Raw genomic sequence first — 90341 nt, 5'->3', positions numbered from 1 at the left:
TGGCCCGTTGGTCAAGTGGTTAAGACACCGCCCTTTCACGGCGGTAACACGGGTTCGAATCCCGTACGGGTCATACTAAAAGAGATAGCATAATCTGCTATCTCTTTTTTGTTGTGTAAAAGTGGACTTTGGATAGTCTGCTTTTTTTTATGGATTTCTTGTATACTTTTTTCTATTTGAATCGTCTAACTAATAGAAAGGAGAGAGCGATGGAGTGTGAAAAGGTCATCGAATCGTTGATATATTTTGAGTTACGGTAGATATATTCCAAAAATCGTCTATATAATTTCATTTACCGATAAAAACGGAACTATCCACGTTCACAATCTAAACAAAACCCCTAAATTGGTATGGATTCCACACCTAATCCAATAACTTTACACTCTATGTGAAAAAGTTCACAAATAGGTCATAATTTGTGAAGTAATTCACAATAATCCGTGCTACAATATGAATGTAAAGAAGTTAAACAACATTAAATTAGTATTTTAATTAATTACTTAAACAATAATAAAAAAATAGATGTAAACAATTGAAAGGGGAAATTAACATGAAAAAAGGTATCAATCGCGTAGTATTAGTAGGAACAGGAGCTGTAGGTTGTAGTTATGCTTACTCAATGATTAACCAAGGTGTAGCTGAAGAATTCGTATTAGTAGATGTTAATGAAGCAAAAGCAGAAGGAGAAGCAATGGACTTAAGCCATGCGGTACCATTCTCTCCAGCAGCAACAAAAGTTTGGAGCGGTAGCTATGCAGATTGTAAAGATGCAGATCTAGTTGTTATCACTGCTGGATTACCACAAAAGCCGGGCGAAACTCGTTTAGACTTAGTTGAGAAAAATACAAAGATCTTTAAACAAATCGTTCGCGGTATTATGGATAGCGGATTCGATGGAATCTTCTTAATCGCAACTAACCCAGTTGATATTTTAACTTACGTAACTTGGAAAGAGTCTGGTTTACCGAAAGAGCGCGTAATTGGTTCTGGTACTACTTTAGACTCTGCTCGTTTCCGTTACATGTTAGGTGACTACTTAGATGTAGATCCACGTAACGTTCATGCTTACATCGTTGGTGAGCACGGTGACACTGAACTTCCAGTATGGAGCCACGCTACTGTAGGTGTACAAAAACTAGAAACAATCTTAGCGAACAACGAACAATACAACCAAGAAGATTTAGATAAAATCTTTGAAAATGTACGTGATGCAGCTTACCATATCATTGAGCGTAAAGGTGCAACTTACTACGGAATCGGTATGTCACTACTTCGTGTAACTAAAGCAATCTTAAGCAACGAGAACAGCGTGTTAACTGTATCTGCATACCTTGAAGGCCAATATGGTGAGAAAGATGCTTACGTAGGTGTTCCAGCTGTTATTAACCGCGAAGGTGTACGTGAAATCGTAGAACTTGAGTTAAATGAAGAAGAAAAAGTGAAGTTCGCTCATTCTGTAAAAGTATTAAAAGAAACAATGGCACCAGTACTATAATAATTGCTAAATAATTCAGAGGCGGGAAACTGCTTCCTACCTCTGAGTTTTTATATAATTTAATATAAATTCCTTTTCCGGTTTCCCTTGTATATCCCCAATATACCCCTTTTGCTGGATAAGGGTCGTTTATAGAAAAGAGCACTCTATTTTATATAGAGTGCTCTTTATTATCCCGCTATTTGCCGGGCAGTAAGACCCCCACCTCAAAATGCAGCGAAAGCAAAGAAGTTAGGTGGGGGATCAATTGCCCGTAAAAGCCCGATTGGTGAAGGCTAATAATCAGTGGGGGATGAACAAAACCCCCACTGATTAAAGTTTCACTTTATCATTTTTTAGGCGCTAATCCTAATTTCTTTAAAATGTCTGCAAGTGTACCGCTTTTTGATTTTTCAACAGGTGTTTGTGATTTAGATGCATCTGGACCTTTTTTCAAGAAGTTCTTTTCAACGAAACGAATATCTTTTTCGTCGACAATACCATCTTTGTTAAGGTCACCGTCTTTTACAGATACTCCCTTTTTACCATAGTTGCTAGCGATAATTTCAGCATCTTTAATATCAATGACTTTATCTCCATTTACATCACCTGCAAGGTTTTCATCAGGTCGTGCATAATAATATTGGCCAAGCAGCTTACCATCTTTTTCAGTGCCTAATTTCGTTGTTAGGCGGCTTGTTAAATGCCCTGGGACTTCTACGAATAAGTTATAGTCACGTTTATTAACAGGAAGTCCATTTAATTTGAAGTATCCGTATTTATCTAGTGAGCCTTCAAATTTATGACGGTAAGAATCAGTTGCATATACTTTTACGCCAAGTTTCGTATAATCGAACTTTTCATCTAAATATCCACGTTCATTTACGAATGCACCAGGTTTAATATTTCCTTCTACTAGTGAGTTTAAAGACATAACTGAGAATGTTGGATCTTGCAGTACACGCATTCTGTTTGGCTCTGATTCACCTTGTTTCCAGTAAACGAATACTGGTAAATCTAATTGAGCATTTGCTTCATAAAATTCATCATTTTCTACTTTGAAAGTTACATCAATGAATGGGAAATCACCGTCTAATCCAGCGAAGTTTTTATCATCAATAGCTCCGCCTACTGTAACAGAACCTTCTTCTAGTTTTGGTTCATTTACTTTTGCCGTTCCCCCTTTTTCAGAAAGGAGTTTTTCAAAAGCAGGATTCAATTTCGCATTTGCAAATTTGAAGTTCTTCTCTAGGAATTTTACGTTAAATTCTCCAGCAACAAATTGTTTTACGTGTTTAGCATCTAGTGTCACAGTGAATTCATCATTTTTATATAATTCTTTTTTATTATAATTAGCTTTTGCATATTGAGTACCTTGCGGGATAAACCAATAGTTATTTACACCGCTTGGATAGTCAGGGCCTGCAGTTGCATAATCGAAAATATACACGCCTGTGTTCATTGGGCCTTCCGTTCTGAAGGAGTCAGGTGTAATACCAACTTTAAAGTCACCATTTTCAGTAATCGGTAAAAACTTATGCAAGTATGGAGAATAGTCATAGTACATAACTCCGTTAGCCTCTTGCGTAATGTTTAATCCTTTTCCTTTTAAGTAGTCAACGTTTGAATCATATACATTTCCTTTAATCCATAGTGCTTTTTTACCGTCTTCTACTGTGTAGTTTTCTTCATTTAGTTCATAAATACCAGGCTGTAATCCAGTTAATTTCACTTCTGGCGGTGTATTATCAATTACGACATAATCACCTTTCACACGTGCTTTCCCGGCTTTATCATAGCCAACAAATTCAATTGTGTAATCTCCTTCTGGTAAGTCGATTTTCTCATCACCAATTGGTTTTGCAGGATCATTTGTAAAAGGATACACTCTGCCGTTAAAGAATGAATCTAAGTAGTAATACACATCCGTTTTTAGTTCACTCGTGTTTAATGTTCCAATGAAGCCGAGCGCTTTATTTGTTTTTGAGTCTTTCACAATAAGATCTAACGTTTCAAGTTCGCTGTTTAATTGGAATGCCCCGTGAACATATGATTCACGGTATGGATTGAATGTAGATGTATCAGTTGAGATTGTTTTTCTTGATAATAGTGCATTTTCAATACCAGGCTCTGATACACGAATAGAGAACGGAATTTGATACGTTTCTTCTTTATTTTTCGTGTTTGTAATATGAATATATCCTTCATATCGGCCTTGTTTTGCACCAGCTGGAATATTAATTTTTGCCTCAATTTCATCTGATTTACCAGCATCAATCGTAAGTATTTCAGAAGTAGAAACTTTTACACCGTTTGCGGTAGCATCGTTAATAGCAGAAGATGCTGGTGTATAAGAAATTTCTGTTTTAAATTCTTTCTTCTCTTGTTTATTGCGATTTTCAATTTTAATTTTTCGTTTTTGTTCAATAGATTCCCCGTCTTTTTGATAGTACTTTCCGAATGCAATGGATCCAGTTTCTTCTGGTACTTCAATCACTTCATCATTTACAACTGTTTTTGTCGTATCTAACACTTTAAAACTTGTTTCAGTGTGAACAGAGTTATAAGCATCTACTCGTCCAGCTCCCACTTCATATACGGAATACTTTTCTTTTAAATCATCAGCTGTGTTCATAAGAGATGCCTTTACATCGAATGGAGAGTATTCTGGGTGTTCTTGCAAAATAAGAGCAGCAACGCCAGCGATATGTGGAGACGCCATGGATGTTCCTTGCATACGCTCATAGGAAACATCATAGTTTTCACCCTCTTGTGGGTCGTTAATATATTCAGGTACTGTTGAAAGTACCGCAACACCAGGCGCTGTAATATCAGGTTTAATATCATCATTCGATGTAACAGGGCCACGTGAGCTAAAGTCTGCAAGGTGATCACCTTCTGTTTGAATGTAATTGATTTCATCGAAAGTTAAGGATGTGCTGCCTTGTTCAATTTGAGCTTTTAGTTTTTCGCCATCTTCTTTCGTTAGGCGGAAGGCTGGAATGTATTTTGTGCTTTCACCAATGTAGAAAGGAATTTCTCCGTCCACATTGTTATAAATAATAACGGCTTTTGCACCAGCTTGTTTCGCATTAGCGATTTTTTCATCAAATGAGAGTGTACCACGTGCAACGAGTGCGATTTTTCCTTTTACATCCTTTTTACTAAACTCGTCAGGAGTACCGATTCCTACAGATTCAATAGGGAGAGATTGTCCTTTGAAATCTTCTATTTTATCAGTGAAGTTTTTGCCGAATAAAATTAGGTTAGGGAATTGTAATTGTCCAGCATGACCTGATAGTTTCGGTAAGGAAATAGAGCTATCGCTTGCCCCAACTGTAATAGCAAATGGAGAAGCACCTGGTGATCCGAGTGTCGCTGGATTTGGACCAGAGTTACCAGCAGCAACGACTGTAACAACACCGGAAAGCATTGCGTTATTAACAGCGATAGATGTTGGATCAAGCGGATTGTTACTATCGTCACCTAACGATAAGTTAATGACATTCATACCGTCAGAAATAGATTTATCGATTGCAGCAATAATACCAGAACTATCTCCGCTTCCATAAGGACCGAGTACGCGATAGTTATACAGTTCAATGTCAGGTGCAACACCTTTTACTGCTGAATCTGATTTAGTTTTCTTTTGAGCAGAAACGATACCTGCTACGTGAGTACCGTGTGCTGTGTAGAAGGAAGAACCACGATTATCAAATTCAGGAGCGCCAGATTGTTGCCACTCTGTATAAGTTGTTTCCATCGGATCTGCATCGTTATTAATAAAGTCCCAACCTTTTACAGAGTTTGGGTCTACCTTACTAGAATCTTCACCCGGTTTTGCGCGATAGCCTTTATACACATCTTTTAAGTCAGGGTGATTGTAATCAATACCTGTATCTAATACTCCGACTTTAATTCCTTTTCCGGTAATGCCCTCGCTATGTAACTTATCTACCCCAATTTGCGGAATGCTATCAGTTAGTTTTTGAGGTGCTTTTTGCTCAGCTTGTTTCGGTAAATTTAATTTTACTTCGTAATCTTTCCAAATACGTTTTACGACGCCAATTCGCAACAGTTCTTCAACTGTATTAGCTGGTAATGTCATCGCCACGCCGTTCATCGCATGTTTATAAGAGCGTTTAATTTGTACAGACTGGAAATTTCCTGATTTCACTGATGGGCTGAATTGGTGAAGGCGTTTTAATCCTTCTTGGAATTCTTCATGCTCTTGATCAATACGTGCCTTTATATTTTCAGGAGCAGCCTGCAATCCTTTTGCTTTTTGTTCCAATTCATTAATTTTTACTGGTGCAGTTTGAAACTCTACAATGATATTTACTGGTTCAGAACTACTTGTATTAATATCTGGTGAAATAGTAAAGCCAGGATTGGCATCCAATGTTTGTAATGCCAGGCGCTCTCCTTTGGAAAGTTTTGATAGTAAAGAATGAGCATTTGATAAGTCAATTTGGTTAATAGGGCTTTCAGCAAGAACATTGAAAGGAAGAGCTGTTGAAAATAGAACGCCAGCCGTTACAATTCCCGTAACAAAACGATTTTTCTTTTTCATGTATAAGCCTCCGATAATTTGTATTTTTTAATAGAGAAAAAATAAGATTATTTCTCTTCACCTTTTGTTTGTTCTGCATTGAATGTCCAGTTTAGTTGTAAAGAATCACCTTGAAACTTATTTTGATCTTGGTCATTATCTTCAAATGAGAATAGAACGTGTAAGTAATCCGTTTCATCAGATTTAATACCATCTATTAAGTTATGACGTTCTAGAGAAGTAGCTACATCCTCAGGCTTCATAGTTTTTAGTTCTGATAGTTTTGTTTCCCATAAAACCTCGTGATCATCATTTGGATTAGATGGCTTACCATCGTTAACTAGAAACTTTACGACGATATGTTCACCTAAATCTTCACCAGCATTGTTTTGCTTTGCATCTGTAACTTCATAGGATGTTTCGAGTGATACTTTTGCAATATCCAATGTTCCTTTGTTTTCAAGCTTGAAATTTCTTTCAATAAAATCACCAGGCTTTAAATCTTTCACATCAACGATTACACTTGGATTAAGAGAAAGGTCTAGTGTTCCAGCTTGAAATGAATTATTCGATGTTTCAGAATCACTGAAATAGGCGAATACACCACCGAATGTAAGGGATAAGCCAAGTGTGGCTGTGACAACTCCCATTCCTACTTTTTGTTTTAATGACATAAGAAAGCCCCCTAGTTTAAATTTTCATCAAACGTTCGCATGGAATATGAATAGAGTAAACATAGCATTTCAGTATGAATTATATTGGCGAAGGATTGATGTTCTTTATTGAGAACAAGTATATGCTTATGAATTTTCCATTTCAAGAAAATTGTGACAAAAAGATGTTGAGAAACATTTTTTATGACAGATTATTTTGTTACGATTTTAAGTGATAAATAGCGAGTAAAATAGGATAAATCTAATGAAATAAAGGTTGAGAAATAAATAATAGGATGAAAGACTAGTAGGGAATGAAGCGTTTGCAATGAATATTCGTCAAAATTCGATATTTTACACAGTAAATTTGAATATTTTAAGCGAAATTAAAGAAAAAAACGAATATTTTTTAAAAAATAACAAGGATATTTCAGTTTTTCGCAGAAATGATAAAGAGTAAAAAAATTCTGTCATCTTAGTGAGGTGAACATATTGGATGTAATAAATTGTGAAGAAGTGAAACGAGATGAGTTTCATACAGAAAAGTACTATGACAGTTATAACATCTTTGGGGCACATATTGTGACGGAAGATGGGATGCGAGGTGTACGATTTACAGTATGGGCTCCTCATGCGAAAGCAATGAGTGTTGTTGGAGATTTTAATGAATGGGATTATGAGCAACATAAGATGCTACAAGTGACAGAAGAGGGGATTTGGTCCTTGTTTGTACCGCATATTGCAGAGAATGAGATATACAAGTATGCGATTGAAACGATGGACGGTTCCGTTATTTTAAAAGCAGATCCTTACGCAGTATATGCAGAAGTAAGACCAAATACGGCATCTGTAGTTTTTGATATAGAGGGATATGAATGGAATGATAAAAACTGGATTCGTAAGAGAAAGAAAAAATCGATTTATAAAGAAGCGATGACAGTTTATGAATTACATTTCGGTTCTTGGAAAAAGAAAGAAGATGGCGCTCTGTATTCTTACAGAGAAATGGCCGAGGAGCTCATTCCGTATGTGGTGGAACATCAATTTACACATATTGAAATTATGCCGCTTGTTGAGCATCCATATGATCGTTCTTGGGGATATCAAGGAACAGGGTATTATGCAGCAACAAGTAGATTCGGCACGCCACATGATTTGATGTATTTTGTCGATGAATGTCATAAATATGGAATCGGTGTCATTTTAGATTGGGTGCCGGGGCATTTTTGTAAAGATGCTCACGGTTTATATTTGTTTGATGGGACACCGACTTATGAATATAAAGATATAGATGTACAAGAAAACCTGATATGGGGAACTGTTAATTTTGATTTAGGGAAGAGAGAAGTACGTAATTTCTTAATTTCAAATGCATTATTTTGGATGAGGTATTTCCATATTGATGGTTTCAGGGTAGATGCAGTTGCGAATATGCTGTACTGGAATAAAGAAGGAAAAGAGCAAAGTAATGAACACGCTGTTTCTTTCTTAAGAGAGTTAAATGAAGCTGTGTTTGCAGAAGATGAAGAGTTTCTTATGACAGCAGAAGATTCAACAGCTTGGCCGCTTGTAACAGCTCCAACGTATGAGGGTGGACTTGGATTCAATTATAAATGGAATATGGGTTGGATGAATGACGTGCTGAAATATATGGAATGTGCACCAGAGTACCGGAAATACATTCATGAGAAAATGACATTCTCTTTACTATATGCTCACTCTGAAAACTTCATATTGCCACTTTCTCATGATGAAGTCGTTCATGGGAAAAAGTCGTTATTAAATAAAATGCCAGGAGAGTACTGGGATAAGTTCGCCCAACTTCGTTTATTATATGGATATTTCTTTACTCATCCAGGTAAGAAATTACTCTTTATGGGTGGAGAATTTGGCCAATTTGATGAGTGGAAAGATCTTGAAGATTTAGATTGGAATTTACATGATTTTGAAATGCATCGTAATATGCATGATTACTTTAAAGAGCTCATAGCATTGTATAAGCGTTCAAAACCACTTTGGCAGTTAGATCACTCGCCTGAAGGGTTTCAGTGGATTGATGCTAATAATAATGAGCAAAGTATTTTCTCGTTTATTCGCCAAGGGGATAAGCAAGAAGATGCGTTAGTTGTCGTATGTAATTTTACGAAAGCTACATATGAAAACTATAAAGTAGGTGTACCAGATTTCGAGTATTATAACGAAATTTTAAACAGTGATGCTGAGCAATATGGCGGATCGGGGCAAGTGAATAAGAAACGTCTCAAGGCAGTTCTAGAACCGTATCATAATCAAGCGGCACATGTAGAAATTACAATTCCACCATTTGGCGTATCCATATTACGACCAGTGAAGACGAGAAAGGGGAGCAAAAAACAAGATGGCTCAAAAACAAAAGTGCGTAGCAATGTTACTAGCAGGGGGAAAAGGTAGTCGTTTAAGTGCATTAACAAAAAATTTAGCTAAGCCAGCTGTTCCATTTGGTGGTAAATATCGCATTATTGATTTTACGTTAAGTAACTGCGCAAACTCCGGTATTGAAACGGTGGGGATTTTAACACAATATCAACCGCTAGAACTTCATAATTATATTGGAATCGGAAATGCTTGGGATCTTGATCGTGTAAACGGTGGAGTCACTGTGTTACCTCCCTATGCGGAGTCTTCAGGGGTGAAGTGGTATACAGGTACGGCAAGTGCTATTTATCAAAACTTAAACTATTTAAGTCAGTACGAACCAGAATATGTCCTTATTTTATCAGGCGATCATATTTATAAAATGGATTACAGTAAAATGCTAGATTACCATATTGAGAAAGAAGCAGATGTTTCAATTTCTGTTATTGAAGTGCCTTGGGATGAAGCAAGTCGCTTTGGCATCATGAATACAAATGAAGAGATGGAAGTTGTTGAATTTGAGGAGAAACCGCAATTTCCAAGAAGTAACCTTGCATCAATGGGAATTTATATTTTTAACTGGGCTATTTTAAAAGAATATTTAGAGATGGATGCAAGAAATCCTGAATCTAGTAATGACTTCGGAAAAGATGTACTTCCACTTCTATTAGATGAAGGGAAGAAGTTGATGGCGTATCCGTTTGAAGGATATTGGAAAGATGTTGGAACGGTGAAAAGCTTATGGGAAGCGAATATGGATTTACTTCGTGATGAAACATCGTTGAACTTGAACGATCGTAATTGGCGCATTTATTCTGTGAATCCAAACGAGCCGCCTCAATATATTGCAGAACAGGCAAAAGTAGAAGAATCACTTATTAATGAAGGATGCGTCATTGAAGGGGACGTGAAGCATTCTGTTTTATTCCAAGGAGTAACGGTAGAAGAAGGTAGTATGGTAATCGATTCTGTCGTTATGCCTGGGGCAAAGATTGGTAAAAACGTTGTGATTGAAAGAGCGATTGTTGGATCAGAAATGGTTATTGAAGATGGGACAATAATTCGCCCAGAAAAAAATGTTGACGATGTAGTACTAATTGCTGAAGGAAAATAGAAAAGGGGGATGAAATGAATGGGAGAAAAAATGTTAGGAATTATTAATGCAACGGGAAGTTTTCCTTCCTTAAAGAAAGTAACAGGGCATCGTTCATTAGCGGCGTTACCGTTTGGAGGCCGTTACCGACTCATTGATTTCATGCTTTCAAATATGGTGAATTCTAATATTCATAGCGTGGCGGTTTTTACAAGTCATAAAAATCGTTCTTTAATGGATCATGTCGGTTCAGGAAAACAGTGGGATTTAGATAGAAAGCGTGATGGCCTGTTTTTATTCCCACCGAATTGCCAATGTGATCATGACGAATTTGGATCTTTTGCACATTTTAGAAGACATATTGATTATTTTCTAAGAAGCAGAGAAGAGTATGTTGTTATTACGAATAGCCATCTTGTAACAGCGTTAAATTTTCAAGCGGTGCTAAAGCGACATATACATACGTCTGCAGATATTACTGAAGTTTGTCATGAAGGGGTTTCGCTTCAAACATATGTGTTAAAGAAACAATTATTGCTAGATTTATTTGAGACATATAAAGATGTGGAGCAATATAGTTTATTTGATGTAGTGAGAGAAAAGCGCGGAAAATCACTGCATATTGCTACGTATGAGCATACAGGATATGTAGCAATTATTGATTCGATTGAAAGTTACTATAAACATAGCTTAGAAATTTTGCAGCCTTCTATTTGGAAGCAATTATTTAAGAAAGAAGCACCGATCTTTACGAAAGTAAAAGATGAACCACCAACTCGTTACCTGAAGGGTGCAGCCGTGAAAAATACAATGATTGCAAACGGCAGTATTATTGAAGGAGAAGTAGAAAATAGTGTTATCTCCCGTTCTGTTAAAATTGGAAAAGGTTCAATTGTTCGTAATAGCATTATTATGCAAAAGAGTAAAATTGGAGATAATTGTATAATAGACGGTGTTATTATTGATAAAGACGTGAAACTTGGCGACGGCGTAGTGTTAAAAGGAAGTGCTGATGAGCCATATGTTGTAGAAAAAGGTAGTGTACAAAATAGTACAATCAATAGTTATTCGTAAATAGCAGGTACATAATTAGTGGGGGATTTAGAAAACCCCCACTAATTATGGTTTTACTCTACATGAAAACTCGAAGGGAGGAAGCTGTAAGAAGAGCGATTTGTGATGTATACGCTTTTCGTGCAGTGGAACAACAGGTGAATATTTTATTTGCAGTATCAGAATGTGTACCGTTTATTAAATCCGGAGGTCTAGCTGATGTAGCAGGAGCGCTCCCAAAAGAATTAAAAAAATTAGGAGTGAATGTTCGCATTATACTTCCGAACTACAGTCTTATCCCGAAAGAGCTAAGAGAAGGATGTACGCTTCATAAAGTAATTAACGTTCCTCTTGGATGGAGAAACCAATATTGCGGGATTTTAAAAGGTGAGCAGGATGGGATTACGTATTACTTAATAGATAATGAATATTATTTTAAGAGAGATTCTCTATATGGTCATTATGATGATGGGGAGCGTTTTTCTTATTTTTCAAAAGCAGTTTTAGAGTGTATTCCGCATCTTGATTTCGAAGTAGATGTTCTTCATAGCCATGATTGGCACACAGCTATGGTTAATTTCTTGCTTCGTGAAAAGTATCAAGATAACCCGTTATATGAGCATATTAAAACAGTATATACGATTCATAACTTGCAGTTCCAAGGTGTATTTCCTCCTGAAGTGATGTACGACTTACTGGAGCTTGGTCATGAATATTTTCATAGTGAACAGCTTGAGTTTTATGGAAACGTGAACTTTATGAAAGGCGGTATTATCGCATCTGACCAAATTACAGCGGTTAGCCCGACATATAAAGAAGAGATTCAATATGAGTTTTTCGGTGAGAAGTTAGATGGATTGTTACGAAAGAATAACAATAAGCTTAGTGGCATTGTAAATGGAATTGATACGAGCGTATATAATCCAGAAACAGATTCGTATATTACTGCTCAGTATAGTGCAGAGTCATTAGATGGAAAGAATGAAAATAAACGTGCATTGCAGCGTTATTTTGGTTTGCCAGAAAAAGAAGATACGCCAGTTATTTCGATGGTAACACGATTAACGAAGCAAAAGGGGCTTGATCTAGTACGTACTGTATTCCGTGAAATAATGGAAGAAGATGTACAATGTATTATTTTGGGATCAGGCGATTCTGAATACGAGCAGTTCTTTGAATGGATGGCATACGAGTATCCAGAAAAGGTAAAAGTATATATCGGATTTAATGAAGAGTTAGCGCATCAAGTATATGCGGGAAGCGATTTGTTTTTAATGCCATCGCTGTTTGAACCGTGTGGCCTTGGACAACTTATTGCACTAGCATATGGTACGATTCCAATTGTAAGAGAAACAGGCGGATTAAATGATACTGTACATTCTTACGATGAAGAAACTGGAATTGGAAATGGCTTTAGCTTTACGAACTTTAATGCACATGACATGTTACATACAGTTCTTCGTGCAATTGAGTTTTATCAAGATAAACCGGTATGGGATAGGCTTGTAAAGCAAGCGATGACTGAAGATTATAGCTGGGGGAAATCGGCTCTTGCGTACAAGAAATTGTATAAAGGTCTCATGGAATAACATTGAGGTGGTGAATAAATGTTTACTCATGTTGAAAGTTTCAAATCCGCTTTTCTAGAAAAATTAGAAACGATGTATGGGAAAAGTTTCAAAGATTCTACAACTCGTGATCAGTATAATACGCTTGGTCATATGGTACGTGAGTATATGAATAGTCAATGGATTGCAACGAATGAAAGTTATCGGTCTGGAGACCAAAAGCAAATGTATTACTTATCCATTGAATTTTTACTCGGGCGTTTGCTTGGAAGCAACATATTAAACTTAGGTATCAGGGATGTATGTGAAAAGGGGCTTTCTGAACTTGGAATTTCTTTGCACGAGTTAGAAGAAGTTGAAGCAGATGCAGGACTTGGAAATGGTGGGCTTGGACGATTAGCAGCCTGTTTCCTCGACTCGCTTGCTTCTTTAAACTTACCAGGACATGGCTGTGGTATTCGTTATAAGCATGGCCTGTTTGATCAAAAAATTGTTGATGGCTATCAAGTAGAATTTCCAGAACAGTGGCTTCTTCATGAAAATGTTTGGGAAGTAAGAAGGTATGATCAAGCTGTAGAAGTAAGTTATTTCGGAAGCGTTGAACCGCTAGAAATTGATGGGCGTTTAGAGTTCAGGCATACAAATGCAGAAGTTATTATGGCAGTACCATACGATGTACCAGTTATAGGGTATGAAACAAGTACTGTAAACACGCTCAGACTTTGGAATGCGGAGCCAGTTCCATTCCCGCAAAATTGTAAAGATATTTTGAAATATAAGCGTGAAACAGAGGCTGTATCGGAGTTTTTATATCCAGATGATACGCATGATGAGGGGAAAATACTTCGTTTGAAACAACAATATTTCCTCGTATCAGCAAGTTTGCAAAATATCGTTCGTATGCACAGGGAGAGACACGGTAGTCTTCGTCAGTTACATGAAAAAATCGCGATTCATATAAACGATACACATCCGGTTCTAGCAATTCCAGAACTTATGCGTATTTTATTAGACGAAGAAAAATTGACATGGGAAGAAGCTTGGCACATAACAACGCAGACGATTTCCTATACGAATCATACGACGTTATCAGAAGCGCTTGAGAAATGGCCAATTCACATTTTTAAACCGTTATTACCGAGAATTTATATGATTATTGAAGAAATTAATGAACGTTTCTGTCATGAGCTTTGGGACCGTTATACGTACGATTGGAAGCGTATTGAGGACATGGCCATTATTGCGCATGACCTTGTGAAAATGGCTCATTTAGCGATTGTCGGTAGCCATAGCGTTAATGGTGTAGCGAAAATCCACACAGAAATTTTAAAGCAGCGTGAAATGAGATTGTTCTATGAATTTTATCCAGATAAGTTTAATAATAAAACGAATGGAATTGCTCATAGGCGCTGGCTAATGAAGGCGAATCCGCAGCTGACGAATCTTATTTCGGAAGCGATTGGAACAGAGTGGAAGAAAGAACCGATTAAGCTTCAAGCTCTGCAAACATTTCAACACGATGTTAGTTTCCAAGAAATGCTTGCAGGGGTAAAACAAGAGCGTAAGATTATTTTAGCGGAGCGCATTCATAATAAAATGGGGATCACGATTGATCCAAATTCTATTTTTGATGTGCAAGTGAAAAGACTACATGCCTATAAACGACAATTATTAAATGTTCTTCATATTTTATACTTGTATAACCGTTTAAAAGAGGATACTAGTTTTTCATTTTACCCGCGTACTTTTATTTTTGGAGCGAAAGCATCACCTGGCTATTATTATGCGAAGAAAATTATTAAATTAATAAATGAGCTTGCAAGAAAAGTAAATAATGATCCGTACGTAAGTCAGTTTATGAAAGTTATCTTTCTAGAAAACTACCGAGTTTCTTTAGCTGAAGATATATTCCCGGCGGCAGATGTAAGTGAACAAATTTCAACTGCGAGTAAAGAAGCATCGGGAACAGGTAACATGAAATTCATGATGAATGGTGCAATCACACTCGGAACGTTAGATGGGGCTAATATTGAAATAAAAGACAGGGTCGGTGATGATGCCTGCTTCATTTTTGGCTTAACGGCAGATGAGGTTCTTCATTACTATCAAAATGGTGGATATCGTGCAAGTGATTATTATCACCATAATATGCATATTAAAAAAGTAGTAGATCAGTTAACGAATGGTTTCTTTGCACAGTCGGGAGCTGAATTTGAAGCGATTTATGATTCTCTCGTTATTCAAAACGATGAATACTTCGTTCTTCGGGATTTTAGCCCATATGCTGAAAGACAAGAAGCTGTCGGAAGGGCCTATGAAAATAGGCAGAAATGGCTGGAAATGTCGATTTTGAACATTGCACAATCTGGGCATTTTGCGAGTGATCGAACAATTTTGCAGTACAGTAATGAAATTTGGGGAATTGGTAATACTGTTAAACTGTTTTAGATAAAAGCCCCTTTTGAAGGGGCTTTTATTTATTCACCTTTAAATCAGGAATACGATTGCTTAGAAAAATAAAACGAGCTTAATGAGATTAAGCTCGTTTTACTTATTTTGCTTAAGAAAGAAATGGGATAGTGGTATATATTATACCTGTTCCACCATATTCCCCTGTCGCAAAGTATGAAAATGTAAAGAAACCTGTAAACGAAAAAATTATTATAAGAAAAAGTGCAAAGAAAAATTTTAGCATGTAAGGTCCCCTCATCCGAAAGTCATTTCATAGATTTATTATAGTATATAAATATTCAATTTCCAATTGTTTACTGGTTAAAAATGAGAAGTCAGACATGTTTTGTATGTTGTAATGGAATGATTATTTATAATGGATTTTGTATTTTTCGTAAATGTCATGTTGTGATGAACGTGTGCATATTCCCAATCACGATCATTAAAATTTATGTTTCGGGGAGGGAGAAGTGGAACGACATCGAATAAGTTGACGAAACGAAAGCTACTAGCTACTTGCAGTTTATAATAATTTCGAAAGGCGATATCTCCAACTTTTGGAGAGGCAAATGTATAAAGACCGTACTGTGAGAAGGCAGTATTTATACGTGCATCTAGTATGTGTAATGTAGCGAGTGCCCCTCCTAAGCTATGACCTGTTGCAAGAAGTTTCTTATGGGCTGGCAATGATACGAGCATATCCATAATAGAATCTCGGCAAGATTCATAAATAGAAAGGAAGCCGTTATGGACATTTCCACTATTTAAAGCATATGGGTATGGTCTTTGGTTGACGAGTGAATCGATAATCCAGTCTGTATCTGTTTGTGTACCCCTAAAAGCTACAATAATCGTATCTTCAGATTCTAATATGAACCCAAACCATTCCATCGTTTGAATCGCTGTCCCTTGAAAGCCTTGTACATATTGGAATCCATCAGGTATTTCAAAAATCCCATTTTGTTTATATTGTTCATACGTTAGATCGCAGCAAGATGCTAATAATATGGCAGTATCTTTATCAAAGGATAAAGGAGTACGCATCAAGAAAGCCCTCCTTAAGAAAAGGTATAGTTCAATATATGCAGTGAGGAACTTGATTCATTCTTTTTGAAAAAAGGCTTGAACCTACAGTTACGTGAGGGAGTATGATTTTTGTAAACATATTGTTAGGAGGAGTGTAGGATGAGCAAAAAGGAAGGCTATTCAATTGGTGAGTTTTCAAAGAGAACAGGCACATCAATACGGACACTACAATATTACGATGAAATTGGATTGCTTAAACCTGAAAAAAATATAAGTTCAGGACACCGTGTATATAAAGATAAAGATATATTAGCGCTCCAAAAAATAGTGAGTCTTAAAGTATTAGGATATAGTTTAGAAGAAATTCGTGGCATGCTCAATGTGAAAAGTTTGAATATAAGCTTAAAAGAAACATTACAAAATCAAAGGGTAGCTTTTGAAGAAAAGAAAAAACAACTTGAAGTTTCGATAAAGGCGATTGAACGAACAATGGTATGCCTTAAGGAAGATGAAGAGGTAGATAGTAACATATTAATGAGCTTAATTAATAGTATCCAAAAAGAAAACGAACAACGTTTATGGCTTGAAGAATATGTATCAAAAGAAGTGGCTGATGGATTATATAATAAGCCGGAAGAAGAGGGCATAGCACTTGATAAAGAGTTTGTTCGTTTAGCAAAAGAAGTGAAAAGGTTATTTGGAAGACAAATTGAGGATTCAGAAGTGCAAAAATTGGTTGATGAACATATGAAAGCGACTCTTAAGTATGTCGGCGAAGAGACAATGTATTCTCTAGGTAAATTAGAGAATGTAGAAGAACAATATAATAATGTGATGCCCTCTCCTTATACAGAGGAAGAAGAGTTATGGCTTAATGAAGCGATGGAATGTTATATGGTTAAAAATGGTTTGTATAGTCCACCTAAATAAAAAATCGATTTCAATCTCAAGGAATCGACTTTTTTATTTATATTTAATGAACTAACGCATGCGTTAGTTCATTAAATAAGAGGTTTGAAAAATAGCCTGTATATATTTGAACGATGAATAACTTACCTATTTTCTTGTATTTGTTTGCACCATATACAGAAAATTAGGGAAAACGTAACATGTTATTTATCAGTTTGTTTTTGCTTCTTTTTCAAATATTCCGCACGCAATTTTTCAAGTTGCTGCTTTTTATCAAATTTGGCAGGCGTCTGTTTTTCATGAAACTTTGCCACAGCTACCTGACTTTTGTAATCCAATTGATATTTTCCCACTTTGTTCACCTACTTTTCTTGTCTTTAAAGAGAATCTATTCAACCAATATAATATACCTTATTTTACTGAAGTAAACCTTATTAATTTTTTACTTATATCTATTGTAATCCAAATATTACCTTATTAAACTAACCTGCCCCGTAGGCTTAAGGCAGATTTTATCTAAATAATGCGGGGTGAACCAAAATGGAGAAAAAACGAGGACAGCATTATGTCTGGAGATATTATCTAACATCATGGACTGATGATTCGGAAAATTCATTTCGGAATTCTTCACCTAGTATGTGTAACTTCTCAACCAACTTGTTGTTGTTTGTAGGCGAAAATTAAAACACCCTTTCATGTAGTATGAAAGAGTGTTTTAATTTTATTCATTCTCTTAAGTTGATGGCTATGGCCCCAGAAGGACACTATTTATTCTTTCCCATCTAAAAGGCGACCAAGTCCGCCTAAAACGCTGCCTTCACCGCTGCTTTGAGCTGCTGGACTTGTAAGGCGCGCTGCTAAGCGACTAAGTGTTAAAGACTGAATCCAAACAGTTCCAGGACCTTCTAACGTTGCAAAGAATAAACCTTCGCCGCCAAATAGGGCTGTTTTTACTTTTCCAACGAATTCAACATCATAGTTAACGTCTTTTGTCATTGCAACGAGACAACCTGTATCAATGCGAAGTTTTTCACCAGGTTTCAATTCACGTTTATATACAGTTCCACCTGCGTGCATGAAAGCAAGTCCGTCACCTTCAAGTTTCTGCATGATGAAACCTTCACCACCGAAGAAACCAGTTCCAATTTTCTTTGTAAACTCGATTCCGATAGAAACACCTTTTGCGGCACAAAGAAATGCGTCTTTTTGACAAACGACTTTTCCTTGATACTCTGTTAAATCAACAGGAATAATTTTTCCTGGATACGGAGCGGCGAATGATACGTGGCGTTTGCCATGACCTGTATTTGTAAATACAGTCATAAACATGCTTTCACCTGTAACGAGACGTTTACCAGCGCCCATTAATTTTCCAAATAAGCCGCCAGATGGTCCTGAAGCATCGCCGAAGATTGTTTCCATTTCAATATGATCTTCCATCATCATCATTGCGCCAGCTTCAGCGATAACGCTTTCTTCTGGGTCCAATTCAATTTCAACGAACTGCATATCATCGCCATATAATTTATATTCGATTTCATGTGCCTTCATTTTCTTCACCTCAATGTAATAGATAATCATATTGTACAGAATTTAAAGAGATTAGAAAACTACAGTTTTGTTAATTTTCAAATAAAAGTAAAATAGAATAGGAATTTATGGTTATACTAGGATTATAAAAAACGCTGGAGTGAAAGTGTTCTCATTTGACGTTTTGGATTGAGCGTGATATAGTGAAGTCACTATTGAGCTACATAATGTGGTACGGAAATAAAGCACGTTGAATTAAAGGCTGTAAGCTTGTTATACATTCATGTCCTTTATATCCACCTTTTCATGTGGATTCATAGTTTCATTTTTATTTAGGAGGTACATGACATGCAAACAGGTAAAGTTAAATGGTTTAACGGCGAAAAAGGTTTCGGTTTCATCGAAGTTGAAGGCGGAGAAGACGTATTCGTACATTTCTCAGCTATTCAAGGCGACGGATTCAAAACTTTAGAAGAAGGTCAAGAAGTTTCTTTCGAAATCGTTGAAGGCAACCGCGGACCACAAGCAGCTAACGTTACAAAAAACTAATTAGCTAACGATAAAAAGCATTCCGAATTTCGGAATGCTTTTTTTATTCTTTGGAGCTAGATTCATTTGAAGATAATTCACCTTTAAAAGTACGTTCTTCAAAGTCATCAAGCATTTGCTCATATTCTTCATGTTCCTCTGTAGCGAAAACTTGTGGGTTTTTGCCATACATATCCGTACCAATAAAGTTTTCAAAATCCTCAACGAAGCCTACATTCTCTTCACTATTTACGTACATGCCATTATAGTTTTTTGAATCTTGTCTTTCTAAATCAGATGGAGTTTCAGACGTTCCGTAATTTGCGACGTCTTGCCATGCATCTTCAGCATCGTACTCTACAGAATGATCTTCGTCGTGCTTATGAAACGAAGGAGCCAACACCTCTTCTTCAACTGGTCGGGTGTTCATATCCAATTTATTTGTAGTGTGCTGTATACACGTTGTAGCAGTCGGCATTGCTTCTAATCTTTCGAACGGAATTTCCTCACCAGACACTTCGCAAATACCGTACGTACCAGCCTCAATTTTTTGTAGGGCATGTTTCGTATCTTCTAGTTGTTTATGCCAAAATTCGATGAGACCGAAATCTTTCTCACGTTCGTACAATTCTGTAGCCATATCACCTGGATGGTTGTCATAGCTAGACAATTCTCCTACTGAATCACGTTCAGAAGCACGATCTGTATTCTCATGAGTTTGTATTGTTTGTTCAACTTCTTGCTGTTGTTTTTCTAAAATAGATTTAAATTGATTTATTTGTTGTGGAGTTAACATAGTCGTCCACCTTCCTACAATTCAGTTTCTTTACATAGTATGAGCGTTGGAGGTGGGAATTATGAGATGAATTTCAGCTTAGAAGTTGGTATATAAAAAAAGGAGCTGCGTAAGCAGCTCCTTTCTATCCAGCTATTTGCTGGGCAGTAAAACTCCCACCTTAAAATTTGGCTGGAGCAAAGAAGTTAGGTGGGAGCCCTGCTGCCCGTAAACGCCCGATTGGTGAAGGGCTAATAATCAGTGGGGATGAACAAAACCCCCACTGATTAAAGTTTCACTTTATAGGAAGTATCCAAGCAATAATCCGATTCCCATTAGGAAACCGAAAATTGTATTTGTTTTTGCTGTTGAAATCATCGCAGGTACCATTTCCATTGGAATGCTTTTGCCGATAAAGCCTTTCGTCGCTTTAAATGCTTTCGGTGCACTTAAGAATACGATAAGCATCCATGGTGATACGATGTTAACGATGATTAATGCGATTGTCCAAATGTAGGATACGATGAACATAGAGGCAAGTACACCAACGGCTCTTTCGCGTCCAACGAGAATTGCTAACGTTTTACGCCCGTTTTCTTTATCGCCATCCAAGTCACGAATGTTATTAGCTAGTAAGATCGCACCAATTAAAATGGAGCTTGGAATAGATAGTAAAATGACTTCTGATGTTACAGTTCCAGTTTGAATAAAGAATGAAATCCCAATAATAATGACACCCATAAATAATCCGGCTGTTAACTCTCCAAATGGTGTATATGCAATTGGAAGTGGGCCACCTGTATAAAGATAAGCAACGGCCATACAAACAAGACCGATTGCAGCAAGCCACCAGCTAGAATTCATACAAATATAAACACCTAATAGTATTGCGATGCCGAAAAATCCAAATGCTAAGTTAAGCACTGTTTTTGGCTGAATGCCATCGCGAACGATAGCGCCGCCGATGCCAACTGAACCTTCGTGATCGAGCCCTCTTTTATAATCAAAGTATTCATTAAACATGTTCGTTGCTGCTTGAATGAGAAGACAAGCAAGAAGCATTATAAGGAAAAGAGGGAGATGTATTTGATTTATACCTCCGACCTGCATCGCATACGCTGTTCCGATGAAAACAGGAACGAAAGCTGCTGTTAATGTATGGGGACGTAATAAACTCCACCAAATGCGCCAGCCTGTTTGTTTACTTGGCTTTGGCGCCGTAGGAGAGGAATTCGTTTCGACGTTCATTTCCATGTTGAATCCTCCTTAGGTCACATATTGTACACAATTAAGTGTAGAAAAAGCATCATTTAGTGTCAACGTTTATTTTCTAGGAAGAGAAGGTGAATTTCTCAGAAATGCTAAACGTTGACAGGCCTTTCGTTTGAGGTGTATCTTAAAATCAAGCGTAATTATGACTATTTTTCGCCCATAGGGGGGAGACAATTGTGATTCAAACGAAACAAAAAGGCTTACAAGAAGTTTTTGTTGCAGCCATTAAGCGTGCGACTGATGAAAAAATATTAGTTAGTTTTGTAAAACAAATAGATTGGGTGGATCCACTTCTGTTTTATGCAGCAGGAAAAAGGATTGCATTCGAAAATAGATGTTATTTTGCAGACCCAGCTCAGCATGTAATATTTGCTGGAATTGGCTCTGTTTTCACTATAGTAAATTCTTCTCACAAACGCTTTCAAACTGCTCGTGACGAGTGGGATAAAGTAAAAGAGAAAGCATTTGTGCAAAGAGAAGGATATGAATTTGGAACAGGTCCTCTTTTATTTGGTGGATTTTCATTTGACCAAGAAAAAGAAAAAACAGATCTTTGGAAAGAATTTGATGATACCACATTTTCACTACCAGCATTTTTATTAACTGTAAAAAATGAAAAAGCGTGGTTAACCATTAATAAGTTCGTTTCAGCTGAAGATTGCGCAGAAACTCTTTCTAACGAAATTATTTCTTTAGAAGAGAGAATTTTACAAGAAAGTAAATGTGCACTAGAAGGAGACAAACTAACAACTACTTCGAAAGTTGAAGTTGATCCGAAGGGCTGGATGAATGCGATTGGAAAAGTGCAGGATGAAATGAAGCAAGGGAACGTGCAGAAGGTTGTATTAGCAAGGGAGCTAAAATTGACGATGGATCAGCATATTGATTCCGCTCTTGTTTTAGAAGCGCTTCGCATTGGGCAACCGGATTGTTACGTATTTTCTTTTGATTATAAAGGAGCATGCTTCTTAGGGGCGACACCTGAGCGATTGATTCGAAAAGAAGGCGAGAAGTTTACATCGATGTGCCTTGCGGGCTCAATTGGTCATGGTAATTCTATAGAAGAAAGTAAACAAAATGGTGAGACGCTTCTTCATGATGAAAAGAATTTGGCTGAACACGGTTATGTAGTTAATATGATTCGAGGTGTGCTAAGTGGGCATTGTGAATCTGTTAATATTCCAGAGAGCCCAGGCTTATTAACGACGAAAAACTTAATCCATTTATATACACCAGTAGAAGCGAAAGGTGATACAAGTCTTTTAGCGATGGTAGAAGAATTGCATCCAACGCCAGCTCTTGGTGGTACACCTCGTCATGAGGCATTGAAATTAATCCGTGAGGTAGAGCTTTTAGATAGAGGATTGTATGGTGCACCAATTGGCTTTATAGATGATGAAGGAAATGGTGAATTTGCGGTTGCACTTCGCTGCGGATTATTAAATGGCGAGAAAGCATCCTTATTTGCCGGCTGCGGTATCGTAATTGATTCAGTAGCCCAGCTTGAATATGAAGAAACAAGTTTGAAGTTTAGACCGATGCTTGGTGCCTTGGAGGAATTAATGAAATGAACAATCATATAGAAGCGTTATCATATTATTTAGGCGCGTTCGTGGATGAACTGACGCGTCTAAATGTATGTGATGTTGTCATTAGTCCTGGCTCACGGTCAACGCCGATTGCCTTACTAATGGAACAACATGAAGGAATGAAAACATATTTACATGTAGACGAAAGATCAGCAGGATTTTTTGCGCTTGGTATTGCAAAAGCAAAAAAACGTCCTGTTGCACTATTATGTACGTCAGGAACGGCAGCAGCGAACTATTATCCAGCTGTATGTGAAGCTTTTCATTCACGAGTGCCGCTTATCGTGTTAACGGCAGATAGACCGCATGAATTAAGAGATGTGGGTGCACCACAGGCGATGAATCAGTTTAATTTATACGGTACTTTTGTGAAGCAATTTACAGAGATGGCACTTCCAGAAGCGAGTGAAGCAATGTATCATTACGCTCGCATGACGACGCAGCGTGTGATAGCAAGTGCCTGTTTAGCGCCGCAAGGACCTGTTCATCTTAATTTTCCAGTTCGCGAGCCGCTTATACCGGATTTCTCATTAGAAAGTTTATGGGATAAAGGGCGTGGTGAATATACAGGAGTAGTTCAGCAAGGGAACGTGACGATGCCGAGTGAATATGTAGATTCTCTTGTAGGGCGCCTTTCACATATGGAAAAGGGGCTTATTATTTGTGGAGACGACAGTCATCCAGAAATCGCAAAAGTTGTTATGAAAGTAGCTGAGAAAACAGGGTATCCAATTTTAGCAGATCCACTTTCTAATATTCGCAGTGGACATCACGATAAAACGATGGTAATCGACTGTTACGATACATTTTTGCGAAATGAACTGTTAAAGGAAACGTGGAAACCGGACGTTTTAATTCGCTTTGGTGGAATGCCTGTTTCTAAAGCATTAACGCAGTTCATTAAAAAACAAACGAAAGCAGTTCATATCGTTGTTGATGAATCCGGACAATGGAGAGATCCAGCTCTTGTTGCGACAGAGGTTGTACAAGCAAGTGATGTTGATTTTTGCAGGACATTAATAGAGAAAATGCCAGTTATGAAAACGAATGATTGGTTCGGAATGTGGAAACATATAAACGAGAAAACGAAGGAAGCGCTTCGTGAAATGGAAACATATGAAACTGCATTTGAAGGAAAAGTCATTACGGATATTGTTCGTGTATTACCAGAAGGCGCAACGTTATTTGCAAGTAATAGTATGCCAATTCGCGATACAGATTCATTTTTCTTCACATCGGATAAAAATATTCAAGTGATGGCAAACCGTGGTGTAAATGGTATTGATGGAATCATTTCAACAGCTTTAGGAGCGAGTATTATTTGTGATCCGCTCGTATTAGTGATTGGTGACTTATCATTTTATCACGATTTAAACGGATTATTGGCCGCAAAGTTACATGAGTTAAATATAACGATTGTTGTTGTAAATAATGATGGCGGAGGTATTTTCTCATTCTTACCACAATATGAGAAAAAGGAACATTTCGAATCCTTATTTGGAACACCAATTGGACTTGATTATGAGCATGTTGTCAAAATGTATGGTGGTTCATTTAGCCGTGTAAATGGATGGGAAGACTTCCGAGAAGAAGTACAAACTGGAACGACAGCGAAAGGATTACACGTTGTGGAAATTTGTACGAATCGCGAAGAAAACTTGAAATTACATCGTGAATTATGGGCGAAAACAATGGACGTTATCACTACATCTTTGCAAGGTGAATCAAAATGAACGTAACGTTGCAAGGTGTATCGTATGAATATGAAGTAGTCGGAAGCGGGGAACCACTTCTACTTCTTCATGGTTTTACGGGAAGCATGGAAACGTGGCGTTCCTTCATTCCTTCTTGGAGCGAGCAATTTCAAGTCATTTTAGTAGACATTGTTGGGCACGGAAAAACGGAAAGTCCTGAAGATATGACTCATTATGATATTCGAAATGTAGCATTGCAAATGAAAGAACTACTAGATTACCTTCATATTGAAAAAGCGCACATACTTGGCTATTCAATGGGCGGTAGACTGGCGATTACGATGGCATGTCTATATCCAGAGTATGTACATTCTCTTTTATTAGAAAATTGTACAGCTGGGCTTGAAAGTGAAGAGGATAGAGAAGAACGTCGTGAAAAAGATGAGCGACTTGCCGATAAAATTGAGCGAGAAGGCATCGAAAGCTTTGTAACAATGTGGGAAAATATCCCTCTGTTTGAAACGCAAAAATGTTTAGCAAAAAACGTACAAGAAGCGGTGCGAAAAGAACGACTTGCTAACAATCCTAAAGGACTTGCAAATAGTCTTCGCGGTATGGGAACAGGGGCTCAGCCTTCATGGTGGAAAGAATTGCAAAATTTAAAAATGCCTGTTCTTCTACTGAACGGAGAGTATGATGAAAAGTTCTTTCGCATATTAAAAAACATCGAAAAATGCATCCCTCATGCGAAATTTGTCAAAATTGATGGTGCTGGCCATGCAATTCATGTGGAACAACCGGAAAAGTTTGATACAATAGTAAAGGGATTTCTAAAAACTATGCAGTGATGCTTTTTTCAGCAAGAAGGAAGTTGCACTTATAGAGGAGATCAGAAATATAAAAGGAGGTAATAGTAATGGCTATTGAATGGGTAAAAGAAGGCAATTACGAAGATATTATTTATTCAACATACAATGGTATCGCAAAGATTTCGATTAACCGCCCTGAAGTACATAACGCATTCCGTCCTAAAACGGTAATGGAGTTAATCAATGCTTTTGCACACGCTCGTGATGATACAAATGTTGGCGTTATCATTTTAACAGGTGAAGGTGGACGTGCATTCTGTTCTGGCGGCGACCAAAAAGTTCGCGGTCATGGTGGATATGTAGGTGACGACCAAATCCCTCGTTTAAACGTATTAGACTTACAACGTCTAATTCGCGCAATTCCTAAACCAGTTATCGCAATGGTAGCAGGTTATGCAATCGGTGGTGGACACGTACTTCATATCGTATGTGACTTAACAATCGCTGCAGACAACGCTGTATTCGGACAAACTGGTCCTAAAGTAGGAAGCTTTGACGGTGGATACGGAGCTGGTTACTTAGCTCGTATGGTAGGCCACAAGAAAGCTCGCGAAATTTGGTACCTATGCCGTCAATACAGCGCACAAGAAGCGCTTGATATGGGCTTAGTAAACACAGTAGTACCATTAGAAGAGCTTGAAGCAGAAACAGTACAATGGGCACAAGAAATCTTAGCAAACAGCCCAATGGCACTTCGTTTCCTAAAAGCTGCATTCAACGCAGACACAGACGGTCTAGCTGGTATTCAACAACTAGCTGGAGATGCAACGTTATTGTACTATACAACTGACGAAGCAAAAGAAGGTCGCGACGCGTTCAAAGAAAAACGCAGTCCGGACTTCGGTCAATTCCCTCGTTTCCCGTGATCAAAAGCGGAAGCGGCTCGCACGCAATGTGAGTCGCGACCAAAAGATCAAACCGGAAACAAAACAACTAAGAGACTTGATGTCATATCAAGTCTCTTTCTTTCATGAAAGGAGAATGAGTGATGGAGACGATGCCAAATTGGTTAATGCAACGTACATTTTTAACACCAGATCGCACTGCAATTGAAATAGAGGATGAAAAGGTTACTTTTATGCAGCTGCATGAAAAAGTAGTATCTGTTTGTGAACACCTCACGCATGTAGGAGTGAAGCGTGGGCAAAAGGTGGCTGTTCTGATGAAAAATGGTATGGAGATGATTACAGTTATTCACGCCCTATCTTATGTAGGTGCAGTAGCTGTACTTTTAAATACGCGTCTTTCAAGAGAAGAGCTACTTTGGCAAATGGATGATGCTGAAGTTATGTGCTTAGTGACGGATCAAGATTTTGAAGCTCAGGGTGCTGCCGTCTATTCATTTGCTGAAATGATGAAGGGACCGAAGGCGGAAGCCTATATACAAGAAGAATTCTCTTTAGAAGAAGCGATGACAATTATTTATACGTCAGGGACGACAGGGAAGCCGAAAGGCGTTATTTTAACGTACGGCAATCACTGGGCAAGCGCAGTCGGTTCTTCGCTTAATTTAGGGCTTCGAGATGATGATTGCTGGCTAGCTTGTATGCCGATGTTCCACGTTGGTGGGTTATCTCTTTTAATGAAAAATGTTATGTACGGAATGCGCATTTTACTCGTTCCGAAATATGATGCTGATTTTATTCATAAAGCACTTCAAACGAGAGGTGTTACAATCATTTCTGTCGTTTCTAAAATGTTAACTGATTTATTAGAGAGACTTGGAGGAGAGACATATCCATCTTCTTTACGATGCATGTTACTTGGCGGAGGACCAGCCCCGAAACCCCTACTAGAAACATGTGTAGAAAAAGGAATTCCTGTGTATCAAACGTATGGTATGACAGAAACGTCGTCGCAAATTTGTACGTTATCCGCAGATTACATGTTAACGAAAGTAGGATCAGCCGGGAAACCACTATTTCAGTGCCAACTTCGTATTGAAAAAGATGGCGTAGTAGTACCGCCGTTTGCGGAAGGCGAAATTGTAGTAAAAGGACCAAACGTAACAGGTGGTTACTTTAACCGTGAAGATGCGACGCGCGAAACAATTCAAAATGGATGGCTTCACACTGGCGACCTCGGTTATTTAGATGAAGAAGGATTTTTATACGTATTAGATCGCCGCAGTGATTTAATTATTTCTGGCGGAGAAAATATATACCCGGCTCAAATTGAAGAAGTGTTGCTTTCTCATCCGATGGTGGTGGAAGCCGGTGTTGTCGGTATGACTGACGATAAATGGGGACAAGTACCCGCTGCCTTTGTTGTAAAAAGTGGAGAAATAACAGAAGAAGAAATCCTTCATTTTTGCGAGGAGAAATTAGCGAAATATAAAGTGCCGAAGAAAGCGTGTTTCTTAGAGGAATTACCACGAAATGCTTCGAAAAAATTGTTAAGACGAGAGTTAAGACAATTAGTGGAGGAGATGTAAGTGGAAATAAAAAAAGCGACACTTCATATAACGGAAATGCCACTCGTAATCCCGTTTACTGCGAGCTACGGGACTTACGAAAAGCGTGAGAGTATCGTCATTGAATTAGAAGATACAGACGGGCACATTGGATTTGGCGAAGTCGTTGCATTCTCTGAGCCGTGGTATACGGAAGAAACAGTGAAGACAGCGCTGCATGTAATACAAGATTTTTTAATACCGGATTTATTAAAGGCGGAGATTTCTCATCCGAATGAAGTGCCAGGTTTGTTCCAGCATATAAAGAGAAACAGAATGGCAAAGGCGGGGATCGAAGGGGCTGTTTGGGATTTATATGCAAAACGTCAAAAGAAGTCATTAGCGACATTACTTGGCGGAACTAGGACTGAAATTGAAGTAGGCGTTGTGATTGGTATCAGTACAATTCCGATTATGTTAAAACAAATCGAGAAGTATGCAGAAGAAGGATATGAGCGTTTTAAAGTGAAAATAAAGCCAGAGCATGATTACGAGTTATTGGAAGAAATTCGTAAAGAGTTCCCAAGTATTCCGTTAATGGCTGATGCAAATTCAGCGTATACATTAGCGGATACAGAGAGGGTGAAACGATTAGATGAATTTCAATTGATGATGATTGAACAACCGTTAGCGGATTATGATTTTCTTGATCATGCACAGTTGCAAAGGAAAATGGAAACACCGATTTGTTTAGATGAAAGTATCCACAGTCTAGAAGATGCACGTGTTGCGATTACGCTTGGCAGTTGCCGCATCGTTAATATTAAACCAGGGCGAGTGGGTGGATTAACAGAATCGGTTCAAATCCATAATTATTGTATGGAGCATAACATACCTGTTTGGTGCGGCGGTATGGTGGAGATGGGAATCTCACGTGCACAAAATGTTGCGCTTGCTTCACTGCCAAACTTTACGATTCCAGGTGATATATCTGCCTCTAGCCGACATTGGAAGAGGGATATTATTTCGCCAGAAGTGATGCTTGAGAGCGGGAAAGTGATTGTACCGCAAAGCGTTGAAGCTGAGTATGAAGTAGATCGCGGAAGGCTGGCGGAAATCACGAAGCAGCGGATTATTTTGGAGAGGTGAATCTAATCCTTAATCAGGATACCCGCAAATAGCGGGATAAAAGGGGGAGTAAAATGAAGAACATTTCAATTTTAATAGCAGATGATGAGGCAGAAATTGCTGATTTAATAGAGATACATTTAGAAAAAGAAGGGTACCACGTCGTTAAAGCAGCTGATGGAGAAGAAGCCATGCATATTATTCAAACGCAGCCAATCGAATTAGTGGTCTTAGATATTATGATGCCGAAAATGGATGGTTATGAAGTGACGCGCCAAATTCGCGCAAAACATCATATGCCAATCATTTTCTTAAGTGCGAAAACATCTGATTTTGATAAGGTGACAGGTCTTGTATTAGGCGCAGATGATTATATGACGAAGCCTTTTACACCGATTGAATTAGTTGCCCGCGTAAATGCACAACTACGCCGATTTCTTACGTTAAATCAGCCGAAAATAGAAGAGAGTAAATCTGCTTTGGAAATTGGTGGAATTGTTATTGATCCTGAGCGCCGAACAGTAAATGTGTACGGAGAGCCAATTGAATTAACACCAAAAGAATTTGATATTTTATATGTATTAGCAAGTCACCCGAAGAAAGTGTACAGTGTGGAAAATATATTCCAGCAAGTATGGGCAGATGATTATTATGAAGGCGGAAATACAGTTATGGTACATATCCGTACTTTGCGGAAAAAACTTGGAGAAGATAAAAGAAAGAATAAGTTAATAAAAACAGTGTGGGGAGTAGGGTATACTTTCAATGGCTAAAAAGATGAGAAGCTTTCGCTCGAAGATGGTTATGCTATTTGCGTTAAGTATGGTATTAGCAGCTGGTGTAACGTATTTAATTTATGAAGGATTACGGATTTACTATAAATTAGCGGTGCATTATGAGGATCCTTTAGCTCAATTTCGTTCAGTTATAAGAGGGATTGGGGATATTACTTTCTTTTTACTTATATTCATCCCTCTGTCTATTATGTTTTTTTTCTTCCTTACTAGACCATATTTAAAGTATTTTGATGAAATTTCAGACGGGATTCATCATTTGGCGAATGGGGATTTTACAAATCAAGTTCGCGTTTTATCAAATGATGAGTTTGGATATATCGCCGGCGAAATTAATGTAGCGAGTGAAAAATTAAAAGAAGCAGTGGAACGAGGAGACTTTGCAGAGAGTAGTAAAGACCAGTTAATTGTTAACTTAGCTCATGATTTAAGAACGCCGCTAACATCTGTGTTAGGATATTTAGATTTAATTCTTAAAGATGAGAATTTAACGAAGGAACAAATTAAGCATTTTTCTACGATTGCATATACAAAATCGCAAAGACTGGAAAGTTTAATTGATGAACTATTTGAAATTACACGTATGAATTATGGCATGCTAAAGCTAGATAAAAAGCAAATTGATATAAGTGAATTACTCATACAGTTAGACGAGGAATTATATCCGCTATTAGAGAAACATCATTTAGAAGCTAGGCTGAATGTTGATCCTCATTTACCAATTAATGGTGATGGGAAATTGCTAGCTAGAGTATTTGAAAACTTGTTAACAAATGCCGTTCGATACGGATGCGATGGACAATTTGTTGATATGAATGGGTATATCGATAATGAAGAAGTTGTTGTACAAATTATAAATTACGGAGATAGCATTCCAGAAGAAGATTTACCGTATCTTTTTGATGTGTTTTATACAGGTGATAAATCGAGAACAGAGGACCGTGGCGGAACAGGCCTTGGACTATTTATCGCAAAAAATATTATCGAGCAGCATGATGGTACGATTTCTGCTGAAAGCGATGTTATTAGAACGATATTTGAAGTGAGATTGCCAAAAGAAGAAAGCGAAACAATTTAATAAAAATTTAAACTTTACCCCACTTTTTATTTTAATAGTTTTTTCTATTCTATACGTAAGTTAAGTTAAGGAGGAACTAGAAATGAAAAAGTGGGTATTTATTTCTCTATTTATAGTATGTACAGCATGTGTAGGCTTTTATATATCACCATTATTTCAAAAGGAGATCGACGTTAAAATTGCAGAAAAAGATAATAAAGTAAAAGCTGCGAATACTGAAAAGGTAGAAGTGACAAAAGAAGAAATTTATAAAGGTGATCTATTATTAGTTAATAAAGATTATCCGGTTAAAAAAGATAGTGTTAGGTCCGATATTATAAATGTAAATCACAATAGTGAATTAGTAAGAGGCTATGTAATATTTGATAGAAATCTTCGCTTATCAAAGGGTGTTGTAAAAAAGTTTTTGAACGTTGTCGATGCAGCTGGGAAAGATGGAGTAGAGCATTTCTTAATGAGTAGCGGTTACCGAGATTTTCAAGAACAAAGTAAATTATATAAAGAAATGGGATCTGATTATGCACTTCCAGCAGGATATAGTGAACATAATTTAGGGTTATCACTCGACGTTGGGTCTACTCAAAAGAAAATGGAGAAAGCTCCTGAAGGAAAATGGATTGAAGAGAACGTATGGAAGCACGGGTTTGTTTTACGTTATCCGAAAAATAAAAGTAATATTACGGGCATTCAATATGAGCCGTGGCACATACGTTATGTCGGCCTACCTCATAGCGCAATTATGCAAAAAAAGAAGATTACGTTAGAGGAATATTTGGACTTCTTAAAAGAGGAAAAAGAAGTTTCAACTGAGGTTGAAGGTAAGAAATATACGGTTTCTTATTATAAAGTTTCAGGTCGTATGAACGTGAATGTTCCAGCGAATAAGCAGTATGAAATTTCGGGGAATAATATGGACGGGGTTATTGTGACGGTTCAGGAATAGAGAAAAAGGCTGGTCCGTTATGGGTCAGTCTTTTGGCATATAAGAAATGGATTGTCTTTTTATTTACCATTAAACATTATAACGTTATATTTACTTTTCGTTTTTTTCGTGATACTCTAAATATGTGAAAGAGATATAAAAAATGAAACTTTAATGTAAGCGTATTCTTATGGCTTCTTATAGAAAAGGGTGGAAATACAATGACAGAACGATTCGTACTACGTAATGTGAAACGTGTGAACGGGGAAGAGATTGACATTGTAATTGAAAATAATAAAATCGCACAGGTGACAAAAGCTGGTGCTGGTGAAGGTGGAAAGGTTCTTGATTACTCAGGTACTTACGTATCGAGTGGCTGGATTGATTTACACGTTCATGCTTTTCCAGAGTTTGATCCGTATGGCGATGAGGTGGATGAAATTGGCGTTAAGCAAGGGGTAACGACAATTGTTGATGCGGGTAGCTGCGGAGCTGATCGTATTGCAGATTTAGTACAAAGTAGAGAGCAGGCGAAAACGAATTTATTTGCCTTTTTAAATATTTCTCGCATCGGTTTGAAACGAATTGATGAATTATCCAATATGGAATGGATAGATAGAGAGAAAGTAATAGAAGCAGTAGAAAAGTATAAAGATGTAATCGTTGGGTTAAAGGCGAGAATGAGTAAAAGTGTTGTTTGTGATAGTGGAATTGAACCGCTTCATGTTGCACGCTCTTTATCTCGTGACACATCATTACCGATTATGGTACATATCGGCTCAGCGCCTCCTCGCATTGAGGAAGTTGTACCTCTTTTAGCAAAAGATGATGTCATTACACATTACTTAAACGGGAAAGAAAATAATTTATTTGATGAAGAAGACAAACCGCTACCTGTATTACTAGATGCAGTGAATCGCGGTATTCATTTAGATGTTGGTCACGGTAATGCTAGTTTTTCTTTTAAAGTAGCAGAAGCGGCGAAGCGTCACGGTATTGCCTTTAATACAATTAGTACAGACATTTACCGGAAGAATCGTATACACGGTCCAGTGTATAGTATGGCTCACGTTCTTTCGAAATTCCTTTACTTAGGTTATCCGCTAGAAGAAGTAATTGATGCGGTTACGAAAAATGCGGCAGAGTGGCTGAAAAAACCAGAGCTTGGCCGTATTCAAGAAGGCGATATTGCAAACTTAACTTTATTTACGGTGAAAGATGAACCGATTACGTTAATTGATTCAGAAGGGGATCAGCGTGTTGCTGAAAGAAGAATTGATACGAAAGGGGTTGTAATCAATGGGTCATTCATTGAATGCTAAGTACGGATTAAAAAGAGTGATTAATGCGAGCGGTAGAATGAGTATTTTAGGTGTATCTGCTCCTACAGATACAGTTATGGATGCGATGAAACATGGTGGACAAAATTATGTGGAAATTGCTGATTTAGTAGATAAAGCGGGAGACCATATTGCGAGAATTCTAGATTCAGAGGCAGCAGTTGTTGTAAATTCAGCATCAAGCGGAATTGCGCTTTCTATCGCTGGTATCGTTACAGAAGGAAACCGTCGTAAAAGTGAACGACTTCATCAAGAGGTCATCGTGAAAAACGAAGTGATTATGTTAAAAGGTCATAACGTTCAATACGGTGCTCCTGTTGAAACGATGATTTATTTAGGCGGCGGTAAACTTGTAGAAGTTGGCTATGCAAATGAAGGGAAAGCAGAACATATTGAAGATGCGATTGGTGAAAATACAGCAGCGATTCTATATGTGAAATCCCATCATGCCGTACAAAAAAATATGATTTCTGTTGAAGAAGCATGGGAAGTCGCGCAGCGAAATAACGTACCACTTATCGTCGATGCGGCAGCTGAAGAAGATATTCAAAAGTATGTGAAGTATTCAGATCTTGCCATTTATAGCGGTTCAAAGGCAATTGAAGGACCTACTTCTGGTATTGTCGGCGGGAAACGAAAATATATTGAGTGGCTGAAAGTGCAATTACATTGCATCGGAAGAAGTATGAAAGTTGGGAAAGAAACAACTTTCGGTTTACTTCAAGCGCTTGATGAGTATGGAGTAAAAGAAGATAAGAGTGAACAAGAAAAAGAGTTATTACAAGTACTTATGCCGCTGAAAGAATTAAACGGTGTAAATGTAACGATCGTTCAAGATGAGGCAGGAAGAGCAATCTTTAGAGCACGTATTCATATTAACGAGAACGAGTTAAATAAATCAGCAAAAGACGTCGTAAATGCATTACGCGAAGGGGAAATTGCTATTTACACGCGTGATTACGGAGTAAGACAAGGATTCTTTGATATTGATCCACGTCCACTTCAAGGTGATGATATATATGTGATTGAAGAAAAAATGAGAGAAATTGTAGGGGGAAACTAAAATGACAAACATTCAAAAACGTTTTTATAAAGGCCGCGTAGCATTAAATGTATTAGCGAACAATATCGAAAATGCGAAAGACATTTTTGAAGCAGCAGAAGGTTATGTAGTTGTTGGAGTGTTATCAAAAGACTATCCAACAGTAGAAGAAGCAGTTACAGCGATGAAAGCATATGGAAAAGAAATTGATGACGCTGTATCAATCGGACTAGGAGCAGGAGATAATCGCCAAGCGGCAGTTGTAGCTGAAATTGCGAAGCATTACCCTGGTAGCCATATTAACCAAGTGTTTCCTTCAGTTGGAGCGACACGTGCAAATCTAGGCGGAAAAGATAGCTGGATTAATAGTTTAGTATCACCAACAGGAAAAGTAGGGTACGTAAATATTTCTACTGGTCCAATTAGTGCAGCTGGGGAAGAAAAAGCAATCGTCCCAATTAAAACAGCAATCGCACTTGTACGTGATATGGGCGGAAATTCCTTGAAATACTTCCCGATGAAAGGGCTAGCTCATGAAGAAGAATATCGCGCTGTTGCGAAAGCATGTGCGGAAGAAGGATTTGCATTAGAGCCAACGGGCGGAATTGATAAAGAAAACTTTGAAACAATTGTGCGTATTGCGCTAGAGGCAAACGTAGAGCAAGTTATCCCGCACGTGTACTCTTCTATTATTGATAAAGAAACTGGTAATACGAAAACAGAAGATGTTCGTGAGTTATTAGCGGTAGTGAAGAAGCTAGTTGATCAATATGCGTAAGAAAATTGCAGCATTCGGCGAAGTAATGATGCGCCTGCAAGTACCAGGATATGAACTATTGTCGCAAGCAAATACGTTAAATTACTCATTTTCTGGTACAGGTGTGAATGTTGCAGCGGCGCTTTCTCATCTAGGACATGAAGGTTTTCTTATTTCAACTTTACCGGAAAACTCTGTTGGGGATGCTGCGATATCACATATTCAAAAGTTAGGCATTCGGGTGCCGTTTATTTCAAGAGGCGGTAAATATGTCGGCATGTACTTTTTAGAAAACGGATTTGGTGCACGTGCAAGCCGCGTTACATATTCAAATCGATTAGAGAGTAGCTTCAATACGGCATGTGAAGAGATGTACCAATTTGAAAAAATCGCCAAGGAAATTGATATCGTTCATTTTTGCGGGATTACACTTGCGATGAATGATACTGTACGCCATCATATGAAATCTTTAGCGAAAGCAGTTAAAGAAAACGGAGGCACTGTCGTTTTTGATTGTAATTATCGTCCATCGCTTTGGGGAGAAGACGGATATGAGCAAGCGAAACCGCATTATGAAGAAATGCTAGCTCTTGCTGATATCGTTATGATGAACGAAAAAGATGCAATGTTCGTTCTTGGAATGAAAACAGAAGAGACGGAGCGAGAAGCACAACTTGTTGATCTTATTCCAAAAGTGGCTGAGACATATCATATCGCTACAATCGCTGGTACACATCGCTCTATTAATAGCGATAATACACACTCGCTTCGCGGGTTTATATGTAAAGATGGTGCGTTCACTTTTGCAAAAACACTTACGTTTTCTGTATATGATAGAATAGGTGCTGGAGATGCTTATACGAGCGGGATTATTCATGGCGAGATAGAAGAGTTTGCACCAGAGAAAGCTGTTTCATTTGCGTCAGCAGCTGGAATGCTTGCACATACAATCGTCGGTGATACGCCAATGTCATCAGAGAAGGATATACTTCGGGCAATGACGGCATCAGTAGGTGATGTAGAAAGGTAGTGGGTGTAGCGGTGAACGTAACGAGAAAAAAAGGACCATTATATTTACAAATAAAAAATATTATTCGTGATCGAATATTGCATGGTGTATATGCGATTCATACGAATATTCCTTCCGAACCGCAGTTAGAAGAAGAGTTCAAGGTGAGTAAAATTACAGTGCGTAACGCCATTAAAGAACTCGCTCAAGAAGGATATTTGGAAAAGAAGAGTGGTAAAGGAACGAAAGTTATTCGCAATACTTCTGCGACAAAACTGTCAAAGGGTAAAAAATTTACAGAAGTGTTAGTGGAAGAAGGATATAAAGTACAAAAGAAATTGCTAAAAGCAGAAGTCGTTCATAATGAAGAAGGAACAGTGCCTTTTCGATTATTCGGTAAGGAGAGTTTTCGTATTGAACGTTTATATACGTTAAATGATGCGCCGTACATTCATTATACGCACTATTTCTCAGCACGAATGGCAAGTACAGATTTATCGGACTTTGACTTACAATCGCTTTACGATTTAGTTGAAGACCGAGGTATACATTTAGAAAACTTCAGAGATGAATTCGCTGTTGGATTTGCGCCTAGTTTTGTTGCAGAAGCGTTAGGTGAAAAAGAAGGTGCCGCATTATTAAAACGTATGCGTTATTCTTACGATGAAGTTGGCGAAGTAATTGAATATAGCGAAGGCTACTATAATACAGAAATGCAGCATTATGTAGTTAATTATGACGTATAAAAGGAGGGTATTCGCCCTCTTTTTTTATAAAGTGAGACTTTAATTGGATTCATCCCGCACCAATAAGGTGTTTACTGTCCACAAATATGGGGTAAAAGTAAGGGGAATGAGAGATGGATATATACTTATTAATCGTCACGTTACTTGCGATCGCGATTGTTATTTTAGGGGTATCATGGTGGAAATGGCATGCATTTATTAGTTTAACAGTTGCGAGTTTATTTTTAGCCATTATGTCTGGACTGAATTTAACGAAAATAGTGACTGCCTATGAAACTGGTGTTGGTAGTGTACTAGGGCATTTAGTTGGTATTTTGGCTCTCGGAACAATTTTAGGAAAAATGATGTCCGATTCAGGGGCCGGTATGCAAGTAGCAGATTTCTTTATTCGATTTTTCGGTGTGAAGAAACTACCTTGGGCTATGTTATTTGCAGGATTTGTTATAGGGATTCCGGTATTTTTTGAAGTGGGGATTGTCATTTTATTACCACTTGTTATTTCGATTCGAAAAACGACGAAGCAAAATATATTATTAATTGCTTTACCTGTTATTGCTGGATTATCTATTGTTCACGGACTAGTACCACCACATCCAGGAGCGATGACAGCAATCGGCATTTATAACGCGAACTTAGGAAAGGTGCTTTTATATTCCTTAATTATTGCGTTACCAACAGCTATTATCGCAGGACCGATATTTGCAAAGTGGATACATAAGAGGGTTATACCTGAAAATGAACCAGAGCTTGTTCGAGTTACGACTGTATCAACTGATTTACCGAGTCGTAAAGTTTCATTCTTTATTATTTTATTACCAGTTGTATTGATGATTTTATCAGTAGTTGCACCGTATATTTCATTACCGAAAAAGATAACTGAATTTTTCGTATTTGTAGGCAGTCCAGTAATTGCTTTACTTATTTCATGTTTCGCAGCATTTTATTTACTTGGAATAAGACAAGGTATTAATAAAAAGGTGATTAAAAAATTAACAGATGAAAGTTTACTACCTGTCGGTTCCATTATTTTAATTATTGGTGCAGGCGGCGGATTTAAACAAATATTAATTGAAAGCGGCGTTGGAACAGCTATTGCACAAATGGCAGAGCATATATCGTTATCACCAATTGTTTTAGCTTTCATGGTAGCTGGATTAATTCGAATTGCAACAGGATCAGCGACAGTAGCATTGACGACGGCAGCTGGAATTGTTTCACCGGTTATTCAGCACATGTCTGGAGTGAATTTAGAGTTGCTCGTTATTGCAACGGGTGCAGGATCATTAATGTTTTCTCATGTAAATGATGCAGGATTCTGGCTTGTAAAAGAGTATTTAGGTTTGACAGTAAAAGAAACGTTTAAAACGTGGACGGTGTTGGAGACATTGTTATCATTTATTGCATTCGGCTTTGCGCTTTTACTTAATATGTTTGTTTAAAAGAAGGGGGTGCCTATTTAAAGGTATCCTCTTTTTGTGTTGGGGCTCTTTTCATGAAACAAGCCCGTTTTTAGGAAGGCCAAGCTTCCGATTTGCCCTGAAAACATAATATAAATGGAATCCCCTCATTTAGAGCAAGACGATCTTGTTATGAATGATACTAAAGGAGGAATAGAGTAATGAGCGAAAAGTGTGAACACAGACATGATGATTGTAACCGCAGACACCATGGTTGCGGCGGCGGTTTTGCGCTTCTAATCGTATTGTTTATTTTATTAATCATCATCGGTGCTAGCTGCTTCGGCGGTGGCGGTTCTTGTGGTTATGGTGGTTACGGCGGTTATGCTGGCGGCTATGGTGGATATTGCTGCTAATTATTTAAAAACTATTGAAAATAGCCTTGTGCATATTGCACAAGGCTATTTTATTCATACTTTAATATGCTGTGATAATTTATTAATGTACAGAGAACGGATTAAGAAGAAGAAAATAATCTCGATAATCCCGAAAAAGGTGAGTACAATCAATAACTCTTTTAGTAAAGAAAAAGCGAACATGCTTTGTAAAAACTTAACCGCAAATAACGTGTGAACACCAGCAACGATGTAAGGAACGAAAAATAAAATTCCTAATTGAATCGTTGCAGAACGAAACATTTCTGATTCTGTTAAGCCAAGTTTTGTAATCGTAATGTACTTTTGTTTTTCATTCGTTAAGTCGTTATACATACGGAAGTATAAAACACTAGCCGCACCGATAAAGAAAATAAAGCCAAGAAATGCCCAAATAAAGAATTGAGCAACTGCATTTTCTTTATTATGGAGTAACTCATCAGTAGCTGTATAAATATTAAAAGGGACGGGAGCAGCATGCTTATCGTTTTTATGTGCCTCATAATATTTTTCGGTGTCATTACTCATACTTTTTAATATATTTTTAGTTGGAACAATTGCATTTTCCCAATTCTCCACGAAATAGTTATAAACCGTAATTGTTTCAATATGAGGAACCATAGTATCGATTGCATAATCTTGCATAATAACTAAATTTGGTAATGCAAATGGTGGTGCTATTCCTTTTTTAATAAATCCCTTTATATAAAATTCCTTTTTATTTGATTCAAGTGTAATTGTATTTTGTTTTACAAATGGATTTGATACAAGGTTTAATAGTTCTGGTGAATAGCGAGAAATAATATAAACTTCTTTTGCATCAAGGGTGATTATAGGTCTCCTTAACTGCTTAGCAATTTCGTTATAATCACTCATTTTCATAATTGCAATCTCTTCTTTTGAAGCATCATCTTTTAAAAGCGTAAATTTGTATTTTTTATATTGAAAATGAGCACTGGAAAGTTCGGATTCAATAGTATTAATGTGCTTTCGTTCAAGGGAATGGTCCCCTTCTAATTTGTATGTGAAGGGAATTGGATATCGTTCTAGTATCGACGCTTTTGTATTATTATTCGCAGCAAATAGTCCGATAATAATCGTAAATGCAAGTGCAGATAGCATGGAAACGATAAAGAGTACATTAATATTACTACGGGTACGGGCAACTAAGTCTGAAATCCATAACATATTTATTTGTTTCAAATAAAACTTTCTGCGTTTCTTTAAAATATAGATAAAAAGAAGAAATGTTTGTGAAAAGAATAAATATGTCCCGACTACTACGAGCGGTAAAATAGATAACATAATAAAGAAGACAGATCCATTTTGTACATTCTTTTCAGTTACGTAGCCTTGCGGGTAACCGGCAATATAATAGCATAGCCCTAAACAAATTAAAGCGAATAAAGAGATGAGTATAGACGGCCTTTTTTCGGCTGTCACTTTCTTGTTCCCTTTAATAAGATGGACTGTTTTACGAGTACGAATAAACATCGGTGTAAACGTAGAAACGATTAAAAATAAAATGATAAATGTTACGGTTGTAACGATTATCGCTTCTGTTGGCCAATATAAATAGAGACCTTTTGAACTTGTTAATTTCGAAGTAACTAATAAGAAAAAGTTAGAAAATACAAGGCCACCTTGTATCCCGATAAAGATAGATAATATCCCGATTATCATATTTTCAGTAAATAACAGTCTTTTTAATTGTCTCTGTGAGATACCGAGAATCGTGAGTATCCCGAATTGCTGCTTCCGTACATTTAAAAATGTTCCAATTGAGTATAAGAGAAAGAAGAACGAGAACATAACGATAACAAGCTGTGCTGTACTAGCTAAGTTCGTTAGAGGGTCACGTTCTTGAAAGCTTTGTACACTTTGTAAGCGCGGATGATACGCGTATACAGTAAATGAAAAGAAAACCATTATAGAAAACGCACTACTTACAAAATAAGCGAAATATGCTTTAGAATTACGTGAGACATTCTTAAATGCAAATTGCCAAAACGTCATCCACGTCTTCCTCCTAATAATGCTAAAACATCTAAAATTTCTTGATAAAATTTCTCGCGATATAGTCCGCGGTGTAATTCATTGTAAAGCCCACCATCTTTAATGAAAATAACGCGGTTACAATAACTTGCTGCAAACGGATCGTGAGTAACCATTAAAATTGTGGCATCCTCTTCTTTATTTAATTTCGTAAATAATTCCATTACATCAATTGCTGCTTTCGAATCTAAGTTTCCTGTCGGTTCATCGGCAAGTAGAAGTGATGGATGATGAATAACAGCACGCGCTACTGCAGTACGCTGTGCTTGTCCTCCAGAAACTTCAAAAATACGTTTGTCCAAAATATGATCAATTCCAAGCTTTTTTGAAATGTTCTCAAGTTTTTCGTCCATTTCTTTTAATGGAACATTATCTAAAGTTAAAGGTAGTACGATATTTTCACCGATTGTCAGTGTATCCAGTAGGTTAAAGTTTTGGAAAACAAACCCTAACTCTTGGCGGCGGAAAATAGCTAACTTCTCTCTACGAAATGTGTGCGGTTTTTTTCCGTTAATAACGACATCACCAGAAGTAGGGGAATCAATTGTAGAGATAACGTTTAAAAATGTAGATTTACCGCTCCCAGACGGCCCCATAATCGCAACGAATTCGCCTTTATCTACATGTAAATTTATATTTTTTAAAGCGGTATGAGGGACTTTTCCTTCATATACTTTTGAGACGTTTTTTATGTGTAAAACTTCTTCCATAGTAATCACCTTTCTATTTTTAAAACTTAATATGTTGTGATAATTTTTGCATATAAAAGGAACGAATTAAAAGGAAAAAGATAATTTCAACCGTTCCAAAGATTACAAGTACAACTGTAATTTCAGCGAATAATGATAGATTTAATATCTCTTGCAACATTTTTGTCGCAAACATTGTATGGATCGATGCCATAATGTAAGGAACAAAGAAAAGAATCGCAAGTTGAATTGTAGCGGATTGCTTCATTTCGACTTCTGTTAAACCGATTTTTGTAATCGTTATATACTTTTCTTGCTCATTTGTTAAATCTGTATACATCCGGAAGTAAAGAACACTGCCAGCTCCGATAAAGAAAATAACACCTAGGAAAGTACCAATTAAGAAAAACGAAGCAACATTTAATTTTGTTTTGTATAGAGAGTCGCTTGCTTCACTTGCATGAAACGGTGGATGTTCTGCCTGAATAGCTGCATTGTCATTATCAATTTTTGTTATAAATGCTGAACCGATATTATGTGCCTTTTCCCAATCTGGAACTTTGAAGCTATATACACTCATCTGTTTTGAAGTGGTTGATAAGGCTTCTACATTTTCATCAGATAATACGAGAAGTTGTGATATTAAGTTATTCGGGAAAGGGCTATAACTTTTATATTCTTTCACTTGTAGCTGTAAAGAGTTTTGAGTAAGTGTCAGAGTATTTCTCTTTTCTTGATCAAAAACTGTTCCGATGAATTGATCATCTATGTCTTTAATAAGGATATAAGACTCATTATTACTTACGGTGAGCGTTTCCCAATTTAATGCTTTAGCAAGTATATTATAGTCACTTTGTTTAATTGCATAATAGAGCTGTGCATTATCTTCTGCCGAAGACACTTCATATATATTCGTTTTAAATTTCTTATAAGTAAACTGCTCTTCGCTAAATTTTTGTTCTAACCAATTTAAATGTTCATCAGCTAACGTATTTTCAGTATGTGATAAATAAGTAAACGGGAAAGGGTTTTTCCTTATTTCATCAAACTTTGTGAATTTCCCAAATCCATATAAGAATGTAATCATTGTGAAAGCGAGTGTCGATAACATCGTCACGATAAAGAGCATGTTAATATTTGTCCGAATCCGAGTTGCTAAATCAGAAACCCAAAGCATATTAATACGTTTCATATAAAATTTTCTTCTCGTCTTTAATATGCGAATGAGTAAGAAGCTAATTTGTGAGAAGAAAAAATATGTCCCAGCTGCAGCAAGTGATGGGATGACAAATATACAGGAGGCAGCGTACAAAAGCCCAGCAATATCTCCTAGTGACATAAAATATAGTGGGTTTGCTGCTAAAACATATCCAGATATTAAACACATCGCACCAAAGAGAGAGATGAGTACAGATGCTTTTCTTTCTTTTTGTTTTGTTCCTTCTTTTAAAAGACGTACAGCTTTTCTCGTACGGATTAGCATCGGTGTAAAAGATGATACGAGAATGAAGAGTCCAAGAAAGATAATTATAGTTAAAACGATAGCACCTGTAGGCCACCAATATAAATATAAACCAGGCACATGCGTAATTTTGGCGGTAACTAATAAAAAGAACTGTGAAAAGACAAGGCCAAATTGAATGCCGAAAAATATGGATAGGCCACCAATTAGCATGTTTTCTAGAAATACGAGCCTCTTTAATTGCTTTGGAGATATGCCAAGTACTGTTAAAATTCCGAACTGTTTTTTTCGTACTTTTAAGAAAGTACCGATTGAATATAGTAAAAAGAAAAATGAAAAGAATACAATGACAACTTCTGAGATTGTCATTAATATGTTCAGAGCAGCATTCACGCCTGTCATATGCAATTTAGGATGAAATAAATAAACTGCAAACGAGAAGAAAATTGCAATGGAAAACGCACTGCTTACAAAATAGGCGAAATAAGCTCTGGCGTTCCGCGTCACGTTTTTAAATGCAAACTGCCAAAATGTCATGCGCCTAGACCTCCTAATAGAGTTAATGTGAAAGGAGTATGGGGGATTTTTCCGCATACTCTTTTCATAAAGCTCACCTTTTTCTTATTTAAAACTTAATATGTTGCGATAATTTTTGCATATAAAGTGAACGAATTAATAGGAAAAAGATAATCTCAACCGTTCCAAAAATCACAAGTACAACTGTAATTTCAGCGAACAATGATAAGTTAATAATATCTTGCAACATCTTTGTCGCAAACATCGTATGAATAGAAGCCATAATGTATGGAACGAAAAATAAGATTCCAAGTTGAATGGTCGCTGAACGCTTCATTTCTGATTCTGTTAAGCCAATCTTCGTAATCGTTGCATATTTTTCTTGCTCGTTTGTTAAATCTGTATACATACGGAAGTACAGTACACTACCAGCTCCAATAAAGAAAATAATCCCAAGGAATGTACCAATGAGGAAGTAGGAAGCACTTCCGGATTTGATTCTGTATAAAGAGTTGCCTGATTCAAAAATACGAACGAGAGATCCTTCGTGCTTGATACTCGCGCGGTCTTTATCTGCTCGTTTTACAAACTCATCAGCAATAGCATATGTATTCTCCCAGTTTTCTACGTTGTAATTATAGACTGTCACATGTTTAGTGTTAGTTGGCAAATTGTTAACGACAGAATCAGATAATACTAATGTTTCATAAGCAAAAGTAGACGGGAGGGTATTATCTATTTTGATCCCTTTTATTTGTAGCTTATAATTTGTATTAGCGAGTGTAATATGTGTTCTATTGTAATTTGGATCGAGTGAAGTAAATAGTGGGACATATGCTGCTCCAGATAATACATATGTTTCATTCTCATTTATAAATAGCTTTTGTAATTGTAATGACGTAGCGAGCTTATTATAGTCACTTTGCTTTATGGCATATGTGTCATAATAAATTTCTGTATTATTTTTCGCTTCTACAGGCGTAGCGTATAAATCTACTTTAATTTTGTCGTAAGAGAATTGCCCATCTTCTAATTGTTTTTCTAACCAATTTAAGTGCTGGGAAGTAAATGGATTCTCATCAAATGAGAAATATGAAAATGCGAATGGTGAATTTCGTTCAACATCAAGTTTCATAAATTTCCCGAACCCATATAAAAATGTAATCATCGTAAAAGCAATTGTAGATAGCATTGCCACAACGAAAAGCATATTAATATTTGATCGAATGCGGCTAGCTAAATCAGAAATCCAGAGCATATTAATACGCTTCATATAAAAATTTCGTCTCTTTTTCAACAGGTGAATGAGCAAGAAACTAATTTGCGAAAAGAAGAAATATGTTCCGATTGAAACGAGTGCCGGAATGACGAAAATACTTGAAAGCATATAAACCATTGCTATTTGTGGGCTTATTGATACGAAATATATTGGTTTGCTCGCTAAAGCGTAGCCACCTATTAAACATATAGCACCAAATAGAGAAATGAGTATGGATGGCTTTCGTTCTTTTTGTTTTCCACCATTTGCTTTTAAGAGATGTACTGATTTTTTCGTTCGAATGAGCATCGGTGTAAATGTAGACACAACGATAAAAAGGCCAAGAAAAACAATTGTTGTTAAAATGAAAGCATTCGTAGGGGGATATAAATATATCCCTGGTAGGTGTGTGATTTTCGCTGTAACTAATAAGAAAAACTGTGAAAATACAAAACCAAACTGCATGCCGAAAAAGATAGATAAAATACCGATTAACATATTTTCCATAAAAACGAGACGGTGTAATTGTTTTCTTGATATTCCTAAAACGGTCAAAACACCGAATTGTTTTTTACGTACTTTTAAAAACGATCCGATTGAATATAGTAAAAAGAAAAAAGAGAACAAGACAATGACAACTTCTGAAAATATCATTAACCCTGAAACTTCAGAGATCATATTGGAGTTTTGTAATTTCGGATGAAATAAATAAACAGCAAACGAAAAGAAAACAGCAATGGAAAAGGAACTGCTTACGAAATAAGCGAAATAAGCTCTGGAATTACGTGTTACATTTTTAAAGGCAAACTGCCAAAATGTCATAATATGTACCTCCCGCTAGAAGGCAAATATGTAGTTTTATTGCAAAAAATGTATGAGAGTAAGTTCTCATACATTTTGCTAGCATATGTTCCGATCATGCTTCAGTCACCTTCTCCGTATGCTCTTCTTGATTATTTGCAGCGTTGTGGAAGATGATTTTAATCGTCGTTCCTTTACCAACTTCAGAGTCTAGTTTCACGGAATGACCTAAATAATCACAAATTTTACTTACAATATAAAGTCCCATACCAGTAGATTCCCCGAATGTACGACCATTTTTTCCAGTGTAAAATGGTTCAAACACTCTTCGAACATCTTCTTGCGGAATACCGACACCTTCGTCACGAACTTCCAAAATAATATCTTTTCCATTTCGGTAAGCTGATAAGAAAACTTTCTTTCCGCGTTCACCAGAATAGCGAACGGCATTTGTCATTAACTGATAAATGATGAACTTTAGCCATTTCGCATCAGAAGCAACTTTTAAATCTGAATGAACTTCTAAAACTGGGAAGACTCCATTTCGAATGAATAGTTCTTTTAATCCGTTAATATTTTTTGTTACAGTATCTTTTAATGAAATCGTCTCAACATGGAAGTCCTCATGGAAGTTATTTAATCTTGCCATGTATAAAGCCATATCGAGCCCTTGATTTAATCGCTCTAGCTCTTTTTTGAATTTCGGGATTAAATGTTCATCTTCCATTTCAAGCACCATAAGCTGCATAACAGAAACAGGCGTTTTCATTTGATGTACCCAATGGTTAATAAATAATTGGTGTTCTTGCTGTTTTACTTCGAATGTTTGTAAGTCTTTTTGGAATAGGCGATATTGCGTACGAACGAGCTCGTTTACACTGTGGGGCATAGGAGCAGTCGCTCTTTCAATAAATGCATCTTCCATTTTCTCTGGTGGTTCACTTAATCTGTGATACATTCTACGGTTACGAACGTAACGATAAGCGAGGAAACAGATGAATAAGTATAAGCTTAAAACGATGAAGTAAAACTTATTATTTTGAAATCCGTCTACTGCATCATAAAGAACGAAAATGATTCCGAAGTTTAATACATATAGTAGGAAAAATGCAAAATGATCACGTAAAAATAGCTTCATGCTTATTCACTCCAAGTTGCGTTAAAACGATACCCAAGTCCACGTACTGTTTCAATAGCATTTTCAATACCAAGCTCATTGAACTTTTTACGAAGACGCGTAATGTTTACGTTTAATGTATTTTCTTCAACGAAGCTCTCATCATCCCATAAAGCAGCTAATAAATCTTCACGGCTCGCTGTACGAGGGAATTTAGATAATAACATTTCTGCTAAAATCGCCTCTTTCTTTGTTAAAAGAACTTGCTCAGCGCCGAAATGAATTTCTGGGCGTTCTGGGAATAGTTTTAAACCTTCTACTTCAACGATACGTTCAGAAATATTTGGTGCATAATCACCGTAAATACGACGTAATTGACCTTTAATTTTCGCCATTACAACGTCATAGTGGAACGGTTTTGTAATATAATCATCCGCACCGCTTTCAATCGCCATAATTTGTTCCATCTCACCAGCACGCGCTGAAATGAAAATAATTGGGCAAGTAGATTCATGGCGAATTTGACGGCACCAGTAGAAACCATCGAATTTCGGTAAGTTTACATCAAGTAAAACAAGATGTGGTTTCACAGCGTTAAACGATTCCATAATATCATCGAAGTTCTCTGCAACAACAGCTTCATAGCCATATTTTTGAATGTGAGATTGTAGTAATGATGAAATATTTGGATCGTCTTCAACGATTAAAATTTTATACATATGTATATTCCTCCTAAAAAAACAATTGTAGCTATAGTGTATCATGTGTTTCAAGTCTTTTCATTATGTTGAAATGGAAGCTAATAAACAGTATAGGTCAAAAGTGTGAAAAGTAAAAAGGGCTATGGATACAATTGACAATTATTGGTTTTTAATTTAATATTTAGATAAATATCTAAATGTCTAATTAGTGAAAGGAAGAAAGACATTGAATCAAGCATTTAAAGCATTAGCAGACCCAACAAGGCGAAAAATTTTAGACTTATTAAAAGAAGGTGATCTAACTGCTGGTGAGATTGCTGAACAGTTCAATATGACAAAGCCAAGTATTTCACACCACTTAAATGCACTTAAAAATGCTGAACTTATTCAAGATGAAAAAAAAGGGCAATTCGTTGTGTATTCGTTGAACACAACTGTATTTCAAGATTTATTGACCTGGGTGTTTACGTTTACGAATAAGGGGGAAGAGGGGAAATGAAAAAACATCTTTTTGCAATTATATTAATTCTTATAACTTGTATCGCATGGGCGTTTGCTTGGCCACATTTACCGGATACAATCGCGACACATTGGAGTGGTGGTAAGGTAGATGGTTATTCTTCTAAACTTTACGGAATGATTTCTATGGTTGGAATTATGATTGCGTTATATGTATTTCTAAATGTGATACCAAAGATTGATCCAAGGAAAGCAAATTACGAGAAATTTTCTAAAGCTTTTATGATGATGAATAACGGGATACTCCTGTTACTATTTGTAGGAAATATAGATATTATTACAAGTGGACTAGGATATAATTTATTCATTAACCGAGTCCCAGAATTATTAGTTGGCGTTTTATTTTTAGTGATGGGTAATTATTTACCGCAGTGTAAGCCTAACTTTTTCGTTGGGATGCGTAATCCTTGGACGTTAAGTAATGAAGAAGTATGGCGGAAAACACATCGATTTAGTGGAAAAGTATTTGTAGCTTTAGGACTCGTTATGATTATAAGTGTTTTCGCTCCAGCTGATTGGAGATCTTATATGATGCTAGGGATTATAGTAGTTGCTGTCCTCATAACAAATTTATATTCTTACGTTTTATATAAAAAAGAAATGCAATTGTGAGCAATAAGGGATTGAACTGTACTAGTCAAATTTTATATTTATAGTTTCTATGTGTTAAGAGATTTTAATACTCAGTGGGGATAACGAAAAAGCTCGCTGAGTAAATTTTTTGCTTTTAGGTCTGAAAATTCAGTTAAAAAGATAGTTTGGGGGAAATCACATGTTAGAAATTATAAATTTTAGCAAGACATACAAAGGTGGCAAAAAAGCAGTAGATCAGTTAAATATTACTGTTCAAGCAGGAGATATCTTTGGATTTATTGGGCATAACGGTGCGGGGAAAAGTACAACAATTAAGTCGTTAGTTGGAGTTATAGATTTTGAAGAGGGTGAAATTTTTGTTGATGGATATTCAGTAAAAAAGGATCCGATTGCATGCAAGAGAGTAATGGCGTATATTCCCGATAATCCAGATTTATATGAGCAATTAACAGGAATTCAATATTTAAATTTTGTTGCGGATGTGTTTAAGGTGTCTGCAAAAGATCGGGAAAAGGAGATACAAAAGTACGGAGATGCTTTTGAAATTACACCGTACCTAGGTGATTTAATATCTTCTTATTCACATGGTATGAAACAAAAAGTGGCGATTATATCAGCGGTTTTGCATAAACCGAAATTATTAGTTTTAGATGAACCTTTCGTTGGTCTTGATCCAAAGGCTGCTGTAGTATTGAAAGGTATTATGAAGGAGCTTTGTGAAAAGGGAAGTGCGATTTTCTTTTCTACGCACGTTTTAGATGTGGCGGAGAAGTTATGTAATAAAATAGCGATGATTAATAGAGGGAAATTAGCACTTTCAGGGGAAGTGAATTCTTTAATAAAGGAAGGCTCATTGGAAGAGCTCTTTATGAAGGAGCTTGCTAATGAATATTAGTAGTCTAGGTCTTTTAAAAATACGCTTGATAACACAGCTTGGTTTAAATACTTTTAAATACGAAAAAGATAAGAAAAAGAAGCAGAATAAAATTTTACTTTCAGCATCTATTGTCTTAGTTGGTGTCATGTTAATGCTATATTGTGGTGCCTCAGCATATGGGTTGGTGAAACTAGGAATAAGTGAAATTATCCCAGTTTATGCACTAGTTATTAGCAGTGTATTGACGTTGTTTTTCACTATATTTAAGGCAAATGGAGAGATTTTTGCTTTTAAGGATTACGATCTTTTAATGTCATTACCGATTCGTGTAAGTACTGTTATTACAAGTAGGTTTTTGTATTTATATATGCTGAATACACTCTTTTCAATCATAATCATGCTACCAATGGGAGTTGTTTATGGCATACATGAGAGGCCATCAGTTTCTTTTTACTTTATGTGGTTTATCAGTATGTTTATAGCATCTTTAATTCCAACAACAATAGCAGCGATCTTTGGAGCTGCTATTACGGCAATCGCTTCTAAATTTAAAAATACGAATAAAATAACTACGACTTTAAGTTTTATAGTAATTATTACATTCGGTTTCTTTATGCTAAAAAGCGGAAATGCTCAATATAGCCTTAATGATATGAATGGAATGGGTGCAATTGTTTCAGAGCAATTAACTAAAGTTTACCCATTAGCTAATATGTTTCAAAAAGCAATTGTTAATGTTGATATTGTGGCTTTCATCCTGTTTGTTGGGATATCAGTTATTTGGTATTATCTTTTTGTAAAAATACTTTCACTAAAATATAAGCAAATAAACACAGGGATTACCACTTATCATATGCTTTCAAATTATGAGATTCATAGTATGAGAAAAGAAAGTGTATTGGCCGCATTGTATAAAAAAGAGATGAAGCGTTTCTTTTCTTCTACAGTGTATGTCATAAATAGTGGAATGGGAGTCGTGATGGCGCTAGCTTTCGCGCTAGCTATAGTTGTAGTAGGACCAAGTCAATTAATAGAGTACCCTGGAATTGAGACCCTGTTGCAGAAGGTTGCGCCATTTGCTGTTGCAGCAGCTATTTCGATGACGTGTACAACATGTGTGTCATTGTCATTAGAAGGAAAAAATGTATGGATTATTAAGTCGTTGCCTATAGCGCCAAAGATGATCTATGACAGTAAAATTCTTGTGAATCTTTCATTAAGTATACCTGCATCAATTATTAGTGCCGTATTATTGATAATAGGATTAAAACTAGATGTTTGGAGTTCCCTTTTAATCGTAATAACACCGATAGCATATTCATTTTTTTCGGCAGTATGGGGGATTTTTATTAATAATCGATTTGGTTATTATGATTGGATATCAGAAACTCAAATAGTAAAACAAAGTGTAGGATCGTTTGTCGGTATGTTTGGTGGCTTAATTACTGCTGTTATACCTGCCTTGTTAATCGGTACTGCTACGATCTCGAACTACAGAGTATTTACTTTTGTAGTTGTTATAGTGCTTGCGATTATTACTATTTTCTTGTATAAGAACGAGTCGAGAAGAAGTATAAAATAAAAAGCTGCTTTTCCTTTAAAGAGGAAGAGCAGCTTCTTTATTTTGAAAAATTTTAGACCTTTATATTACTTTTTTAAAACAGGTACCCATATCTCGCTTCTGAAATTCGGCGACGATATATCTTTCTGTTCATTCCACAATATTTCCGGTCCTTCCGCTAGTTCATAGTTCGAAGAAGGGAACCATTCGGAATAAATACGTCCCCACACATTTTGTAATGCATCAGGAAATGGACCGATAGCTTCAAATATAGCCCACGTTGAAGCTGCGACTTCAAGTTGTTTGAATTGCTCTGGACAAGTTTTTGTTGTGGCTACCCCAATATAATGATCGAGTTCTCCTTTCTCCTCCATTCTTCCTTCAGAAAAGTTAGTAGAGGCACTAATAATTCCAGTAGGTTCAATATTTGAAAGGGACTTTAATGTTTGGATAGCCCCCGGATCTAAACTTTTCCACATAGAAGCAATTTCTTCGTTTACACCATTAAAAACAATCGGTACTCGTTTTTGTATACCAATGATTTGAAAAGGCTCTTTTTCTTCAATTCGATAGTTCATTTCATTTCCTCCTTGAATAGATAGTTGGAAGGTCATTGGTGAATAAGCTTTCAAAGAACGACTAGTACTTCGAGCTTTGGAAGGTGTTATTCCGTGCAAATTTTGAAATGCACGTGTAAATGAATCTGGTGAGTTGTATCCATATTTTATAGCGACATCAATGACTTTTGCATCGCTATCTTTTAGTTCAAAGGCAGCAAGAGTAAGACGTCTACAGCGAATATATTCTGATAGTGATATGCCAGCTAAAAAAGAAAACATTCTTTTGAAATGATATTCGGAGCAGAAAGCTATTTTTGCCACTTCTTTAAAATCAATTTCGTGTGTAAGGTTGTCTTCAATATACTGCATTGCAGCATTCATGTTTTTAAGTGAATCCATACTATGACCTCCTTCGTATATAGAATAGCAAGAATGAAATAGCTCCATCCGACATTTCATGCACAACTTTGTAGGGGGCATTTTTAACCTTACAAAATTGTAATGTTCCTGTAAGGAGAATGAATGGATGGTATGATATCCCAATGTTATAGTAACAAAGTACTTTAGCTCATTAGGTTAAATTTTGATTTCTCCGCTTATGTGCCTTACATAACTGTCATGTTTGTGTAAGAAACATCGATAGTGGCAAGAGTAGAGAGTGTATATAGTTGAAAATAGAGAATAGAAGAAATGAGGGATGTCGAGATGAAAACAGTGTTAGAAGCAAAAAATATTGAAAAAGTATATGACACAGGTGGGAATAAATTTGCAGCTTTAAAAGGTATTAACTTACAAGTAAAAGAAGGGGAGTTCGTTGGAATTATGGGACCTTCTGGTTCGGGTAAGACGACTCTTTTAAATGTTCTTTCTACAATTGATAATGCGACGAACGGTGAAATTTTAATTGATGGAAAAGATATCGTGAAGATGAACGATGATAAGCTGGCGTTATTCCGCCGTGATCATTTAGGTTTCATTTTCCAAGATTATAACTTATTAGATACGTTAACGGTGAAAGAGAATATTGCGTTACCTCTTGCGTTATCAAAGGTGAAAGCGAGTGAGATTGATCGCCGCGTTCTTGAAATCTCAAAGAAATTCGGTATTGATCATATTTTAAGTCAGTTCCCATATCAAGTATCTGGTGGACAGAAGCAGCGCTGCGCAGCATCGCGCGCGATCGTTACAAGTCCTAGTATGATATTTGGGGACGAGCCGACTGGAGCACTTGATTCTAAATCAGCGACAGATTTATTAGAAAGTATGAAGTCGTTAAATGAATATGATAACTCTACAATTTTAATGGTAACACACGATGCATTTGCGGCGAGTTATTGTAAACGAGTTATTTTCATTAAAGATGGTGAGTTATATAAAGAATTACACCGCGGTGAATTAACGCGTAAACAATTCTTCCAAAAAGTCGTTGACGTAATGTCTTCTATTTCTGGAGGTATGGCTGATGACCTTATCTAGCATTGCCCTCCGCAACATACAGCGGAACTTTAAAGACTACTTTGTATATTTTGCATCTATGATATTTAGCATCGTCATTTATTTTACATTTAAGGCGTTGCAGTACAATTCACAAATGGAAAAAGCTGCGGAAGGTTCTAAAAAAATTAGCGGTGCGTTTCAAGTTTCAAGTGTCATGCTAATTATATTCGTAGCGGTGTTCATTATATATTCGAACGGCTTCTTTACACGAAAGCGTAAAAAAGAAGTTGGACTATATTCGTTACTTGGTATTCGTAAAAGACAGATCGGTAAAATGCTCTTTTATGAAAACATGTTAATGGGATTAATGTCTTTAATTATAGGGATTGCGATTGGTAGCGTCCTTTCGAAACTATTCCTTGAATTATTAGTAAGCATGATGGGATTAAACTTAAATGTACATTTTGAAGTACCGATGGCTGCAATTGTTGATACAGCAATTATTTTCTTTGTGATTATATTGTATACATCACTTCAAGGATATCGTTTAATTTATCGATTCAAGCTAATTGAACTTTTCCGCGCTGAACGTGAAGGAGAAGCAATGCCAAAAGGGTCAGTAATTATGGCATTAATTTCAGTTTTCTTAATCGGTTCAGGTTATTTCTTAGCATTAATGTATATGAAAGCACTTAAGTATGCCGACTTTATGGTAGTCGCACTTTACATTTTACTGGCGACAGTATTAGGTACGTACTTACTATTTATGTTCTTTACAGTATTCGTATTAAAACGTGCAAAAAATAATAAATCATCGTTTTATAACGGTATGAATATGGTAACGACGTCACAGTTACTATATCGTATTAAAGGAAATGCAAAGTCACTGGCGACAATTTCTATTTTAAGTGCAGTAACATTAACAGCGGTTGGTACGTCAGTTACGATGTATTACAATACATTTACACAATCAAAAGTAGCTGCGCCGTACAGTTATTCTTATGAGAAAAAAGATGAAGAGCTAGATAAGAAAGTAAATGCGATCCTTGCTGAAGAGAAGGCGAATCACCCTGTCAAAGATCAATTTGAAATTGAGACGGTTCCTGTAAAAGGGAAGTTTGAAGGGGATAAAGTGGACTTCATTCTCAATCTAAACTACACGATTTCAGAGAAATATCAGTTTATGTCTCAGTCCGAATTTAATAAACTTGCTAAAAAAATCGATGCAGAAACAGTGAATGTAGCTACTGGTGAAGCATTTATATATGACAGTTCTTATATTGAAGGGTATGAGTTTAGTCCTCAATATAAAGGAAGTAAAGCAGTATTCCAAATTGGCAATGAAACGAAGACATTAACGATTCAAGGTGCAAATAATACAGCAATTACGAACTTAGGTGAATTAGTGATTGTCGTTTCAGATGAAATGTATGAACAGGCGAAGCAAGCATTTGGAACACGTACTGTAAAAAATATTGATGTAAAAGATGAAAGAAACAGTAAAGTAGTAACAGAAAAGTTAGCAAAAGTGATGCCAGTTGGTGAATCAGAAATGGTACCATCATTTAGAGATTTCTATACTGGTTTCCAAATGGGGCTTGAAGGAACGGGACTTATGATGTTCATCGGAATGTTCTTAGGACTTGTATTCTTACTGGCAACAGGCTCTATTATTTACTTTAAGCAATTAACTGAAGCAAATGCAGATCGTGAGCGTTACGTTGTACTTCGTAAAGTTGGTGTAACGAAACAAGAAATGAAAAAAGCTATTGCAAAACAAGTAAGCTTTATCTTTGCGATTCCGTTAGTAATCGGAATTCTGCATAGCTTATTTGCACTAAAAGGCTTAGCAAATTTATTACCATTTGAAATTATGATTCCGCTTCTAATTAGTATCGGAGTATATGGCGTCATTTATATTGGATATTACTTCTTAACAGTTCGCTCTTATTATAAGATTGTGAGCGCGAAGTAATAAATGAGCAGCTATCGCTATAGGCGGTGGCTGTTTTTTAATTCTTCATAAAATCTTAAGAAATCTCCTCAATTTTTATTAAGAAACGATAGTTATACTTAGAAACAAGTTAAAAACTATTGAACGAATGGGGAGAGGTTTATGTGCAGCTCATAACATTCTTACATGAATTTATTAAACATCCGAAACATACTGGTGCAGTTGCGCCAAGTTCAAAAATATTAGCAAAGAAAATGGTAAATATTATTGATTTTAATAGAGCGAAATGTATCGTAGAGTTAGGGCCTGGTACAGGTGTTTTTACGAAAGAAATTATGAAGAGAAAGAAGAAGGAGACAATATTTCTTCTTATTGAAATTAATGAAGTGTTTTGCAAAGAGTTAACGAGAAAGTTTAAAAATGAGCAGAACGTCATTGTTATACACGGTTCAGCGGAAAATATAAAGAAGTATATGAAAGAGTTAAATATAGACTACATCGATTATGTCTTATCAGGATTGCCTTTTACTTCTTTACCAGAAGAAGTTTCAAAGCGCATTTTAAACAATGTAATGGAGGCGATACATGAGAACGGTGAATTTATTACATTTCAATATTCACTTGTGAAAAAAGGATTTATACAGCATTTCTTTCCTGAAATTACACTCGAAAAAGTGTGGCTCAATTTCCCGCCAGCTTACGTCTTTAGCTGTAAAAAAGGGCTAAGGAGAGCGTATGCATAATGGAATTGCACGAATTATTATCTTATATTGAGCAGTACGGTTATGGGGCATTATTTTTCTGCTTATGGTTAGGTATTATCGGTATGCCAATTCCAGATGAAATGATTGTAATGAGTGGTGGTTTTGTATCTTCACTAGGGATATTAAGTGTCATTCCAGCGTTTTTATTAACATATTTAGGTGTCGTATCTGGGCTATCATTAGGTTATATATTAGGGAAAATATTTGGTACAAAAGTACTTGATAAGCTAATGAAAAAGAAAAAAGCGAAATATCTTTTGAAATCTCAACAAATGGTAGAGAAGTATGGCCATTATGCGTTAGTCACAAGTTACTTCATACCAGTTGTAAGACATATTGTACCGTATTTAGTTGGAATGAATAACATGTCATTTAAGATGTATGCCTTGTATTCCTATACAACAGGGTTTGTTTGGACACTCGTTTACTTTGTACTCGGTTCATTATTTGGACAACACATTAACAAGATTGTAGCGATTGCGATAGAGTATGGCGTGTATTTTTGCGGGCTTGTTTTTGTTGTTGCGAGTGGTGCTTACTTGTATAAGCAAAGAAGAAGTACAGTGATGAGTAAGTAAATAGAATAAAGGTTTATGGTTATTGAGAGTAGTATAAAAGGGAGAGTTATTTTGTAAAATAACTCTCCCTTTTAATGTAATAACTCCTTATTACTTACATTAGGCATTGTCTGAAATACAATTATATAAATTGTTAATATGATTGTATTGATCAGATTGGCTAATATAGTCATAAAATCACTTGATGGAGTGATAAGAACAAAGATTGAAAGTGCGGCAGAAGCAAGTGGAATGAACTTTTGTAGCGCAGTTAACTTTCCATCTTTATGAAGCTTCGAAGATTGAAAGAAGCAAAGTAAGAAAATAAAGGATGTAAATAATAATCCTAAATATTCCCATCCATCTTCAATATACCAAGGTAAAAAGCTCATTCTCGATGTGAAAATAAACAAATTGAATACTAAGGTGCTAATGATTAGCGTATTTAAAATCGTGATACTTGTCTGTTTTTTCATTTGAATTATACTCCGGAATTTATTTTATCTCGTATTAAAGGGCAGTAAAGCCCCAACTGATTAAAGGTTTACTTTATTGAGATGCTTTTGCCATTTCCATAAAGCGCTTTTCAATTTCATCCAATTCGAATGAGTGGCATATTCTGCGGTCTTCTGTATCTAAAATTCTATAATGTTGAGATAAAATGTTTTGTTGTATTTGATAACCGTTTAATTCTTTTATTCGTCGCCACCACAATTTTCCTCCTAACGTCTTCGGGAATTTCGTATTGTAATGTGTGAAAGCGATTGTTTTTATAATTTCATTCACATCATCCCCAAATGTCATTTGGACTGTATCGCTCTGTTCGAAGAGTGTTACGACACAAACTGCACCTGACCATGTTAGCGTACGTCTTCCTTTTTCAATTTCCACTAATGTTTTCTTCGATAAACCAATAATTTCTGACATTTTATCTTGTGATAAATCATTTTCAACACGGATGAGTTTTAATTTTGAATTAACGAGTTCAATAAATTCTTGTTTATCCATAATACGGCTCCTTTTTCGTTTTAGTGTAAAATTACACTAAAGGTGTAATTTTGTCAATGGTAGTGTAAAGGGTTACTTTTGTTTATTTTGGTATCGCTAATTAATATTTCACTTTTAGTTTAAGAAAATGTTAAGAAACCGTACGAGTTTTTATTAAGAAATACGCTCTATACTTAGAAACATCTTAAAGAAAACATAATGAAAGGCGGAATATAGATGAAAAGATTTATCCTTGCATCATTACTTGTCATCATAGCAGGAGCGGTATATTTATTAAATGGGAGCGCTAAGTTAGATCAAATGAATCCCTTCCTTGATATAGAGCACCATTATGCAATAATTGATAACGCTGGTAAAGAGTTAGGTGGAAATAAAGGTCGTGAATATAAGGTGAAAGCTTATGATGAAAATGGTAAGGAAAAAGAAGTTACAATTGATGAAGTAGATGAATTACCAAAAGGCTCATACTGGCATGTGCTTACGAGAGGTAAGTTCTTACATGATAAAGTGCAAGTAACAACAGATAAAATTCCTGATGGAGCGAAGGCGAAATTAGGATTGTAAGTATAAAACCGATTCTCAATGTGGGAATCGGTTTTGTTATTTTATGGTAAAGTGTAGTGAGAGGGGGCGAGAGTTGTGCTACTCATTGTTAGTCTTATTTTAATTGGATTTATGTGTAGTATGAGAATAGTATCCTTACAAATGATAGAACGAGAAAAGATAGAAGAGAGATATGTATATTGTCCAAAATGTAATGCGAAAATTAGAAGAGGAAATTCTGCTCCTTTTTGCTCGAAATGTAATTTAATATTTTAACTATAGGAAATCCGTAATCATCTTGTATGGTTTTGGATTTTTCTTTTTAAGAAAATATTAAGAAACCCCGTGACTATTTGTTAAGAAAATCTATTTATACTGAACTCTGTTGCTTAAAGGGAACATCAAGAATCATAACAGGAGGTATAGATAGATGAAAACAATGCTAGAAGCGAAAGGGATTTCGAAAATATATAATACAGGTATTAATACATTTGAAGCGCTGAAAGATATTCATTTACAGGTGAAAGAAGGAGAATTTGTCGGTATTATGGGGCCATCTGGTTCTGGGAAAACGACGCTTTTAAATGTTCTTTCTACTATTGATATAACATCAAAAGGCGAGATTTTAATTGATGGAAAAGATATTGTGAAGATGAATGATGATGAATTGGCGTTATTCCGCCGTAATCATTTAGGATTCATTTTTCAAGATTATAACTTATTAGATACGTTAACAGTACGAGAAAATATTGCATTGCCCCTAGCTTTATCAAAAGTGAAGGCGAAAGAGGTAGAATCTCGCGTTGAGATGATTGCAAAGAAATTTGGAATAGATCATATTTTAAATCAATATCCATACGAAATATCAGGGGGACAAAAGCAGCGCTGCGCAGCGTCAAGAGCGATTGTAACAAATCCAAGTATGATTTTTGGGGATGAGCCAACTGGTGCGCTTGATTCTAAGTCAGCGACAGATTTATTAGAAAGTATGAAATCATTAAATGAAAAAGATCGTGCAACAATTTTAATGGTAACGCACGATGCATTCGCTGCGAGTTATTGCAAGCGAGTTGTATTCATTAAAGATGGAGAATTATATAAAGAGTTATATCGCGGGGAGCTTACACGTAAACAGTTCTTCCAAAAAATTGTAGATGTTATGTCTTCTATTTCTGGAGGTGCTATAAGTGAGCTTGTATAGCATTGCACTTCGTAATATAAAACGAAATTTTAAAGATTATTTTATTTACTTTGCTTCAATGATTTTTAGTATCGTCATTTATTTTACATTTAAATCATTGCAGTACAATTCACAAGTAGGAGAAGCTGGAGAGCGAGTGAACAATGGGTTTCAACTTGCGAGTGTCATGCTTATTATTTTTGTCGCGATATTTATTATATATTCAAATGGATTTTTCACACGGAAGCGTAAGAAAGAAATAGGTCTGTATTCTTTACTAGGTATTAGAAAAAAAGAAATTGGTAAAATGCTATTTTATGAAAATATGTTGATGGGCTTCCTGTCATTAGTAATTGGAATTGTAATTGGTAGTTTACTTTCAAAATCGTTCCTTCAGTTACTAGTAAGTATGATGGAATTGGGCGTAAATGTTCATTTTGAAGTACCAATTGGGGCGGTTATAGATACAGCAGTTATTTTTTGTTTTATTATTTTATACACATCTTTTAAAGGATATCGTGTTATTTATCAATTTAAGTTAATCGAGTTATTCCGTGCAGATAATGAAGGCGAAGGAATGCCAAAGGGTTCTAAAATTATGGCTATCGTTTCTGTATTATTAATTGGTTCAGGGTATTTCTTATCAGTAACAGCTATTAAAAATGCTAACGATGATAACTTTATGCCACTTGCTCTTTACATTTTATTAGCAACAGTACTTGGAACGTATTTATTATTTATGTTCTTTACTATTTTTGCATTAAAAAGAGTGCGAAACAAAAAATCTTCATTTTATAACGGAATGCAAATTGTTACAACATCTCAATTACTATACCGCATTAAAGGAAATGCAAAATCGTTAGCAACAATTGCAGTATTAAGCGCAGTAACATTAACAGCAGTTGGAACTTCTGTAACAATGTACTACAACGCATATATGCAGGCGAAAAAATATAAGCCAGTTAGTTATTCATATGAAAAGAAAGATGATCATGTAGATCGTAAAGTGAAGGAGATTTTAAAAGAGGAAATAGAAAAGAATGAAGTTATTCATCAATATGAGTTAGAAACAGTAAAAGTAGTCGGTGAATTTGGTGACGATGTTTCAAATAAAGATGCCTTAAAATCAAGAACGACTAATCTTATGGCGCAATCATCATTTAATAAAATTGCGAAATATTTAAATGAAGAAATAGTGGATTTGAAGAAAACAGAAGCATACGCGTTTGATGGTATGTATAGTGAAGGAAATAGGGATAGTGGCGTTTATAAAAATAGAAAGGCTATATTCCAAATTGGAGAAGTAGCACCGGTACAAGTGAAAGAAGTAAAAGCACGAAACATTACAAACTTATATGAACTTGTAGTTGTCGTTCCAGATGAAGTGTACGAGCAGGCGAAGAAGACATTCGGTTCTCACACTGTACAAAACATTGATGTAAAAGATGAAAGAAATAGTAAAGTGCTAACAGAGAAATTAAAACAAGTAATTCCAGAAGAAGATGCAGAAGGAAATAATCAATTTAGCGATTTTTACACTATTTTCCGAGATGGTATTGAAATGTCAGGATTAATTATGTTTAGTGGTATGTTCTTAGGACTTGTATTTTTACTTGCAACGGGTTCTATCATTTACTTCAAACAATTAACAGAAGCACATGCAGATCGTGAACGTTACATCGTTCTTCGAAAGCTTGGGGTAACGAAAAAGGAAATGAAAAAAGCAATCGCAAAACAAATGAGATTTATCTTCTTCATTCCGTTAGTAGTTGGAATTTCACACAGTTTATTTGCGATAAAAGGTTTATCGACAGTAATTCCGTATGAAATCGCAGTGCCATTATTAATAAGTATTGGTGTGTATAGTGTTATTTATATTGGATATTATTTCTTAACGGTTCGTTCTTATTTTCGGATTGTGAGTAAATAAAAAAGGCGAAAGAGAACATAGTGAAAATGATGTTCTCTTTCGCTTTTTTAGTTAAAATAGGGTATACATATCAAGGATTCAATGGAGTGTTATATTTGGGAATTCTTATCATAGTAGGGTGTCTATTAATAGGCATCATTTTTATTGGTTTAAGTATGTATAGGTTTGTAAAAGAAATAAAAGAAAAAAATTCAAAAAAAGATAAATGGACAGTAGTGGCACAAAACATTCTAGAGCTATTTTGTGATCCGCTGCACGGAGCACCGTTCTATTTTTTAGTTGGTGGGCTTTTTTTAGTAGTGGGAGTTTTATTTCTCTATATGGGAATGGGATGGGTTGAAATTGATTAGTTGGCGCTAGAGAATCAATTATATAGTCGTAGAATTAAGAAGGAGAGAGTAAATGCCAATTATAAGAGATATCCGATTAAGTTTTCTAAAAAGAAAAGAGAATATAAGTAGTCTAGAGGTATTACAATTAACATCCTCAAGTAACTACGAGGAAGAGATATCTTTTTTTAAAGAAACGAGCTGTATTACTTCTTTATACGAGCGACATATGCCAAAGTTAAGAACAGACTATGAAAAAGGTATCTGGGTTCACTGTGTGGATGATATTTCATTATTAAATCAGTGGGAGGAGAAATATCGGATTTTTCCTGAATATATGAATGTGTTTGTAGAGTACGGGAGTGTAAAGGATTTTCCATATTTATCAGATAGAGAGAAAAAAGAATTAGCCCTTCAAATCGTTCATACTGAAATGAAGAGTTTAGCTGTGAAATGTGATTGGGATATAGAGATGTTAGAAAAAGCATACAATAAGGTACTGGATTTGGATTATAAAAATGAACTTGTATATATAAAGAAGAGTAGTCCGAATAAAAAATATGTATGTAGTATAATTTGGCAGCATGAAGTGGCTTATGCTGATATGTACTTAGAAATAAGGGAGTATAGAACGAGACGATTAATCAAAAAGGAAAAGCTTATGAGAGAAGAAGATATGTATAAAATGTCTAATTATGTTAGTGACGTGGCTTGGAAGTTAAACCATAAAGTGATGTTGATGAACGACAAAGGAAAAACTATGTGGATGTTAACCTTTTTAGAGAAAAACAATCCAGATAATTTAGTTTGGAAGATGGAAAGAATTGAGGAAAGTTGATAGAAAAGAGCTTGAAACCATTCAAGCTCTTTTTTATTACTATTTATGTCCTAAAATATGCTCAACCTCATGCACACTTAATTTACTTGCCTTAGCAATCGTTTCAAGTGGTATACCAAGATCATACATATTTTTAATTATTTGAATTTTCCCCTGCTGAACCCCTTCTTTTCGACCCTTTTCAATGCCTTTTTCAATCCCTTTTTTTATTCCTTCTGTCTCTGCGTGGGCGAATTTTGCTGCTTCATCCATTAAAACTTTCACCCTTGCGTCATAGGCTTGTCGGAAAGAAGAATCTTGACTCATACGTTCCCACTTGTTTATTGCTTTTTGTAAAATAGGATCTCGGTTCATAGCAATATCCTCCAATGTGTCAGGTTGCTTCTTTCCTTCATTGTATCTAAAAAGAACTAGGGCATGCAAACAGGCCAATTTGCTATTTTTTGAGCGATATTATTAGAATGTCGCAAACAAATATGTCTATGTTATACTCTAGTGAAATTGAAAAATTTATATAGAGGTGAAGATGATACAGATGCAAAAAGATATTTTAAAACTATTAGATAAAAAACAAAGTAACTATGAATTTCCTACCCTAGATAATGCGGAAATGAATATGTCACAAGTGAAATTCTCTCTTTTCTTTAAAAATAATGAGGATTGGTTAATGGTATTTCAATTTGTTGGAGTAGGATCATTAGGTGTATGTAATGATATTCAAGTATATGGTGATAGAGTGAATCATTTAATTGGTGATGATGCTATTTTGCAATTAAATGATGGAGATTATGAATTATTTGATGATGAAGGTGAATTTATACTTGATATTCATAACGGTAGTTTGAAAATCCGCGAGCATCATTTTGAATATGAATTTACAGAAGAAGATTATGTGAATCATGGAATAGAAGTACAAACGACAGAGTCTTATCCCACATATTTCATACGTATGCTTGCTACTAATGACGAAGCTCGGAATTTAGTATGGTGGGATAAAGAAGAAATTTTAGAAGAGTGCGGTTTAGAAGGCGACTGGGAAGTAGTGTATGAAACGGAAGAATGGCAACATGTTGAAGATGAAAAAGTAAGTGAAAATGAATTCTTCCAATCAGTAGCGGCTGCTATAGAGAAGAAAGATCCAACCATTATTGTGAATGAGGATTCTAATACGCACTGGAAAAATTGGGTGGAGTTTGATTTTGAAAATATTGATGAATACTGAGTGTGAATGAAAAGACTAGGAGAAAGAATAACAGATGAAAAGAAGAAGAAAATCTGGAGAAAAAGTACAAATGAATCGTTTTACACTTCCTTTATGTTACGGAAGTGAAGCACCATATTATTATTATGAGGTAGCGTCTCATAAAAGAGAGGAACGCCTCCATTTAACATCAGAACTTTGCGTAATGGACGATGAACATTACTTTATTAGAGGTTGTTTAGAGATTCCTATCATTGATTACCACGAAAAATTCATATGGACTGTGTGGGTATCACTTAGTAAAGAAAGTTATGATGAGGTATTAGAAAAGTGGGATGAGAGAGGCCGAGAAAATAGTGACCCTTATTTTGGTTGGTTATCTGTAGAAATACCAGTTTATCCAGAAACATTAAATTTAAAAACAAATATACATATAAGAGAAGTTGGAATGGCACCGTATGTTGAATTAGAACCAACCGAGCATCCTTTAGCGATCGAACAAAGAAATGGAATTACTTTAGAGAGAGTTAAAGAAATACAAGAAATGATTCAACGATATAACTAGATTAGAAGAGAAAAAACGAGTGCTAGCACTCGTTTTTTTATTACACAACCGCAGGATTATAAATCATCGTAAAGTGCCCTTGTAATAGTTCAATATGACACGGTGTATGGAGCGAGCTTTCTCCATCAGTATCTACTTCTTTTTCTTCTTCTGTTTCAATCTGAATGGATTTCGCTTTTACGTGGAAGATATCATTTTCGTTTGAGTCTTCAAATAGTTTCTTTCCGATATAATCTTTAAACGCTTGAATGCCTGTTGATTTGACTACGAAAATATCAAGTGTTCCATCATCACATTTTACGTTCGGAATAAAGGATGGGATACCTCCGAGATATTCACCGTTTCCAACCATAACAAGGACAGCTTCATCTTCATACACTTGTCCGTCGTAAGTAATTTTTACTGGGAATGTTTCAGCGTTTTTAACAGTTCGAATGGTGCTTAAATAGTAACCAATTTTACCAAGCTTTGCTTTCTCTTCTGCATCAATATTGTTTGATACTTCAGATACGAGTCCAATGCCCCAGAAGTTTAAGAAGTGTTGTCCGTTTGCTTTTGCGACATCAATTGGTTTTACATGTCCTTTTGTAATGAGTTTCGCTGCTTCTGCAATATTTTGCGGAACACCAAGTGTGCGAGAGAAGTCGTTGCAAGTTCCGCCTGGAATGATTGCAAGTGTAGGTCTAGTTTCAAGAGGGGCTAAGCCGTTTGTGCATTCAAATACAGTTCCATCACCACCAAAGACGATAATTAAATCTACTTTACTAGCAAACTCTTGGCAATATTTTGTTGCATCACCTTGTTTTTTCGTATGAAGGATATGTAGGTCAGGAAAAGCTGTGGCAAGTGGTGGTACGATTTTTGTTAAGTTCGTATGTAAATCGCCTTGTCCTGCTTTCGGATTTACGATGAGGAGTACTTTTTCAAATTTTGTTTTTGTCATTCTTCATCTCTCCCTTTGTTTTTATAAATTACGGTAGAAATAAAACTTCCAGCAATAATGCATGGAAGCTTATTTGATCCCGCTATTTGCGGGCCAATAATCATTGGGAATGGACAAAAACCCCACTGATTAAGGTTTCACTTTATTATATTATTCCGTTACAACTGAAGCGATAAATGGTAAGTTACGATATTTTTCTGCGCAGTCGATACCGTAGCCAACGATAAATTCGTCTGGAATTTGGAAGCCAACATACTCAGCTTTTAAGTCCACTTTACGGCGTTCAGGTTTATCAAGTAACGTACAGAACTTCAATGCTTTTGGTTTATGCATGAAGAAGTGATCTTTTAAGAAGTGAAGTGTTAAACCAGAATCGATAATGTCTTCTACGACAATAACGTTTTTTCCAGTAATGTTTACATCGATATCTTTTAATAGTTTTACTTTTCCAGTTGTTTCTGTTTGATTTCCGTAGCTAGATGCAGAGATAAAGTCGATAGTTACTTCGTTTTTAATATGACGAATTAAATCAGCAGCGAATACGAAAGATCCTTTTAATACAGCGATTACAATGATTTCTTCTCCTTCAAAATCACGTTCGATTTGAAGCGCTAGTTCTTTTACTTTTTCTTGTAATTGTTCTTCAGAAATTAAAGTGTCTTTTATTTCAATTTTCATTTGAATCCTCCTACAGTGTAAAACTTGTGAACATTTCGACTGTAAAGGATAGAAAGAAAAAAGTCAAAGAAGATATAAGGTTTTTACAGAAATCCCCCACAAAATAGTCAGATGATATGATATACTGATAATATTAAGAAAACGCTTCCAAAAAGGGTGATTATGATGAAAAAGAAACAGTATACAAGTGTAACATTTATAAAAGCATTGCTTTTAACAATTGTTCTTGGTATGTTGGCTTACATAATTGATGTACCTGCAATTCGCATTTCACTAATTGGAATGACTTTAGTATTAGGCGCAATTTCCCACGGTATGATGTCGCAGCTGCAAGAGGCTGGACTTGATGATATGAAAGATTCTATAGATAAGAAATGAAAAACCTTCACGTATATAGAGTGAAGGTTTTTCGTTTCTTACAAAAATGTAAGGTGATTTGTAAGACAAATCGATAGTTGCATAATAGTGTTTTGGATAAACTATAAGTGTAAGGTAAAAGGCAAGCATATTTTAGGTAAATTAAGTTTTAGGCACTCTATATGTGAAAAAGGAGTAGGAGGGCATGGAGAAACATTGGACGACCTTTTCTTTTTTAGCAACTAGTAACACCGTAATGCTAGCTGGAGAAATGGATTTTTTGCATACGTTTGATCGAGAAGACGATCATTCTTCTTCTAAATTTACAATGAAATGGAGTAAGTGGAGCGATAGTTGTAAATTGGAAGAAGAGGCCCCTAACGAAAGGCAAAAAATTATTTTAACAAATCCTATTAAAGCATGGGTCGTTCAATGTCGTAAGTGTAACGTCAAAAATCACTTCAAGAAAACTGAGCCGAGACAATTAGTTATCACTCCGGCCCTTTCTACTTCTCAATCACGCGAAAGTAACAAATAAATATCGAGACACACACCCGAAAAAACATCGTATATATTACGGTGTTTTTTTATTTTTCTAAAATGAAATCTTTAACAGAATTCCATTTCATCTGCATCTTATATTTACATCTCTTGTTTATTCTAATAATACATCCGGTGCGACGTGATGTGTTACTAGAATAAAGTATAAAAGGAGAGAAATAAAATGAAAAAAAAACTATTACCAATTTGTGCGATGGCACTTTTAACAGTAGGATATTCTTCAGTAGCGAGCGCTTCTACTGGAACATTAACAAAAGAAGAATCAGCGCAAATGCAGCAAGATAAAGCTAAAAAAGAAGAAGCAATTAAGGAACAGCAAAAGAGCGAAGTAGAGAAAAAAGAAGCGGCACAAGTACAAGAAAAAAGTGATATGGCTAAAAAAGAGGAAGCAATAAAAGCAGGGCAAAAGAATGATACAGCGAAAAAAGAAGTAACACCACAAGTTCAAGAAAAGGAAGCTCTTGCAAAAAAAGAAGAAGCAATTAAGGCCGGGCAAAAGAATGATGCAGCGAAAAAGGAAGTAGCAAAGCCAGCTGTACAAGGTGAAAAATTACCAAACACAGCATCAAATAATGTAGCAATGATGGCACTAAGCGCATGTCTTGTAGGGATAGGGACATTATTTGGTTTGAAGCGTCGTAATAAAGTTAAGGCGTAAATAAAATATTTTTCTATAAAGAATGGGATAATTTCATATATTAAAAATGGTAGGTTATTCCTACCATTTTTTGCATGGAGGGATGGAACATGAAGTTACTCAATTATATCGGTATCATATTGATGGCCATAGGGCTATTCATGGGATCGTATTACGCTGTGGAATGGTATAAAGGAAAAAGCTCTGCTCAAGAATTAACGAAAGAAGAAATAAAGAGCCTTAAAAATATACAAGATAATCAACTTTCACATGAAACACCTGTAACTTCCCAAGTACCTTCTTCTCAAACCGAGCATAAAGAAGGAGAAAAGGTAGCAATGTTAAATATACCGAAAATAAAGAAGAAGTTTTCTATATATTGGGGAGCAAATGATGCAACATTGAAAAAAGGAGTCGGTATGTTTGTTAGTGATTTAACGACAACACCATCTGGAGGGGGACATACTGTACTGAGTGGGCATCGAGATACTGTATTTACAGATCTAGGAGAGTTAAAAGAAAAGGATAACCTTATTTTGGAGTATGATAATAAAATTTACACATACGAAATTCAAAAGACATGGATTACACATGCGGATGATCGCACTGTTATTGTAAAAAAAGAAGAACCGACATTAACACTGACGACTTGCTATCCATTTGATTATATAGGGGATGCACCGGATCGATATATTATCGAGGCAAAGTTAATTACGAGCAATTCAAAATAAAATTATCAAGTACAAAATGCTAGCTACTTAAAATGAGAGGGGGAGACATAGATTATGTCAAAAAACATTTTAATTGTTGAAGATGAAGATATTTTACGCGAAATATTAAAGGATTACTTTTTGAGTGAACAATATAAAGTGCTTGAAGCGAGAGATGGAAAAGAAGCTTTAGTCTTATTTGAAGAAGAAGAGGTCGATTTAGTTATACTTGATATTATGTTACCAGAACTAGATGGATGGTCTGTTTGCCGAAGGATTCGTAAGACGTCGGGGGTTCCAATTATTATGCTGACGGCACGTGTAGATGAAGATGATACGTTACTTGGGTTTGAGCTTGGGGCAGATGATTATGTTACGAAACCATATAGTCCGCCTATTTTATTAGCGAGAGCGAAACGATTATTAGAAAGTAGACAAGCATCAAAGAAACCTTTGGAAAATGAAGATGATACATTATCAATTCATGGCATTCACGTCCATTTTCCGTCACGTACTGTTACTGTTGATGAGGCAGACATTACTTTAACACATACAGAATTTGAAATATTGGCTTATTTCATGAAAAATCAAGGGATTGTTTTAACGAGAGAACAGTTAATTTCAAGAATTTGGGGGTACGAATTTGCTGGTGATGATCGAACGGTTAATAGTCATATTCGTAATTTGCGAAATAAATTAGGAGAGAAAGCAAAGTACATTACAACTGTAGTGCGAACCGGTTATAAATTCGAGGGGAACATATGAGAAAAGGGATTGTACTTAAATTATTTACCCTTACAACAGCTCTATGTATGTTGATTTTAGCGACGATATTTATTGGTCAAACGATATTTTTTAAACAATATTATGCGAACCGAAAAGTAGAAGATATTAAAGTGAATTTAAATTCCTTTGAGAAGAATTATTTGAATTATGTAGGAAATGCAGAAGGAATTCAGAAGCTGGAGCAAGATTTTTTAAGAGAAAATAATACGTGGATTACGATATTAGATCAGAATGGGAATTTAAAACATGTGGATGATTTTTATTTTGAAGTAACGATAGACCGTAAGCAACAGAAGAGCTTTGGACAACAAATATTCAAGATTCCCTTAGGTAATCTCGTCAATATAGAGGAGATTGATAATAAATTATCAGAGAACTTTTCAGGACAAGAAATTTCTTTTTCTGGAGTGAGAAAAGAAGAAAGTTTTATTCCATTCTCTTTCTCGTTAGGTAAGCAAAATTTAAGTGGATCTAATAAACCGTTAGAAAAAGCATTTAATGAGAAAATGATTAAATTAGATCAGGAGAAAAAGAAAGCAGATGAGGAACAAGTTGTTAAGGAAAAGAAGCCGGCCGTTCAGGAGCAAGCTGCTCAGGAATTAAATGCTCCCATAGTAGGACGTGTTACGAAAGTACAGTTCCCCGATGTAAAAGGTCCTGTAAATCCAATTTATAAAAATAATTTATTTTTGGATAATATAAAAGAATTTCAAGCTGATTTATTATTAAAAGAAGGTAAGAACATACAAGATACAACACGAATAATGGACTATGAAAAAAATGATATAAAATATAAATTATTAATTAAACCAAAAAAAGAAAAAGACGGATCGGTAACATATATATATGCGATGGCTTCTTTACAGCCTGTAGATGAGGCTGTACAAATGGTGCAAGATTATTACATCTATATTGTTGCATTTGTAGTCGTTCTAATTTTTCTAGCTTCGTTTTATTACTCAAAACAAATTGCAAAACCGCTACTAAAAATAAATGATACAACGAAGAAAATAGCTCATTTGGATTTCACAGAAAAAATTCCGATTACTTCAAAAGATGAAATTGGTGATTTATCGCAAAATATTAATACATTATCTAATAAACTACATTCACATATTGGACAGTTAGAACAAGATATTGAAAAAGAAAGAAAGTTAGAAAACACAAGGAAAGAATTTATTGCGGGTGTATCGCATGAACTAAAAACGCCGCTGAGTATTATGAAAAGCTGTATTTCCATTTTAAAAGATGGGGTAGCTGAACATAAGAAAGACTACTATTTTCAGGCGATGGAAAAAGAAGTAGACAAGATGGATATACTAATTTTGGATATGCTTGAATTAGCTAAATTTGAGTCTGGCACATATAACATGAAGATGGATTCTTTCTATATAGATGGAGTGATTGAAGAAATATGTGAACAGCTTTCATCAGAGATAGAGAAAAAAGAACTGAGTGTGCACAAGCATATATGTCCAGCTGAAGTGGTTGGGAATCAAAATAGAATTGAACAAGTCATCGTGAACTTCATTACGAATGCAATACGTTATACACCACATAAAGAAGATATTATTATTTCCACAATAGACGGGAAGGATCATATAAAAGTATGTATTGAAAATAAAGGTGCTCACATTGAAGAAGAACAATTAGATAAAATTTGGGATCGTTTTTATCGCGTGGATGCGGCAAGGAAACGTTCACAAGGTGGAACAGGGCTTGGCCTTGCAATTTCAAAAAATATTTTAGAACTGCACAATGCTGAATATGGGGTGAAGAATACCGAAGATGGTGTGTTATTTTACTTCTATTTACCGAAAAAAGCGTAGACAATATTATCTACGCTTTTTTAATTTATTTTCATATTATCTTTACCTAATCTTTATTTTGGAGCAGTATACTTTGAATAGAAAATGAGGTTATGTAAGGAGTCGATGAACCGTGCATAGCAATTGGCTAAGTATAATGGTATTTATTTTCTTTTGTGCATTTATTGTATTTTTAATTGATATTACGATATGAAAAAAAGAGCGCTAATTAAGCGCCCTTTTTTTGTGTATTCATTTGATAAGCACCGATGCTTTTGAATAAGCGTGGTGAAGTTGTAAATAAAAGAATTAGTAATACAGTACATAGTATGAAAGAACCGATCATGGTACTGCCGTTTACAATTAATGAATATAGCACAGCTGATTGTCCTTTCGGTGCATATTGTCCCCAGAAAATAATACCAGCGATAAAATGACAGAAATAGCGTGCAAAGCTACCGACAAATGTTGCAATGATAATGTAAACGAGTGCTTTTTTTCCTTTGTTTTGTTTTGGTTTATCTTTTCGACTACCAAAACTTGAATGCTCTGCATTACTGTTGTCTGAGGCAAGTGCTTTTTGAATTGGACGATAGAATAAACCAGCAAAGCCGATAAAGGCAAAGGCAATGAAGTACTCAATGAATGCTTGAACTGGTGTTAGAATGTAAGCATCGCCTACGACAATTTGTAAAAGCCCCCAAATTAAGCCTCCTAAGAAAGCCCTTTTGAAGCCCCAGCGGTATGCGATAATAAAAATAGGAATCATAGCAAATGAAATGGAACCGCCTGTTGGAAGTTTAATTGATAATGGTAGAATGTCGATAATCAAGGCGAAGGCTGCAAGAATAGCAGATTCGATCATCGCTTGTAAATTGGTGTTACGCATGTTGTCTCCCCCTATATCCAAGTTGCACAAAAAAGAACATTATCATAGGAGGATACGAAATACGTAAATAAAAAAAGAGGTGTGTATTTCGGACGTTTGCACAATTCTTGCGTTAGCATTAACTAACAGGTTCAAAGGGTCGGAACGAATTGTTCCCTCTCAGCGGTAAGGCTCCCCCTGTGATAACGAGATTCTTTATTTGCTATTGTTTATTGTAAGCGAAATGGATGAGAATGGCAAATGAATACCGTATGACAATTATTGAAATAGAATTGTAGCGAAATGTTAATAAATATGAAGCAAAAGGGTATAGTCCAATTGAAATAGAGTATGATATAATTTTTTTGAAAATAATTATCATTCTCTTCTGAGGGGGAAGGTTATGAGCTTAGTAGATATTAAAATTGGTGAGAAAGTGTTAGTAAAAAGTATTCAGTCGTTAGATCAGTTATTGAAGCGTAGACTAGCTGCTTTCGGTCTTGCGGAAGGAAGCGAGCTTCGCATAAAACAAAAAGCGATGTTTAAAGGTCCTTGTACATTGGAGTGTCGTGGGCAGTTAATTAGTATTCGTCATTGTGACGCGAAAATGATAAAGGTGGAATTAGCGTGAATAAGGTTGCTTTGCTAGGGAATCCGAATACAGGGAAAACATCATTATTTAATGCACTTACTGGTTCTTATGAGTATGTAGGGAACTGGAGCGGTGTAACAGTAGAAAAGAAGGTTGGTAAATTAAAAGATAAGCAAGGAACATTAATTGATTTACCAGGCGTGTATGATTTGAATCCAGTTTCACGCGATGAAGGTGTTGTTACGAATTTTCTACTCACAGACGAATTTCATCATATGTTAAATATAGTGGATTCTTCGCAATTCGAGCGAAATATGCATTTAACATTGCAATTACTTGAATTTGGTAAGCCCGTTTCAATTGGTTTAAATATGGTTGATGTGGCAAAGCAAAGAGGAATTGTGATTAATGTAAAACGGTTATCAGAAATATTAGGTGTAACAGTCGTTCCTGTCATCGCAAGAACCGGAAAAGGCTGTGAAGAATTACTTACTACTCTTCATGAAGAGAAACAAAAAGAGAAACAGCCATTCCTTATTTCATATGGTGTACAAATGGATGAAGGAATCGAAGAGGTAATTTCTCTTTTAGAGACAGCGAATTATGAGCATCCGAGATGGTTAGCTCTTCAATTTTTAAGTAATAACGAAGTAGTAGAAAAAGAAATGAAAGCATTACCAATTTATAAGGAACTTGTAGCCATTCGATCTCGCTTAGAAGGAAAACTTGATTGTACGTTAGAAGAGCACATTTACAAAACTCGTGAAGCGTATATTGAAAAGTTAAAAACAAATGTTATGAAGCATGAGAAAGAAGGAAAAATTCCTTTTTCGGAAAAAATTGATAGATTAATTACACATAAAATTTTAGGACTTCCAATCTTTTTAGCAGTTATGTTTTTTATTTTTCAGGTTACGTTTACGTGGATTGGTACACCTTTATCGGATATGTTAGATGGCTTTTTTGGTGGACAGCTTACAGATTGGGTGACGGCTGGGCTCACAAGTGTTGGAGCTTCTGATTTTATTCAAGCGCTCGTTACAGAAGGTATTATTGCTGGTGTTGGTGCAGTATTAGTATTCGTTCCACAAATCTTTGCACTATTCTTTTTCATTTCATTATTAGAAGACTCAGGATATATGGCGCGAATTGCAGTTGTTATGGATAGAATTATGGAGTTCTTCGGTTTAAACGGAAAAGCGTTCATTCCGATGATTATCGGTTTTGGGTGTAATGTTCCAGGTATTATGGCAGCGAGAACGATTGAACAAGAAAAAGAACGTTTACTGACAGTGCTTGTAACACCGTTTATGTCTTGTTCAGCACGTTTACCTGTATATGCATTATTTGCGGGAGTGTTCTTCCCTAATAGTCAGGCAACTGTTGTATTTTCTTTATATGTTGCAGGTATTGTTCTTGCGTTATTAGTTACAAAAATTATGTCTCTTACTATTTTAAAAGCAGAAAAGTCCATTTTTGTCATTGAACTACCGCCGTACCGCGTACCACAAGCGAAAACGTTATGGCTAAGTACGTGGGAGAAAGGGAAAGGATTTGTTCGTAAAGCAGGTACATTCATCTTCGGTGGTTCTGTTGTCATTTGGTTATTAAACTATGCAGGTCCATCAGGATTTGGTGTTGATATGGGAGACAGTTACTTAGCGATGATTGGTGGGTTTATCGCACCACTATTTGCACCGCTCGGCTTTGGAACGTGGCAAGCCGCAGCATCTCTTTTAACAGGATTTTTGGCGAAAGAAGTTGTCGTTTCTACAATGGCAATTATTTATGCGGTGAAAGAAGATGTGTTAGGAAATGTTATGGGAGCACATTATACTGCGTTATCAGCATATGCATTTATGTTCTTTATTTTATTATATGTTCCGTGTTTAGCGACAGTAGCTGTTATTAAACGTGAAACAGGATCAGCGAAGTGGACGATTTTCTCTGTCGTTTATCCACTCGTTGTTGCTTATGTATTAACGTTCATTATATACCAAGTTGGATCCTTACTCGGATTCTAGAAGGAGATGTATTAGAGTGATGGTCAATATTATAATTGGAGCTATCATTTTTGGTTATGCAGCATACACGTTAGTTAATTTTGTAAAGAGAAGTAAAAAGGGAAAATGCGCAGCATGCTCTTTAAATAAGTCATGTCAGTCGCAAACTTGTAGTCCGGATATGGAGCAAGTTGCTCATAAATAGAAAAAAGCTTTGTGAATTTGAATTGAACCCAAAAAGTTAGACAAATATATTAAGCAGCTACTAAGGATTGAACTCTGTATTGCACAGGGGACAATCCTTTTAGTTTTGTTTTAATTCTTTTGTGATTGTAGTAATGAATATAAGTTTCTAGTTCTTGCTTAAATTGTTCCATTTACTGCTTGTATTTTATCTTTTGAAGAAAATTTAGCCATAAAAAATGCACCTCCAATTGTTAATTATGTGTCTAACAATTGGGGTGCACTTCATTACAGGCAGTCTTTTTAATCTACTTCAATATCTCGTCCTTCTGTCATCACTTTATTTCTCCAAAGCAAAAGTAATCTCCTAAATTCTGAAGTTTCTAATTTACATTGATTATTTGGTGGGCTAATGTAATAATTAATCGCGCTTGTATATTTAGGTTCAATAAATACAGCAGCAGCATTGTATTCTAGTTCATAACTAGGGTACTTTCCCTCTACGACATGGTCTAAAACTTCTATGTATTCATCCGCTTCATCTTCATCTAGGTTTTCTATAAAATCAGATACAATAGCAATTTCTTTTGGTAAACGAATTCTTAGTCCACCAAATGGGTCACGCCAAAATTCATGTGAATAATTCATTAATACAACCTCACTATCTTCTCGTATATTTTGGATAAGCAGTGGTAATTTCTCCGTTTTCAATAATCATCTCAACCTTAAATCCAGAAGAAGTTTGCCCTACGTATTTATTTGGAGCGATTTGAACACGATTGGTATATGCTTCTTTAATAGAATCAACTACCCGGACTCTATTCCAATCCTTAGGGAAAAATGAAGATTTAGCTTGTTTTACAATACCATCAACCTTTACTTCTGCAACATATACTCCTGCAGGATTTGGTGGCCTAGTAACGCGAATTATCTCTCCCCCCATCATATTCTCGTGATGATAACCAACAGCTTTTAATCCCCACCATTTTTGTCTTACTTCACCATGAAAAACATGCTCCATAAGTGATGAGTCAAATTTATATGGCGTGTTCCCACTGGAAGCTCCTTCACGACTAGCAAACTGAAGGGTCGATAGCTTTTCCTCAGCTGCCCTAAAATCAGGTGTATCAAATACAGAGCGTATATTATTTCCACCAGCTAAAGCAAACTCATTGCGATTACGATTGAATAAGGATGCAGCGTCTTGCAAGCTTTGATTAGCAGTTCGTGAAATCTCAGCTAATTTTGTGCCAGGGTTCAACATTGCAATTTTATCCATGCCTTTTGTTCCTACGAATAGTTGTCCAACAGCCAATATAGTATGACCAGCCGCGCTTCCATACCATTCTGCACCACTATACGAGTCACCATTGGTAACATCACGATTCCAAGAATCAGAAATTGTTTGTTTTATCGCATTGAACGTCTCAACTGGGTGAGAAACGGCTTCAATCGTGTTATTAAATGTGTCAATTGGATGGATAACTGCATCTGCAAGTCCTAATAATTCATCACCTATAGCGTCGCCCATTCCCTTTTTTAAGTGATAGGGGACACCTAATCCAGCTTTTTCAAAAGCAGATTCGATTTCACCATCTATAGTGTCTTTTATTTTATTCACATCTTTATACGCTGCATCAATACCATGTTTAAATTTATCATATAAAGACTCATCGGAATTTTTTACTTTACTAAGATCCTCATAAGTTTCCTTGAGACCATGCCAAACCTTGTCACGTAAAGATCCATCATTTTTCTCACTATTTAACTTACCACACATTACTCCTTCTTCAAGATTTCCATCATATGAAGCATCTGCGGTACAGAATTTTTCGGCAATTCGTTTCAAATCCTCTTCCACTTTTATAATCGAATTGATAGATGTAAAAGCTTTTGGTCTTGCATCATTGAACATTTGAATGAACTGTTGGTTAGAGGCACCAATCCATTGAAAACACAAATGATCTATTTCATTACATAGATTATTATGTATAGTTTCTAATGCGATTCTGGTATTATTTGCACGATTAGCAACTTCTTCTAGCATTTCAGGTGTTACTTTGATTTGAACCATTTCTTTCCTCCCTTTCCCCCAATTAAAATTATGAGATAAAAGAAAAAAATGTAAATACGGAAACTTTAGATTAGTATAATAATATTTATGTGAAATAAAATCTGCTTAATTGTAAATAAAGCTTATGTGTATGTAAAGTAACAATAAGAGCCACGATTGTGAGCGTTTTTTTATTTTGCATCAATAATATCAATAAACTTCAAAGTCATATTATTATAAAATGCATCCGTACAAATTATAGATTTATTCAGCGGATCAATGTCAACGACAGTCATATAGCAAGTACGTAAAAAAACACCTTCAGTACCTTCTAGATATCGTTTTACTGCTTGTATTTTATCCTTTGAAGAAAATTTAGCCATAAAAAATGCACCTCCAATTGTTAATTATGTGTCTAACAATTGGGGTGCACTTCAATTTCGCAAAGCTTTTTTTGTTTTACTTTTTAATTTTTACAAGTTGAGAAGCTTCTACACCATTTGCTCCAGGTAGCTCTTTGCTTGGGTCTTTATCAAATTTCAAAACACCTACAGATTTTTCTTCACCTTTTACATTTACATATGTTGCATCATCAACGATAGCAAACATATCTGCATAAGAACGACCATCACCGATAATTGTGTTGCCTTCATATTTTAATTTTACTCCATCAAGCGTAGCATTTTCTACCTTCTCTTTTGCAAATAGCACGCCTTCTTCTGCTGTTACAGCTGGTAATTTATCGATTGCTTTTGTATCATCATTTTTATCGACTTTTTTAAGTAGTTCTTTCTTAACAAGTTCATCACCAGTTTTCTTATCCATTACAAGTACTTTTTTACCCTCTAATGTTGCCATTTTCATTTTATAGAAGTCTTTTTCTTTTACTTCTTTCTTATTTTGATCTGTAATTTTTTGAACTTGCTCTTCTGATCCGTATAATACTAAGCCGTTCGCTTTCTCTCCTAATAAAGAACAACCTGATAATGCTCCAAGTGAAATTGCTGCTGCTAATCCGATTCCTACTAATTTTTTCATGATGATTTCTCCTTTTTATATGTTTTATAGTAAATACAGTTTTTGTATTAGTCCTGAAATGATGAGAAGCTTGTTTGTTGCTTCTGGTATTAGTGTATAAGAAATAACGAAACGTAACTATCGAGTTAGCTTACAGTAACATTACAATAATGTAATTTAGTGAAAGTACATAAAAATAAGTCAATTCTAAAGAGAATGAATGAGAATATATTAGGAATACAATGTTTTATATGGAATGTCATATTATATTGGCTGTATTTTGGAAATAACATGTAAGGGCATCTTAGTTTTGTTATAATAAACACATAGGTCGTAAAAATGAATATTCTTTACTGTAAAGGGAGATTTTTCAGTTTTCCAAGTAGTGAATTTGAAATATGAGGTATATCATAGGAGGAATTTGGATGTCTGTATTTAAACGATTAAGAGACTTAACTATGTCGAATGTGTATTCATTAATTGAGAAAGCGGAAGATCCAGTTAAGATGACGGATCAATATTTACGTGATATGCAAGCGGATGTACAAGAAGCTGAGAAAAGTGTTGCGGCTCAAATCGCACTTGAGAAGAAATTCAAATTATTATTTGAAGAGCAAGAAGCACTTGTGAAAAAACGTGAAGAGCAAGCTCATATGGCTGTTCAAGCAAGCAATCTTGATCTTGCGCGTCGTGCTCTTGAAGAAAAACAAAACGCAGAGCAAAAGATGAATGAGTATAAAGCAAGCTATGAGCAAAACAAAGCTGCTGCCGATAATCTTCGCCTGAAGCTAGAAGAAATGCGTAAGCAATTAACAGAGCTGAAAAATAAACGTGAAACACTTGTAGCACGTGTAAATGCAGCGAAAGCACAAAAGAATATTAATCAGGCGATGTCTGGATTCGATTCAAATTCAGCAAAAGCTGGTTTAAGCCGTATGGAAGAGAAAGCTCTTCAATTAGAGGCTGAAGCAGAAGCAAGTGGTGAAGTGTACAAAAAAGAAAAGTCATTAGATGATGAATTCGCAAGCTTAAATAAAAATTCTGCTGTTGACGATGAATTAGCTCGTATTATGAAGCAGTACGAGAAATAATATAGAATAGACAAAGAAACCGACATGTCTGAAGAGAATTCATGTCGGTTTTCTATTATCTTTTAGAGGAGGTTTTGCAATGACGTGGATGAATGTTTTAGCCATGCTTGTATGGACTGGAGCGAGTGCGGTACTTTTATTTGCAATTATGTGGGTTGATTCGATTTTTACAAAATACAATGATTTAAAAGAGATAAAAAATGGAAACACAGCAGTGACAACACGTTTCGTTATGAAATTATTCGCTCAAGGATACATTTTGTCACAATCGATTACGAAAGCGAATGATTTATGGCAAGCGCTTCTTGCTTCAGCAGTTTCTTTCGTTATTTTATTAGTGGTAGAAATGTTCATTGAGTTTGTGTTAAAGAAAATGTCAGGTTTAGATTTAGAAGAAGGAACGAAAGAAGGCAGCGTAGCACATGCGATGTTAGCTGGTTCATTACATATCGTTGGGGCACTTATTTTAGGTGCTTGTTTATAAAGAGAAAAGGAGGGGTAGATTGTGAGCTTATTTAAACGTATTAAAAATATAATGAAAAGCCCGGAGCCGCCAAAGCCAGAAAAGAGTCTGTTAACGTTAGCTCCTGGCGATATGATTGAAGTTTCATTAGTCATGTACGAATTAACTGGGAAAACGAGTATGCATTCTCGCAAGGAGATCGTTTTAACTTTGCAGGACGGGAAAGATATTCGTTATTTAAAAATTGAAGACCGTGAAAATACGTATTACAAATTGTATACACCGATTGACGGTCGTTTAGATTCAATTGATGAAATTCCGACGACGATTGAAATGGATGATATAGAGTATCATATGGAAGAACAATATAATGGACGTGTTGTTGTAATGGGAAAAACGCCATTCGCTGCTTCAGAAGAACAGTATGTATGGGAATTCCAGTCTGACAACCGCAAATTATTACGTGTTGAATGGCAAAATGGTCGCACAATGATGTATGAGGGAGAAGCAATTATTCCTGCTGATGTACAAATCATAAGAGCAACATAAGGGGGCGTAATCATGTCAAACCGATTGTTTACCATGATTAAATCGTTCGTAATCCCTATACTTGCTATCGTTACATTACTTGTTATTGCCGGTTATGCTTTATCGGGCTGTCAAAGTGGTCAGGCGAAGTCAATTCAGGACCGTTATCCGCTAGAGTCTGTCGCAAAGGATGGTAAACAAGAATCTTACGTGTATAGGGCTGCCAATCGGTCAGTTCCTGAAGTTGCAAAGGAACTTATAGCCGAAAGGAAACCGAAGCAAGCATCTAAAGAAGACGAAAATCAAATGTTCCTCGTTTATTCCGATAAAATGTATAGTTTACAAAAGGATAAAGAGAAACCATCTGATACGTTAATTGAAATAAGTAATGAAGAATTTGTCCGTCAAAATTACCAACCATCCTTCTTACAAGGATATATTATGGGGAGTATATTAAACGATATATTCGGTTCTAGAAAATCATCATACGGTGATTATCGCGGATATAATGACAGACAAAATCATAAACCGGTTATCCCGGAAAGACCACCTACGAAAGAAGAAAAGAAAACCCCGCCTCCAATTACGAAGGAAGGGAAAGGATCTATCATTAAGCGAGGCGATAATGTAGATCCGAAACCATCTGTAGGTGATAAAGGAAGTATTACGGAAAAAGGAAGTAAAACGACGCCTCCGCCTTCTACCGGAAGCAAAGGGAAGATTACAAAAACACCAGGTGGCTCGAGCGGATCAGATGTGAAGCCGAAATCGTCTATTAAAACGCCGCCAAAGAATACATCTCCCCCGAAAACGAGGGTTGGTGGTTCAGGAAAGATTACGAAGAGAAGATAGTTATAGAGGCCGAAAAGTGGAATTTTCTTTTCGGTCTTTTTATTATGGAAATTAATTCCTTGTAGCTGGTACAATTAAGCTATAAGGAGGAGATTAGTATGACTATATATAAAAGGTTTAGTTTAATTATGTTCCTCGTCTTATTTCTCAGCTTGTTTATTAGCACAACGATGAAATTTCACTTTGTAGTAGGTATTCTATGGATACTATGTACATGTACTCTTTTTCTGTATGTTCCGCTTCGTTTTCAACATGAATTGCCGGCCTTTCAAAAATATGTAGCATGGATTAAGAGAGGAGGAAGATGGGGGAAGTGAAATTAGATCGGCAATTATTGAAATATATCGACTTACTTACAAAAACTGACAACGGTAGCGACTAATAATAAAAAGAGGGTGTGCCAAATTGTTGGCACACCCTCTTTTTTCATAATGATTAATGAATATCACGTTTCTTAAAGTTACCGCCTTTTACTTCAGCTACGTCATAAACTGTAATAAAGGCATTAGGATCGATTTCATTAATCAGGTCCTTCATTTTACTTTCTTCTAAACGGTTAATTACACAAGAAATTTCTTTGAATTTCTCTCTTGAATAACCACCGTATACTTCGTTATACGTTGCGCTTCGTCCTAAACGATCGCGAATTGTTTCTACCATTAATTCAGGCTCTTTTGTGATGATTTTAAATGTTTTCGAACCACTTAAACCAACTTCAACGATATGAATCACTTTCGAAGCGATAAAGTAAGCAATTGCCGAAAGGATAGCCCCTTGAAGACCGAATACTGTTGATACGAAAATAAATACGAACATATTTAAGAATAAAATAAGGTCACTTGTTCCAAAAGGTAACTTACGAGAAAGTAATACAGCTAGCATATCGATTCCATCTAATGCGCCGCCGTTACGTAGTGCTAGTCCCATACCAAAACCGATAATAATACCACCAACCACTGTAACGAGTAATGTATCACCTTCAATAATAGTTGGTATTCCGTGCATGACAACAGTACCTATTGCTAACGAAGCAATCCCGATAATAGAATAAATTGCAAAACTTTTACCAATTTGTTTATATCCTAACCAAACGAAAGGAATGTTAATAACTGCGATTAGAGCTCCTAATGGCAATCCAAATAATCTTGAACTAACGATACTTAAACCAGTCACACCACCGTCTGATACGTTATTTGGAATTAATACCGCTTCTAATCCGTATGCTGTGATAAATGCCCCAATAATAATCATCAAAGCTTTGGAAGCGATTTTTAGCTTATTGGGCTTACTCTTGATCATTTTTTTCATATAATTTCCTCGTTTCAAACTAGTTTCTTTTTCTTGCATGTTTGCTAATCAGTTCGACTCATGCCTAACAACCATTTTAACATTATATTTGAAAAAATTCTCCTTTACTGGATGGATGCAGGGAATATTATCACCATAGCAGTATGTTAAATACACTCATATATGATTGATACGCATAAAAAATAGGAATGTTTCCAATTGAAATATAATAGTATGATATGTATGTTTTGGCCACTGATCTTAAGGGGGAGATTCTTTGAGATATTGTACGAAATGTGGGAATGAAACGAATGAGGAGAACAAGTTTTGTGGACAGTGCGGTGAGAGTCTTAGTTATAAAACGGTAGAGGAAAGTTTTGTGAATAGCAATTCTAATAGTAGTATAGAAGTTTTTTCTTTAGTTGGTTTTATCACCGGATTAATATCTTGGTTTATTAACTTATGGGGGCTTATTGGCACTATAGCTATCGTGTTTTCTATATTAGGCTTAAATAAAAAAGTGACGGGCACGAGTAAAACATTTGCTATTGTTGGAATGGTTTCTGGAATTATTAATGTGTTGTACGCTGTTATGTTACTTGTTTGAATTAAAAAAAGTCCCCTATTCATAGAAGGGGACTTTAATAGTTGTTACGAAAATATAATACTGATTACCGCTAGGAATAACGAGAATCCTAAAATAGCTCCGCAAACTTTCATATGACGTTTACGTCCCATCACAACAATTGCAACATATTCACGAATCATTGCGTTAGGCCAGTAATAAAATGCAGTTTTTGATCCGATTCCTTGGCTATTAAGACCCGCTTGTCTTGCATATATACCAGCGCGGAAAAGGTGGAAATTGTTCGTTGTAAAAATACTTCTATACTTACCTTCAGGCTTTAAAGAATCCATAATTTTTTTAGAGAACGACATATTTTGATACGTGTTTACAGAGCGATTTTCTTGCACTGTATGTTCAAGCGGAATTCCTTTTTCAACAGCGTATTTTTGCATTGCTTCTGCTTCTGGAAGGCCTTCATCTGGACCTTGCCCACCAGAGAAAATAATTGTTGGTGGTGTATTCACAGCAGCTTGTTTCCAGTAGAAGTCAATTGCTTTATTAATACGACTTGCAAGTAACGGTGGTACTTTATCATTAATTAAGCCGCTACCAAGAACGATGATGAAATCTTGATTACGCCTTGGTCTGTTGAATTGATATAAAAAATAAGCGGTTAAGAAGTTAGATAGGTGTATAAAGAAATATACACTTATAAGAAAAATACCAGCAAAAATAGGCTGAAAATGTGATGAGAATAAACTTGCTGGATTTATAATAGGGAGTAACATCAAGAATAAAATCCCTAAAGCTGCAATAAGTGTTAAACAGTTAGTAAAACGTCTACCTTCTCGTTTCATTAAAATTCTCGCATTAAGAAATAACCCAAACATTAAAGCAACAATACCGAAAGGAATCATAATGATAAGTGCTAAAATAGGTAAAAATATAGTGTAGCGTAGAGTGTCACTACCTGAGTCATAGGATGTAATCATGCAAAAAAGAAGGAAAAAACAGAAAAAGGCATTAAATAAAAAACCGTTTATTATTTTCCGTGGGTCTTTTAAGTAAGAGATAAGAAAAATAATAAACAATATAAGAGGAATAATTCCGAAATACATAAATATAGTACACCTCAATTTGTATAATAATTTGACATACATTCTATATTACATGATTTTATAATTGGAAATGAAAGAAAAAGGATTTTGAATTTTCTTAATAATATATATGGATACATATGTTAAAATGTATTCAAGGCGATATATTAAAAGTAAAATGGTTGAAGAGGCACTCTGTGGAGTGTCTTTTTCTTTTTGGTATGTAATTCTGCATATTATGTTTATTTTCAAGGGAAGAGGATTAAAATATAAGTTGTGGATACACGCTATAAAGCAGAATTTTATATTAATAGTTACCTCTACTCTTTTTGTACCTAACAATCTTGTAACAATTCATGATTCTGTTTTCTAGTGTGTGTTTACAAAAAGCGGGATGAGGTATATATAAACAGGGGAAAGGACGTCTTCTTGAAAGGCGTCTTTTTGTTTCTTAGTATAGATAATTTCCACTATTAATGTAGTGCAAACTATCTATACTAAACATTAGCAATCTTCCATATAAATATTATCAATTCACTATATATTCCAGCGTTGTTAAGCTACATATGAAAGGCTTTCTTTTTCAAAATATTACCCCTAATAAAATTTTGAAGAAGTCAACTGTCTCCAAACTTGCCATTAATGCTTAGAGAAAAAGCACTCAATTTGAGTGCTTTTTCTTATTGAAACATGCTATTTTTGTAGGCGATGTTCATAAAATAAAAGTAACGAAACGAAAGTAGGTGACAAAATGCCAGCTATTGTTGAAGGTGTTATTATTGAGAACTGTAACGGGACAATTAACTTAGGTGATAAATATAACGTACATCCGATTGAAAAAACGAAAGCTTATAACGGATCGGGATCTTCAAATACCGGATTAAATGTGAGGACATTCAGTGGTATTAGTACGGCAGATGTAATGGATAGCGATGTGTATGACCAAGTAATTCAATCTACGTTATAATTTTTATATGTAAAATTGCATAAATTGATGTGTTTGCCCTGTGATACAATTGAGCTGTGAGCTGTTAGTGATTCTTCTTTATCATAGTTGTTAGATTAGAAATGTAACACCTTATCGAAAATCATACGTATAAGAAAAAAGACACTTCGCTCGAAGTGTCTTTTTCATTTTAGTGATAGCCTTTAGCAGAGTCTTTATGAATCTTATCTTTAAATATGCTGTAGCTCCAAAGTTGATATCCAATAACGATTGGTACCATGACCATTGCAACGAAGAACATAATTTTTAAGTTTAATTCACTACCTGCTGCGTTGTATAACGTTGTGCTGTATGCGTCGTTAATACGTGATGGTAACATTCTTGGGAACATACCTGCAAAGCCAGTTGTCATAAACATTGCGATTGTTAAGCAAACGAATGTAAATGCAAGGCCGATTTTATGTTTGTACACCATAATAAGTGCGAGTACACTCATTAACATTGCAAGTACTGGAAGAATGAATAGTACAGGATATTCCGTAAAGTTTTGGAATAAGTTTGTGCGATTTGCAGTTGCCACATAGAAGATAGCTAAAATGATAGCAGCTGCCATTGAAAATGGCCTTGCGATTTTATAAGCGCGATCAGATACTTCACCAGTCGTTTTAATCATAACCCAAAGGGCACCAGATACGACGAATATAGCAGTGAAGAATAGACCACCTAAAATACCATAATGGTTTAGTAAGCTAAGTAAATTTCCTTCATAGCCATTTTTTCCAATTTGTAGTCCGTAATATAGGTTAGCGAATGTAACACCGAATAAGAAGGCGATTAGGAAACTACCAATTGTAAATGCCCATTTACAAGTTTTTTGCCAAATTGGCGAATCGTCTTTGTGCATAAATTCAAGTCCAGCAGCACGAGCAAATAGTGCAAGTAATACTAAAAATAGTGGTGTATATAGGTAACTAAACATATTTGCATATGTGATTGGGAAGGCAGCAAATGTTGCGCCACCAGCTGTAATTAACCATACTTCATTACCACCCCAGAACGGGCCGATAGCTTCTTGTAATTGATTTCGTTCTTGTCGGTCTTTCGCAACGAATGGGAAAATCATCCCGTTACCGAGTGCGTAGCCATCAAGAATGAAGTAAACTGTCCAAATTACGCCCCATAAACCGAACCAGATGATTGCAAGCATATCATGAGACATGAGCCGCACCTCCTTCAGTAGCAGGCTCTTCTAATGCAGCTGGTCCTTTTTTTGCGAACTTTAGCATTAAATATACGTCTGCAATTAAGAGTAGAGTGTAGAACAATATTAAACTAATTAATGAGAACCAAATTTGTGGAACTGATATAGGTGATACAGATTCTGCTGTACGCATTAGTTTATAAACTGTCCACGGTTGACGACCTACTTCAGCGACAATCCAACCAGCGTTAATTGCAATGTACGGAAGTAAGACAGACCACATTGTAATTTTTAAATAACGTTTTGAGTTTTCTAGTTTTCCTTTACGGTTTAAATAGAAACCGTACCAAGTTAATGCCATAAAGAACATGCCAAGTGCAACCATTAAGCGGAAGCTATAGTACACAAGGTTAACGTTTGGACGATCTTCTTTCGGAATATCTTTTAAACCAACAATTTCTCCATCAAATGAGTTTGTATAGAAGAAACTTCCGAGTTTTGGAATTGTAAGTAGTTCAAAGTTCTTTTCATTTTTTACATCAGGAATTTGAATGATTGAGAAACCTTGTCCTTTTCCAGTTTCCCAAACTGCTTCCATAGCAGCTCCTTTTGCTGGTTGATACTTAGCTGCTGATACACCGGATTGATGTCCCATAAAAGGCGTAACAGTTGCGGCGAATAAGCCTAACATTAAACCAAACTTAAATGACTTTTTGAAGAATTCCACTTCATTTTTACGTAGTAAATGATATGCACTAATTGCCATAACGAAGAAAGCACCGACAATATAACAACCAATTACAGTATGGAAGAACATATTCCAAGCGTATGGGTTTGTAACGAGTGCCCAGAAATCATTTAATTCAGCGCGGCCGTTACGTACGACGTAGCCAACAGGATTTTGCATAAATCCGTTTGCTGTAATAATCCAAAGAGCAGAAATGTTTGTTCCAAGTGCAACCATCCACATACAGAAGGCACGGAACTTTGGTGAAATTTTGTCTTTACCGAATAACCATATTCCCATGAAAGTAGATTCTAAGAAGAAGGCAACGAGTGCTTCAATTGCGAGAGGTGATCCGAAAATATCTCCCATATATTTGGAGTACTCAGACCAGTTTGTGCCAAACTGGAATTCCATCGTAATCCCGGTTATAATCCCCATTACGAAGTTAATTGTAAATAATTTCCCCCAGAAATTTGCCATTTTGCGATATGTTGGATTCAATGTGCGGGCGTATTGAGTTTCCATACATGCCACTAAAATAACAAGTCCGATTGTCAAAGGTACAAATAAAAAGTGATAAAAAATAGTAATTGCAAATTGAAAACGACTCAGTAACAGAACGTCGGACATAATAAATATTCACTCCTTTTTACATTATCTACAGTTAGTTTATAGTGAGAATAGAAGTAAAGTATGTGTGACTTGTTACAAAGCTGTGTGTATATTTTGAAAGAATTATGGCGGTTATCTGAAAATATATTGCTTTTACAATAAAACAATATCCTTTTTGAGTTTTTCATATTTTGGTACACTATATATGTAGTGTAAATGAGAGAAAAGAGGGTTTTTAACTATGAAGTCATTAGAAGAGATTTTACAATACAATGAAAAGTTCGTTGAAGAGAAAAAATACGAAGAGTATGAAACAGGAAAATTTCCAAATAAAAAAATGGTAATTATCTCTTGTATGGATACACGTCTTGTTGAACTATTACCGAAAGCAATGAATATGCGTAACGGTGATGTGAAAATTATTAAAGTAGCAGGTGCTGTTATTTCACATCCATTCGGAAGTATTATGCGTAGTATTTTAGTTGCTGTATACGAACTTGGTGCTGATGAAGTTTGTGTAGTTGGCCACCATGATTGCGGTATGGCTAAAATTCAAGCGAGCAGTACAATCGAGAAGATGAAAGAGCGCGGTATTACAGAAGAGAAATTAGATACACTTCGTTATTCTGGAATCGATTTAGAAAGATTCCTACAAGGATTCTCTAGTGTAGAAGAAAGTGTAGAACATAGCGTATCAATACTTCGCAACCATCCGTTACTTCCTGAAGAAGTACCTGTTCACGGTCTTGTTATAGATCCTGACACAGGAAAATTAGATTTAGTTGTGAATGGTTACGACAATTAAGAATTTACTTTGTCATCCTTTTTATCTGGGACAGGATCAAATCCTCCTGGATGGAAAGGGTGGCATTTTAATATACGCTTACATGTAAGCCAAAATCCTTTGAGTGCACCATGTTTTTGAAACGCTTCTAATCCATAATGAGAACAAGTTGGATGAAAGCGGCATGTTGGTGGTGTCATTGGAGAAATGAACTTTTGATAAAAGCGTATAATACCGATAAAAATCTGTTTCATAATGGTCTCCTTTTCAGCATAGTCTTAAAGTATTATAGCACGACCGTACATAATTCTTTACTAATGTCGATTTCCGTTATATCATATTGGATATAACGGAATTAAATTAAAAGCGGGAGAGATGTTATATGCCATCAGTAGAAAGCTTTGAATTAGATCATACAATTGTAAAAGCGCCTTATGTAAGACATTGCGGAGTCCATAATGTAGGTAGTGACGGTATTGTAAATAAATTTGATATTCGTTTTTGCCAACCGAATAAACAAGCAATGAAACCAGATGTTATTCATACGTTAGAGCATTTATTAGCATTTAATTTACGTAAATATATTGATCGTTATCCGCATTTTGATATTATCGATATTTCACCGATGGGCTGCCAAACAGGGTATTATCTTGTAGTAAGCGGGACACCGACAGTTCGTGAAATCATTGATTTATTAGAACTAACATTAAAAGATGCGGTTCAAATTACAGAAATTCCAGCTGCAAATGAAACACAGTGTGGCCAAGCGAAGCTTCACGATTTAGAAGGAGCACAACGCTTAATGAACTTCTGGTTGAGCCAAGATAAAGATGAACTTGAGAAAGTGTTTGGATAAAATGATACTTTAATCAGTGGGTGAGAGTCTTATTGCCTACAAATAGAGGGATAAAAAGGAAAACTGCCTGTGAAAGGGCAGTTTTTTTATTTTACTAAGAGAAAACTTGCTCTTCTTTTTATGGAAGTATACTAGACACCCCAACATATAAAATAAAGGCAGAACTGAGAAAATAAACAAATGCTTTAGCTTTTTGCTGTTGTTTTACTTCATCAATTCCAAAAAGGATAAACATAATACTTAAAAGGATAAATACGAATGGTAAAAGCATAGAGAAGTTTGCAAAGAGGTTAAGTAGGGCGAGAATGAGGGCAATCGTTGCTAGTATAATTCGAATGTTTTTTAACATATAATCCTCCTTTAGAAGAACAGCATAAATGGACTAACAAAAACAATCGTAAAAAGACTTAAACCGATGCTAATAGTTCCAATTTGTTTTTGCTGTTTTTGAATCGTCTCAACTCCTACTAAAATGCCATATAAACTAAAGAGGAACGAAATGATAGGTGAAAAGATTTGAAAGTTCATTGTAAATGCGCTGTATAAACATAGAAGTAAAGTAATAAAAACGATGATGAGTTGTATTTGTCTAATGTGCATTTTAGCCCTCCTTAGTAGAAAGAGATAGTTATCGAGAGAAAATAATAATAACAGCAACGATTAAAGTGAATATGCCGGAAAAGAAGGAGAGTGTACTATGTACTTTCTTTTGTTTCTGTTTTTCTTCTGCGCTCATGATGAAAGCCATAATAGATAAGGCGATGAGCATATAAGGCATTGTAATAAGCGCGTTTGTAAACATTCCGGATAGAGCGAGAGCGATGACGATAAGAGCGGATATAATGCGAAAGGTTTTTAGCATACTATTCTCCACCTTTTTCGTTTTTTTATTGTCCTCGAATGTATTACCTGTCCGAAAAAGAAAAATTGGTGAAAATAATCGTCAATAGGTGATTAAAAGTACATGTTACCTTTAGCGAAAGTAGATCGATATTAAAACGAAGAACATAAGACTAGAAACGAAAAAATACGGGATACTCATTGATTTCCGTCCGGATTTCAGTTCATTAATTCCCATAAGAATAAAGAAACAACTGAAAGTAAATTGTATGTATGGGAGAATTGTGAAATTATCGGTAATAAGAGAATAAGTGCAAAGGGAGAGTATGAGGAGCATGAAAAGCATGAGAAAAATCCGTAATCTAGTTAGCGTTGTATACCTCCTTTCAATAGACTATTTAACGAAATAGTTCTGAGAATCCAATTAATAAAGCACCAGCTCCAGCCATGAAAGCAAGTATGTTGCTAGATTGTCTATGTTTTTTTATTTCTTCTACACCTATAGTGAAAGCCATAGCCCCTAAGAAAATGAACATGTAAGGCATAATGTCTCTGTTACCACTAATAAAACTATAGATTGCGATAGATAAAGCGATAAGTGAAAAAGTAATTCGAACTCCTTTTAACATAAAGGCCCCTCCTTCTATTTGATATAGGTAATGATGAGGACAATCCAAGAGAAAGCCCCAGCAGCAATACAAATAAATCCGGTTCCTGAATCCTTTTTCTTTATTTGTTCAATTGCGATGAGAAACATTAAAGCTCCTAATAGAAATTGTGAAAGTGGTAAAAAGCTATTTTGACCTGTATAGAGCCCAATTGCCGACATAATTATCACAGTGAGTGCGATTACGATGCGAAGTATACGAAGCATACTATGAGTCCTCCTTATTATTTTTCGAGTAAGGGTTATCTTCGGGATTATCAACAGAATGTTTATATGCATAGCCTTTATTAATCGTCATGACGGAGAGTACTAATACGATCAGTACGATTATAATGCCGATAACTAATATTTTGAGCATAAAATCCCTCCTTTTCTTTATTTTACATAATTTTGTAATTGATGAAAACAATAGAAAATAAAAGGATGAAAGAAGGGTGTTACATGGAGAATAAAAAAACATATTATATATCAGTTGGAAATGGTCAAATTTCACAAGTGAAGACGGCGGACACGTATAACTTTGAAATTTATGCAAGTGACGAGGAAATTACAAAGTTAAGAGAGTATTTTGATCAAGCATATGAAGAAGATCTAGGTTCGTTTGTACGCTCCCACGTTCCATTCGTTGAGTATCATCATGATTCAAATAATGATCGATATGATGAACAACTACAAGAAGCATATAAAATGATTTATGATTTAGGAAATCATGAAACGAAAGAATTAGTCGCGCAAATGGGAATAATCAATGGATTATAATTGGATAATATTATGCAGAAAAGCGAGAATATGCTACAATTTGTGGTAGGGAAAGCTTGTAACCATCAATAGGGGAGTAATGGCATGTACAAATTTAAAGATTATTACCACAACACTGTACAATTATCGTTTGAACGTTACCCATTTTCTCCTGAGCCAAAGCATGTTTGGGTTGTATGCCGGTACGGGGATCAATGGTTATTAACACATCATTTACGCCGCGGTCTTGAATTTCCAGGTGGTAAAGTAGAACTCGGGGAAACACCGGAAGAAGCGGCAGTTCGAGAAGTTCATGAGGAAACCGGCGGCATAGTTTCTGATTTAACTTACTTAGGACAATATAAAGTATCCGGAAAAGACAAAATAATCATTAAAAACATTT

General features: G+C 35.8%; 93 protein-coding genes, 1 tRNA gene and 3 pseudogenes (1 of these 97 only partly in view). 61 read left to right on the top strand and 36 right to left on the bottom strand.

Annotated features, from left to right (window positions below):
* The first annotated feature begins 1 nt into the window (after position 1).
* Positions 2–73, top strand: a tRNA-Glu gene (locus BAU23_RS01420).
* Between the two features lie 477 nt (positions 74–550).
* Complete coding sequence (locus BAU23_RS01415; protein WP_000715333.1) at positions 551–1495, top strand: L-lactate dehydrogenase; 945 nt, start codon at positions 551–553, stop codon at positions 1493–1495.
* A 328-nt stretch (positions 1496–1823) separates the two neighbouring features.
* Here the strand turns inward: BAU23_RS01415 and BAU23_RS01405 are convergent, their stop codons facing one another.
* Both BAU23_RS01405 and BAU23_RS01400 read right to left on the bottom strand, forming a co-directional pair.
* Entirely contained in the window at positions 1824–6047 is a 4224-nt protein-coding gene (locus tag BAU23_RS01405; protein WP_071733422.1) for a S8 family serine peptidase, read from the bottom strand.
* A gap of 47 nt (positions 6048–6094) precedes the next feature.
* Entirely contained in the window at positions 6095–6700 is a 606-nt protein-coding gene (locus BAU23_RS01400) for a CalY family protein (protein WP_000053942.1), read from the bottom strand.
* Positions 6701–7171: 471 nt separating this feature from the next.
* Between BAU23_RS01400 and glgB the strand changes: the two genes are divergently transcribed.
* The 5 genes from glgB (at position 7172) to glgP (ending at position 15235) form a co-directional block, all read left to right on the top strand.
* Positions 7172–9109 carry a 1,4-alpha-glucan branching protein GlgB gene (gene glgB, locus BAU23_RS01395; protein ID WP_000382599.1) on the top strand — a complete coding sequence of 646 codons (1938 nt, stop codon included), beginning with the start codon at positions 7172–7174 and terminating at the stop codon, positions 9107–9109.
* Positions 9057–10187 (top strand): glucose-1-phosphate adenylyltransferase, encoded by a 1131-nt coding sequence (gene glgC / locus BAU23_RS01390; protein ID WP_000057600.1) that lies wholly within the window; start codon positions 9057–9059, stop codon positions 10185–10187. The genes glgB and glgC overlap by 53 nt, the downstream gene beginning before the upstream one ends.
* A gap of 18 nt (positions 10188–10205) precedes the next feature.
* Entirely contained in the window at positions 10206–11240 is a 1035-nt protein-coding gene (glgD, locus tag BAU23_RS01385) for a glucose-1-phosphate adenylyltransferase subunit GlgD (protein ID WP_000504135.1), read from the top strand.
* A 137-nt stretch (positions 11241–11377) separates the two neighbouring features.
* On the top strand, positions 11378–12808 hold the full coding sequence (glgA, locus tag BAU23_RS01380; RefSeq protein ID WP_071733426.1) for a glycogen synthase GlgA: 1431 nt from the start codon (positions 11378–11380) through the stop codon (positions 12806–12808).
* Between the two features lie 18 nt (positions 12809–12826).
* Entirely contained in the window at positions 12827–15235 is a 2409-nt protein-coding gene (gene glgP, locus BAU23_RS01375) for a glycogen phosphorylase (protein ID WP_000494066.1), read from the top strand.
* Positions 15236–15559: 324 nt separating this feature from the next.
* Here glgP and BAU23_RS01370 read toward each other — a convergent pair whose 3' ends face one another.
* Positions 15560–16282: a lipase family protein gene (locus BAU23_RS01370; RefSeq protein WP_071733420.1), complete on the bottom strand. Its 723-nt coding sequence runs from the start codon at positions 16280–16282 to the stop codon at positions 15560–15562.
* 141 nt (positions 16283–16423) lie between these two features.
* Between BAU23_RS01370 and BAU23_RS01365 the strand changes: the two genes are divergently transcribed.
* A complete protein-coding gene (locus BAU23_RS01365) occupies positions 16424–17194 on the top strand; it encodes a MerR family transcriptional regulator (protein WP_000037228.1) in 771 nt (256 codons plus the stop codon).
* A gap of 182 nt (positions 17195–17376) precedes the next feature.
* Here the strand turns inward: BAU23_RS01365 and BAU23_RS30085 are convergent, their stop codons facing one another.
* Together BAU23_RS30085 and BAU23_RS01355 are read right to left on the bottom strand one after the other, a co-directional pair.
* On the bottom strand, positions 17377–17526 hold the full coding sequence (locus BAU23_RS30085; protein WP_000521653.1) for a hypothetical protein: 150 nt from the start codon (positions 17524–17526) through the stop codon (positions 17377–17379).
* Between the two features lie 415 nt (positions 17527–17941).
* The gene (locus tag BAU23_RS01355) at positions 17942–18724 is read right to left on the bottom strand and encodes a TIGR00266 family protein (protein ID WP_000643602.1); all 783 of its coding nucleotides are present in this window, start codon (positions 18722–18724) and stop codon (positions 17942–17944) included.
* Between the two features lie 327 nt (positions 18725–19051).
* On the opposite strand from BAU23_RS01355, the gene cspD reads away from it, so the two are divergent.
* A complete protein-coding gene (gene cspD, locus BAU23_RS01350) occupies positions 19052–19252 on the top strand; it encodes a cold-shock protein CspD (protein WP_001193052.1) in 201 nt (66 codons plus the stop codon).
* A gap of 43 nt (positions 19253–19295) precedes the next feature.
* Here cspD and BAU23_RS01345 read toward each other — a convergent pair whose 3' ends face one another.
* A complete protein-coding gene (locus tag BAU23_RS01345; protein ID WP_000957359.1) occupies positions 19296–20027 on the bottom strand; it encodes a yteA family sporulation protein in 732 nt (243 codons plus the stop codon).
* Positions 20028–20306: 279 nt separating this feature from the next.
* Positions 20307–21260, bottom strand: coding sequence for a 1,4-dihydroxy-2-naphthoate polyprenyltransferase (locus BAU23_RS01340; RefSeq protein ID WP_000425742.1), 954 nt, complete (start codon positions 21258–21260; stop codon positions 20307–20309).
* Positions 21261–21454: 194 nt separating this feature from the next.
* Between BAU23_RS01340 and BAU23_RS01335 the strand changes: the two genes are divergently transcribed.
* The 16 genes from BAU23_RS01335 (at position 21455) to BAU23_RS01260 (ending at position 38451) form a co-directional block, all read left to right on the top strand.
* Positions 21455–22849, top strand: coding sequence for an isochorismate synthase (locus BAU23_RS01335; protein WP_000616733.1), 1395 nt, complete (start codon positions 21455–21457; stop codon positions 22847–22849).
* Positions 22846–24600, top strand: a complete 1755-nt coding sequence (gene menD / locus BAU23_RS01330; protein ID WP_001059207.1) for a 2-succinyl-5-enolpyruvyl-6-hydroxy-3-cyclohexene-1-carboxylic-acid synthase — start codon at positions 22846–22848, stop codon at positions 24598–24600. Before BAU23_RS01335 ends, menD begins: the two co-directional genes overlap by 4 nt.
* Positions 24597–25409 (top strand): 2-succinyl-6-hydroxy-2,4-cyclohexadiene-1-carboxylate synthase, encoded by an 813-nt coding sequence (gene menH, locus BAU23_RS01325; RefSeq protein ID WP_071733418.1) that lies wholly within the window; start codon positions 24597–24599, stop codon positions 25407–25409. The genes menD and menH overlap by 4 nt, the downstream gene beginning before the upstream one ends.
* Before the next feature lie 68 nt (positions 25410–25477).
* Entirely contained in the window at positions 25478–26296 is an 819-nt protein-coding gene (gene menB, locus BAU23_RS01320; RefSeq protein WP_071733416.1) for a 1,4-dihydroxy-2-naphthoyl-CoA synthase, read from the top strand.
* A gap of 122 nt (positions 26297–26418) precedes the next feature.
* Positions 26419–27864, top strand: a complete 1446-nt coding sequence (locus tag BAU23_RS01315) for an o-succinylbenzoate--CoA ligase (protein WP_000449595.1) — start codon at positions 26419–26421, stop codon at positions 27862–27864.
* Entirely contained in the window at positions 27865–28971 is a 1107-nt protein-coding gene (menC, locus tag BAU23_RS01310; protein WP_071733413.1) for an o-succinylbenzoate synthase, read from the top strand.
* A 53-nt stretch (positions 28972–29024) separates the two neighbouring features.
* Positions 29025–29723: a response regulator transcription factor gene (locus BAU23_RS01305; RefSeq protein WP_000790346.1), complete on the top strand. Its 699-nt coding sequence runs from the start codon at positions 29025–29027 to the stop codon at positions 29721–29723.
* Positions 29716–30822: a HAMP domain-containing sensor histidine kinase gene (locus BAU23_RS01300; RefSeq protein ID WP_001085285.1), complete on the top strand. Its 1107-nt coding sequence runs from the start codon at positions 29716–29718 to the stop codon at positions 30820–30822. Before BAU23_RS01305 ends, BAU23_RS01300 begins: the two co-directional genes overlap by 8 nt.
* Before the next feature lie 82 nt (positions 30823–30904).
* A complete protein-coding gene (locus BAU23_RS01295; RefSeq protein WP_000759421.1) occupies positions 30905–31765 on the top strand; it encodes a D-Ala-D-Ala carboxypeptidase VanY in 861 nt (286 codons plus the stop codon).
* Positions 31766–31965: 200 nt separating this feature from the next.
* Positions 31966–33066 (top strand): amidohydrolase/deacetylase family metallohydrolase, encoded by a 1101-nt coding sequence (locus tag BAU23_RS01290; RefSeq protein ID WP_071733412.1) that lies wholly within the window; start codon positions 31966–31968, stop codon positions 33064–33066.
* Positions 33044–34147: a DgaE family pyridoxal phosphate-dependent ammonia lyase gene (locus tag BAU23_RS01285; protein ID WP_016130416.1), complete on the top strand. Its 1104-nt coding sequence runs from the start codon at positions 33044–33046 to the stop codon at positions 34145–34147. The genes BAU23_RS01290 and BAU23_RS01285 overlap by 23 nt, the downstream gene beginning before the upstream one ends.
* A gap of 1 nt (position 34148) precedes the next feature.
* Positions 34149–34904, top strand: coding sequence for a 2-dehydro-3-deoxy-phosphogluconate aldolase (dagF, locus tag BAU23_RS01280; protein WP_000181913.1), 756 nt, complete (start codon positions 34149–34151; stop codon positions 34902–34904).
* Positions 34897–35913 carry a sugar kinase gene (locus BAU23_RS01275; RefSeq protein ID WP_001227491.1) on the top strand — a complete coding sequence of 339 codons (1017 nt, stop codon included), beginning with the start codon at positions 34897–34899 and terminating at the stop codon, positions 35911–35913. The genes dagF and BAU23_RS01275 overlap by 8 nt, the downstream gene beginning before the upstream one ends.
* Entirely contained in the window at positions 35913–36638 is a 726-nt protein-coding gene (locus tag BAU23_RS01270) for a GntR family transcriptional regulator (protein ID WP_000537698.1), read from the top strand. The genes BAU23_RS01275 and BAU23_RS01270 overlap by 1 nt, the downstream gene beginning before the upstream one ends.
* A gap of 113 nt (positions 36639–36751) precedes the next feature.
* On the top strand, positions 36752–38077 hold the full coding sequence (gene gntP / locus BAU23_RS01265) for a gluconate permease GntP (RefSeq protein ID WP_000356165.1): 1326 nt from the start codon (positions 36752–36754) through the stop codon (positions 38075–38077).
* A gap of 179 nt (positions 38078–38256) precedes the next feature.
* Positions 38257–38451 carry a YjcZ family sporulation protein gene (locus BAU23_RS01260; protein WP_001290403.1) on the top strand — a complete coding sequence of 65 codons (195 nt, stop codon included), beginning with the start codon at positions 38257–38259 and terminating at the stop codon, positions 38449–38451.
* 54 nt (positions 38452–38505) lie between these two features.
* On the opposite strand, the gene BAU23_RS01255 is transcribed toward BAU23_RS01260, so the two are convergent.
* From BAU23_RS01255 to BAU23_RS01230, 6 genes are all read right to left on the bottom strand, one after another.
* Positions 38506–40485: an FtsX-like permease family protein gene (locus tag BAU23_RS01255; protein WP_071733410.1), complete on the bottom strand. Its 1980-nt coding sequence runs from the start codon at positions 40483–40485 to the stop codon at positions 38506–38508.
* Entirely contained in the window at positions 40482–41234 is a 753-nt protein-coding gene (locus tag BAU23_RS01250) for an ABC transporter ATP-binding protein (protein WP_000393253.1), read from the bottom strand. Before BAU23_RS01250 ends, BAU23_RS01255 begins: the two co-directional genes overlap by 4 nt.
* Positions 41235–41253: 19 nt before the next feature.
* Positions 41254–43212, bottom strand: a complete 1959-nt coding sequence (locus BAU23_RS01245) for an FtsX-like permease family protein (RefSeq protein ID WP_071733408.1) — start codon at positions 43210–43212, stop codon at positions 41254–41256.
* Positions 43213–43300: 88 nt separating this feature from the next.
* Positions 43301–45271, bottom strand: a complete 1971-nt coding sequence (locus BAU23_RS01240; RefSeq protein WP_016130414.1) for an FtsX-like permease family protein — start codon at positions 45269–45271, stop codon at positions 43301–43303.
* 94 nt (positions 45272–45365) lie between these two features.
* Positions 45366–46388 carry a sensor histidine kinase gene (locus BAU23_RS01235; protein ID WP_000765335.1) on the bottom strand — a complete coding sequence of 341 codons (1023 nt, stop codon included), beginning with the start codon at positions 46386–46388 and terminating at the stop codon, positions 45366–45368.
* 2 nt (positions 46389–46390) lie between these two features.
* Positions 46391–47086 carry a response regulator transcription factor gene (locus BAU23_RS01230; protein ID WP_000276736.1) on the bottom strand — a complete coding sequence of 232 codons (696 nt, stop codon included), beginning with the start codon at positions 47084–47086 and terminating at the stop codon, positions 46391–46393.
* A 208-nt stretch (positions 47087–47294) separates the two neighbouring features.
* Between BAU23_RS01230 and BAU23_RS01225 the strand changes: the two genes are divergently transcribed.
* The 4 genes from BAU23_RS01225 (at position 47295) to BAU23_RS01210 (ending at position 50640) form a co-directional block, all read left to right on the top strand.
* Positions 47295–47567 carry an autorepressor SdpR family transcription factor gene (locus BAU23_RS01225; protein WP_001070536.1) on the top strand — a complete coding sequence of 91 codons (273 nt, stop codon included), beginning with the start codon at positions 47295–47297 and terminating at the stop codon, positions 47565–47567.
* Positions 47564–48199 (top strand): SdpI family protein, encoded by a 636-nt coding sequence (locus BAU23_RS01220; protein WP_000716339.1) that lies wholly within the window; start codon positions 47564–47566, stop codon positions 48197–48199. The genes BAU23_RS01225 and BAU23_RS01220 overlap by 4 nt, the downstream gene beginning before the upstream one ends.
* A gap of 160 nt (positions 48200–48359) precedes the next feature.
* Positions 48360–49076 (top strand): ABC transporter ATP-binding protein, encoded by a 717-nt coding sequence (locus BAU23_RS01215; RefSeq protein WP_002089208.1) that lies wholly within the window; start codon positions 48360–48362, stop codon positions 49074–49076.
* Positions 49066–50640, top strand: coding sequence for a permease (locus tag BAU23_RS01210; RefSeq protein ID WP_071733406.1), 1575 nt, complete (start codon positions 49066–49068; stop codon positions 50638–50640). The genes BAU23_RS01215 and BAU23_RS01210 overlap by 11 nt, the downstream gene beginning before the upstream one ends.
* 65 nt (positions 50641–50705) lie before the next feature.
* Here the strand turns inward: BAU23_RS01210 and BAU23_RS01205 are convergent, their stop codons facing one another.
* The gene (locus BAU23_RS01205) at positions 50706–51578 is read right to left on the bottom strand and encodes an AraC family transcriptional regulator (RefSeq protein ID WP_071733404.1); all 873 of its coding nucleotides are present in this window, start codon (positions 51576–51578) and stop codon (positions 50706–50708) included.
* A gap of 306 nt (positions 51579–51884) precedes the next feature.
* Here BAU23_RS01205 and BAU23_RS01200 point away from each other — a divergent pair, with 306 nt between their 5' ends.
* The 4 genes from BAU23_RS01200 to BAU23_RS01185 all read left to right on the top strand — a co-directional run bounded on the left by BAU23_RS01200 (position 51885) and on the right by BAU23_RS01185 (position 55912).
* Entirely contained in the window at positions 51885–52655 is a 771-nt protein-coding gene (locus BAU23_RS01200) for an ABC transporter ATP-binding protein (RefSeq protein ID WP_000859658.1), read from the top strand.
* Positions 52642–54591 carry an ABC transporter permease gene (locus tag BAU23_RS01195; protein ID WP_000176176.1) on the top strand — a complete coding sequence of 650 codons (1950 nt, stop codon included), beginning with the start codon at positions 52642–52644 and terminating at the stop codon, positions 54589–54591. The genes BAU23_RS01200 and BAU23_RS01195 overlap by 14 nt, the downstream gene beginning before the upstream one ends.
* A 143-nt stretch (positions 54592–54734) precedes the next feature.
* Positions 54735–55313, top strand: coding sequence for a class I SAM-dependent methyltransferase (locus BAU23_RS01190; RefSeq protein WP_001176085.1), 579 nt, complete (start codon positions 54735–54737; stop codon positions 55311–55313).
* Positions 55313–55912 (top strand): DedA family protein, encoded by a 600-nt coding sequence (locus BAU23_RS01185; protein WP_071733402.1) that lies wholly within the window; start codon positions 55313–55315, stop codon positions 55910–55912. Before BAU23_RS01190 ends, BAU23_RS01185 begins: the two co-directional genes overlap by 1 nt.
* Positions 55913–55983: 71 nt before the next feature.
* Here the strand turns inward: BAU23_RS01185 and BAU23_RS01180 are convergent, their stop codons facing one another.
* Positions 55984–56367, bottom strand: coding sequence for a hypothetical protein (locus BAU23_RS01180; protein ID WP_071733400.1), 384 nt, complete (start codon positions 56365–56367; stop codon positions 55984–55986).
* A 73-nt stretch (positions 56368–56440) separates the two neighbouring features.
* The gene (locus tag BAU23_RS01175; protein ID WP_071733398.1) at positions 56441–56899 is read right to left on the bottom strand and encodes a helix-turn-helix transcriptional regulator; all 459 of its coding nucleotides are present in this window, start codon (positions 56897–56899) and stop codon (positions 56441–56443) included.
* Between the two features lie 216 nt (positions 56900–57115).
* Here BAU23_RS01175 and BAU23_RS01170 point away from each other — a divergent pair, with 216 nt between their 5' ends.
* From BAU23_RS01170 to BAU23_RS01145, 6 genes are all read left to right on the top strand, one after another.
* Positions 57116–57463 carry a YxeA family protein gene (locus BAU23_RS01170; protein ID WP_000819381.1) on the top strand — a complete coding sequence of 116 codons (348 nt, stop codon included), beginning with the start codon at positions 57116–57118 and terminating at the stop codon, positions 57461–57463.
* A 75-nt stretch (positions 57464–57538) separates the two neighbouring features.
* On the top strand, positions 57539–57718 hold the full coding sequence (locus tag BAU23_RS01165) for a hypothetical protein (protein WP_000924668.1): 180 nt from the start codon (positions 57539–57541) through the stop codon (positions 57716–57718).
* A gap of 154 nt (positions 57719–57872) precedes the next feature.
* Complete coding sequence (locus BAU23_RS01160; RefSeq protein WP_000855642.1) at positions 57873–58643, top strand: ABC transporter ATP-binding protein; 771 nt, start codon at positions 57873–57875, stop codon at positions 58641–58643.
* The gene (locus BAU23_RS01155) at positions 58630–60552 is read left to right on the top strand and encodes an ABC transporter permease (protein ID WP_000061198.1); all 1923 of its coding nucleotides are present in this window, start codon (positions 58630–58632) and stop codon (positions 60550–60552) included. The genes BAU23_RS01160 and BAU23_RS01155 overlap by 14 nt, the downstream gene beginning before the upstream one ends.
* Before the next feature lie 95 nt (positions 60553–60647).
* Positions 60648–60902, top strand: a complete 255-nt coding sequence (locus tag BAU23_RS01150; protein ID WP_033656795.1) for a hypothetical protein — start codon at positions 60648–60650, stop codon at positions 60900–60902.
* A 52-nt stretch (positions 60903–60954) separates the two neighbouring features.
* Positions 60955–61719, top strand: coding sequence for a hypothetical protein (locus BAU23_RS01145; RefSeq protein WP_016130408.1), 765 nt, complete (start codon positions 60955–60957; stop codon positions 61717–61719).
* Positions 61720–61758: 39 nt separating this feature from the next.
* Here BAU23_RS01145 and BAU23_RS01140 read toward each other — a convergent pair.
* A pseudogene (locus BAU23_RS01140) lies at positions 61759–62091 on the bottom strand (Rpn family recombination-promoting nuclease/putative transposase); the annotation flags it as partial.
* A 154-nt stretch (positions 62092–62245) separates the two neighbouring features.
* Between BAU23_RS01140 and BAU23_RS01135 the strand changes: the two are divergent.
* Both BAU23_RS01135 and BAU23_RS01130 read left to right on the top strand, forming a co-directional pair.
* Entirely contained in the window at positions 62246–62941 is a 696-nt protein-coding gene (locus BAU23_RS01135; RefSeq protein WP_071733395.1) for a DUF7003 family protein, read from the top strand.
* Between the two features lie 34 nt (positions 62942–62975).
* Positions 62976–63485 carry a DUF2199 domain-containing protein gene (locus tag BAU23_RS01130; RefSeq protein ID WP_071733394.1) on the top strand — a complete coding sequence of 170 codons (510 nt, stop codon included), beginning with the start codon at positions 62976–62978 and terminating at the stop codon, positions 63483–63485.
* 40 nt (positions 63486–63525) lie between these two features.
* Here BAU23_RS01130 and BAU23_RS01125 read toward each other — a convergent pair whose 3' ends face one another.
* Entirely contained in the window at positions 63526–64428 is a 903-nt protein-coding gene (locus BAU23_RS01125; protein WP_000167915.1) for a diacylglycerol/lipid kinase family protein, read from the bottom strand.
* A 150-nt stretch (positions 64429–64578) separates the two neighbouring features.
* Positions 64579–65106, bottom strand: coding sequence for a hypoxanthine phosphoribosyltransferase (hpt, locus tag BAU23_RS01120; RefSeq protein WP_000687584.1), 528 nt, complete (start codon positions 65104–65106; stop codon positions 64579–64581).
* Positions 65107–65268: 162 nt separating this feature from the next.
* Between hpt and BAU23_RS01115 the strand changes: the two genes are divergently transcribed.
* From BAU23_RS01115 to BAU23_RS01090, 6 genes are all read left to right on the top strand, one after another.
* Positions 65269–65484 carry a hypothetical protein gene (locus tag BAU23_RS01115; RefSeq protein WP_000976189.1) on the top strand — a complete coding sequence of 72 codons (216 nt, stop codon included), beginning with the start codon at positions 65269–65271 and terminating at the stop codon, positions 65482–65484.
* Positions 65485–65668: 184 nt separating this feature from the next.
* On the top strand, positions 65669–66001 hold the full coding sequence (locus BAU23_RS01110) for a hypothetical protein (protein ID WP_000410949.1): 333 nt from the start codon (positions 65669–65671) through the stop codon (positions 65999–66001).
* Positions 66002–66187: 186 nt separating this feature from the next.
* Positions 66188–66682: an LPXTG cell wall anchor domain-containing protein gene (locus tag BAU23_RS01105; protein WP_071733392.1), complete on the top strand. Its 495-nt coding sequence runs from the start codon at positions 66188–66190 to the stop codon at positions 66680–66682.
* An 89-nt stretch (positions 66683–66771) separates the two neighbouring features.
* Positions 66772–67392: a class D sortase gene (locus tag BAU23_RS01100; RefSeq protein ID WP_002138791.1), complete on the top strand. Its 621-nt coding sequence runs from the start codon at positions 66772–66774 to the stop codon at positions 67390–67392.
* Positions 67393–67446: 54 nt separating this feature from the next.
* Entirely contained in the window at positions 67447–68136 is a 690-nt protein-coding gene (locus BAU23_RS01095; protein WP_016130401.1) for a response regulator transcription factor, read from the top strand.
* Positions 68133–69986, top strand: coding sequence for a sensor histidine kinase (locus BAU23_RS01090; RefSeq protein WP_071733390.1), 1854 nt, complete (start codon positions 68133–68135; stop codon positions 69984–69986). The genes BAU23_RS01095 and BAU23_RS01090 overlap by 4 nt, the downstream gene beginning before the upstream one ends.
* Before the next feature lie 208 nt (positions 69987–70194).
* Here BAU23_RS01090 and thiT read toward each other — a convergent pair whose 3' ends face one another.
* A complete protein-coding gene (thiT, locus tag BAU23_RS01085; protein WP_001246564.1) occupies positions 70195–70854 on the bottom strand; it encodes an energy-coupled thiamine transporter ThiT in 660 nt (219 codons plus the stop codon).
* A 382-nt stretch (positions 70855–71236) separates the two neighbouring features.
* On the opposite strand from thiT, the gene BAU23_RS01080 reads away from it, so the two are divergent.
* From BAU23_RS01080 to BAU23_RS01070, 3 genes are read left to right on the top strand one after another with little or no spacing between them, the layout of a single operon-like run.
* Complete coding sequence (locus BAU23_RS01080; RefSeq protein WP_000060510.1) at positions 71237–71464, top strand: FeoA family protein; 228 nt, start codon at positions 71237–71239, stop codon at positions 71462–71464.
* Complete coding sequence (gene feoB, locus BAU23_RS01075; protein ID WP_001044810.1) at positions 71461–73449, top strand: ferrous iron transport protein B; 1989 nt, start codon at positions 71461–71463, stop codon at positions 73447–73449. Before BAU23_RS01080 ends, feoB begins: the two co-directional genes overlap by 4 nt.
* Positions 73450–73465: 16 nt before the next feature.
* Positions 73466–73633, top strand: a complete 168-nt coding sequence (locus BAU23_RS01070) for a FeoB-associated Cys-rich membrane protein (protein ID WP_000989599.1) — start codon at positions 73466–73468, stop codon at positions 73631–73633.
* A gap of 49 nt (positions 73634–73682) precedes the next feature.
* On the opposite strand, the pseudogene BAU23_RS01065 reads toward BAU23_RS01070, so the two are convergent.
* The 5 genes and pseudogenes from BAU23_RS01065 to BAU23_RS01045 form a co-directional block, all read right to left on the bottom strand.
* A pseudogene (locus BAU23_RS01065) lies at positions 73683–73796 on the bottom strand (IS3 family transposase); the annotation flags it as partial.
* Positions 73797–73914: 118 nt separating this feature from the next.
* Positions 73915–74259, bottom strand: coding sequence for a hypothetical protein (locus BAU23_RS01060; RefSeq protein ID WP_001109640.1), 345 nt, complete (start codon positions 74257–74259; stop codon positions 73915–73917).
* A 13-nt stretch (positions 74260–74272) separates the two neighbouring features.
* Positions 74273–75685 (bottom strand): WXG100 family type VII secretion target, encoded by a 1413-nt coding sequence (locus tag BAU23_RS01055; RefSeq protein ID WP_071733389.1) that lies wholly within the window; start codon positions 75683–75685, stop codon positions 74273–74275.
* A gap of 170 nt (positions 75686–75855) precedes the next feature.
* Positions 75856–75987: pseudogene (locus tag BAU23_RS01050) on the bottom strand (YolD-like family protein); the annotation flags it as partial.
* A 136-nt stretch (positions 75988–76123) separates the two neighbouring features.
* Positions 76124–76702, bottom strand: a complete 579-nt coding sequence (locus BAU23_RS01045; protein WP_071733387.1) for a lipoprotein BA_5634 family protein — start codon at positions 76700–76702, stop codon at positions 76124–76126.
* Positions 76703–77106: 404 nt separating this feature from the next.
* Between BAU23_RS01045 and BAU23_RS01040 the strand changes: the two genes are divergently transcribed.
* From BAU23_RS01040 to BAU23_RS01020, 5 genes are all read left to right on the top strand, one after another.
* On the top strand, positions 77107–77772 hold the full coding sequence (locus tag BAU23_RS01040; protein ID WP_000110295.1) for a PspA/IM30 family protein: 666 nt from the start codon (positions 77107–77109) through the stop codon (positions 77770–77772).
* A gap of 79 nt (positions 77773–77851) precedes the next feature.
* Positions 77852–78256: a DUF350 domain-containing protein gene (locus BAU23_RS01035; protein ID WP_000220084.1), complete on the top strand. Its 405-nt coding sequence runs from the start codon at positions 77852–77854 to the stop codon at positions 78254–78256.
* A 21-nt stretch (positions 78257–78277) separates the two neighbouring features.
* Complete coding sequence (locus BAU23_RS01030) at positions 78278–78784, top strand: DUF4178 domain-containing protein (protein ID WP_000051748.1); 507 nt, start codon at positions 78278–78280, stop codon at positions 78782–78784.
* Positions 78785–78796: 12 nt separating this feature from the next.
* Positions 78797–79615: a DUF4247 domain-containing protein gene (locus BAU23_RS01025; RefSeq protein ID WP_016130393.1), complete on the top strand. Its 819-nt coding sequence runs from the start codon at positions 78797–78799 to the stop codon at positions 79613–79615.
* 98 nt (positions 79616–79713) lie between these two features.
* Positions 79714–79932: a hypothetical protein gene (locus tag BAU23_RS01020; RefSeq protein WP_000158333.1), complete on the top strand. Its 219-nt coding sequence runs from the start codon at positions 79714–79716 to the stop codon at positions 79930–79932.
* Positions 79933–80050: 118 nt separating this feature from the next.
* Here the strand turns inward: BAU23_RS01020 and BAU23_RS01015 are convergent, their stop codons facing one another.
* On the bottom strand, positions 80051–80923 hold the full coding sequence (locus BAU23_RS01015) for a YitT family protein (RefSeq protein ID WP_000738210.1): 873 nt from the start codon (positions 80921–80923) through the stop codon (positions 80051–80053).
* 256 nt (positions 80924–81179) lie between these two features.
* Here BAU23_RS01015 and BAU23_RS01010 point away from each other — a divergent pair, with 256 nt between their 5' ends.
* A complete protein-coding gene (locus BAU23_RS01010) occupies positions 81180–81509 on the top strand; it encodes a zinc-ribbon domain-containing protein (RefSeq protein ID WP_001268095.1) in 330 nt (109 codons plus the stop codon).
* Positions 81510–81553: 44 nt separating this feature from the next.
* On the opposite strand, the gene BAU23_RS01005 is transcribed toward BAU23_RS01010, so the two are convergent.
* The gene (locus BAU23_RS01005; protein ID WP_000273519.1) at positions 81554–82588 is read right to left on the bottom strand and encodes a YdcF family protein; all 1035 of its coding nucleotides are present in this window, start codon (positions 82586–82588) and stop codon (positions 81554–81556) included.
* A 730-nt stretch (positions 82589–83318) separates the two neighbouring features.
* Here BAU23_RS01005 and BAU23_RS01000 point away from each other — a divergent pair.
* A complete protein-coding gene (locus tag BAU23_RS01000) occupies positions 83319–83534 on the top strand; it encodes a spore germination protein (RefSeq protein ID WP_001110987.1) in 216 nt (71 codons plus the stop codon).
* Between the two features lie 169 nt (positions 83535–83703).
* On the opposite strand, the gene cydB is transcribed toward BAU23_RS01000, so the two are convergent.
* A complete protein-coding gene (cydB, locus tag BAU23_RS00995) occupies positions 83704–84732 on the bottom strand; it encodes a cytochrome d ubiquinol oxidase subunit II (protein WP_000017644.1) in 1029 nt (342 codons plus the stop codon).
* Positions 84722–86071 (bottom strand): cytochrome ubiquinol oxidase subunit I, encoded by a 1350-nt coding sequence (gene cydA, locus BAU23_RS00990; protein WP_001286170.1) that lies wholly within the window; start codon positions 86069–86071, stop codon positions 84722–84724. Before cydA ends, cydB begins: the two co-directional genes overlap by 11 nt.
* 223 nt (positions 86072–86294) lie before the next feature.
* Here cydA and BAU23_RS00985 point away from each other — a divergent pair, with 223 nt between their 5' ends.
* Positions 86295–86858 (top strand): beta-class carbonic anhydrase, encoded by a 564-nt coding sequence (locus tag BAU23_RS00985; protein ID WP_000838167.1) that lies wholly within the window; start codon positions 86295–86297, stop codon positions 86856–86858.
* Here the strand turns inward: BAU23_RS00985 and yidD are convergent.
* A complete protein-coding gene (yidD, locus tag BAU23_RS00980) occupies positions 86855–87091 on the bottom strand; it encodes a membrane protein insertion efficiency factor YidD (RefSeq protein ID WP_000809328.1) in 237 nt (78 codons plus the stop codon). The genes BAU23_RS00985 and yidD overlap by 4 nt on opposite strands.
* Before the next feature lie 128 nt (positions 87092–87219).
* Between yidD and luxS the strand changes: the two genes are divergently transcribed.
* Complete coding sequence (gene luxS, locus BAU23_RS00975; RefSeq protein WP_001141371.1) at positions 87220–87693, top strand: S-ribosylhomocysteine lyase LuxS; 474 nt, start codon at positions 87220–87222, stop codon at positions 87691–87693.
* Positions 87694–87811: 118 nt separating this feature from the next.
* Here luxS and BAU23_RS00970 read toward each other — a convergent pair whose 3' ends face one another.
* The 6 genes from BAU23_RS00970 to ytzI form a co-directional block, all read right to left on the bottom strand.
* Positions 87812–88042, bottom strand: a complete 231-nt coding sequence (locus BAU23_RS00970; protein ID WP_016130391.1) for a YczI family protein — start codon at positions 88040–88042, stop codon at positions 87812–87814.
* Positions 88043–88053: 11 nt separating this feature from the next.
* Entirely contained in the window at positions 88054–88293 is a 240-nt protein-coding gene (locus tag BAU23_RS00965; protein WP_071733385.1) for a hypothetical protein, read from the bottom strand.
* 28 nt (positions 88294–88321) lie between these two features.
* Positions 88322–88555: a DUF3953 domain-containing protein gene (locus tag BAU23_RS00960; RefSeq protein WP_000920677.1), complete on the bottom strand. Its 234-nt coding sequence runs from the start codon at positions 88553–88555 to the stop codon at positions 88322–88324.
* 376 nt (positions 88556–88931) lie between these two features.
* Positions 88932–89162 carry a YczI family protein gene (locus tag BAU23_RS00950; protein ID WP_071733381.1) on the bottom strand — a complete coding sequence of 77 codons (231 nt, stop codon included), beginning with the start codon at positions 89160–89162 and terminating at the stop codon, positions 88932–88934.
* Between the two features lie 14 nt (positions 89163–89176).
* Complete coding sequence (locus tag BAU23_RS00945; RefSeq protein WP_071733379.1) at positions 89177–89407, bottom strand: DUF3953 domain-containing protein; 231 nt, start codon at positions 89405–89407, stop codon at positions 89177–89179.
* A 1-nt stretch (position 89408) separates the two neighbouring features.
* Positions 89409–89558 carry a YtzI protein gene (gene ytzI, locus BAU23_RS00940; RefSeq protein WP_000912964.1) on the bottom strand — a complete coding sequence of 50 codons (150 nt, stop codon included), beginning with the start codon at positions 89556–89558 and terminating at the stop codon, positions 89409–89411.
* 83 nt (positions 89559–89641) lie between these two features.
* Between ytzI and BAU23_RS00935 the strand changes: the two genes are divergently transcribed.
* A complete protein-coding gene (locus BAU23_RS00935) occupies positions 89642–89959 on the top strand; it encodes a hypothetical protein (protein WP_000428379.1) in 318 nt (105 codons plus the stop codon).
* An 84-nt stretch (positions 89960–90043) separates the two neighbouring features.
* Positions 90044–90341 carry the 5' portion of an antimutator 8-oxo-(dGTP/GTP)ase gene (mutTA, locus tag BAU23_RS00930; RefSeq protein ID WP_000276383.1) on the top strand. It continues 182 nt past the right edge of the window, so only the first 298 of its 480 coding nucleotides appear in the window; it begins with the start codon at positions 90044–90046; its stop codon lies beyond the right edge, outside the window.

This window comes from Bacillus nitratireducens (assembly GCF_001884135.1).
Taxonomy (GTDB): Bacteria; Bacillota; Bacilli; order Bacillales; family Bacillaceae_G; genus Bacillus_A; species Bacillus_A nitratireducens.
The sequence above is the reverse complement of the archived record's forward strand: the minus strand, read 5'-3'. Positions and strand labels throughout refer to the sequence as shown.

Coding starts and splice junctions, on each gene's coding strand:
- BAU23_RS01415 (WP_000715333.1), top strand. CDS start 551: ATGAAAAAAGGTATCAATCGCGTAGTATTAGTAGGAACAGGAGCTGTA.
- BAU23_RS01405 (WP_071733422.1), bottom strand. CDS start 6,047: ATGAAAAAGAAAAATCGTTTTGTTACGGGAATTGTAACGGCTGGCGTT.
- BAU23_RS01400 (WP_000053942.1), bottom strand. CDS start 6,700: ATGTCATTAAAACAAAAAGTAGGAATGGGAGTTGTCACAGCCACACTT.
- glgC (WP_000057600.1), top strand. CDS start 9,057: ATGGCTCAAAAACAAAAGTGCGTAGCAATGTTACTAGCAGGGGGAAAA.
- glgD (WP_000504135.1), top strand. CDS start 10,206: ATGGGAGAAAAAATGTTAGGAATTATTAATGCAACGGGAAGTTTTCCT.
- glgP (WP_000494066.1), top strand. CDS start 12,827: ATGTTTACTCATGTTGAAAGTTTCAAATCCGCTTTTCTAGAAAAATTA.
- BAU23_RS01370 (WP_071733420.1), bottom strand. CDS start 16,282: ATGCGTACTCCTTTATCCTTTGATAAAGATACTGCCATATTATTAGCA.
- BAU23_RS01365 (WP_000037228.1), top strand. CDS start 16,424: ATGAGCAAAAAGGAAGGCTATTCAATTGGTGAGTTTTCAAAGAGAACA.
- BAU23_RS01355 (WP_000643602.1), bottom strand. CDS start 18,724: ATGAAGGCACATGAAATCGAATATAAATTATATGGCGATGATATGCAG.
- cspD (WP_001193052.1), top strand. CDS start 19,052: ATGCAAACAGGTAAAGTTAAATGGTTTAACGGCGAAAAAGGTTTCGGT.
- BAU23_RS01345 (WP_000957359.1), bottom strand. CDS start 20,027: ATGTTAACTCCACAACAAATAAATCAATTTAAATCTATTTTAGAAAAA.
- BAU23_RS01340 (WP_000425742.1), bottom strand. CDS start 21,260: ATGGAAATGAACGTCGAAACGAATTCCTCTCCTACGGCGCCAAAGCCA.
- menD (WP_001059207.1), top strand. CDS start 22,846: ATGAACAATCATATAGAAGCGTTATCATATTATTTAGGCGCGTTCGTG.
- menH (WP_071733418.1), top strand. CDS start 24,597: ATGAACGTAACGTTGCAAGGTGTATCGTATGAATATGAAGTAGTCGGA.
- menB (WP_071733416.1), top strand. CDS start 25,478: ATGGCTATTGAATGGGTAAAAGAAGGCAATTACGAAGATATTATTTAT.
- BAU23_RS01315 (WP_000449595.1), top strand. CDS start 26,419: ATGGAGACGATGCCAAATTGGTTAATGCAACGTACATTTTTAACACCA.
- BAU23_RS01305 (WP_000790346.1), top strand. CDS start 29,025: ATGAAGAACATTTCAATTTTAATAGCAGATGATGAGGCAGAAATTGCT.
- BAU23_RS01300 (WP_001085285.1), top strand. CDS start 29,716: ATGGCTAAAAAGATGAGAAGCTTTCGCTCGAAGATGGTTATGCTATTT.
- BAU23_RS01295 (WP_000759421.1), top strand. CDS start 30,905: ATGAAAAAGTGGGTATTTATTTCTCTATTTATAGTATGTACAGCATGT.
- BAU23_RS01290 (WP_071733412.1), top strand. CDS start 31,966: ATGACAGAACGATTCGTACTACGTAATGTGAAACGTGTGAACGGGGAA.
- BAU23_RS01285 (WP_016130416.1), top strand. CDS start 33,044: ATGGGTCATTCATTGAATGCTAAGTACGGATTAAAAAGAGTGATTAAT.
- dagF (WP_000181913.1), top strand. CDS start 34,149: ATGACAAACATTCAAAAACGTTTTTATAAAGGCCGCGTAGCATTAAAT.
- BAU23_RS01275 (WP_001227491.1), top strand. CDS start 34,897: ATGCGTAAGAAAATTGCAGCATTCGGCGAAGTAATGATGCGCCTGCAA.
- gntP (WP_000356165.1), top strand. CDS start 36,752: ATGGATATATACTTATTAATCGTCACGTTACTTGCGATCGCGATTGTT.
- BAU23_RS01260 (WP_001290403.1), top strand. CDS start 38,257: ATGAGCGAAAAGTGTGAACACAGACATGATGATTGTAACCGCAGACAC.
- BAU23_RS01255 (WP_071733410.1), bottom strand. CDS start 40,485: ATGACGTTTTGGCAATTTGCATTTAAGAATGTCTCACGTAATTCTAAA.
- BAU23_RS01250 (WP_000393253.1), bottom strand. CDS start 41,234: ATGGAAGAAGTTTTACACATAAAAAACGTCTCAAAAGTATATGAAGGA.
- BAU23_RS01245 (WP_071733408.1), bottom strand. CDS start 43,212: ATGACATTTTGGCAGTTTGCATTTAAAAACGTGACGCGGAACGCCAGA.
- BAU23_RS01240 (WP_016130414.1), bottom strand. CDS start 45,271: ATGACATTTTGGCAGTTTGCCTTTAAAAATGTAACACGTAATTCCAGA.
- BAU23_RS01235 (WP_000765335.1), bottom strand. CDS start 46,388: ATGAAGCTATTTTTACGTGATCATTTTGCATTTTTCCTACTATATGTA.
- BAU23_RS01230 (WP_000276736.1), bottom strand. CDS start 47,086: ATGTATAAAATTTTAATCGTTGAAGACGATCCAAATATTTCATCATTA.
- BAU23_RS01220 (WP_000716339.1), top strand. CDS start 47,564: ATGAAAAAACATCTTTTTGCAATTATATTAATTCTTATAACTTGTATC.
- BAU23_RS01215 (WP_002089208.1), top strand. CDS start 48,360: ATGTTAGAAATTATAAATTTTAGCAAGACATACAAAGGTGGCAAAAAA.
- BAU23_RS01210 (WP_071733406.1), top strand. CDS start 49,066: ATGAATATTAGTAGTCTAGGTCTTTTAAAAATACGCTTGATAACACAG.
- BAU23_RS01205 (WP_071733404.1), bottom strand. CDS start 51,578: ATGGATTCACTTAAAAACATGAATGCTGCAATGCAGTATATTGAAGAC.
- BAU23_RS01200 (WP_000859658.1), top strand. CDS start 51,885: ATGAAAACAGTGTTAGAAGCAAAAAATATTGAAAAAGTATATGACACA.
- BAU23_RS01195 (WP_000176176.1), top strand. CDS start 52,642: ATGACCTTATCTAGCATTGCCCTCCGCAACATACAGCGGAACTTTAAA.
- BAU23_RS01185 (WP_071733402.1), top strand. CDS start 55,313: ATGGAATTGCACGAATTATTATCTTATATTGAGCAGTACGGTTATGGG.
- BAU23_RS01180 (WP_071733400.1), bottom strand. CDS start 56,367: ATGAAAAAACAGACAAGTATCACGATTTTAAATACGCTAATCATTAGC.
- BAU23_RS01175 (WP_071733398.1), bottom strand. CDS start 56,899: ATGGATAAACAAGAATTTATTGAACTCGTTAATTCAAAATTAAAACTC.
- BAU23_RS01170 (WP_000819381.1), top strand. CDS start 57,116: ATGAAAAGATTTATCCTTGCATCATTACTTGTCATCATAGCAGGAGCG.
- BAU23_RS01160 (WP_000855642.1), top strand. CDS start 57,873: ATGAAAACAATGCTAGAAGCGAAAGGGATTTCGAAAATATATAATACA.
- BAU23_RS01145 (WP_016130408.1), top strand. CDS start 60,955: ATGCCAATTATAAGAGATATCCGATTAAGTTTTCTAAAAAGAAAAGAG.
- BAU23_RS01135 (WP_071733395.1), top strand. CDS start 62,246: ATGATACAGATGCAAAAAGATATTTTAAAACTATTAGATAAAAAACAA.
- BAU23_RS01130 (WP_071733394.1), top strand. CDS start 62,976: ATGAAAAGAAGAAGAAAATCTGGAGAAAAAGTACAAATGAATCGTTTT.
- BAU23_RS01125 (WP_000167915.1), bottom strand. CDS start 64,428: ATGACAAAAACAAAATTTGAAAAAGTACTCCTCATCGTAAATCCGAAA.
- hpt (WP_000687584.1), bottom strand. CDS start 65,106: ATGAAAATTGAAATAAAAGACACTTTAATTTCTGAAGAACAATTACAA.
- BAU23_RS01115 (WP_000976189.1), top strand. CDS start 65,269: ATGATGAAAAAGAAACAGTATACAAGTGTAACATTTATAAAAGCATTG.
- BAU23_RS01110 (WP_000410949.1), top strand. CDS start 65,669: ATGGAGAAACATTGGACGACCTTTTCTTTTTTAGCAACTAGTAACACC.
- BAU23_RS01105 (WP_071733392.1), top strand. CDS start 66,188: ATGAAAAAAAAACTATTACCAATTTGTGCGATGGCACTTTTAACAGTA.
- BAU23_RS01100 (WP_002138791.1), top strand. CDS start 66,772: ATGAAGTTACTCAATTATATCGGTATCATATTGATGGCCATAGGGCTA.
- BAU23_RS01095 (WP_016130401.1), top strand. CDS start 67,447: ATGTCAAAAAACATTTTAATTGTTGAAGATGAAGATATTTTACGCGAA.
- BAU23_RS01090 (WP_071733390.1), top strand. CDS start 68,133: ATGAGAAAAGGGATTGTACTTAAATTATTTACCCTTACAACAGCTCTA.
- thiT (WP_001246564.1), bottom strand. CDS start 70,854: ATGCGTAACACCAATTTACAAGCGATGATCGAATCTGCTATTCTTGCA.
- BAU23_RS01080 (WP_000060510.1), top strand. CDS start 71,237: ATGAGCTTAGTAGATATTAAAATTGGTGAGAAAGTGTTAGTAAAAAGT.
- BAU23_RS01060 (WP_001109640.1), bottom strand. CDS start 74,259: ATGAATTATTCACATGAATTTTGGCGTGACCCATTTGGTGGACTAAGA.
- BAU23_RS01055 (WP_071733389.1), bottom strand. CDS start 75,685: ATGGTTCAAATCAAAGTAACACCTGAAATGCTAGAAGAAGTTGCTAAT.
- BAU23_RS01045 (WP_071733387.1), bottom strand. CDS start 76,702: ATGAAAAAATTAGTAGGAATCGGATTAGCAGCAGCAATTTCACTTGGA.
- BAU23_RS01040 (WP_000110295.1), top strand. CDS start 77,107: ATGTCTGTATTTAAACGATTAAGAGACTTAACTATGTCGAATGTGTAT.
- BAU23_RS01035 (WP_000220084.1), top strand. CDS start 77,852: ATGACGTGGATGAATGTTTTAGCCATGCTTGTATGGACTGGAGCGAGT.
- BAU23_RS01025 (WP_016130393.1), top strand. CDS start 78,797: ATGTCAAACCGATTGTTTACCATGATTAAATCGTTCGTAATCCCTATA.
- BAU23_RS01020 (WP_000158333.1), top strand. CDS start 79,714: ATGACTATATATAAAAGGTTTAGTTTAATTATGTTCCTCGTCTTATTT.
- BAU23_RS01015 (WP_000738210.1), bottom strand. CDS start 80,923: ATGAAAAAAATGATCAAGAGTAAGCCCAATAAGCTAAAAATCGCTTCC.
- BAU23_RS01005 (WP_000273519.1), bottom strand. CDS start 82,588: ATGTATTTCGGAATTATTCCTCTTATATTGTTTATTATTTTTCTTATC.
- BAU23_RS01000 (WP_001110987.1), top strand. CDS start 83,319: ATGCCAGCTATTGTTGAAGGTGTTATTATTGAGAACTGTAACGGGACA.
- cydB (WP_000017644.1), bottom strand. CDS start 84,732: ATGTCTCATGATATGCTTGCAATCATCTGGTTCGGTTTATGGGGCGTA.
- cydA (WP_001286170.1), bottom strand. CDS start 86,071: ATGTCCGACGTTCTGTTACTGAGTCGTTTTCAATTTGCAATTACTATT.
- BAU23_RS00985 (WP_000838167.1), top strand. CDS start 86,295: ATGAAGTCATTAGAAGAGATTTTACAATACAATGAAAAGTTCGTTGAA.
- yidD (WP_000809328.1), bottom strand. CDS start 87,091: ATGAAACAGATTTTTATCGGTATTATACGCTTTTATCAAAAGTTCATT.
- luxS (WP_001141371.1), top strand. CDS start 87,220: ATGCCATCAGTAGAAAGCTTTGAATTAGATCATACAATTGTAAAAGCG.
- BAU23_RS00970 (WP_016130391.1), bottom strand. CDS start 88,042: ATGTTAAAAAACATTCGAATTATACTAGCAACGATTGCCCTCATTCTC.
- BAU23_RS00965 (WP_071733385.1), bottom strand. CDS start 88,293: ATGCACATTAGACAAATACAACTCATCATCGTTTTTATTACTTTACTT.
- BAU23_RS00960 (WP_000920677.1), bottom strand. CDS start 88,555: ATGCTAAAAACCTTTCGCATTATATCCGCTCTTATCGTCATCGCTCTC.
- BAU23_RS00950 (WP_071733381.1), bottom strand. CDS start 89,162: ATGTTAAAAGGAGTTCGAATTACTTTTTCACTTATCGCTTTATCTATC.
- BAU23_RS00945 (WP_071733379.1), bottom strand. CDS start 89,407: ATGCTTCGTATACTTCGCATCGTAATCGCACTCACTGTGATAATTATG.
- ytzI (WP_000912964.1), bottom strand. CDS start 89,558: ATGCTCAAAATATTAGTTATCGGCATTATAATCGTACTGATCGTATTA.
- BAU23_RS00935 (WP_000428379.1), top strand. CDS start 89,642: ATGGAGAATAAAAAAACATATTATATATCAGTTGGAAATGGTCAAATT.